106 protein-coding genes, 8 tRNA genes, 7 pseudogenes and 1 riboswitch (1 of these 122 running past the window's edge) are annotated in these 114,000 nt (G+C 57.9%); of the genes and pseudogenes, 46 read left to right on the forward strand and 75 right to left on the reverse strand.

Going from position 1 to position 114,000, the window contains the following annotated elements:
• Positions 1-91: 91 nt before the first annotated feature.
• Both BW686_RS17325 and BW686_RS17330 read left to right on the forward strand, forming a co-directional pair.
• Entirely contained in the window at positions 92-1,033 is a 942-nt protein-coding gene (locus tag BW686_RS17325) for a DMT family transporter (RefSeq protein WP_084918896.1), read from the forward strand.
• 187 nt (positions 1,034-1,220) lie between these two features.
• Positions 1,221-1,994 carry a hypothetical protein gene (locus BW686_RS17330; RefSeq protein WP_084918780.1) on the forward strand — a complete coding sequence of 258 codons (774 nt, stop codon included), beginning with the start codon at positions 1,221-1,223 and terminating at the stop codon, positions 1,992-1,994.
• Between the two features lie 181 nt (positions 1,995-2,175).
• Here BW686_RS17330 and BW686_RS17335 read toward each other — a convergent pair.
• Positions 2,176-2,364, reverse strand: a pseudogene (locus BW686_RS17335) (toluene tolerance protein); the annotation flags it as partial.
• 500 nt (positions 2,365-2,864) lie between these two features.
• Here BW686_RS17335 and BW686_RS26555 point away from each other — a divergent pair.
• Positions 2,865-3,311, forward strand: coding sequence for a DUF5625 family protein (locus BW686_RS26555; protein WP_143514199.1), 447 nt, complete (start codon positions 2,865-2,867; stop codon positions 3,309-3,311).
• A 58-nt stretch (positions 3,312-3,369) separates the two neighbouring features.
• Here the strand turns inward: BW686_RS26555 and BW686_RS17340 are convergent, their stop codons facing one another.
• The 4 genes from BW686_RS17340 to BW686_RS17360 all read right to left on the reverse strand — a co-directional run bounded on the left by BW686_RS17340 (position 3,370) and on the right by BW686_RS17360 (position 6,096).
• Positions 3,370-3,816: an NUDIX hydrolase gene (locus BW686_RS17340; RefSeq protein ID WP_084918781.1), complete on the reverse strand. Its 447-nt coding sequence runs from the start codon at positions 3,814-3,816 to the stop codon at positions 3,370-3,372.
• Positions 3,817-4,453: 637 nt separating this feature from the next.
• On the reverse strand, positions 4,454-4,693 hold the full coding sequence (locus BW686_RS17350; protein ID WP_084918782.1) for a GyrI-like domain-containing protein: 240 nt from the start codon (positions 4,691-4,693) through the stop codon (positions 4,454-4,456).
• Between the two features lie 54 nt (positions 4,694-4,747).
• Entirely contained in the window at positions 4,748-5,686 is a 939-nt protein-coding gene (locus BW686_RS17355) for a 2-hydroxyacid dehydrogenase (RefSeq protein ID WP_086934823.1), read from the reverse strand.
• Positions 5,683-6,096: a VOC family protein gene (locus tag BW686_RS17360; protein WP_084918783.1), complete on the reverse strand. Its 414-nt coding sequence runs from the start codon at positions 6,094-6,096 to the stop codon at positions 5,683-5,685. Before BW686_RS17360 ends, BW686_RS17355 begins: the two co-directional genes overlap by 4 nt.
• A 96-nt stretch (positions 6,097-6,192) precedes the next feature.
• On the opposite strand from BW686_RS17360, the gene BW686_RS17365 reads away from it, so the two are divergent.
• Positions 6,193-7,053 carry a LysR family transcriptional regulator gene (locus BW686_RS17365; RefSeq protein WP_084918784.1) on the forward strand — a complete coding sequence of 287 codons (861 nt, stop codon included), beginning with the start codon at positions 6,193-6,195 and terminating at the stop codon, positions 7,051-7,053.
• Positions 7,054-7,258: 205 nt separating this feature from the next.
• Positions 7,259-8,167, forward strand: coding sequence for a LysR family transcriptional regulator (locus tag BW686_RS17370; protein ID WP_084918785.1), 909 nt, complete (start codon positions 7,259-7,261; stop codon positions 8,165-8,167).
• 34 nt (positions 8,168-8,201) lie between these two features.
• On the opposite strand, the gene BW686_RS17375 is transcribed toward BW686_RS17370, so the two are convergent.
• Complete coding sequence (locus BW686_RS17375; protein ID WP_084918899.1) at positions 8,202-9,143, reverse strand: cupin; 942 nt, start codon at positions 9,141-9,143, stop codon at positions 8,202-8,204.
• Between the two features lie 184 nt (positions 9,144-9,327).
• Here BW686_RS17375 and tnpC point away from each other — a divergent pair.
• Both tnpC and BW686_RS27190 read left to right on the forward strand, forming a co-directional pair.
• Positions 9,328-9,876 (forward strand): annotated as a pseudogene (gene tnpC, locus BW686_RS17380) (IS66 family transposase); the annotation flags it as partial.
• A 79-nt stretch (positions 9,877-9,955) separates the two neighbouring features.
• Positions 9,956-10,966 (forward strand): annotated as a pseudogene (locus BW686_RS27190) (asparaginase).
• Between the two features lie 222 nt (positions 10,967-11,188).
• Here the strand turns inward: BW686_RS27190 and BW686_RS17390 are convergent.
• Together BW686_RS17390 and BW686_RS17395 are read right to left on the reverse strand one after the other, a co-directional pair.
• Positions 11,189-12,100: a PhzF family phenazine biosynthesis protein gene (locus BW686_RS17390; RefSeq protein WP_084918786.1), complete on the reverse strand. Its 912-nt coding sequence runs from the start codon at positions 12,098-12,100 to the stop codon at positions 11,189-11,191.
• 319 nt (positions 12,101-12,419) lie between these two features.
• Positions 12,420-13,160: an SDR family NAD(P)-dependent oxidoreductase gene (locus BW686_RS17395; protein WP_084918787.1), complete on the reverse strand. Its 741-nt coding sequence runs from the start codon at positions 13,158-13,160 to the stop codon at positions 12,420-12,422.
• Positions 13,161-13,231: 71 nt separating this feature from the next.
• Between BW686_RS17395 and BW686_RS17400 the strand changes: the two are divergent.
• Positions 13,232-13,720, forward strand: a pseudogene (locus BW686_RS17400) (LysR family transcriptional regulator); the annotation flags it as partial.
• Positions 13,721-13,769: 49 nt separating this feature from the next.
• On the opposite strand, the pseudogene BW686_RS17405 reads toward BW686_RS17400, so the two are convergent.
• The 7 genes and pseudogenes from BW686_RS17405 to BW686_RS17430 form a co-directional block, all read right to left on the reverse strand.
• Positions 13,770-15,533: pseudogene (locus tag BW686_RS17405) on the reverse strand (methyl-accepting chemotaxis protein); the annotation flags it as partial.
• 218 nt (positions 15,534-15,751) lie between these two features.
• Entirely contained in the window at positions 15,752-15,973 is a 222-nt protein-coding gene (locus BW686_RS17410; protein ID WP_084918788.1) for a hypothetical protein, read from the reverse strand.
• A 2-nt stretch (positions 15,974-15,975) separates the two neighbouring features.
• Positions 15,976-16,107, reverse strand: a pseudogene (locus tag BW686_RS27195) (hypothetical protein); the annotation flags it as partial.
• Between the two features lie 18 nt (positions 16,108-16,125).
• Entirely contained in the window at positions 16,126-16,866 is a 741-nt protein-coding gene (locus BW686_RS17415) for a transporter substrate-binding domain-containing protein (RefSeq protein WP_084918789.1), read from the reverse strand.
• A gap of 2 nt (positions 16,867-16,868) precedes the next feature.
• Positions 16,869-17,573: a TerC family protein gene (locus tag BW686_RS17420; protein WP_086934824.1), complete on the reverse strand. Its 705-nt coding sequence runs from the start codon at positions 17,571-17,573 to the stop codon at positions 16,869-16,871.
• 18 nt (positions 17,574-17,591) lie between these two features.
• Positions 17,592-18,740, reverse strand: coding sequence for a 2-methylaconitate cis-trans isomerase PrpF (prpF, locus tag BW686_RS17425; RefSeq protein WP_084918790.1), 1,149 nt, complete (start codon positions 18,738-18,740; stop codon positions 17,592-17,594).
• Between the two features lie 31 nt (positions 18,741-18,771).
• Positions 18,772-21,378, reverse strand: a complete 2,607-nt coding sequence (locus BW686_RS17430; protein WP_084918791.1) for an aconitate hydratase — start codon at positions 21,376-21,378, stop codon at positions 18,772-18,774.
• A 267-nt stretch (positions 21,379-21,645) separates the two neighbouring features.
• Here BW686_RS17430 and BW686_RS17435 point away from each other — a divergent pair, with 267 nt between their 5' ends.
• Together BW686_RS17435 and BW686_RS17440 are read left to right on the forward strand one after the other, a co-directional pair.
• Positions 21,646-23,013 (forward strand): CitMHS family transporter, encoded by a 1,368-nt coding sequence (locus BW686_RS17435; protein WP_373271031.1) that lies wholly within the window; start codon positions 21,646-21,648, stop codon positions 23,011-23,013.
• Positions 23,014-23,054: 41 nt separating this feature from the next.
• Positions 23,055-24,017: a GntR family transcriptional regulator gene (locus BW686_RS17440; RefSeq protein ID WP_256898793.1), complete on the forward strand. Its 963-nt coding sequence runs from the start codon at positions 23,055-23,057 to the stop codon at positions 24,015-24,017.
• A gap of 814 nt (positions 24,018-24,831) precedes the next feature.
• On the opposite strand, the gene BW686_RS17450 is transcribed toward BW686_RS17440, so the two are convergent.
• A tRNA-Arg gene (locus tag BW686_RS17450) sits at positions 24,832-24,903 on the reverse strand.
• Positions 24,904-25,421: 518 nt separating this feature from the next.
• Between BW686_RS17450 and BW686_RS17465 the strand changes: the two genes are divergently transcribed.
• The 3 genes from BW686_RS17465 (at position 25,422) to BW686_RS17475 (ending at position 26,665) form a co-directional block, all read left to right on the forward strand.
• Positions 25,422-25,661: a hypothetical protein gene (locus tag BW686_RS17465; RefSeq protein ID WP_084918795.1), complete on the forward strand. Its 240-nt coding sequence runs from the start codon at positions 25,422-25,424 to the stop codon at positions 25,659-25,661.
• A 52-nt stretch (positions 25,662-25,713) separates the two neighbouring features.
• Positions 25,714-25,899, forward strand: a complete 186-nt coding sequence (locus BW686_RS17470) for a PA3371 family protein (RefSeq protein WP_084918796.1) — start codon at positions 25,714-25,716, stop codon at positions 25,897-25,899.
• Between the two features lie 439 nt (positions 25,900-26,338).
• Complete coding sequence (locus tag BW686_RS17475) at positions 26,339-26,665, forward strand: Arc family DNA-binding protein (RefSeq protein WP_002554423.1); 327 nt, start codon at positions 26,339-26,341, stop codon at positions 26,663-26,665.
• 172 nt (positions 26,666-26,837) lie between these two features.
• On the opposite strand, the gene mgtE is transcribed toward BW686_RS17475, so the two are convergent.
• Positions 26,838-28,280, reverse strand: a complete 1,443-nt coding sequence (gene mgtE / locus BW686_RS17480) for a magnesium transporter (protein WP_084918797.1) — start codon at positions 28,278-28,280, stop codon at positions 26,838-26,840.
• 324 nt (positions 28,281-28,604) lie between these two features.
• On the opposite strand from mgtE, the gene bamE reads away from it, so the two are divergent.
• The gene (gene bamE / locus BW686_RS17485) at positions 28,605-29,096 is read left to right on the forward strand and encodes an outer membrane protein assembly factor BamE domain-containing protein (RefSeq protein ID WP_084918902.1); all 492 of its coding nucleotides are present in this window, start codon (positions 28,605-28,607) and stop codon (positions 29,094-29,096) included.
• Positions 29,097-29,139: 43 nt separating this feature from the next.
• Here the strand turns inward: bamE and BW686_RS17490 are convergent.
• The 7 genes from BW686_RS17490 to ltaE all read right to left on the reverse strand — a co-directional run bounded on the left by BW686_RS17490 (position 29,140) and on the right by ltaE (position 35,104).
• Positions 29,140-29,216 (reverse strand) — tRNA-Arg (locus BW686_RS17490).
• Positions 29,217-29,303: 87 nt separating this feature from the next.
• Positions 29,304-29,380 (reverse strand) — tRNA-Arg (locus BW686_RS17495).
• A 109-nt stretch (positions 29,381-29,489) separates the two neighbouring features.
• Positions 29,490-29,580: transfer RNA gene (locus BW686_RS17500), tRNA-Ser, on the reverse strand.
• Between the two features lie 62 nt (positions 29,581-29,642).
• Positions 29,643-29,831 carry a carbon storage regulator CsrA gene (gene csrA / locus BW686_RS17505; protein ID WP_002554426.1) on the reverse strand — a complete coding sequence of 63 codons (189 nt, stop codon included), beginning with the start codon at positions 29,829-29,831 and terminating at the stop codon, positions 29,643-29,645.
• 172 nt (positions 29,832-30,003) lie between these two features.
• Positions 30,004-31,236 (reverse strand): aspartate kinase, encoded by a 1,233-nt coding sequence (locus BW686_RS17510; protein WP_084918798.1) that lies wholly within the window; start codon positions 31,234-31,236, stop codon positions 30,004-30,006.
• A 93-nt stretch (positions 31,237-31,329) separates the two neighbouring features.
• On the reverse strand, positions 31,330-33,954 hold the full coding sequence (gene alaS, locus BW686_RS17515; protein ID WP_084918799.1) for an alanine--tRNA ligase: 2,625 nt from the start codon (positions 33,952-33,954) through the stop codon (positions 31,330-31,332).
• 145 nt (positions 33,955-34,099) lie between these two features.
• Positions 34,100-35,104 (reverse strand): low-specificity L-threonine aldolase, encoded by a 1,005-nt coding sequence (ltaE, locus tag BW686_RS17520; RefSeq protein ID WP_084918800.1) that lies wholly within the window; start codon positions 35,102-35,104, stop codon positions 34,100-34,102.
• Positions 35,105-35,317: 213 nt separating this feature from the next.
• A riboswitch (FMN riboswitch) is annotated at positions 35,318-35,484 on the forward strand.
• Positions 35,485-35,610: 126 nt separating this feature from the next.
• On the opposite strand from ltaE, the gene BW686_RS17525 reads away from it, so the two are divergent.
• Positions 35,611-36,123: a 6,7-dimethyl-8-ribityllumazine synthase gene (locus BW686_RS17525; protein WP_005746300.1), complete on the forward strand. Its 513-nt coding sequence runs from the start codon at positions 35,611-35,613 to the stop codon at positions 36,121-36,123.
• Positions 36,124-36,232: 109 nt separating this feature from the next.
• Here BW686_RS17525 and astE read toward each other — a convergent pair whose 3' ends face one another.
• The 14 genes from astE to acs form a co-directional block, all read right to left on the reverse strand.
• Positions 36,233-37,240: a succinylglutamate desuccinylase gene (gene astE, locus BW686_RS17530; protein ID WP_084918801.1), complete on the reverse strand. Its 1,008-nt coding sequence runs from the start codon at positions 37,238-37,240 to the stop codon at positions 36,233-36,235.
• Positions 37,241-37,251: 11 nt separating this feature from the next.
• A complete protein-coding gene (locus tag BW686_RS17535; RefSeq protein WP_084918802.1) occupies positions 37,252-37,539 on the reverse strand; it encodes a topoisomerase II in 288 nt (95 codons plus the stop codon).
• Positions 37,540-37,600: 61 nt separating this feature from the next.
• A complete protein-coding gene (gene astB / locus BW686_RS17540; RefSeq protein ID WP_084918803.1) occupies positions 37,601-38,947 on the reverse strand; it encodes an N-succinylarginine dihydrolase in 1,347 nt (448 codons plus the stop codon).
• A gap of 49 nt (positions 38,948-38,996) precedes the next feature.
• The gene (astD, locus tag BW686_RS17545) at positions 38,997-40,466 is read right to left on the reverse strand and encodes a succinylglutamate-semialdehyde dehydrogenase (RefSeq protein WP_179149300.1); all 1,470 of its coding nucleotides are present in this window, start codon (positions 40,464-40,466) and stop codon (positions 38,997-38,999) included.
• Complete coding sequence (astA, locus tag BW686_RS17550; protein WP_084918805.1) at positions 40,463-41,488, reverse strand: arginine N-succinyltransferase; 1,026 nt, start codon at positions 41,486-41,488, stop codon at positions 40,463-40,465. Before astA ends, astD begins: the two co-directional genes overlap by 4 nt.
• 63 nt (positions 41,489-41,551) lie before the next feature.
• Positions 41,552-42,583: an arginine/ornithine succinyltransferase subunit alpha gene (aruF, locus tag BW686_RS17555; protein ID WP_084918806.1), complete on the reverse strand. Its 1,032-nt coding sequence runs from the start codon at positions 42,581-42,583 to the stop codon at positions 41,552-41,554.
• Positions 42,584-42,715: 132 nt separating this feature from the next.
• On the reverse strand, positions 42,716-43,933 hold the full coding sequence (locus tag BW686_RS17560; protein WP_084918807.1) for an aspartate aminotransferase family protein: 1,218 nt from the start codon (positions 43,931-43,933) through the stop codon (positions 42,716-42,718).
• Positions 43,934-44,168: 235 nt separating this feature from the next.
• On the reverse strand, positions 44,169-45,161 hold the full coding sequence (argR, locus tag BW686_RS17570) for a transcriptional regulator ArgR (RefSeq protein WP_084918808.1): 993 nt from the start codon (positions 45,159-45,161) through the stop codon (positions 44,169-44,171).
• Positions 45,162-45,297: 136 nt separating this feature from the next.
• Entirely contained in the window at positions 45,298-46,062 is a 765-nt protein-coding gene (locus BW686_RS17575; RefSeq protein ID WP_084918903.1) for an ABC transporter ATP-binding protein, read from the reverse strand.
• 22 nt (positions 46,063-46,084) lie between these two features.
• Positions 46,085-47,197: a M14 family metallopeptidase gene (locus BW686_RS17580; RefSeq protein WP_084918809.1), complete on the reverse strand. Its 1,113-nt coding sequence runs from the start codon at positions 47,195-47,197 to the stop codon at positions 46,085-46,087.
• 1 nt (position 47,198) lies between these two features.
• Positions 47,199-47,897, reverse strand: a complete 699-nt coding sequence (locus BW686_RS17585) for an ABC transporter permease (RefSeq protein ID WP_084918810.1) — start codon at positions 47,895-47,897, stop codon at positions 47,199-47,201.
• Positions 47,894-48,583, reverse strand: coding sequence for an ABC transporter permease (locus BW686_RS17590; protein ID WP_002554442.1), 690 nt, complete (start codon positions 48,581-48,583; stop codon positions 47,894-47,896). Before BW686_RS17590 ends, BW686_RS17585 begins: the two co-directional genes overlap by 4 nt.
• Positions 48,584-48,691: 108 nt before the next feature.
• The gene (locus tag BW686_RS17595; protein WP_084918811.1) at positions 48,692-49,468 is read right to left on the reverse strand and encodes an ABC transporter substrate-binding protein; all 777 of its coding nucleotides are present in this window, start codon (positions 49,466-49,468) and stop codon (positions 48,692-48,694) included.
• Between the two features lie 521 nt (positions 49,469-49,989).
• The gene (acs, locus tag BW686_RS17600) at positions 49,990-51,945 is read right to left on the reverse strand and encodes an acetate--CoA ligase (protein WP_084918812.1); all 1,956 of its coding nucleotides are present in this window, start codon (positions 51,943-51,945) and stop codon (positions 49,990-49,992) included.
• 360 nt (positions 51,946-52,305) lie between these two features.
• Between acs and BW686_RS17605 the strand changes: the two genes are divergently transcribed.
• Positions 52,306-52,575 (forward strand): DUF2790 domain-containing protein, encoded by a 270-nt coding sequence (locus BW686_RS17605; protein ID WP_084918813.1) that lies wholly within the window; start codon positions 52,306-52,308, stop codon positions 52,573-52,575.
• 93 nt (positions 52,576-52,668) lie between these two features.
• Here the strand turns inward: BW686_RS17605 and BW686_RS17610 are convergent, their stop codons facing one another.
• On the reverse strand, positions 52,669-54,234 hold the full coding sequence (locus BW686_RS17610; protein ID WP_084918814.1) for a sigma-54-dependent transcriptional regulator: 1,566 nt from the start codon (positions 54,232-54,234) through the stop codon (positions 52,669-52,671).
• A gap of 256 nt (positions 54,235-54,490) precedes the next feature.
• On the opposite strand from BW686_RS17610, the gene phhA reads away from it, so the two are divergent.
• The 4 genes from phhA to BW686_RS17630 all read left to right on the forward strand — a co-directional run bounded on the left by phhA (position 54,491) and on the right by BW686_RS17630 (position 57,646).
• Positions 54,491-55,288, forward strand: coding sequence for a phenylalanine 4-monooxygenase (gene phhA / locus BW686_RS17615; protein WP_084918815.1), 798 nt, complete (start codon positions 54,491-54,493; stop codon positions 55,286-55,288).
• 35 nt (positions 55,289-55,323) lie between these two features.
• The gene (locus BW686_RS17620) at positions 55,324-55,680 is read left to right on the forward strand and encodes a 4a-hydroxytetrahydrobiopterin dehydratase (RefSeq protein WP_084918816.1); all 357 of its coding nucleotides are present in this window, start codon (positions 55,324-55,326) and stop codon (positions 55,678-55,680) included.
• Between the two features lie 449 nt (positions 55,681-56,129).
• Positions 56,130-56,309 carry a hypothetical protein gene (locus BW686_RS17625; protein ID WP_084918817.1) on the forward strand — a complete coding sequence of 60 codons (180 nt, stop codon included), beginning with the start codon at positions 56,130-56,132 and terminating at the stop codon, positions 56,307-56,309.
• 137 nt (positions 56,310-56,446) lie between these two features.
• Complete coding sequence (locus BW686_RS17630; protein ID WP_084918818.1) at positions 56,447-57,646, forward strand: MFS transporter; 1,200 nt, start codon at positions 56,447-56,449, stop codon at positions 57,644-57,646.
• Between the two features lie 358 nt (positions 57,647-58,004).
• On the opposite strand, the gene arfB is transcribed toward BW686_RS17630, so the two are convergent.
• The 8 genes from arfB to BW686_RS17680 all read right to left on the reverse strand — a co-directional run bounded on the left by arfB (position 58,005) and on the right by BW686_RS17680 (position 65,451).
• Entirely contained in the window at positions 58,005-58,418 is a 414-nt protein-coding gene (arfB, locus tag BW686_RS17635) for an alternative ribosome rescue aminoacyl-tRNA hydrolase ArfB (protein WP_084918819.1), read from the reverse strand.
• A 31-nt stretch (positions 58,419-58,449) separates the two neighbouring features.
• On the reverse strand, positions 58,450-59,859 hold the full coding sequence (locus BW686_RS17640; protein WP_084918820.1) for an amino acid permease: 1,410 nt from the start codon (positions 59,857-59,859) through the stop codon (positions 58,450-58,452).
• 271 nt (positions 59,860-60,130) lie between these two features.
• Positions 60,131-61,357, reverse strand: a complete 1,227-nt coding sequence (rluB, locus tag BW686_RS17650) for a 23S rRNA pseudouridine(2605) synthase RluB (protein WP_084918821.1) — start codon at positions 61,355-61,357, stop codon at positions 60,131-60,133.
• A gap of 184 nt (positions 61,358-61,541) precedes the next feature.
• The gene (locus tag BW686_RS17655) at positions 61,542-61,733 is read right to left on the reverse strand and encodes a DUF1289 domain-containing protein (RefSeq protein WP_024673636.1); all 192 of its coding nucleotides are present in this window, start codon (positions 61,731-61,733) and stop codon (positions 61,542-61,544) included.
• A gap of 616 nt (positions 61,734-62,349) precedes the next feature.
• Positions 62,350-63,111, reverse strand: a complete 762-nt coding sequence (gene scpB, locus BW686_RS17665) for an SMC-Scp complex subunit ScpB (protein WP_084918822.1) — start codon at positions 63,109-63,111, stop codon at positions 62,350-62,352.
• A 15-nt stretch (positions 63,112-63,126) separates the two neighbouring features.
• Entirely contained in the window at positions 63,127-63,858 is a 732-nt protein-coding gene (locus tag BW686_RS17670; protein WP_179149303.1) for a segregation and condensation protein A, read from the reverse strand.
• Between the two features lie 86 nt (positions 63,859-63,944).
• Positions 63,945-64,574 (reverse strand): L-threonylcarbamoyladenylate synthase, encoded by a 630-nt coding sequence (locus BW686_RS17675; RefSeq protein WP_102048022.1) that lies wholly within the window; start codon positions 64,572-64,574, stop codon positions 63,945-63,947.
• A gap of 13 nt (positions 64,575-64,587) precedes the next feature.
• The gene (locus BW686_RS17680) at positions 64,588-65,451 is read right to left on the reverse strand and encodes a PHP domain-containing protein (protein ID WP_084918825.1); all 864 of its coding nucleotides are present in this window, start codon (positions 65,449-65,451) and stop codon (positions 64,588-64,590) included.
• A gap of 65 nt (positions 65,452-65,516) precedes the next feature.
• On the opposite strand from BW686_RS17680, the gene BW686_RS17685 reads away from it, so the two are divergent.
• The 5 genes from BW686_RS17685 (at position 65,517) to BW686_RS17710 (ending at position 69,245) form a co-directional block, all read left to right on the forward strand.
• Positions 65,517-66,113: a septation protein A gene (locus tag BW686_RS17685; protein WP_005889842.1), complete on the forward strand. Its 597-nt coding sequence runs from the start codon at positions 65,517-65,519 to the stop codon at positions 66,111-66,113.
• Position 66,114: 1 nt separating this feature from the next.
• The gene (locus tag BW686_RS17690; RefSeq protein ID WP_084918826.1) at positions 66,115-66,414 is read left to right on the forward strand and encodes a YciI family protein; all 300 of its coding nucleotides are present in this window, start codon (positions 66,115-66,117) and stop codon (positions 66,412-66,414) included.
• 84 nt (positions 66,415-66,498) lie between these two features.
• Entirely contained in the window at positions 66,499-67,176 is a 678-nt protein-coding gene (locus BW686_RS17695; protein ID WP_084918827.1) for a response regulator transcription factor, read from the forward strand.
• Between the two features lie 152 nt (positions 67,177-67,328).
• The gene (locus tag BW686_RS17700) at positions 67,329-67,808 is read left to right on the forward strand and encodes a Spy/CpxP family protein refolding chaperone (protein ID WP_084918828.1); all 480 of its coding nucleotides are present in this window, start codon (positions 67,329-67,331) and stop codon (positions 67,806-67,808) included.
• An 87-nt stretch (positions 67,809-67,895) separates the two neighbouring features.
• Positions 67,896-69,245 (forward strand): sensor histidine kinase, encoded by a 1,350-nt coding sequence (locus BW686_RS17710; protein WP_084918829.1) that lies wholly within the window; start codon positions 67,896-67,898, stop codon positions 69,243-69,245.
• Here the strand turns inward: BW686_RS17710 and BW686_RS17715 are convergent.
• On the reverse strand, positions 69,242-69,802 hold the full coding sequence (locus BW686_RS17715; RefSeq protein WP_084918830.1) for a nitroreductase family protein: 561 nt from the start codon (positions 69,800-69,802) through the stop codon (positions 69,242-69,244). The two genes, BW686_RS17710 and BW686_RS17715, sit on opposite strands and share 4 nt — an antisense overlap.
• 174 nt (positions 69,803-69,976) lie before the next feature.
• Here BW686_RS17715 and BW686_RS17720 point away from each other — a divergent pair, with 174 nt between their 5' ends.
• Both BW686_RS17720 and BW686_RS17725 read left to right on the forward strand, forming a co-directional pair.
• A complete protein-coding gene (locus BW686_RS17720) occupies positions 69,977-71,431 on the forward strand; it encodes a TrkH family potassium uptake protein (RefSeq protein WP_084918831.1) in 1,455 nt (484 codons plus the stop codon).
• Between the two features lie 475 nt (positions 71,432-71,906).
• Positions 71,907-72,218, forward strand: coding sequence for a DUF962 domain-containing protein (locus tag BW686_RS17725; protein WP_057401964.1), 312 nt, complete (start codon positions 71,907-71,909; stop codon positions 72,216-72,218).
• A gap of 26 nt (positions 72,219-72,244) precedes the next feature.
• Here the strand turns inward: BW686_RS17725 and BW686_RS17730 are convergent, their stop codons facing one another.
• The gene (locus BW686_RS17730) at positions 72,245-73,066 is read right to left on the reverse strand and encodes a UDP-2,3-diacylglucosamine diphosphatase (protein WP_084918832.1); all 822 of its coding nucleotides are present in this window, start codon (positions 73,064-73,066) and stop codon (positions 72,245-72,247) included.
• An 89-nt stretch (positions 73,067-73,155) separates the two neighbouring features.
• Complete coding sequence (locus tag BW686_RS17735) at positions 73,156-73,461, reverse strand: SelT/SelW/SelH family protein (protein WP_084918833.1); 306 nt, start codon at positions 73,459-73,461, stop codon at positions 73,156-73,158.
• Between the two features lie 239 nt (positions 73,462-73,700).
• Here BW686_RS17735 and BW686_RS17740 point away from each other — a divergent pair, with 239 nt between their 5' ends.
• Entirely contained in the window at positions 73,701-74,789 is a 1,089-nt protein-coding gene (locus BW686_RS17740; RefSeq protein ID WP_084918834.1) for an LLM class flavin-dependent oxidoreductase, read from the forward strand.
• Positions 74,790-74,850: 61 nt separating this feature from the next.
• On the opposite strand, the gene BW686_RS17745 is transcribed toward BW686_RS17740, so the two are convergent.
• Complete coding sequence (locus BW686_RS17745) at positions 74,851-75,756, reverse strand: LysR family transcriptional regulator (protein WP_084918835.1); 906 nt, start codon at positions 75,754-75,756, stop codon at positions 74,851-74,853.
• A gap of 196 nt (positions 75,757-75,952) precedes the next feature.
• Between BW686_RS17745 and BW686_RS17750 the strand changes: the two genes are divergently transcribed.
• The 4 genes from BW686_RS17750 (at position 75,953) to BW686_RS17765 (ending at position 80,507) form a co-directional block, all read left to right on the forward strand.
• The gene (locus BW686_RS17750) at positions 75,953-76,579 is read left to right on the forward strand and encodes a cysteine dioxygenase (RefSeq protein ID WP_086934826.1); all 627 of its coding nucleotides are present in this window, start codon (positions 75,953-75,955) and stop codon (positions 76,577-76,579) included.
• Positions 76,576-78,159, forward strand: coding sequence for a rhodanese homology domain-containing protein (locus BW686_RS17755; protein WP_084918837.1), 1,584 nt, complete (start codon positions 76,576-76,578; stop codon positions 78,157-78,159). The genes BW686_RS17750 and BW686_RS17755 overlap by 4 nt, the downstream gene beginning before the upstream one ends.
• A gap of 136 nt (positions 78,160-78,295) precedes the next feature.
• On the forward strand, positions 78,296-79,285 hold the full coding sequence (locus BW686_RS17760; protein WP_084918838.1) for an ABC transporter substrate-binding protein: 990 nt from the start codon (positions 78,296-78,298) through the stop codon (positions 79,283-79,285).
• 43 nt (positions 79,286-79,328) lie between these two features.
• Positions 79,329-80,507: an acyl-CoA dehydrogenase family protein gene (locus BW686_RS17765; protein WP_084918839.1), complete on the forward strand. Its 1,179-nt coding sequence runs from the start codon at positions 79,329-79,331 to the stop codon at positions 80,505-80,507.
• A gap of 14 nt (positions 80,508-80,521) precedes the next feature.
• Here BW686_RS17765 and BW686_RS17770 read toward each other — a convergent pair whose 3' ends face one another.
• A complete protein-coding gene (locus BW686_RS17770) occupies positions 80,522-81,430 on the reverse strand; it encodes a LysR family transcriptional regulator (protein WP_084918840.1) in 909 nt (302 codons plus the stop codon).
• A 188-nt stretch (positions 81,431-81,618) separates the two neighbouring features.
• Between BW686_RS17770 and BW686_RS17775 the strand changes: the two genes are divergently transcribed.
• On the forward strand, positions 81,619-82,341 hold the full coding sequence (locus BW686_RS17775; protein ID WP_084918841.1) for a pirin family protein: 723 nt from the start codon (positions 81,619-81,621) through the stop codon (positions 82,339-82,341).
• Positions 82,342-82,448: 107 nt separating this feature from the next.
• Here the strand turns inward: BW686_RS17775 and BW686_RS17780 are convergent.
• From BW686_RS17780 to BW686_RS17795, 4 genes are all read right to left on the reverse strand, one after another.
• Positions 82,449-82,524 (reverse strand) — tRNA-Gly (locus tag BW686_RS17780).
• Between the two features lie 3 nt (positions 82,525-82,527).
• A tRNA-Glu gene (locus tag BW686_RS17785) sits at positions 82,528-82,603 on the reverse strand.
• Between the two features lie 100 nt (positions 82,604-82,703).
• Positions 82,704-82,779 (reverse strand) — tRNA-Gly (locus tag BW686_RS17790).
• A gap of 3 nt (positions 82,780-82,782) precedes the next feature.
• A tRNA-Glu gene (locus BW686_RS17795) sits at positions 82,783-82,858 on the reverse strand.
• A gap of 316 nt (positions 82,859-83,174) precedes the next feature.
• Here BW686_RS17795 and BW686_RS17800 point away from each other — a divergent pair.
• Positions 83,175-83,933 carry a hypothetical protein gene (locus tag BW686_RS17800; protein WP_084918842.1) on the forward strand — a complete coding sequence of 253 codons (759 nt, stop codon included), beginning with the start codon at positions 83,175-83,177 and terminating at the stop codon, positions 83,931-83,933.
• 54 nt (positions 83,934-83,987) lie between these two features.
• On the opposite strand, the gene BW686_RS17805 is transcribed toward BW686_RS17800, so the two are convergent.
• Both BW686_RS17805 and BW686_RS17810 read right to left on the reverse strand, forming a co-directional pair.
• Positions 83,988-84,470, reverse strand: a complete 483-nt coding sequence (locus BW686_RS17805) for a GAF domain-containing protein (RefSeq protein ID WP_084918843.1) — start codon at positions 84,468-84,470, stop codon at positions 83,988-83,990.
• A complete protein-coding gene (locus BW686_RS17810) occupies positions 84,467-85,357 on the reverse strand; it encodes an ATP-binding protein (RefSeq protein WP_084918844.1) in 891 nt (296 codons plus the stop codon). Before BW686_RS17810 ends, BW686_RS17805 begins: the two co-directional genes overlap by 4 nt.
• A 90-nt stretch (positions 85,358-85,447) precedes the next feature.
• Here BW686_RS17810 and BW686_RS17815 point away from each other — a divergent pair, with 90 nt between their 5' ends.
• Positions 85,448-87,787: a hybrid sensor histidine kinase/response regulator gene (locus BW686_RS17815; protein ID WP_084918845.1), complete on the forward strand. Its 2,340-nt coding sequence runs from the start codon at positions 85,448-85,450 to the stop codon at positions 87,785-87,787.
• A 6-nt stretch (positions 87,788-87,793) separates the two neighbouring features.
• Here the strand turns inward: BW686_RS17815 and BW686_RS17820 are convergent, their stop codons facing one another.
• Together BW686_RS17820 and msrB are read right to left on the reverse strand one after the other, a co-directional pair.
• Complete coding sequence (locus BW686_RS17820; protein ID WP_084918846.1) at positions 87,794-88,279, reverse strand: glutathione peroxidase; 486 nt, start codon at positions 88,277-88,279, stop codon at positions 87,794-87,796.
• Between the two features lie 116 nt (positions 88,280-88,395).
• Positions 88,396-88,791 carry a peptide-methionine (R)-S-oxide reductase MsrB gene (gene msrB, locus BW686_RS17825; protein WP_084918847.1) on the reverse strand — a complete coding sequence of 132 codons (396 nt, stop codon included), beginning with the start codon at positions 88,789-88,791 and terminating at the stop codon, positions 88,396-88,398.
• A 190-nt stretch (positions 88,792-88,981) separates the two neighbouring features.
• Between msrB and BW686_RS17830 the strand changes: the two genes are divergently transcribed.
• The 3 genes from BW686_RS17830 to BW686_RS17840 all read left to right on the forward strand — a co-directional run bounded on the left by BW686_RS17830 (position 88,982) and on the right by BW686_RS17840 (position 92,321).
• On the forward strand, positions 88,982-90,193 hold the full coding sequence (locus BW686_RS17830; RefSeq protein ID WP_004657364.1) for a pyridoxal phosphate-dependent aminotransferase: 1,212 nt from the start codon (positions 88,982-88,984) through the stop codon (positions 90,191-90,193).
• Positions 90,194-90,458: 265 nt separating this feature from the next.
• On the forward strand, positions 90,459-91,325 hold the full coding sequence (gene htpX / locus BW686_RS17835) for a protease HtpX (protein ID WP_084918848.1): 867 nt from the start codon (positions 90,459-90,461) through the stop codon (positions 91,323-91,325).
• Positions 91,326-91,553: 228 nt separating this feature from the next.
• Positions 91,554-92,321: a DODA-type extradiol aromatic ring-opening family dioxygenase gene (locus BW686_RS17840; RefSeq protein WP_084918849.1), complete on the forward strand. Its 768-nt coding sequence runs from the start codon at positions 91,554-91,556 to the stop codon at positions 92,319-92,321.
• A gap of 90 nt (positions 92,322-92,411) precedes the next feature.
• Here BW686_RS17840 and BW686_RS17845 read toward each other — a convergent pair whose 3' ends face one another.
• Both BW686_RS17845 and BW686_RS17850 read right to left on the reverse strand, forming a co-directional pair.
• A complete protein-coding gene (locus BW686_RS17845) occupies positions 92,412-94,121 on the reverse strand; it encodes a DEAD/DEAH box helicase (RefSeq protein WP_179149301.1) in 1,710 nt (569 codons plus the stop codon).
• Positions 94,122-94,541: 420 nt separating this feature from the next.
• Positions 94,542-95,303, reverse strand: coding sequence for a spermidine synthase (locus BW686_RS17850; protein WP_084918851.1), 762 nt, complete (start codon positions 95,301-95,303; stop codon positions 94,542-94,544).
• Between the two features lie 170 nt (positions 95,304-95,473).
• On the opposite strand from BW686_RS17850, the gene BW686_RS17855 reads away from it, so the two are divergent.
• Positions 95,474-96,820 (forward strand): class II 3-deoxy-7-phosphoheptulonate synthase, encoded by a 1,347-nt coding sequence (locus tag BW686_RS17855; RefSeq protein ID WP_084918852.1) that lies wholly within the window; start codon positions 95,474-95,476, stop codon positions 96,818-96,820.
• A 27-nt stretch (positions 96,821-96,847) separates the two neighbouring features.
• On the opposite strand, the pseudogene BW686_RS17860 reads toward BW686_RS17855, so the two are convergent.
• A pseudogene (locus tag BW686_RS17860) lies at positions 96,848-97,071 on the reverse strand (DUF1127 domain-containing protein).
• Positions 97,072-97,165: 94 nt separating this feature from the next.
• On the opposite strand from BW686_RS17860, the gene BW686_RS17865 reads away from it, so the two are divergent.
• A complete protein-coding gene (locus BW686_RS17865) occupies positions 97,166-98,020 on the forward strand; it encodes a LysR substrate-binding domain-containing protein (protein ID WP_179149304.1) in 855 nt (284 codons plus the stop codon).
• On the opposite strand, the gene BW686_RS17870 is transcribed toward BW686_RS17865, so the two are convergent.
• The gene (locus tag BW686_RS17870; protein ID WP_179149302.1) at positions 98,010-98,756 is read right to left on the reverse strand and encodes a sulfite exporter TauE/SafE family protein; all 747 of its coding nucleotides are present in this window, start codon (positions 98,754-98,756) and stop codon (positions 98,010-98,012) included. The genes BW686_RS17865 and BW686_RS17870 overlap by 11 nt on opposite strands.
• Before the next feature lie 189 nt (positions 98,757-98,945).
• Here BW686_RS17870 and BW686_RS17875 point away from each other — a divergent pair, with 189 nt between their 5' ends.
• Positions 98,946-99,419: a MarR family winged helix-turn-helix transcriptional regulator gene (locus tag BW686_RS17875; RefSeq protein ID WP_084918855.1), complete on the forward strand. Its 474-nt coding sequence runs from the start codon at positions 98,946-98,948 to the stop codon at positions 99,417-99,419.
• A 138-nt stretch (positions 99,420-99,557) separates the two neighbouring features.
• Positions 99,558-99,977 (forward strand): organic hydroperoxide resistance protein, encoded by a 420-nt coding sequence (locus BW686_RS17880; RefSeq protein WP_084918856.1) that lies wholly within the window; start codon positions 99,558-99,560, stop codon positions 99,975-99,977.
• A 101-nt stretch (positions 99,978-100,078) separates the two neighbouring features.
• Here BW686_RS17880 and BW686_RS17885 read toward each other — a convergent pair whose 3' ends face one another.
• Both BW686_RS17885 and earP read right to left on the reverse strand, forming a co-directional pair.
• Entirely contained in the window at positions 100,079-100,648 is a 570-nt protein-coding gene (locus BW686_RS17885) for an elongation factor P (protein ID WP_084918857.1), read from the reverse strand.
• A 98-nt stretch (positions 100,649-100,746) separates the two neighbouring features.
• Positions 100,747-101,877, reverse strand: a complete 1,131-nt coding sequence (gene earP / locus BW686_RS17890; protein ID WP_084918858.1) for an elongation factor P maturation arginine rhamnosyltransferase EarP — start codon at positions 101,875-101,877, stop codon at positions 100,747-100,749.
• Positions 101,878-102,078: 201 nt separating this feature from the next.
• On the opposite strand from earP, the gene BW686_RS17895 reads away from it, so the two are divergent.
• From BW686_RS17895 to BW686_RS17905, 3 genes are all read left to right on the forward strand, one after another.
• Positions 102,079-102,471 (forward strand): hypothetical protein, encoded by a 393-nt coding sequence (locus BW686_RS17895; RefSeq protein ID WP_084918859.1) that lies wholly within the window; start codon positions 102,079-102,081, stop codon positions 102,469-102,471.
• A gap of 3 nt (positions 102,472-102,474) precedes the next feature.
• Positions 102,475-102,957, forward strand: a complete 483-nt coding sequence (locus BW686_RS17900; protein ID WP_084918860.1) for a GreA/GreB family elongation factor — start codon at positions 102,475-102,477, stop codon at positions 102,955-102,957.
• Between the two features lie 123 nt (positions 102,958-103,080).
• Positions 103,081-103,287 carry a hypothetical protein gene (locus BW686_RS17905; RefSeq protein ID WP_002554553.1) on the forward strand — a complete coding sequence of 69 codons (207 nt, stop codon included), beginning with the start codon at positions 103,081-103,083 and terminating at the stop codon, positions 103,285-103,287.
• 59 nt (positions 103,288-103,346) lie between these two features.
• On the opposite strand, the gene BW686_RS17910 is transcribed toward BW686_RS17905, so the two are convergent.
• The gene (locus BW686_RS17910) at positions 103,347-104,624 is read right to left on the reverse strand and encodes an aromatic amino acid transport family protein (RefSeq protein ID WP_084918861.1); all 1,278 of its coding nucleotides are present in this window, start codon (positions 104,622-104,624) and stop codon (positions 103,347-103,349) included.
• A 379-nt stretch (positions 104,625-105,003) separates the two neighbouring features.
• Between BW686_RS17910 and BW686_RS17915 the strand changes: the two genes are divergently transcribed.
• Positions 105,004-105,567: a TetR/AcrR family transcriptional regulator gene (locus BW686_RS17915; RefSeq protein ID WP_084918862.1), complete on the forward strand. Its 564-nt coding sequence runs from the start codon at positions 105,004-105,006 to the stop codon at positions 105,565-105,567.
• A gap of 106 nt (positions 105,568-105,673) precedes the next feature.
• On the opposite strand, the gene BW686_RS17920 is transcribed toward BW686_RS17915, so the two are convergent.
• The 8 genes from BW686_RS17920 to rpsA form a co-directional block, all read right to left on the reverse strand.
• A complete protein-coding gene (locus tag BW686_RS17920) occupies positions 105,674-106,003 on the reverse strand; it encodes a ComEA family DNA-binding protein (protein ID WP_084918863.1) in 330 nt (109 codons plus the stop codon).
• 158 nt (positions 106,004-106,161) lie between these two features.
• Complete coding sequence (locus BW686_RS17925) at positions 106,162-108,156, reverse strand: polysaccharide biosynthesis protein (protein ID WP_084918864.1); 1,995 nt, start codon at positions 108,154-108,156, stop codon at positions 106,162-106,164.
• 98 nt (positions 108,157-108,254) lie between these two features.
• Entirely contained in the window at positions 108,255-109,271 is a 1,017-nt protein-coding gene (locus tag BW686_RS17930) for an MraY family glycosyltransferase (RefSeq protein WP_084918865.1), read from the reverse strand.
• Positions 109,264-110,250: a UDP-glucose 4-epimerase family protein gene (locus tag BW686_RS17935; RefSeq protein ID WP_084918866.1), complete on the reverse strand. Its 987-nt coding sequence runs from the start codon at positions 110,248-110,250 to the stop codon at positions 109,264-109,266. Before BW686_RS17935 ends, BW686_RS17930 begins: the two co-directional genes overlap by 8 nt.
• A 188-nt stretch (positions 110,251-110,438) precedes the next feature.
• Positions 110,439-111,881, reverse strand: a complete 1,443-nt coding sequence (locus BW686_RS17940) for an MBL fold metallo-hydrolase RNA specificity domain-containing protein (RefSeq protein ID WP_084918867.1) — start codon at positions 111,879-111,881, stop codon at positions 110,439-110,441.
• A 416-nt stretch (positions 111,882-112,297) separates the two neighbouring features.
• Complete coding sequence (locus BW686_RS17945) at positions 112,298-112,540, reverse strand: lipopolysaccharide assembly protein LapA domain-containing protein (RefSeq protein ID WP_084918868.1); 243 nt, start codon at positions 112,538-112,540, stop codon at positions 112,298-112,300.
• 24 nt (positions 112,541-112,564) lie between these two features.
• Complete coding sequence (gene ihfB, locus BW686_RS17950; protein ID WP_002554561.1) at positions 112,565-112,861, reverse strand: integration host factor subunit beta; 297 nt, start codon at positions 112,859-112,861, stop codon at positions 112,565-112,567.
• 306 nt (positions 112,862-113,167) lie between these two features.
• Positions 113,168-114,000, reverse strand: partial view of a 30S ribosomal protein S1 gene (gene rpsA / locus BW686_RS17955; RefSeq protein ID WP_002554562.1) — the final stretch only. It continues 859 nt past the right edge of the window; the window shows 833 of its 1,692 coding nt (coding positions 860-1,692); its start codon lies beyond the right edge, outside the window; its stop codon occupies positions 113,168-113,170.

Genomic DNA, 114,000 nt, shown 5'->3' on the forward strand with positions numbered 1-114,000 from the left:
TCTCACTAAATTATTCTAGGTCTTTCTGGGTACCGCTGACATAAAGTTCTTGGCAAGGCATTCGGTATAAATGTCTTCCTTGGGGACAGCTATGTCATACCGAACCTTTTGGTCTATCGCGCTTTTACTGGTCACGGCTGTATGGGGCTGGAGCTTTGTAGCTAAGCACGAAACGTTGGCAGTCATGGCTCCATCCACGCTTAACGCATGGATGTTCACCTTAGCGGCTTTAGCGCTTCTTCCATTTTCAATCCGCTCATTTCGACATCTGAAGCCGCGTGACTGGGCGAATGCAGTATTTGCTGGAATAGTCCTCTTTGCCGCGTTCTCACTGCAGACTTCAGGGACAGCCCTCACAACGCCCTCCAATGCCGGGTTCATCACGGGCTTGTGCACAGTCTTCACTCCGCTGTTTGTTTATTTTATAGGTAGAGGACGCCCAAGCCCTAAACAGGCAGCAGGAACAGTGATTGCCGTATTTGGGCTCGCTCTACTGAGCCTTGACGGATTCGCGCTGCACTACGGTGATCTATTGATTTTGGGGTGTGCTGCATGCTTCGCATTACACATCGTGATCGTCTCAACGTTCGCAACACCCGCCATTTCCATGGCATCAACTTCAATCCAGCTAGGGCTGGTTGGCTCGCTTTCTTTGATATGGAGCTTGGCCGGTAACCAGTTTTCTTTTCCCAGCGCGCTCCCTTCGACAGTTACCATCCTTTCGCTCGCGCTGTTCGCTACTGCCTTGGCTTACGCCATTCAAAATCGCGCTCAGACTGTGCTAGCTCCTGAAAAAGTCGCCCTAATACTTATTTGCGAACCCGTGTTTAGTGGGGTTTTTGGTTATTTTCTCGCTGGAGATCGTTTCCCCCCTGAAAGACTTGCAGGGGCGGCGCTAATCCTTCTGGGCATTGCAGTCACCGAGCTTAGAATCGCGCGTACGGAAGGGAGACCAAACCGTCCTGCGGGACGATGCGCAGATGGCTTGCGATCAGAGGCAAGCGAGGCGCGCAACCCGGCCAGACGAACCTAAGAGTTCACATAGAACCGAAAGTCGCGAAGCAGCCTCTCATGCTTACCGGAGGCGACCTCGATGACACGTGCACCGTTCGCCTTTGGCTTGCCCGCCGGCGAAGAGTATTGCCATACCCTGAACTGGATTCGCCTTATGTCTCGGTTGGGACTGTAATCGCCTTTGAAATTTCAATTATTGAGTACACATGATGCAGTTTAGCGAAAGTAGCGATATAACGCTGGTGGTCACCAGTTGCGGACGGTTCGACCTGTTGACGCGCACGCTTGAAACGTTTGACCAGTTCAACTCCGCACCGATTCGCGCCGTGCTGATCACCGAAGATTCTGGGGATGCTCAGGTTGAAGCCTGTATTCCCGAGCATTGGCGCCCGTTCACCCGCTTTATCATTAACAACCCCAAGTTGGGGCAGATGCGTTCGGTGGATGCCGCTTATGCGCTGATCCAGACATCCTGGGTATTCCACTGCGAGGACGACTGGGATTTTTACCGCCCAGGTTTTGTTGAAGAGTCCATGACTCTGCTGGAAAACGACCGTCAGGCATTGCAAGTCTGGCTGCGCAGCTACAACCATGATCTTCGGGTGCATAGCCCTTACCTGTACCTCAATGCCCGGGAGGTAGTGCAGGGCATCGCCTTCTACAAGCTGGGCTCGCACAAGCCCGAGTGGCAGGGTTTTTCATTTAATCCTGGCCTGCGGCGCCTGGCTGACTATAAAGAACATGCCCCCTATGCCGCGCACAGCGGCGAAAAGAAGCTGGCGGGCATTTATGCAGCGCATAACCGTTACGCGTTGATTCTTGAAAACGACGCGGTCTTGCACACTGGCTTCGACAACCATGTCGAGCTCCCTCAGGAACGCGTTAACAAGCAGCGGCGTAAGCTTCGTGATCGCATTAAATTGCTCGCGGTACTGGTTGTCGGGGTAATGGTAGGTTGGGCTTTCAGTAATGTTGGCTGACAAGCTGAACACAGACTCGGGCAAAGATCGCCGCTTGCTTCAGGGCAGCTTTGGTTGCCTGTATTGTGAGCTACATCCTTTGGGATTCGGCCAAGTCCACCAATAACCTGTTTTACGCATTGATCGCTTTGCCAGGGCAGGTCTTCCTGATGCCCGTTGAGGACAGCCGCTTGTTACCTCCGATCAGCCATTGGCGATCCTGCTCGTAACGCAGCACGTGCTTGAAGTTGCGCAGGGGGCGGTGGAAGGTTTTCATGTCGGATATGTCGATCAGACCGAGTGTACCGTCCGGGGTGAGGATCACGTTGGCCAGATGCATTGAGCGAAAATAGATCCCTTTTTCATGCAGGTCGATTTCATCCCTACCCAACGAGACGAATGCCCATATTTTTTCGCGACTTTCAGGAAGTAGGCATACCTGACGACTGAGGGGGCAGCCAAGCGGCTGCTTTTGGCCGATTTCTGCCGGTCAAGAACACGAAGTGCGCGGGTCAAATCCGATGAAAACGCTTGGTCGGCGTCGAATGCAAATGACTGGTCACGTCCATGAATTACGCAGCGGTCAGCGGGCGGCGGCGATCAGGAGTCCAATCCAGTAGATGCGCCTGGATGGGCATGTCCAGTATTCTCACCGGCAGGATGTTTCCACGTGCCTGCCTACGCAGCGCGCCAGTGAGATTAACGGGCTGCGGCTGCAGACGTGGTCTGCACGTTTAAACAGACATTGCCTGTCCCCTTGTTTGACGATATCCATATATATTGCCCTTGCACGTGTGTGCATGGAGGCTGGCTTTGCTTAGGAAAATAGTAAACCGTGTACTAGCGCTTTTAGGGGTTGTAATCGTCTCTATCGCGCTCATAAGAGTGCTGGTGGATGCCAGCCATTCACCATCCTATAGCGTGCCGCTCGAAATCTATCGCCCCGTCAGCAAGACCAACTTATCGGTACGTGTAAGCAAATCTGATACCTACACGGTTTCTCTGAGCTACCCCTACATCGACGGTGGCCAACGGGAAAAAGCTTGGACGCTTGCAGGAGGTGGATCACTCAACGGCGGCTCAAGGCAAGAGCCGGGTTCTCCATTTACTTTTCAAATCCGCATTAATGAAATCCCAAGCGGAAAAGAGATGTTGAATCAGGAAGTCACCCACCCAAAATTGACCTCGTGGGGCAGCAGAAATTTAAACGCTGACTTGGTTCGTGTAAAACTTGAACGTGGTCGTTATCAAGTGTTTGTGCAGCGCTCTGGTAGCTTGGCCGAAGCGCCCCCCGCCGAACTCCAGCTTCAGTTTCATAGGGCACATCAAGGAAAGTGACGTTGGCTTACTGAGTCGACCGCATGCGTTAGATAGCAGCTCTTTTCTATCGTCAGATTCAGTCCAACAGCGAAGCTTCCATGAGCAGATCAGATAGCCCCTCAGGGACTAATCGGGAAGTGGCAGTGAAACTGGAACTGTTATGCCACGAAGCTCTGAACGATGCACCGTCACTTTCACAGCCGTCTAGCCAAGGTTTCTCATAGACCGTTACGTCGTCAAATCTTGCGTCGTATATCTGAACGATCTCGTGTCCAGTCTTACCCTCGTAGATGAAAATACTTTCCAAGGTGCCAATCAATCGGACGTCGCTGATCGAAAGGCCCAGCTCCTCCTGCACCTCTCGGGCAATGGCATCGATACTCCGTTCACCAAATTCAATACCTCCACCTACAGGACGAAAAAGAGTCTGCCCTCCAGCAGCGTCATGGAACTGGTTGACCAGTATTTTTCCGTGATGATGAAAGATGCAAAGCGCGAGTGGGCGAATGCGCGGCTCTGGCATGAGTGAAACTCCCTTTAGATTGTCGAGCAGTCGGTACTGCCTCCCAGGCTAGGGGTCAGTGGCCGCCAGATGGCGGAGCATGATACTCCATCTGTGAACATGGAATTTCAGGCATTGACCTTCCTCAGTAGCGCAATCCTGCACTGCAGAAAGCCACAGGACGGCAACTATCATTACGTGCATTACGGTTATTTCGAATCGATCCTATGCGTTCCCTGCTTCCGACTATGTTGAGATAGAACATGGAGGAAACCGTCATCATGGACAGTCAAGCAAGAGAAGCCAGAGAGGCTCTGATCGCTGTGCTAAGCACTGCAGCGTCTATGGGCATCGACATAGATCAGCTATGCCATCTGTCCGCAGAAGAACTGTCGTGTGAAGACGTCCGGGAGGATGTGAAGCCCTACGTCGCTGGTGCGATTTACCAGCTAGCGGTTTGCATGAACTACGTCGTTGATCCCGGTTGATCTGGATTGTCAGCGACCACCCTCGGGGGTGATCAGTGGTTAGATTATCGACGTTTTAGAGTTGGTAATCCTGCTGCTCACAATGCCTTCCCGATCCGACGCCTGAGCTTGACGGAGCTGTCTGGAATACTCACCTACCCAGCTCCAACAATTACAGGTCGATCCCACGATTATGGTGCCATGGGTCTGGAAAGCGGTATCCAGACATCCAAGTAACCACTGCCTTTAGACGGTTCGAAATCGGAACTGTGCTGTTCGAACTCAGAGGCATCGGCAAGCTCATAACGAGATCTAGGAATCCAGTGGTTGAAAATGGTGAAAAATGTTTTATGGATTGCCGAGATGTGCCCTAGGTGTCGGAACGCAGCATAGTTTTGCGTTGGAACTTTGAAGTACCTAACTAAGCCCAAGCTTTTAGCTGTAGCAGTCGGCTTGTCTTAGTAAACCCACGACATCAAACCTAATCAATAACCAAGCGTGTAACTGACACCCAAGGGTATATCGCCGGTTTTACGATACTGAAGTATATTACGCGCGACTATTAACGAAGCGGTCTTAGTGTTGGTTGTCGCTGCGCAGTGAGGTAGAACTGAAACCTTGGTGTGGAGCCACTGCCACGCATCTGCGGGTAGCGGCTCGATATTGAACACATCTAGCACCGCATGCCCCAGGTGTCCGCTGTCCAGTGCGCTTTTCAAGGCGTTCTCATCAAAAATGGCCCCGCGACCAAAGTTGATCACGCTGGCACCGACTGGTAACCGCGCGAGCTGGTGGGCGTCCATCAACCCCGTAGTCTGGGCAGTGAGCGGCAACAAGCAGATCAAGATATCTGTTGCTTTCAACATCTGCTGCAACCCTTCCGGCCCGGAAAAACATGTAACTCCAGGGATGTCTTTGAGCAGGCGACTCCATCCTTGAACCTTGAAGCCCAAGGTAAGCAGTAGTTTTATCGAGGCTAAGCCCATCTCGCCCATCCCCATGATACTAACTGTCCTCGCCTGAGCCGCAACATATGGTCGCGCAGACCATATTTGCTGCCTTTGCTGGCTAGTGTATAGCGGTACGTGTCGGTGGAGATGCAGTGTCCAGGTTAGTACGGCTTCGCCCATAGCAGCGGCGAGGTGAGGGTCAACCAATCGCACAATCGTGACTGCTGCAGGGTCAACGTTCGAGACTAGCTGCTCCACGCCAGCCCAGACGCTTTGGATCCAGCGCAGATTCGGAAATTTTGCTAGATCTGCGGGATCTGGGTTTGCGACGATTGCGAAACTGCAGTCCTCAAGGTCAGTATTAGACAGTAGAGAAAAAGGCACGACACGTTCATCTGGCATGGCGCGTACCAGCGGGCCGATCCAGTGATCTACCTGCTCAGGCGCTGCGATGAAAGGAATGACATGTTTCATATAGCATATACCTGGTCGGCGTCATCAAAGCCCTTGATCTCGATGGCGTTTCCGGAGGGATCCTTTATAAACAGTGTGGCCTGCTCTCCAGGTTCACCTTCGAAGCGAGTCGTGGGTTCCAACATGAACTCCGTGCCATGGTCTCTAAGTCGCTGAACAACCGACCGCCAGCCCGCCATAGGTAGGATGACACCAAAATGCGGCATCGGTACCTGGTGGGAACCGACCAGACCTGTGTTTTCTGTTGCAAACGGCTTACCTAAGTGAAGGGAAATCTGATGCCCGTATAAATCGAAGTCGATCCATGTTTCCGCACTTCGCCCCTCCCGGCATCCCAGCGCCGTAGAATAAAACTCTCGCGCCGCAGCTAAATCAGAGACGTGGTAAGCCAAATGGAATAGCGATCTCATGGGAGCTTCCTCTAGTTTCGTTCGTTGACGCGAATGTATCGGGGAAGCAGCGAAAGTGATAACTTGTAATTATTGAGGTGAGCATTAGGAAAACTTTTGGATAGCCGTTATCTTGCGAGCTTGATCAAGGTGGTAGAGAAAGGCTCGATTGCAGAAGCAGCCAGGCTGGAGCACCTGACGGCGGCGGCCGTCAGTCAGCGAATACAGACCCTCGAACGCACCCTTGGAATTGCTTTGTTGATCCGTACGGGTCACTCGGTAAAGGCATCGGAGGCATGCTTGGCATTGTTGCCACGTGCACGGCATATCGTGCAATCAATGGCATTGCTGGCAAACGACGCAGATTCCAGCGGACTTTTAGGCCCCCTGAGGGTCGGAACGATTTCAACCGCCTTGACTGGTTTGCTACCTTCTGTGCTGCGCCAGCTAGTCATCACGGCACCACAGGCCAAGCCATTGATACTGCCCGGTACTTCGCGGGAGCTTTATGCTGCTCTGTTGAATGACGAACTGGACGCAATCATTGTGGTCGCACCGCCTTTTGAACTGCATGCCTCGCTTAGGCGCGTCGATTTGCGCAAGGAACCCTTAGTGCTGTTGACCAACGCTAAACCGCACTTGTCGATAAGAAATGTCCTGCAAACAGAGCCATACATTCGATATGACCCAAACGCGTGGGGGGGACGCTTCGCAGAGCACTATCTCAAAGATCAAGCCATTGAGACTCGGCCTTTGTTTGATCTGGACGGGCTTGAGGCTATTGCGAGCCTGGTTTCGGACGGGTTGGGGGTTAGTCTTGTCCCCTACTGGACGGGGTTGGAGAGCATAACAAAAGACTGTTTCACTACCGTGATTGACGACAGTGCCTATGAGCGCGAGTTAGTCATGCTGTATAGGCATAACACCGGCCGCCCCAAGTTGGTTGCCATCCTGCAGTCAGCGTTGCAAGGCGCTTAGGCTCTGTAAAAAATGATGCTGCACACCGCAAGGTGCGAGCTAGCGAGACCATGGCTCAAAGGTGACTTCACTGAACTCTTGCGATGGGATACCCTTCCGAGATGACCAAGGTTGTGCCTCAGAAGCCACCGAGTTTTTCCAATCGACCTCAAGGCTCAAGTGCCCGAACAGTCGAGCTAGCGACACCAAAAACAGAGAGGCGCACTTGGACTACCTAGCAGCACTGACCGCTTTCGTAGAGTCTGCCAATGGGAATAGCTTCTCCAAAGCAGCAGAGCGTTTGGGGATAAAAGCTTCTACGGTGTCGCGTTACATCAAAGATTTAGAGCAAGATCTTGGCATTGCACTTTTCAATCGATCAACACGAAAACTTGTATTGACGGAGGGTGGGCAAACGTTCTTGTACCATGCCCAAAAAGTTCTCTTTGAATTGTCAGAAGCCAGGGCGGCAACGTCCGCTCTCAACCAAAATCCCCGAGGGAGATTGAAGGTTAGTCTTCCGCCTGCTTTTGCGCGTCATCATATACTCCCTGTAGTGGGCGAGTTTATGGAGCGTTACCCAGACATCACGCTAGATCTATGCATTGAGGATTCACAAGTCGATTTGATCGCCACTGGAATCGATCTTGCGATTCGCATTGGCAGGTTAGCCAACTCCAATCTCAAGGCGAGAAAGCTGGCAGAGGTAAAGACTTTCCTATGTGTGAGTCCAGAATTTGCCACTCGTTATCCTCAACCGGATTCCCCTGATCAACTGCCCGTCGACATGATGATCATTGGACGCCAGTGCCCGGAGGCGTTGATATGGGCCAACGACAACGAGCAGGTTTCGTTGCCCATTGGTGCTGTACTTTGGATAAATGACCTCGACGCTCAGCTAATCGCGGTGAGCAGCGGGTTGGGAATGGCATTGCTCCCAGATTGGCTTGCCAGCGCCAGTTTGCGCGATGGTCGACTGGTGCGTTGGCTGCCTGATTGGGAGGTCAAGGCCTCACATGAATCTGGCGCCATCTGGTTTGTATATCCGCCGAAGCGAATCGTTTCTTCGAAGGTGCGATGCTTCATTGATTTCATTGCTGAGCGCGTGGTTGACCCGCCCACGTGGCAGCGATAATTCCCGGTATGAGCCAGTCATACCGGGAGTCCATTTAGCTGAACCTAATATCGAGTGATCGCAGATATGTCTGTAGACCTGCATCCTGAATCGGGATCAGAAATGCTTCGCGATCCGACTCGTTGAAGTGAGCATGCCAGTAGCCAGGCGGTGTAACGAACGCAAGCCCTGGTGTCCAATCTACGCGTTTTGGATTGCGAATATGGCCATTTTCGTCCAGTTCAGTACCCACGAGCGAATAGCATCCAGTTGGGCAATCAATGATGAAGTCCAGGGCGATGGATTGGTGCCGGTGGGGTTTTTGGATTGAGCCGGCTGGGAGGATGCCGTACATAGCCCACAGCACATGGGTCACTGTGCGTGTCTGAGGGAAGTGACTGTTACCCAGCAGAACGCTGATGCGGCTGCGATCCTGTGCACGTGGATCATCAGCGGCTTCACGAAGCTTTGCAGATGCGACAGCCGCAGGGTAGAGAGTCGGGGTGAAGCGGTCTTCACTTCTGCTTACGCCTAAGTAGCGAAGAAGAGGCTCATCATGTACCCAGTAGAATCGTGCGTCCGCCGATGCCTTGAGAATTGTGCTGTTCATCCCTGGCAGGGCGATAAAACAACCTTTCGTCCATTCAAATGCTGTTTCACCGTACGCAAGGCTGCCGCTACCATCGATTACATACAAGACCTGTGAGGTCGCGTTGGGCGCCAATGTGACGTCATCGCCAGCGTTCAGTCGAATAAAACTAGCGCAAAGACCTGGGCCGGTTGCGGGGCCTTCACACTCTAGTTTTTCGCTCAAATCGAGAGCAACTGTTCGAGATGTGCCCGAATCATAGAGCGAAGCAGGGAAAATCTGGTACGGGATGCGGGTGATCAAGTTTGCGCTGATCGGATTTGCCGCTTTGCTGTACTCGAAGTATTCGGCATCGATCTCATGTGGAGATACTTCCAGATTTGAATGCGGTTGAATTGCACTGTTCATAATGTGGTCTCGTTTTGGGGTCTCATCATCAGCACGCTGCAGGAGCCAGCACGCCACGGTGGATTCAATATACGAGTCTGGTACGGCGCCATGAAGAACCGAACCGGCACATCACTTGTGTGTAAAGGGGTGTTTACCTCAGTAATGAAGTAGACGATGCGCTAGAAATGGCTGAGCAAACAGAGGTATGACAAGACATGCACGCCGAAAGTTCTTCGACTTGCACGCGACCAACAAGAGCCAGATCGCCGGAAAAGCGCTGCACTACATCGCGGCCTTGTATGAAGTTGAACGAGAGGCACGCGAGCTGGAACCCCGTGATCGGCAGCGAATACGGCGAGAAAAAGCAGCGCCAATCATTGAGGCACTTCATGCCTGGATGATTGCCCAGAAACAGCTTGTGCCTGAAGGATCGGCCATCGCCAAAGCCCTGGATTACAGCCTCAGACGCTGGATACCGCTGACGCGTTATCTCGATGACGGGGCCGTCCCCATTGACAATAATTGGTGCGAGAACCAAATCCGGCCGTGGGCACTTGGGCGCTCGAACTGGTTGTTTGCGGGCTCGTTACGCAGCGGAAAACGTGCGGCTGCGATCATGAGTTTGATCCAGTCGGCGCGGCTCAACGGGCATGATCCGTATGCTTACCTGAAAGACGTTTTGATGCGTTTACCGACGCAGCGGGCGAGTGAAATTACCGAGTTGCTGCCTCATAAGTGGGTATCAATTTAGCCAGGGTGGCTGGATTAGCTTGAGGCATCACAATGATGCTCTACTGACCGGCATTATTTACTCGCTTCAGGATCCTGTGATGCCATCACCTGCCCATACTCCGATTATCGTAGCAACGCGGAATACTTATGTGGAACGCATCCACTGGGGATCACTCGCCGTGGTGGATGCCACAGGCGCATCAGTTGTGCATGTCGGAGCCCCTGACACCTACGTATTTTCGCGCTCGACATTGAAGCCTTTTCAGGCGGTACCACTGGTAAGGGATGGGGGGCACCATCACTTTGGATTCTCTGCGGCAGAGCTAGCCATTACCTGTGGCAGTCACTCGGGCGAAGATTTTCACGTGATAGCAATCACCCGGCTGCTTGAAAAAATTTCCAAGTCAGAAGCTGACCTGCGTTGCGGATGCCATCTACCGATCCAATACGGTGAACACAACCTTCCACCGCTTGGGAGCACGTTCGATCAGAGACATAACAACTGCTCAGGTAAACATGCGGGATTTCTAGGTTACTGTTCTTTACATGGACATAACCAAAATTACCTTGATCCGGATCACCCTCTCCAAGTAGATATCCGTCAAGGCATTGCGAGGCTGGCAAACCTCCCGTCAAACCAGCTTTGGTCTGGAATAGACGGTTGCAGTGCTCCAAACTAGGGCATGTCTTTGTCGCGCCTTGCGTTGCTCTGGGCGCGTCTTGCCACTGGCGAGTCGGGCATCGATAGTGATCACGATAATGCATTGTCTTCGATTGCTTCCGCGATGGCTTCCCACCCCGAGATGGTGTCAGGTACGGGTCGTTGTGATCAGGCCATAGCGCTAGCATCTAACGGCGATTGCATTGCTAAGGTCGGCGCAGATGGTGTCTACACGGTTGGGATTCGTAGTCGCGGCCTGGGTAAAGCTATTAAAATTGCAGACGGAAGCCTAGGGCCGCTTTACACGACTGCTGTCAGCGTACTACTACAGCTGGGCTTGATTCGCGAACATGAGCTTCTAAAGCCATGGATTGATCCAGCTGTGAGGAGCATTGCGGGTGAGTGCGTAGGTCAATTGCAGACAAGATTGAAGCTAGCCAAGCTCTGAGATCGGCCACACGATCCCGATAACCAAGCTGCTCCACGGTATGCTCGTTACAAAGCCGCAAGGTGGGTTCGCCAGACGCTTACCGACTTCGAGTGTAGGATGGGCGGCGGATAGATAACTTCGCCGGACGGTTACGGATCAGCGGCAAAGCGTCGTGATTTTTGGATAAGTCAAATGGGCTCTATAGCAAGATGGCATGCTTAGACCGTTACGATTATTTGGCTAGCCATCGCCTTTGAGCGAAAATTTACCTTGCATGATAGTCACGCATTCGCCGGAGATTCTGACCTCTTCCGCACTATCGTAGGTGTACCGCACATTGATAACGCTCGGCCTTCCTACACTTACTCCTTGCATCACACGAGCTGTCATTGTCTTCTTTGAGTACAACCTCGCGAGTAGCGCAACGGCTGCAGCTGTTGCGCTACCAGTTCCAGGATCTTCGGTCATACGATTAGTGAAGGTACGAGCCTCCAGATTGACATCAGCGGTGTCATGCAAGCCCCCCGAGACTTTCGTGTACGCGTAAATCGAGGTAGCTCCACTGACAGGTACCGTAAGCTTGTACTCCGTTAGATTCGGGACGCATTGTCTTAACGCTTCCTGACTCTTTAGCTCGACAATAATGAATGGTAAACCCACGGATGCAACCTGGGGTGCATGAGTGGCGACCTCTATTTCGTCAGCACTCAAAGACAGGCACGCTGCTATCTGCTTTAGCTCGACTGTTGCAAGCCTAGATAGCTGCTCTGGCGCAACCAACTCAGCTCCAATAGGCTTGCCTGCTTCAAAGAGAATCCGTATGCGAACCAGGCCCGCAGCCTCTTCGAAAATCATGGTTTTAGGTGGCAAGCTCCCAGCGTTATACATCTCCATAGCAAGGACGTACGCAGTTCCGATGTTGGGGTGCCCGGCGAAAGGAAATTCCTTTGAAGGAGAAAAGATTCGTACCCATGCTGAGTTTTCAGGATTTTTCGGCGGCAATAAAAAAGTAGTTTCGCTGTACCCGAATTCAGCTGCAATACGTTGCATTTGCTCGCTCGAAAGACTATCAGCATCCAACACCACAGCCACTGGATTGCCCTGAAACGCTAAGGATGAGAAGACATCCGCAGTTACGTATCGACGTTCCATCTGAAGATCTCGTCTTAAAATTGTTATGATACTTGGTGTTGCGCGTTAGAGAAATGCATTGAGCAGTCAGTCAGGCGCCCACTGCATCGTCCCTTATCATGTAGCCACGGCCCGAGGTACACGGTAAATGCGAGGGCTGTGGGGGTTCGTAAGATGACTTGGCCGGACGCTTACTATACTCTCGCTCCGATAGCTGCTTCAACATACCTTTTGCAGCGGCGTGTAAACGCTCAATCGAGCAACCTCTTTTGAGGGGGCTCCACAGACTGGTCGCTAAGAGTCGAAAGCGGCCAGCTACGAAGGCAGCTTTCGGCCAATCTCAGAAGGTCATACCGCCAGCGACATCAAGCGTGGTACCCGTTACCCAGCCTGCATCTTCCGATACGGCATACGCTACCGCTGCTGCAATGTCTTGAGGCTTGCCTACGCGACCCAGCGGGGTCTTGGCGATGAAAAACTCATCCATGCCTCGTGCAGAGTCCGCGTTTCCTTCTGTATGAACAAACCCCGGTGCTATGCCCATAACACGAATGCCCCGAGGGCCTAGCTCCATGCCCAGGGAGCGGGTCAGCGTGTTCACCGCTCCTTTTGTTGCGCAATACACGTGCACCTGCGGATAAGGACTGTGGGCCAGGCCTGAACTGATATTAACGATGACTGAGCCGGCATTCATTACCCGAGCAGCTGCTTGTGTGGTGAGCAACAGCCCGCGTACGTTTAGGTTGAAATGCTCGTCGAAACTGTCAGCACTCAACTCGTCGAGTGAGTCAGGTTTATATATGCCAGCGTTATTCACCAGAATATCCAGCCTGCCAAACGCTTGAACAGCCGAGTCGATCAAAGGCCCGATATCTGCGGGACGAGAGATGTCAGCCTTGAACGCGATGGCTTCACCGCCAGCGTCGACAATGCGCTTTACCACACGATTGGCGTCTGCGACGCTTCGTGAATAGTTGATGATAACTTTTGCACCGTCTGCCGCCAGCCGCTCGGCAATACCTGCACCGATGCCTTTTGAAGATCCTGTCACGATGGCAACTTTCCCTTCTAACTTACCCATGAATAGCGCTCCTGTGAATGTAGGCGCCATGTTAGGCTTGATCACTCCTTTTATTAATAGGCGCAATCGGCATGCAATATGAAGCTTTGCTTCACAATAATGCTATTCGCCCAGACCTCTTATCCGGTATCGCTGCCTTCGCTCAGGTCGCAAAATACGGGAGCTTTACCAAAGCGGCTGCAGTAATGGGTATCTCGCCATCGGCTCTTTCACAAACCCTGCGCACACTAGAGAGCCGGCTGGGCGTGCGGCTGCTCGAGCGCTCCACGCGAAAAGTCGGTTTGACCGAACTTGGTCAACGTTTTTTGGGATACGCGCAGCCGGGGCTTGCGACCCTTGCATCAGCCATCGAAGATGTAAACGAACTACGAGATAAACCTACCGGCCTTTTGCGACTCAATGTGTCTCGCACTGCTGCCGACATTGTCCTGGCGCCTCACTTGGCGGCGTTCATGGACGCCTATCCTGACATCACTCTGGATATCCATTGCGACAACGCACTGCTGGATCTGGTGGCAGGCGGCTTTGATGCCGGCATCAGGGTCGGCGAAAACCTTGCACAGGACGTAGTCGCGTTACCCATGGGAGGCAGTCATCGTATAGCTACCGTATCTGCAGGTTCTGATCCCGGATTTCATTCACCGACAGCTGGATGCCTTCAAAGCTTTCACGTGCGCTTCCAATGGAGGAAACGCTGGCGCGTGACAGCTCCAGGCAACTCTCCATCTTCTGCGACACTTCCTGAGTCTTGCTACCGAGCGCGCTGAGCAACTGATCGATTTCCCCAGTGGAATCCGAGGTACGCTTGGCCAGCGCGCGCACTTCATCAGCGACGACCGCAAACCCTCGGCCCTGGTCACCGGCACGCGCCGCTTCGATTGCCGCGTTCAGTGCCAGCAGGTTGGTCTGCTCAGCGATGGCGCGGATGGTGCCCAAAATCTGGTTGATACTGCGGCTACCCTCCTCCAGCTCCACCATGGCCTGCGAAGACTCACTAAGGCGATGGCCCAGGCGATTGACGTTGTCGGTGGTCAACTCGATCTGCTCTTTGCCTTCGGCGACACGATGATGGCCACTCTCGGCGGAGTTGGCCGCTGCACTACACGAGCGCGCCACTTCATTGGCAGTCGCGACCATTTCATTGAACGCCGTGGACACCAGCTCCACCGCCTCACGTTGACGTCCAGCCGCCTGATTCATGTTATTGGCCACCTCACTATTCACGCGTGAAGCATCCTGCAGGTTGGTCGATGCCGCGCCGATGCTCTGAATCAACTGGCGTATTGCAGCGAGAAACTTGTTGAACCAGCCTGCCAGCTCTGCCGTTTCGTCTTTGCCCTGCACCTTAAGATCATGGCGCAAGTCGCCCTCACCTTCAGCAATCGACTGCAACCCACTGCTGACTTGGCCGATAGGCTTGACGATCACCTTAGCAAAAGCCGCCGCCAGCAGTGCAAAAAGCAGCACCAACACCACGACAATAGCGACCGTCAGGTAGGTCATGCGCGTGGCCTCGGCCATGACTTCGCTGTACTCGATCAACCCCACGTAGCGCCAGCCCATGCCCGGCGATGTCCATACATTGGCCATGTACCGGACGCCGTTGATTTGCACCTCAGTGGAACCCTGCGCAGTGGCTGCCAATTTGGCATAAGGCTCACCCAGATCCTTGAGCTGCTTGAAACTGTGCCCGGCATCACGCGGGTCAACCAGTACGACGCCGTCCTCAATGAGCATCACGTAACCGCTTTCGCCAAGCTTGATGCTTTTGACCAGTTCGGTGAGGTTGGTCAGCGATACGCTCACCACAAACACACCCTTGGGCTTGCCTGCCTCATCGAGCATGGCCCTGGCGCTACCGACCAGTGCCACGGCGTCCTTGTCATAATAATACGCAGCGGTTCTTACTGCTTTGCCGGGGCTTGCCATCGCGGCCTTGTACCACGGGCGCGCACGCGGGTCGTATTTTGACAACTGCGGGTCATCCGGCCATTTCGCGTAACTGCCGTCTTCCAGGCCAATGGACAGGATTGCCGCTGCCGGATGCGTCGCGCCATACCGCGCGAACGCATCGATGACTTGTCGGGCTGCCGCAGGCAAAGGCTGGCTGGCTGCATCGGCAGCCTCGTAGTGTTTGAGGCTGGCAACCGATGTGTAGAAGGGGTCTGTGGCCATTTGATCGACGTTTTGCTGCGTGCCATCAAAAAACTGCCGGATATTACCGTCGATCTGGCGTATTTCTCGGGTGCTGCCATCCATGAACTGGTTGACCGCTTCAGACCGGGTATTGAGCACAGAGATCACGGCCACCAGACTTACGGGGATGAACGCAACGAGTACAAAAGCCAGGACGAGCTTGTTTTTTATTTTCATTTTGCAAATCCCTACCTGTAATAAGTGAGCTAACGCACCCGGAGCAACCCTGCTGGACGCGAGTCGCCGCAAAAGCGATGTCGGCCTGCGTCGCGCAATCTTTACAGTCATCTACGCGAATGCCGTTTGGAACGTAGCGCATAATAAAAGTGGCTGTGAGCCCTGCAGATGTCGCTGCCCTCAAATGATCACGAGGACAAAGGACTGCATTCCGTACCTCAAGAGCTGCGAAGCACCTTACCGGCTGCGTCATAGGCAGTCAGCGATATGGGAACTTCGAGCTCATCAGTGAGTGCATTGGCCAGCGCAACCGACACTCCCGAGAAAACTGCAGTCTTCTCGTCAAGCTTCGCCAGAACAGGGTTGCCGAGATTGATTGCAACCCACAAGGCTCCATGTGGAGCGATATCCTTTCCTACAGCGGCAAGATCGAATTCCACGGTTATTCGCTCCTTAGGGTTTCGGATTTATCACCGGTAGCTTCATTCCAGAGGACGTCAGGAACTCGTACCCAGCCTTCCATCAGCCGGCGAGCACTGCGGCTCATCACAGCCTTTTCCACACTCCAGCCACCCTCTTCCAGCACGGGAGTCTACCCCACGTAGGGCTTCGCAACTCGCGCATCCTCCTCCCCACTGTCGTCCAGCGCTTTGGCAATGAGTCCGCTGCGCAGACAGCCATTTATGAAGTTCTGAACGTACTCAGCAGCAAGCGCTCTGCCTTTCGGAATAGCCATCGCCTGACGAATTTCCGTAAAGTTGTCACTCAACACTCTGACGCCTGTCGTACTTCGGGCGAAGCGCTCCAGAGGCTGACGAACTCCTGCAGCTGCATCGAGGCCTAGCTTCAAGAACTCATCAACGGCGACGGCTGAAGTGGTCGCTCGAACCAACTCGGCATGTTTCAACGTCCGGGACAAGAACAGGTCATAGGCCGCTCCCCTACCCACTGCGATCCTGCAACCGCCAGCGTCTAAGGCAGAAGCGAGATTAAACTTGCTTTCCGTTCGCACCAGATAGGTTCCATCGATGTAGACGTAGGGGCTTGAGAAGGAAATTTTCTCAGCCCTGACTGGCTCAATGGCTAGAAACGCAAGATCCCAAGCTCCTTCCTCAAGTGCTGCGAAGACCTTGCCGGCGGCGTCATAGGAGGTCAGTGAAATAGCAATTTCAAGCTCATCAGCGAGTGCATTGGCCAACACGACCGACACGCCAGAGAAAACTTGGGTCTTCTCGTCAAGCTTCGCCAGTACAGGATTACCGAGATTGATTGCGACCCGCAGCTTTCCCTTTGGAGCGATATCTTTTCGTATGGCGGCAAGATCAAATTCCACGGCTACTCACTCCTCTCTGTTTCTGATTTCTTACCCGCAGTTGCATTCGAACTGACAATGCATTTTCCGATGATCAATACCATTGCCACGCCAACGATGCCGGCACCGTAATGAGCCCAGGCCGGTACCGCCGGCAGGCTTATATCAGTGATCGCCATACTGCCCGCGATCCAACCGAGCAATGCAGCTCCAAGGGTGATGACAATCGGATATCGATCCATGAAATGCAGTACCAACTTGCTGCCCCAGATGATGATCGGGATGCTGATCACGATGCCAAAGATCACCAGCTCAATCTGCCCGCCGGATGCCCCTGCTACTGCGACCACGTTATCCAGGCTCATTACCGCATCGGCAACGATGATGGTCTTGATCGCCCCCCAAAGCTTTGGGCTCGTCGACATGTTCTCGTGTGCGTCCTCACCCTCAGGAACCATCAGCTTGATACCAATCCAGAGGAGCAATACGGCACCCATCAGTTTAAGGAAAGGCAATTCCAACAGCTGAAGTGCGAAGAAGATCATTCCTATCCGCAATAGGATCGCGCCCAGCGCGCCGCCAATAATGGCGCGATTACGCTGTGCTTCAGGGAGCTTGCGACACGCCAGCGCGATGACAACCGCGTTGTCACCACCCAGCAAAATATCGATGGCGATGATTTGCATCACGGCCAGCCAGAACCCTGGCGAGTTTATGAGTTCGATCAAAATGAGCTCTCCAGGCCGTCAGCGAACTTCAGGAACCCGTACCCAGCCTTCCATCAGCCGGCGAGCACTGCGGCTCATCACAGCCTTGTCCACACTCCAGCCACCCTCCTCCAGCACGGTTTTCGCGCCTACTGCAACGCTGCCGGCGGTATGCCCCATACGAACCTGGCGATCCCCGATGTCGCCAACGATACGATTTACCAGCGTGCCATCGAGAGCAGCCGCGACGGCGACAGCGACAGCGCCAGTACCCGTTATCGCGTGGTGCAGCTTACCCATCGACAGGATCCGCGCGATCACGTCGATATCATCTGGTTCGACAAACTTGCCACCCGCAGCCTGATAGCGCTGAGGCTTGGCCACAAAGCAAAGCTTGGGCGTATGCGGACGCAGACGAGTTGCCTCTTCGGCGGTTGCGGCCAACCCCATCGCAACAGTGCAATGAGCACGGATGGTTTCACAGCGCGCCAGCAGCTCGGCATCGCTATTGACCTGATCCTGAGTCTCGGTGCCCTTCAGCCCTACTCTGTCAGCGTCGAGAAAGATGGTGGGGTTGCCGGCGTTCAATAGCGTGACAGACAGGTTGCCGACGCCAGGGATGTCCAGCTCATCAATGGCGTTACCGGTGGGCAGAATGCTGCCGTCCGTCCCGCCAGGCTTGAGAAACTCCAGCACGATCTCAGCCGCCGGAAACGCCACACCATCGAGTACGAAGTCACCCTCCTCCTGAACCTCACCGTTGCGCATCGGCACATGGGCGATGATTCGTTTCTGTATATTGGCCTGCCAGATACGGACAACGGCGATGCCATCACGAGGAGCATCCAACAAGCCTTCAGAGATCGCATACGGGCCAACCGCCGAGCTCAGGTTGCCGCAGTTGCCCGACCAGTCGATAACTGGCGTCTCGATGGCGGGAGCCCCGAACAGGTAATCAACGTCGCAATCTTCACGACTGGATTTACCGATGATCACCACCTTGCTGGTACTGGAGGTCGCACCACCCATTCCGTCGATCTGCTTGCCGTACACATCTGGACTGCCGATCACACGGAGCAGGATGGCATCTCGCTCCTGGCCAGCAGGCGGCAGATCCTTGTCGAGAAAGAACACGCCCTTACTGGAGCCGCCACGCATGTAAACGGCTGGGATACGTCTTTGAGTCATTTGATATCTCCTACGACAAATCAGCGGCGCATCAGTTAGCGGATGCGTTCTTCATACTTTCGATCAGCAACTGCGGCAACAAACCACCGCTGCGGAAGTAACGAACATCCTCGAAGGTATCCAGGCGGCTCACGACGCTGACGCGCTCGGTTTCGCCGTTTTCACGCTCAACCACCAGAGTGACCTTGGCGCCTGGCTGGAAGTCATCGGTGATGCCTTCAACGCTGAAGGTTTCGCGGCCATTGAGAACCAGACTTTGACGCGAGACACCTTGCTCGAACTGCAGCGGGAGAATGCCGAGACCCGCCAGGTTGGTACGGTGGATACGCTCGAAGCTCTCAGCTACTACCACGCGCACACCCAGCAGGCGTGGGCCTTTAGCCGCCCAGTCACGAGACGAACCGCTGCCATACTCTTTGCCAGCGACAACGATCAGGGATTGCTTGCGATCTGCGTAGATCTCGGCAGCCTGGAAGATCGTTGTGACCTCCTTCTCAGGCAGCAGCAGCGTCCATGGGCCTTCGCGACCATCTTCGAGCAGCTCGTTCTTCAGGCGTGGGCTGGCGAAGGTGGCGCGCTGCGCAGCCTCGTGGTTGCCGCGACGTGTGCCATAGGAGTTGAAGTCAGGCACCGCGATACCGTGCGATTGCAGGTATTGGCCAGCATCGCTTTCCGGCAGGATCGCACCCGATGGAGAAATGTGGTCGGTGGTGATGTTGTCCGACAGCATGGCGAGGACGCGCATGTTGCTCAGGTCTTTGCTGGTGTCGGTGGCCGTCACCGCATCGCTCCAGTACGGAGGTTTGCGGATGTAGGTGCTTTTCTCTTGCCATGCGTACTGGTCGCTGACCCCGGCGCGCAGGTCGCTGGCAATCAAACCTGCTTCACGAGGAACATCTTCATAGGCCTTTTCGAAGAGGTCTGCGGTCAGGTTGTCCGCTTCGATCCGAGTTAGTTCTTCGTCACTTGGCCACAGCTCGTGCAGGTAAACAGGTACGCCATTCTCATCCAGGCCCAGAGCATCTTTCTCCGGATCGATCAGGTAGGTACCCGCAATCGCGTAGGCAACGATCAGCGGCGGCGACATGATGAATACTTCGCGAGCCAGCGGATGAACCCGACCTTCGAAGTTACGGTTACCAGAGGTCGCAGCTACAGTTTCCAGCTTACGGGTGCGGATCTCTTCTTCGATCTCTGGGCTAAGCAGTGGGCCGGACATACCGTTGCAGGTGGTGCAGCCGTAACCGACCAAGTTGAAGCCCAAGGCGTCGAGATCTTCGTTAAGCCCGGAACGTTCAAGGTAATCAGTCACAACCATCGAGCCTGGTGCGAAGGACGTCTTGACCCAGGGAGCGCGCTTCAAGCCGCGTTTGCGTGCGTTTCGAGCAACAAGGCCGGCGGCGATCACACCGCGTGGGTTAGAGGTGTTAGTGCAACTGGTGATAGCCGCGAGGACTACCGAACCGTTGTCCAAGCCAACTGGAAGGTTGGTCGCTGGTGCTTTTTGACCCAATACAATTCGTTGGTGTGGTTGCTTGGGCCCCGCAATTGAACGCGCCACAGAGCTGAGATTCAGCGTTACGACGCGGTTGTACTCAGCCTCACCCAAGCTGTCATGCCACAGGCCTTGAGCGCGAGCATAAGCCTCAGTCAGGCCGGAAATCTGACCGCCACGACCCGTCATACGCAAGTAATGCAGCGTGCGATCATCAATCGCGAACATCGCCGCGGTTGCGCCGAACTCAGGCGCCATATTGGACAACGTGCCACGATCAGCCAGCGACAGTTGCGGTACGCCAGGGCCGAAGAACTCCAGATATGAACCGATTACGCCCGCCTTGCGCAGTTGCTCAGTCAGAGCCAGTGCGATGTCCGTTGCCAAGTAGCCTTGAGGCAGCGTTCCTTCCAGACAGACGCCGACAATTTCCGGCAGACGCAGCATCAGCGATTTACCCAGCATTGCCGCTTCAGCTTCGATACCGCCTACACCCCAGCCCAGCACGCCAATGGCATTGATCATAGTGGTATGGCTGTCGGTACCGACCAATGTATCCGGAAATGCCCACAGCTCGCCGTCACGGCGTTGAGTCCCCACGACCGTAGTCAGCCGCTCCAGGTTGATCTGGTGAAGGATGCCTTTGCCCGAAGGAATGATCGACAGGTTGCTGAATGCCTTGTTGCACCAGTCCAGGAACTGAAAACGTTCGGCATTACGTTCACGCTCGATGGCTTCGTTATCGGCAAGTGCGCTGGCATCGCCCCATCGCTCTACGTTGAGCGAGTGATCCACCACCAGGTGGGTCGGCGTGACCGGGTTGACCAGGCGTGGATTGCCACCTCTCTCGGCAACCGCATCACGCAGCCCGGCGAGGTCGACCAACGCGGGCGTACCGAGCAGATCCTGCAGGACGACACGGGCGGGTCGAAAAGGGATATCGAATTCTTGGGAGCGGGCGCAGATGACTTTGAGCGCCGCTTCAGGGTCTGCCTCCCCGCGCAAAACGTTCTCGGCGAGGATTCGCAAGCTATAGGGCAGCTTTGCGTAATCACCGCCCAGGTCAGTCACGACCCCACGAATGTCGCTGACACGGTAATCGATTCCGTTGGCGGAAACGGTTTGACCCTTTGACTCAGGCATTGGCTAATCCTCACAGGCTGTACAGGCAATGTTTTTGTGAGGCTGATATTGCACTTTGTAATGATATAGGTCAATGTTGATTCATCCGATCCGTTCAGCCACTGAGATCGGGCGTACCCCTTTTGGCAGCGTGCCAGGCCGGTACAGCAGAAAAATAAACATAAGAAAATGAGGCCCTCCATGATCCAGCTTTCACACTCCGAATCCGTTCGACCTCCCGTCCGCATCGAGCCTGTCTCGACCTGAGCCACGCTGGCTACTTTGCAGCTGTCAGGCTGCCAGACGCCCCACAAATTCAAGAAAAAAGGGAGTTCGACCGTGCTAACAGTCCTTGGCTTTTCAATGGTCATTTGCTTCATGTACCTGATCATGACAAAGCGCCTTTCGGCGCTGGTCGCATTGATCCTGATCCCCATCCTGTTTGCCCTGATCGGCGGACATTACGCTGGCTTAGGAGCCATGATGCTTGACGGCGTCAAGACCCTTGCCCCTACAGGGGTGATGTTGACGTTCTCGATTCTTTACTTTGGCGTCATGATTGACGCAGGGCTCTTTGATGGGCTGGTGCGTTTCATTTTGAAGGTCGTGAAAGGCGACCCCCTGAAAGTGTCGGTAGGCACAGCGGTGTTGACGATGCTTGTCTCTTTAGACGGTGACAGTTCGACAACCTACATGATTGCCTGTGCTGCCTTTCTGCCGCTCTACCAGCGACTTGGCATGAGCGTGTTAGGAATGACCTGCCTCGTGAACATCGCCAGCGGCATCATGAACATCTCGCCGTGGGGCGGCCCTACAGCACGTGCCGCCGCTGCACTGCATGTGGACGCCATGGAGATATTTCTGCCGATGATCCCTGCCATGTTGATGGGCGCCGGATGCTTGATTCTCACTGCCGTTGTCATTGGCCGTAAAGAACGCGCGCGTCTTGGCATTCTCCATCTAGATGATTTCCACAAAGGCTCAATGGCGCTGGGCAACGGCTCTGCCGAAGAGTGCGATGAAAATCGTCGCCCTAAGATGTTCTGGCCGAACCTAATTCTGACTCTGGTGCTGATTGCCTGCCTGATCGTGGGCGCAATGCCGATCCAAATCCTATTCATGGTCGGCTTCGCGATTGCTATCATGCTGAACTATCCGAGGATCGAAGAACAAAAAGCGCGTATTGCCGCTCATGCCACCAACGTACTGGCAGTGACCGCAGTGATTTTCGCCGCTGGTATCTTCACCGGCATTCTTTCAGGTACTGGCATGGTCGATTCCATGGCTAAGAGCCTTCTGCATGTGATCCCGCCTAGCTTTGGCCCATTCCTGGCTGTTTTCACGGCACTTGTTAGCCTGCCATTTACCTTCTTCATGTCCAATGACGCCTTCTATTTCGGCATCCTGCCTGTGATTGCGCAAACTGCTGCGCAGTACGGGATAACGCCGCTGGAAATAGCCCGAGCATCGGTCGTGGGGCAGCCGGTTCACCTACTTAGCCCATTGGTACCCTCGCTGTATCTGCTCGTTGCTTTGGCGAAAGTGGATCTCGGTGATCACCAACGTTTCGCGCTTAAGTGGGCCATTTTGGCAAGCTTCGGTCTATTGGTAGGTGGACTTCTCTTTGGGGCGTTCCCCTTTTATCAAGTCCGCTAATGGAAGCTTGAGGCGTCGGGCAACTACGGCAGAGTCTAGAAATGGTCTCTGCCGTTAATCTTACCGACACGCTAGAATGGGAGTTCCATGGTCAGCTCTATTCGGTTCTCGATCCAATGCCTCTAAGTCCTCTTCAAGCACGCATAGCGCGTGACATTGTTTCTCACGTGCGTCGTGAGCGCTTCGATATTGGACATCACCTGGTCGAGTCTCAGCTGGCGGCAACGCTCAATGTCTCCCGCACTCCCGTCAAATTTGCCATGGGCCATTTGGTCGAAAAGGGCATGCTTACCTACGACCGTAATCGGGGCTTTTTCCTAGCCCGTTCCAGCGACGATCTGGTAGATATTGCTTTGGAAGTCATGGAGGGCAGTGATGATCCGCTGTACCTGAAATTTGCCGAACTACGTCTTAGCAGACAGCTTCCTGAGCTCTTTACCGAGATCGAGTTCATGCGTCAGTTTGATGTGTCTCGGGCAGCATTGAGGGCGGTGCTGTCGCGTATTCAGCAGGAAGGATGGATCGAACAGCGTGCAGGTCAAGGATGGCGATTACTGCCCATGATCGACTCGGTTGAAGCGTATGAAGAAAGCTATGCATTCCGAGCGACTATTGAGCCCTCCGGGCTGCTATCTCCAACATTTCAAATAGACCGTGAAACGCTGGCAGCCTGTCGTAGACAGCAGCAGTTCATAGCCAACGGTGGTTACCTGACCATGACTCCCCAAGAGTTGTTTGAGGCAAACTCACTGTTTCACGAGACGCTCGCTGCTTGCTCCGGCAATCGCTTCCTCCAGCAAACTGTTCGTCGTCTCGACCAATTGCGTCGGCTTGTGGAATACCGCCAAGCCAGCACGCGGGCTCCACGTAAAGGCCAGGCAGAGGAGCATCTCGCTATCCTCGATTGTCTGGAACAAGGAGATCGGCTCGCCGCAGCAGACCAGATGCGCAAACACCTGGAACAAGCGCGACGTAAGAAAGTAGATCCCGCGCTGTTCGAATAACAGCTACCCACCTCGATTTTTCCCAGCGCGTCCTCTCGGGTAATGAATGCTCGCTCGCCCCTGCCATTTCTTCGCAAGCGATATAGCCCCAAGCTAATCTTCGACCTGATGCCCCCCCACAAAAATCCACAATTGATTTATATCGCAACAAAGCTCACCTTAACTCAGGCAGATCGAGTGCTGCCTGACGTCCGACTGAACACCACCTATACGAGCGAAGGCTAAATTACGAGCAGTGTCAGAGATCGTCCTTCTCTTCTCTAATTTCGAACTCACCCCATGTGCCCAAATAAATGCTCTTACACAGCACTTTACTGATGAGGCCTTGTTCCAGGAGCTGTCTCGGGATGTCTCTCATCAGATCAAATATCTCCCGTTGCTCCGCAGTCGGAGGCATCACCCTTTCAACAAATAAATTCAAGTCAAAGTCCTGCGTTGCAACAAATGGCCCCACGCGGTCGTACTGCTCAAACACACATGATGCTAAGCAGATGTGGCATCAAAACATTACCGACTGACGGAAGAAGACTGCGTTCTATCAATCGCCAGCATCATCGAAGCTACTGCCCCATCTTTAAATAAGACGTGATCGCTAAGCAGCCTATTCCTGAACGACGGAAGGGAAACTTCCTCCGACGGCAACCTTGTGGTGCCTCGGCCCAAACACCCTCAAGACCGTCTTCTAGCTGATGGAGCTTTGTGATGGGAACGGTAGCGACTGAAGAAGGACGCATGGTGTGCGCAGTGCGCGTAGCTTGTTGCCAGATGAGTAGCAAAAGACTTGGGAAGGGAAGGAAAGCAAATGCGGATGATGTGTCCCCTGCTGGAATCGAACCAGCATCTAGCCCTTAGGAGGGGCTCGTTCTATCCGTTGAACTAAGAGGACATTGAGCTCGATATCTTACGTAAAACCATGCACTTAGGAAAGCTCATCCCCCTTTCCATACCCTATCATTACCAGAATTTCAGCTTCTCGCTTAGGGGCGGATGACGACTTATCTCAACAGGAGACTAGATCCCACCCCAGATAAGAACTGCCAACCTTCCCCTTAGGAGGGGGATGCTCTATCCAATTGAGCTACTGAGACACTGCGTGCCGGCACACCGATTGGTGCCAGCGAGGACGGCGTGCATCTTAGCGAGATGACGAGCGTTTGTCATGTCGTCATTGCCCTTCAAGCCTGTAGCCGATGTCCGTTCGAAACACCGCCGAATAAACCAATCATGCAATTTGCAATACCGCAAAAAGCCATCATTGCAAAACGCATTGGATGGCTCTTTTTTTAGTTTTGTAACTAACTGATTTTTATAGGATTTTTCTCAATTTAAGCTTGGCATGCAGACTGCATTATCAGTATCAGTGAACACATCTCATCCCAAACGGTCGGGCACAGGTACTGGAAAATGAACAAGACTCTCTCAGTGTTGAATGCGGCAGCTCTGGTGGCTCTGGTGGCGTTTCATTTTCAGGATTCTGGCGCTCAAAGCGAGCAGGCCACTGCGCCGGTTCGTATTCATCACCAGATCAGCCAGGCTCCCCAGCTGGCGATCATGACGGACCGTAAATCCAGCGCGATGGTGCTGGCAAATGATGGCGATGACACGCTTCAAATGCCTCACGCCGATCAGCGTTGGGTTTTCTGACAGCGCCTTCATCAACCGGCTTCAAGCCCCTACCATTTTTGAGAAAGTAGCCATGTCAAAATCTGCACTGTCATTTCTGGTCCTGGCACTGATGGCTGTGATCGTTGATATGCTCTTGCCTGTTCAGGCACACGCCATGAGCATTGCAGCCAACATTTGCGCCGGGGTGTTTGCCAGCCTGTTCGTGGTCGCATTGTTCGTCGGTCGGCGCTTCAAGTTTGATCCCGTGCTTCGCTGAGGTTCGTCAGATCACGTAACACCTCCCCTGGCGCGCTCGCGCCCGTGAAAGCTTTTCCAAAAAAGCTGCGCATGCCCCACCCTTCCCGAAGCTCCCCCGAAGACCCTCGGTCGGCTCGCCTCCGTTTGTTTTGAATTCGCACCTAAGCTGAGAATCAGACGAAAATGATGGCAAATAGCACTCAGGCGATGTCTGAATTTTCTGAAGGCAAAGGCGCTGACTTTGCAAATTCGTTCGCATTTCCGACAATTAGTACTGGCTAAACGCCTCCACCTGAGTCAATATTTGTCACAGAATTGACGCCAAGGATTCGACGTATTGCGGCATTATGTTGGCCCTTGGATTCGCGGTTGAACATTTGACCAAAACGACTGTCTGACAATGACAATCTTGCGGCCACTTGCTAGAACCGCTCCCCCTGAACTAACCGGTTAAATATATGAGCCCTATGAAACAGGCTACTTATTCCAGCCGCACGGCTGACAAGTTCGTCGTTCGCCTACCAGACGGCATGCGTAATCGCGTGCAAGAGGTAGCCAAGAATCATCACCGCAGCATGAACTCGGAGATCATTGCCCGTCTCGAACAAAGTCTGATTCAGGAAGGTGCTCTCGGCGACGAGCCAAGCCTGCGCCTTGACAGTCCTGAGCTGTCCCTGCACGAACGCGAACTGCTGCAACGTTTTCGTCAGCTGTCGCATCGTCAACAGAACGCCCTTGTTTCGCTGATTGCCCACGACACGGAACTCGCTTCCGAAGAGTCTTGAGATTTAGCGTAAACGACCAAAGGCCAGCGAAAGCTGGCCTTTTTTTGTTGTAGTATTTTTCTTACTTAACGGTAGGTTTTGTTAACGAGTGCAGTAATACAATGATGTGTCCGGGAATAAAAAACCGCCTGTTTATGGCGGTTTTTTAGTTTAAAGGGTTTTAAAAGCCGACTTAGAGCAAGAAGATTGTCGCCAGCCCGAGAAAGATGAAGAACCCGCCACTGTCGGTCATCGCCGTAATCATGACGCTTGCGCCCATTGCAGGGTCCCGCCCCAAGCGCGCCAGCGCCATCGGAATCGAGACACCCATCAGCGCAGCCAGCAGCAGATTGAGCGTCATGGCCGCCGTCATCACGACGCCAAGCGACCAACTGCCATACAGCATGTAGGCGACAACACCAATCACCCCACCCCATAGCAAGCCATTGATCAGGCCGACCGCCAGCTCCTTGCGCAGCAACCGGGCGGTATTACCTGTATTGACCTGATCAAGCGCCATCGCGCGCACGATCATGGTGATGGTCTGATTACCGGAGTTACCACCGATGCCGGCCACGATCGGCATCAGCGCAGCGAGTGCCACCAGCTTCTCGATGGACCCTTCGAACAGACCGATAACCCGCGACGCTAGGAATGCGGTGACCAGGTTGACCGCCAGCCAGGCCCAACGGTTACGCAGCGAGCGCCATACAGAAGCGAAGATGTCTTCTTCTTCCCGCAGACCCGCCATGTTGAGGACTTCGTTTTCGCTTTCCTCACGAATCAGGTCGACGATTTCATCGATGGTCAGACGGCCGATCAGCTTGCCATTCTTGTCCACGACGGGCGTGGAGATCAGGTCGTAACGCTCGAAGGCCTGCGCGGCGTCATAAGCATCATCTTCAGGGTGGAAGCTGACCGGGTCGCTGGCCATGACTTCGCCGACCTGTTTTTCCGGGTCGTTGACCAGCAGACGCTTGATCGGCAGCACGCCCTTGAGCACGCCCTCGGAATCAACCACGAACAGTTTGTCGGTATGACCGGGCAGCTCTTTGAGCCTGCGCAGGTAACGTAATACGACCTCAAGGCTGACATCCTCACGGATCGTCACCATCTCGAAGTCCATGAGTGCGCCGACCTGGTCTTCGTCGTAAGACAAGGCAGACCGCACACGCTCGCGCTGTTGGGAATCCAGCGCTTCCATCAGTTCATGAACGACGTCGCGGGGCAACTCGGGAGCCAGGTCAGCCAGTTCGTCGGCGTCCATGTCCCGTGCCGCCGCGAGCAACTCATGATCATCCATGTCGGCGATCAGGGTTTCACGAACGGAATCGGATACTTCAAGCAGAATGTCGCCGTCGCGATCGGCCTTGACCAGTTGCCAGACGGTCAGACGGTCTTCCAGAGGCAAGGCTTCGAGGATATAAGCGACGTCAGCAGAGTGGAGGTCTTCGAGCTTGCGCTGCAGCTCGACGAGGTTCTGCCGGTGGACCAGGTTTTCTACGCGGTCCTGATGCTGACCTTCCTGACGGTGGGTCAGGTCTTCAACAATACGCTGGCGCTGCAGCAGATCAACAACCTGAGCCAGGCGATCCTGCAAGCTTTCCTGCGTCTTCTTTACTTCTCTTTCGGTCATAGGCGAACTCCACTCCCAGCAGCAGAGCACGCCGGGAGATCAATCAGTTAATTCATGATTGTCAAAAAACACTATTGAGTTACGACTGGGTAAGTCCATGGAGGTATTCCACAAGCCCCGGCGGGGCTGACGGGCGCAATGATACACCGCTTTGAGCGAAGCGCACGCGAGAAATTCAGCTTATAACAACCGTTTGCAGCGCAAAGTTGCAAGCTTGCGTGAAGCGACGAGGGCTCGACGTCACATCCAGCCAACAAATCACGCTGGTTCCGGCAAAAGGCCGCCGCTAGGCTCTCACGACACTCAGTCATGGAGGACCTGATCATGCGCGCCATCATTCATTTACCATTATGGAGCACCCTGCTTTGCCTGCCGGCCCACGTCACCGCCAATAGCGTTCAACGCTGCGAGGATGCAGCCGGAAAGATTACATTCACCACCCTGGGCTGCCCGGCAGGCCAAACCAGCCGAATACAGAACGCCTTCAATGCGCCGCCCGGAAGCCACATCGACTTACTTCCGCCAGGAAACACCCGGGAGCCTGCGCGTCGAAAATCAGCAGAAAAGGAATTGGTGGTGGTCGGCACACGTGACGACGGCTGCGGTAATCGCCTGAGCGCAGAACAGCGCCGAGCAGCCATCATCAATCAGCGCACACCGCCCGGCATGACACAGCGTGATGTCGAAAGCCTGCTGGGGCGCCCGGACAAAGTCACCAACCGCAATGGCGAGCTGCATTACGAGTACCACCTGAAGAAAGGCCGCAGCAACAAAGTGACGTTCGACGAAAACGGATGCGTTAAAGGAAAACGCTAGAAAGCAAAAAGCCCACATCTTTCGATGTGGGCTTTTCGTTGTATGGTGCACTCGACAGGATTCGAACCTGTGACCGCTCGGTTCGTAGCCGAGTACTCTATCCAGCTGAGCTACGAGTGCATGGGTATTTTTAGACCAGATCACTTCTGGTTGAAGCCAGTTATCGGAAACCTTGTAATTGCTTACAGTGATTCAAACAACTTTAAATGGTGCACTCGACAGGATTCGAACCTGTGACCGCTCGGTTCGTAGCCGAGTACTCTATCCAGCTGAGCTACGAGTGCATGTGTTGGTGCCGCGCATTATAGGTCGTCAAATTGCTTTGTCAATCACTTTTTCTAGTAAATTCAACAACTTACCGATCAAGCTCAATCTGACGCACTACATAAATAATGGCGGAGAACGGGGGATTCGAACCCCCGACACCCTTTTGAGGTGTACTCCCTTAGCAGGGGAGCGCCTTCGGCCACTCGGCCAGCTCTCCGCAACACGGGGCGTATAATAACCACCCTTTTCCCCGTTTGCAAACCAAAAATTCAATAAAAATTAATGGCTTGGTTCTTCGTCCTTCTCTTTCTTGATGCGAAGGTAGATCTCTTCACGGTGGACAGCGACTTCCTTGGGCGCATTGACACCAATTCGCACCTGATTACCCTTTACACCGAGCACGGTGACGGTGATTTCACCGTCACCGATGATCAGGCTTTCCGCGCACCGACGAGTCAGAATCAGCATACTTTTCTCCTTACGCCTTTATTCAGGGACAACAGTCTGCAAAACCTATGGGCAATGGCCAGTAGCAAAACGCCATAACCATTACCTGTGTATCGACTTACGCAAAGAAAACATCAGCCTTTCTGCGCAGTACCCGAAAGGCGCGGTCAGACCGCGCCCTTCGACGGCAGCATCACTCACCCTGCCGAGGAGCATCCAGCTCAAACGCCGTGTGCAAAGCGCGCACAGCCAACTCCAGATACTTTTCTTCAATGACCACGGAAACCTTGATCTCGGACGTGGAGATCATCTGAATATTGATGCTCTCCTTGGCCAGGGCTTCGAACATGCGGCTGGCAACACCTGCGTGTGAACGCATGCCGACACCGACGATGGACACCTTGGCGATCTTGGTGTCGCCGGAAACTTCACGTGCGCTGATCTCGCGCGCGGTTGTTTCAAGCACCTGCAAGGCCGCCTGGTAATCGTTGCGGTGGATCGTGAAGGTAAAATCGGTGGTGTTATCGTGCGAGACATTCTGCACGATCATGTCCACTTCGATATTCGCCGCACTGATCGGGCCGAGAATCTTGAACGCCACGCCGGGGGTGTCTGGCACGCCACGGATGGTCAGCTTGGCTTCATCGCGATTGAAAGCGATGCCGGAAATGATCGGCTGTTCCATGGATTCCTCTTCATCAATGGTAATGAGGGTGCCCGGCCCCTCTTTGAAGCTGTGCAGAACGCGCAGCGGGACATTGTATTTGCCGGCGAACTCGACCGCACGGATCTGCAACACCTTGGAGCCGAGGCTGGCCATTTCCAGCATCTCTTCGAAGGTGATCTTGTCCAGACGCTGAGCCTGCGACACCACACGCGGGTCGGTGGTGTAGACACCGTCGACGTCGGTGTAGATCTGGCACTCGTCAGCCTTCAGCGCAGCCGCCAGCGCCACACCCGTGGTGTCAGAGCCGCCACGCCCCAGCGTTGTGATGTTGCCGTTCTCATCGACGCCCTGGAAACCGGCGACCACCACCACCCGACCCGCTTTCAGGTCGGAGCGGATCTTCTGGTCGTCGATCTGCAGAATGCGCGCCTTGTTGTGCGCGCTGTCGGTGAGAATACGCACCTGATTACCGGTGTAGGACACCGCAGGCACGCCGCGCTTCATCAGCGCCATCGCCAGCAACGCGATGGTCACCTGTTCACCCGTGGAAACGATCACATCCAGCTCACGGGGAACCGGCTGGTCGCTGATCTGCCTCGCCAGCTCGATCAAACGGTTGGTTTCGCCGCTCATGGCAGACAGGACGACCACCAGATCGTCACCCGCCTCGCGGAATTTCTTGACCTTGTCAGCCACCTGCTCGATGCGCTCGACAGAGCCCACGGAGGTGCCTCCAAATTTCTGTACGATTAAAGCCATCTCAAAGCCGCCTCAAAACCCGTTAAGAGCACCCATTGACATTCGAACCCTCTGGCAGCGCCCGCCGTCAATCGACGGGCCTGCGGATTCGACTCAGATTCCCTGCGCTACAAAAGGAACGGCCAGTGCCAATGCTGCATCCAGCGCGCCTGCATCGACACCACCGCCTTGAGCCATATCAGGACGACCGCCGCCTTTACCACCGACAGCGGCGGCCGCCTGTTTCATCAAATCACCGGCTTTGAGTTGGCCAGTCAGGTCCTTGGTCACGCCTGCGACCAAGACAACCTTGTCTTCATGAACACTGCCGAGCAGGATCACTGCGCGGCCGAGCTTGTTCTTCAACTGGTCGACAAGCGCCAATAGCGCCTTGCCGTCCTGACCATCCAGGCGCGTGGCCAGAACCTTGACCCCTTTGACATCCTGCGCGGCAGACGACAGGTCGTCACCGGCTGCGCTGGCTGCCTTGGCTTGCAGTTGTTCCAGTTGCTTTTCCAGCAGACGGTTGCGCTCAAGCACCGCCGTCAGCTTGTCCAGCAGGTTGTCGCGATTGCCTTTGACCAGCGTCGCGGCTTCCTTGAGTTGATCTTCGGCCGAATTCAGCCAGGCCAGCGCGGCTGCACCGGTGACTGCTTCAATACGGCGCACGCCAGCAGCAACGCCGCCTTCACTGACGATCTTGAACAGCGAAATGTCACCCGTGCGTTTGGCATGAATGCCACCACACAGCTCGACGGAGAACTCGCCGCCCATGCTCAGTACCCGAACGCTGTCGCCGTACTTCTCGCCAAACAGCGCCATTGCGCCTTTCTTTTTGGCGGTTTCGATGTCGGTTTCTTCAGTCACCACCGGCGTGTTTCTGCGAATCTCGGCGTTGACGATATCTTCCAGCGCACGCAGTTGGTCAGGCTTGATCGCCTCGAAATGGCTGAAGTCAAAGCGCAGACGCTGACTGTCGACCAGCGAGCCTTTCTGTTGAACGTGATCGCCCAGCACCTGACGCAGTGCTGCGTGCAGCAAATGAGTGGCCGAATGGTTCAATGCGGTTGCATTGCGCACCTCGTCGGACACCTGAGTGTCCACCTGCACGCCGACGCTCAGGCTGCCGGACGCCACAACGCCGTGGTGCAGAAATGCACCGCCGGTCTTGGTGGTGTCGCTGACGTCGAAGCGCACGTCACCGGCCAGCAGGAAACCGCTGTCGCCGATCTGGCCGCCCGACTCCGCATAGAACGGCGTGGTGTCGAGGATCACGACGCCCTCTTCGCCTTCGTTCAGGTGCGTGACCGATTGACCTTCTTTATACAAGGCAACAACGCTGGCGCTGCCCGTGGTCGCCGAGTAACCCGTGAACTGAGTGGCCACATCCACTTTGACCAGACTGTTGTAGTCCATACCGAACGAACTGGCGGAACGGGCGCGCACACGCTGGGCGTTCATTTCGCGCTCAAAGCCCTCTTCGTCCAGCGTCAGATTACGCTCGCGGGCGATGTCGCCGGTCAGGTCCATCGGAAAACCGTAGGTGTCGTACAGCTTGAACACGACTTCGCCAGGAACCACGGTGCCCTTCAGATCCGCCAGGTCCTGTTCAAGGATTTTCAGCCCCTGCTCGAGGGTCTTGGCGAACTGCTCTTCTTCGCCTTTCAGCACGCGCTCGATGTGCGACTGCTGTTGCACCAGCTCGGGGAACGCAGAACCCATCTCGGCAACCAGCGCGGCCACGATCTGATAGAAGAAGCTGCCTTTGGCACCGAGCTTGTTGCCGTGACGGCACGCGCGACGAATGATGCGGCGCAACACGTAGCCACGGCCTTCGTTGGACGGCAGCACACCGTCGGCGATCAGGAAACCGCACGAGCGGATATGGTCCGCCACAACTTTCAGCGAAGCCTGATTGTCGTTGCTGCAACCAATGGCCTTGGCCGACGCAGTCAGCAGGCTCTGGAACAGGTCGATTTCGTAGTTGGAATGCACGTGCTGCAGAACGGCACTGACACGCTCAAGGCCCATGCCGGTATCCACCGACGGCGCCGGCAGCGGGTGCAGCACGCCATCGGCAGTGCGGTTGAACTGCATGAAAACGTTGTTCCAGATTTCAATGTAACGGTCGCCGTCTTCTTCCGGCGAACCCGGTGGGCCGCCCCAGATTTCCGGGCCATGATCGAAGAATATCTCGCTGCAAGGACCGCAAGGGCCGGTATCGCCCATGGTCCAGAAGTTGTCGGACGCATAAGGTGCGCCCTTGTTGTCGCCGATACGGACCATACGCTCGGCAGGCACGCCGATCTCTTTGGTCCAGATGTCGTAGGCTTCGTCATCGGTGGCGTAAACAGTGACCCAGAGTTTTTCCTTGGGCAGGTTCAGCCACTTCTCGGAGGTCAGGAAGGTCCAGGCGTAGGTGATGGCATCACGCTTGAAGTAGTCACCGAAGCTGAAGTTGCCCAGCATTTCAAAAAAAGTATGGTGACGAGCGGTGTAGCCGACGTTTTCCAGGTCGTTGTGCTTGCCGCCGGCACGCACGCATTTCTGACTGGTCACGGCACGGGTGTAAGCGCGCTTTTCCTGGCCCAGGAAGCAATCCTTGAACTGGTTCATGCCTGCGTTGGTGAACAGCAGGGTCGGGTCATTGCCCGGGATCAAGGAGCTCGACGCGACACGGGTGTGGCCTTGCTCTTCGAAGAAGCCAAGGAAGGCTTCACGGATTTCTGCGCTTTTCATAGGTTCTTCCACGGAGACTGCGGCCAGAGGCAATTGCATACCGTCATACTGACGTTGCGACGGCAAAGGGCCGCATTATATAGGCGTTGCGCCCTCGGTACAGTGTGTTTGTGCGATAGAAACAAGTAACTTGACGCCCGGCCTGTCATGAGCGGTCGAACGCTGCGAACGCATCGACGACCTGCTCCACCTGCGCACGCGAAATATTCAGGTGGGTGACCATGCGCAGCCGGGACGCAGCGGTCAGCACGATGCCGCGTTCGGCGCAGAACGCCTTGAGTGACGCGGCATGATCACCGACCTGCACATAGACCATGTTGGTCTGAACAGGCTCGACGCTATAGCCCAGCCCGCTCAGCCCCTCGGCAAGGAGCGCCGCATTCGCATGATCGTCGGCCAGCCGCGCGACCTGATGATCCAGCGCATACAGCCCGGCTGCTGCCAGGCCGCCCGCCTGACGCATGCCGCCACCGACCATTTTGCGCAAGCGGCGAGCCTTGGCGATCAGCGGCTGCGAACCGCATAGCACCGAACCAATCGGCGCACCCAGGCCTTTGGACAGGCACACCGAGACGGAATCGAAGTGTCGGGTAATCTCCCGCGCCTCGACGCCCAGCTTGACCACTGCGTTGAAAAGACGGGCGCCATCCAGGTGCAACGCCAGGCCTTTTTCCAGCGTCAACGTGCGCGCCGCGGCCAGGTACTCCAGCGGCAAGACTCTGCCCTGCATGGTGTTTTCAAGTGCCAGCAAACGCGTGCGGGCAAAGTGAAAGTCATCCGGCTTGATGGTGTCGAGTACCTGCTGCAGGCTCAGCGAACCGTCTGCCTGCACGTCCAGCGGCTGAGGCTGGATCGAACCGAGAACGGCCGCGCCGCCGCCCTCGTATTTATAGGTATGGGCCAGTTGACCAACAATGTATTCGTCACCGCGCTCACAGTGCGCCATCAGCGCCAACAGATTGCTCATGGTGCCGGACGGAACAAACAAGGCGGCGTCGAACCCGAGGCGCTCGGCAAGCGTCGCCTCAAGCAGATTGACCGTCGGGTCCTCACCGTAAACATCATCGCCCACAGGCGCATGCGCCATGGCGTCGAGCATGCCTACCGTGGGCAGAGTCACTGTGTCGCTGCGCAAATCGATGACAGTCACAAAAAAGCTCCCTGAAATTCGAAGATCGATAATGCATGCAACCTTTGGCTTGCAACAAGGCATTACTGAGGCTGAGGCACATGATAATCAAGCGCCGTCGCTCTCGATACTCCGCGTCCTTATAAGAAAAAGGCAGGAGTACCGTACGAAAGTGTCCATGCATGATCAGAAGATCTGTGATAAAAATCCCGCGCCGGCCACGAAATGTGACGGCAACGTTCTCAGGGCGGGGTGCAATTCCCCACCGGCGGTAATGGCGCGCAATGCGTCTAGCCCGCGAGCGCTTGGGGGTCGAGGCTTTGGCTGACGACCTGCAAGGTCAGCAGACCCGGTGTGATTCCGGGGCCGACGGTCATAGTCCGGATGAAGAGAGAGCGGGATTGGTGTCAACAAGAACGTCTGTAAAACCTCCCCATGAACGACCTCGTTCAGGAGGCTTTCCTACGCGACTTGAATCCCTTTCGATCCAAATGCCCTGTTTTTTTCATAAACAGGAGTCAGAACACGTGCAACCCACCGCAATCGACAGCAAGAGCAAAAGCCATCCAAACGAACGCGTCGCTTTTATCCAGGCCTGCTGGCACAAGGATATTGTCGATCAGAGCCGTAAAGGGTTCATCGCCGAAATGGCCAACCACGGCTACGCCGAAAGTGACATCGACATCTTTGAAGTGGGCGGCGCCTTTGAAATCCCGCTGCATGCAAAACTGCTGGCCAATACCGGCCGCTACGCCGGTATTGTCGGCGCTGCGCTGGTGGTGGACGGTGGCATTTATCGCCACGAATTCGTCGCGCAGTCAGTGGTCAGCGCGTTGATGCAGGTCCAACTGGAAACCGAAGTACCGGTTTTCTCGGTGGTCCTGACACCGCACCACTTCCATGCGGGCGAAGAGCACCAGAAGTTCTTCTTCGATCACTTTTCGCACAAGGGCGAAGAAGCGGCCAAGACCTGCGCGGACACCCTGAACAAGGTCCGCAGCCTGCGCCGCCTGGATGCACAACAAAAAGCGGCCTGCTGAAACACGTAGCAGCGGCACGGGAGGTGTTCGTCAGAACGACTCTCGTTCCGCACGTTGTAAAGAGGACGCGGAGCTTCGCACGCTAGTTGCAGCGCACTGGCTCGCCAAGTCAGCCAAGCCCCTCAGCATCAGCCGGCACAATCAGAATCCCCGCCCGCAGGCCGTTTTTGACCTTCGGGTTGGGGAAGATGATTCTTGCGCCCTCTTCTTCCACCACCCAGCGTGAATCACTCACGTCTTCAGCCAGCACGTAGCCTTTTTCCAGTTCAGAGAAGTTCTCGACGTCATCCGCCAGGTTGAAACTGAATGCATCGCTGCGCTTGATGACTTCCCGCGCCACGCTGAACAGTTGCAGGCCTTCCAGTTGCTCATCCAGTTCAGGCTCGGTGCCTTCGATGATCTGCTCCAGACGCAAACGCAACGGCGCGAGGTTCACCTGCTGGTTGTGGCCGAACGGCCTGGCCTTGCCGAGTTCAAGCGTGAAAGCCTCGGCCCCCAATTGTTCATAAGTGTAGGCGCTGAACACAATGGATGGCTTGTTCTGCAGCAGCACCGCACTCATGCCCGCAGCACGCAACCGGGCCAGTTCGCGACGCGAGTGCTGACGGCCTTGTTTCCACGGGTACAGCGCAAATTGCTCGATCTTCGAGCCACGAATCGCGGTGTGCAGATCGTAATGCAGGCGATAGCGGTCCGGCACGCTGAAGAAGCTGGCGGCCAGCCGTTCCAGCTCGCATGCGCGCAACGCTTCCACACCGCCACTTTGCTCGTGACGACCGTTGAACAGTCGGTTGACATCCTGCTCGACAAAGCGCGTGCCGCGGCGCATGGCATCAGGGTTGCCGAACAGGAACAGAATACGGGCGCGCGGTTTCAGATCGCCACGCGCGAGGCTGCGGATCAGCTCATCCAGCAGCTCGATGGGCGCCGTCTCGTTGCCGTGAATACCGGCGGACAACAGCAGATCAGTGCCATTGTCCCGCGCCTCTGGCGGACGGACTTCAAGAGCCCCTTCGCTCAGCCATCGCATGCGCACGCCTTCGACGGTCAGTTGAGTCTTTTCCGCCGGCTCACGCCCGGCCAGGGTCAGTTCAAGCAGTTTGCCGAGGGCGAGCATGGCGGGCGTCCTCAGTGGTTGCAGTCAGGGCCGTGAACGTGACCGTCTTCTTCAGCGCCGATGTCGGCCGGCTCCATTTCCAGTTGCAGGCTGACCAGATTGGTCGCCAGCGGACGCAGCAGCAGGTTGGCGTATTCGGCATCGTCTTCTTCGACGTCAACGCCGATCAGCAGCTGGCCACGGCCATCCTGCTGAATCCACAGTTCCTTGCCCTGCCAGATCACGGCAACGCGGGTGCAGGACGTTTCCAGCTGGGTGCCGTCGGTGTCTTCAAGGATCAGTTGCAGGGCGTCGCTCATGTTGGAATGCTCTCTCTAAAGGAAATCGTGCGTCGGGCGTTTGCCCGGCGCGCAAGGTGTTTCAATTCAGTTGAAAGGGATAAACAGCGCCCAGTTTAAGGATTTGCGTCAGTTCATCCAATGCTGTCCGGCACTCGGTCAGCAATTGCGGATCGGCCAGGTCGTTTTCACTCATGCGATCACGGTAATGCCTGTCGACCCATTGCGTCAGTGTTTCATAAAGCGGAGCCGTCATGATCACGCCCGGATTCACCGCCGCCAGCTCGGCTTCCTTGAGTGCCACACGCAAACGCAGGCATGCCGGGCCACCGCCGTTCTGCATGCTTTGCTTGAGGTCGAACACCTTGACCTCGACCACCGGGCCCTGGTCGGCGATGAGCCGCTGCAAGTACCCCCAGACGTTCGCATTGGCCTGGCACTCCTGAGGCACGATCAGCACCATCGAGCCATCGGGGCGTGACAGTAATTGACTGTTGAACAGGTACGAGCGCACCGCGTCCTGAACCGAAACGTCGGCACGCGGCACGCAGACAGGCCGTAATTGCCCGCCCGCTCGGCCCAGCTTTTCGCGCAGTTCGCCGAGCAGCCGCTCGGTATGGAGGAAGGCGTCCTCGTGATAAAACAGCACCTCGCCATTACCGACCGCAATCACGTCGTTGTGAAACACGCCCTGATCGATCACGGCAGGATTTTGTTGCCCGTAGACGACGCCCTCTTCACTCAGGCCGTGCAGACGGGCAACGGCTCGTGACGCCTCAAGGGTCTGGCGGGCCGGGTATTTCTGTGGCGCCGGGTAGCGGGTGTCGAAGGCGCTGCGCCCAAACACAAAGAACTCCACACCGGCCTGGCCGTAATCCGCGCAGAAACGGGTGTGGTTGGCTGCCCCTTCGTCACCGAACTGCGCGACTGGGGGCAACGCCGGATGATGAGCAAAGTGCTTCGCATCAGCAAACATCGCTTCCAGCACACGACGGGTGGTCGGGTGTTCGATGCTGCGGTGGTATTTGCAATTGAGGTTGGCCGCGGTGAAATGCACACGACCGTCAGCGGTGTCGGCACTGGGGCTGACCGTCGCCGCGTTGGCCACCCACATGCTCGACGCCGAACAGCTGGCAACCAGCAGCGGCATGTCCTGGCGGGCAGCCTTTTCGATCACCTGCGCGTCGCTGCCGGTGAAACCCAATTGCCGCAGACCGGCAACGTCAGGACGTTCCTGAGGCGCGAGCACACCTTGAGTAAAACCCAGGTCCATCAGCGCTTTCATTTTCGCCAGACCCTGCAGCGCCGCTTCACGCGGGTTCGCGCACTGCTGGCTGTTGCTTTGAGAGGCAACGTTACCGTAGGACAACCCGCCATAGTTGTGGGTTGGCCCGACCAGACCGTCAAAATTCACTTCACAGGACTTCATCGGTAAGGCTCCGTGGATCTGTTTTTATAAGCAATCGTGGCGCACACGGTCAGTTCAGTCGGAGGCCGGGCGTCAATGCCGCCGGCAAGGTCAGGCTGCCGGTTTCCAGCGAAGCAACCGGGTACGCGCAGTAATCAGCGGCGTAATAAGCGCTGGCCCGGTGATTCCCCGACGCCCCGACGCCGCCGAACGGCGCGCTGCTGGCGGCTCCGGTCAACGGCTTGTTCCAGTTGACGATACCGGCGCGGCTTTGCAGCCAGAACTGTTGATAGCGCGCGTCTGAATCAGACAGCAAACCCGCCGCCAGACCGTACCGTGTAGCGTTGGCTTCAACGATGGCTGCATCGAAATCGGCGTAGCGAATCACTTGTAACAACGGGCCGAACAGCTCTTCGTCCGGCCTGTCCGGCACAGCGCTGACATCGACAATCCCCGGCGTCAGCAGCGCCGCGCCGGGTTGCGGCTGGCGCATTTCCAGCAACGTCACGGCACCATTGCCCAGCAGACTGCGCTGGGCGTCAAGCAAGGCACGCGCCGCCTCGAGCGAAATCACCGAGCCCATGAACGGTGCTGGCTGTTGATCGAAAGGGCCGACTTCAAGGGTCGCGCTGACAGCCACCAGGCGAGCCAGCAAGGCATCACCCCAGTCGCCTTCCGGCACCAGCAGGCGACGCGCACAGGTGCAACGCTGGCCTGCGGAAATGAATGCCGACTGAATGATCGCGTAGACCGCAGCGTCGATGTCCTGAACCTGATCGACCACTAGCGGATTGTTGCCGCCCATTTCCAGCGCAAGGATCTTGTCCGGATGCCCGGCAAACTGGTGGTGCAGCGCATTGCCTGTACGGCTCGAACCGGTGAAGAACAGCCCGTCGATGCCGGGATTGGCCGCCAGTGCGATACCGGTTTCACGACCACCTTGCAGCAGGTTCAGAACCCCGGCAGGCAGCCCGGCTTCGATCCAGCACTTCACCGTCAGTTCGGCGACTTTCGGCGTCAGTTCGCTGGGCTTGAACAGGACCGTGTTGCCAGCCAGCAACGCCGGGACGATATGACCGTTAGGCAAGTGACCGGGAAAGTTGTATGGCCCGAATACCGCGACCACGCCATGTGGCTTGTGGCGCAGCACCGCCGTGGCATCGCCGAGCGGGCCGCTTTTTTCGCCGGTTCTTTCGCGATAGCTCTGCACTGAAATGGCGATCTTGTTGACCATGCTGGTCACTTCAGTCGCCGATTCCCACAACGGCTTGCCGGTTTCCTCACCGATGCAATGCGCCAGTTCATCTGCATGCTGTTTGAGGCTGGCCGCAAAAGCTTCCAGCACCACAACGCGCTGATCCAGCGAGCGAAGCGTCCAGCCGGGAAACGCCTGACGTGCAGCCTGCACCGCCTGTTCGACCTGTTCTGCCGTGGCACCTTGCCCGGACCACAGCGTGTGCTGGGTCACCGGGTTCAACGAATTGAACAACTCGCCCTGCCCGTCGCACCAGGCACCTGCGATATACAGCGTATTCATCAAACGCCCTCCCGCGCCACAGACAAAGGCACTGCACGGACATTGTCGCCAGCGCTCATGCGCAGGCGCTTGGCGGTTTGCGGGGCCACCACCAGTGTGCCGGCAGCAAAGCGCGCAGCGCCGACGGTGACGCGGCAATCTTCACGTTTGCGGTTGTAGATCAGAAACTGCGGGGCGTCATCGCCCGGGGTGCCGATGGCCAGCACCAATGCCTGACTGTCCTTCACGGCGCGGATCTTGCCGGTTTCGCACTCGATGGCCGGGCCGGCATCGAAGATGTCGACATAACCCTGATACGAAAAGCCCTCACCCTTGAGCATGGTCAGCGCAGGCTCGGTGTCGGCGTGTACGCGCCCGATCACGTTACGTGCGTCTTCGGACAGAAAGCAGCTGTACAGCGGAAACTTGGGCATCAGTTCAGCGATGAACGCTTTGTTGCCCACGCCGGTCAGGTAGTCGGCCTGGCTGAATTCCATTTTGAAGAAGTGTCGCCCGAGACTTTCCCAGAACGGCGAGCGGCCGTTCTCGTCGGACATGCCGCGCATCTCGGCAATGATCTTGTTGCCGAACAGTGCCGGGAATTCAGCGATGAACAACATGCGCGCCTTCGACAGCAGGCGACCGTTGAGGCCGTTGCGCGAATCGCTGTGCAGAAACAGCGAGCACAGTTCGGAATTGCCGGTCAGGTCGTTGGCCAGAAACAGCGTGGGGATTTCCCGGTAGATGTTCAGTTCTTGCGATGCGCTGACCGTGAGGCCCACCCGGTAGTTGTACCAAGGTTCGCGCAGGCCGACCGCCCCGGCGATGGCGGAAATGCCGACCACCCGGCCGTCGTCGTCTTCGAGCACAAACAGATAATCAGCGTCACCGCGCTCGGCTTCGCCGCGAAACGTCTTTTCAGCCCAATCGACACGGTGCGCCAGACGTTGCTCATTGGCAGGCAGCGTCGTCAGACCGGCGCCGGTGCTGCGCGCCAGCTCGATCAACGCGGGCAGGTCGCTGCTGCGTACGGGACGAACGATCATGTTATCTCCTCAGCGGCTCATCGAGAGCCTTGAAACTCGCTAATCAGCAATCGAACGTCTGGCTCAGACCGCGACGATCCGCACACTGGCACCTTCACCCACGCCCAGCGCATCGGCGGCCTGCACACTCAGCACCACCGGCCGGCCCGGCGCCCAATCCAGTTCCAGCAATACTGCGCGGTAATCCTGCAGCAGCCCGTTGGCAACCAGATACAGCCGCCCGCCTGTACCGACATCGCTGCTGTTCGCTGTCTCGACCTTGACCGGCACCAGACGGCTCTGGGCGATAGAACGAATGCCGGACACCTTGGCATGCAAGGTCGGGCCACCGTCGAAAATATCGATGTAGTGATCGGTTTCAAAGCCTTCGCGCATCAGGATATCGAAGGTGATCTGCGCCCGAGGATGCACCTGGCCCATCGCCTCCTGCGCAGCATCGGGCAGCAAGGGCACGTAGATCGGGTAATGCGGCATCAGCTCGGCGAGGAAGGTCCGGCTTTTCAGCCCGCACAGGCGCTCGGCGGCGGCATAGTTGAGGTCGAAGAAGTTGCGCCCGATGGCATCCCAGAACGGAGAGTCGCCCTGTTCGTCGCTGTAACCGACAATCTCGGTGACCACCGAATCGGCAAAGCGCTCGGGGTGACTGGCAACAAACAGCAAGCGGCCACGGGAGTTAAGCTCCGACCAGGACGTGCCCACCAGTTCCGGCACCACGTAGAAACTGGTCAACAGGCTGTTGCCGGTCAGGTCGTGGCACTGGGACAGCACATGAATCTTGTTGTGAATCTTCAGTTCGCGGGAAGCATGCACGAAGGTTTCGTTACGAAAGCTGTAGAACGGCTCGGAATAGCCCGCCGAGGCGACGATGCCCGAGCAGCCCACCAGCTTGCCGTTTTCGCTGTCTTCCAGGACGAAGAAATAGGTTTCTTCACCGTTGAAGCTGACCTCGGCGGCGAAAGACGCCTCCGACGAACCGATCTTGTCGGTCAGACGGCCAGCGTCGTCGGGCAAGGACGTGACACCGATAGGGCTGTCGGCAGCGAGGCGTTGAACCTCGGCCAGATCAGCCATTTGCGCAGGGCGCATTACCAGCATGGTGCCACTCCTTGTAGATCGACCGGTGTCTGCGACCGGCTCTGATGAACGCGCCAGGCAGCGTAATGCTGCACAACGCAGGAAAAGGTACGGCGCCGGCCCGTCAGGCCAGCGCCGGAGACAGCACTCGAATCAGGACGTCAGCTTGGCAATGGCACGCTCGAAGCGGTTCAGGCCCTCCTCGATGTCGGCATCTTCGATCACCAGGCTCGGCGCAAAACGAATCACGTCGGGGCCGGCCTGCAGAATCATCAGGTCCTGAGCTTCGGCGGCGTTGAAGATGTCTTTCGCTTTGCCTTTCCAGGCTTCGGACAGCACGCAACCGATCAACAGGCCCAGGCCACGCACTTCGGTGAATACACCGTATTGCTGGCCGATGCTTTCCAGACGGGTCTTGAACTGCTGATGCTTGCGCTGCACGCCAGCCAGCACTTCAGGCGTATTGATGACGTCGATCACCGCCTCACCCACTGCACAGGCCAGCGGGTTACCGCCATACGTGGTGCCGTGGACGCCAACGGCGAAGTGTTTGGCGAGCTTTTCAGTGGTCAGCATGGCTGCCAGCGGGAAGCCGCCGCCGATGCTTTTGGCGCTGGAGAGGATGTCCGGGGTCACGCCGTAATGCATGTACGCAAACAGATGGCCGCTGCGGCCCATGCCGCTCTGCACTTCGTCGAACACCAGCAGTGCGTTGTGCTCGTCACACAGTTTGCGCGCGCCTTGCAGGTATTCCAGCTGGCCCGGCAAAACGCCGCCTTCGCCCTGAATCGGCTCCAGCACCACGGCGCAGGTCTTGTCTGTCACAGCCGCTTTCAATGCTTCAAGGTCGTTGTACGGAACATGACTGATGCCGGTGATCTTCGGCCCGAAACCATCGGAATATTTCGGCTGGCCGCCGACGCTCACGGTGAACAGGGTACGACCGTGGAAGCTGTTGACCGCGGCGATGATTTCGTACTTCTCCGGGCCGTGCAGATCATGCGCCACACGGCGCGCCAGCTTGAAGGCCGCCTCGTTGGCTTCGGCACCCGAATTACAGAAGAACACGCGCTCGGCGAAGGTCGAGTCCACCAGCTTTTTAGCCAGACGCAGGGTGGGCTCGTTGGTGAACACGTTGGACACATGCCAGAGGTTATTGGCCTGCTCGGTCAAGGCACCGACCAGCGCCGGGTGGCAGTGGCCCAGTACATTGACGGCGATCCCGCCCGAGAAATCCACCAGTTCGCGCCCCGCCTGATCCCAGACCCGGGAACCCGCACCGCGCACAGGGATGAACCCGGCCGGGGCGTAATTGGGGACCATTACCTGGTCGAAATCGGCGCGTTGCACCGCAGCATGCTCAACGGACATCGGAGTCTCCTGATGAGGAACGCCTGCCTGAAACTGGCGAGCGATGGGAAGATTGTAAGGACTGAATTCTGTTCGGCCTTGCCGCCAGGCGACAACTTGTTACAGCGCAAAACCGGGTTTTTTCAAGGTTTTCGGCAATGCGACATATTGCGTCACAAAGGCGCAGTTTAAACGGATTGAAGATGAGTGTCTGGACCAGCGCTGTCGGCACAGCACTTGCGTTGTGACAAGACACTCACCCGCGCTCGGCAGGCACCGGTGAAAGCTCGAACGGGCTGCTGCTGCGTCGCTGGTTGCGGTCTTCACGCGGCGTGGCGCCAAAAAAGTTGCGGTAGGCGCTGGAGAAGTGCGGCCCTGACGAAAACCCGCAGGAAAGGCCGATCTGGATGATCGACTTGCTGGTCTGCATCAGCATCTGCCGTGCCTTGTTCAGGCGCAGTTCGAGGTAGTACTGGCTGGGCACGCGATTGAGGTATTGCTTGAAAATCCGCTCCAGTTGACGGCGCGATACGCACACATGCTGGGCGATTTCATCGGTGGTCAGCGGCTCTTCGATATTGGCTTCCATCAACAGCACCGCCTGGGTCAGCTTCGGATGGCTGGAACCCAGGCGATTCTGCAACGGAATGCGCTGACGCTCGCCGCCCTCACGAATGCGCTCGACCACCAGTTCTTCGGAAACCGCACCGGCCAGCTCGGCACCGTGATCGCGAGACAGCACCGCCAGCAACAGGTCGAGCACCGACATGCCGCCACAGGCAGTCAACCGGTCGCGGTCCCAGTCAAACAGATGGCTGGTGGCAATAACCTTCGGGAAGCGCTCGGCGAAATCATCCTGCCAGCGCCAGTGGACGGCGGCGCGGTAGCCGTCCAGCAAGCCCAACTGAGCCAAGGGATAAACGCCGGCAGACAGCCCGCCTATCGAACAGCCGGACCGCACCAGTTGCTTGAGCGCGCTGCTCAGCGCCGGGGCCACGGACGCAGGCGGCTCATCGGCCAGCAGAAACAGCTTCTGCAAACCCTCCAGTTGCCCGGCCCACGGCTCGCCCGGCAATTGCCACCCACCGGCAATCGGGTCAGGTTCGGCCGCTTCGGCCTGCAGAAACGACAATTCGTAGACCACTTCAGGATGTACGCGCTGAGCAACGCGCAAGGCTTCCTCGGCAAGCGCCAGGGTCAGGGCTTTGGTGCCAGGCCAGACGAGGAAACCTATTCGATGGGCAGTCATTGGGACATCCGTTACGTATTGCCGCAAAAGCCGGGCCTCGGGAAAAAGGCTCGATCTGGAACATCCAGGTCATGTCGCGCGTCGCGCAGCATGACCTGTTCTGCCATAAAAGGGCATCGCTATGCGATGCCGATCGTCACTTGAGGCTGCCGGACAAAAACTGCTGCAAGCGCTCGGTCTGCGGATTGGCCAGCACTTCGCGCGGGTTGCCACGCTCCAGCGCGACACCCTGGTGCAGGAAAACCAGCTGGTTGGAAACTTCACGGGCGAAGCCCATTTCATGAGTGACCACCACCATGGTCCGGCCCTCTTGAGCCAGCCCCTGCATGACCTTGAGCACATCGCCGACGAGCTCAGGGTCGAGTGCCGAGGTCGGCTCGTCAAACAGCATCACTTCGGGTTCCATCGCCAACGCGCGGGCGATTGCCACACGCTGCTGTTCGCCACCGGACATGTGACCAGGGTAGGCGTCCTTGCGATGGGAAACACCAACTTTGGCCAGGTAGTGTTCGGCCTTTTCCAGCGCTTCCTTTTTCGAGACGCCCAGCACATGAACCGGCGCTTCGATGATGTTCTGCAAGGCCGTCATGTGCGACCACAGGTTGAAGTGCTGAAACACCATCGACAACCGCGAGCGCATGCGCTGCAGTTGTCTGGCGTCCGCAGCCTTCAGGCCGCCCTCTTTGTTCGGCACCAGCTTCAACTCTTCATTGTTGAGCAGGATCTTGCCGGCATGGGGCTGTTCGAGCAGGTTGATGCAGCGCAGGAAGGTGCTTTTCCCGGAGCCGCTGGAGCCGATGATGCTGATCACATCGCCCGCTTTGGCGGTCAGGGAAACACCCTTGATCACTTCGTGACTGCCATAGCGCTTGTGCAGATCCTGCACTTCCAGTTTGTTCATGCTTTCGGTTCCCACAGAACGGTCAATCACTGAGCAGACGTCCGTGACGCAGCGCGGTGCGCCCCGCCACTTTGGCCAGCCAGAAGCCGGGTTGAGCGTAACGAAGCCGCTCGATAGCGAACAGCACACCGGCCGTCTTCGCACACAGGGTACTGACCTGATCGGACAGCGGATCGATGACTTCGAACACCGGCTCGCCCACCTCGACCCAGTCACCTGCGGCCCGCAGAAAAGTCACCACGCCGGGATGCGGCGCGTAAATCAGTTCGGTGCCTTCGAACGGCATGCCTTCGCAGGCGTCGTGAGCGGGCTGCGGCCAGTCGCCACTGATGAAACCCTGCTCGGCCAAAAACGCCAGAATACCTTCAGCGTGCGCTTCGGCCTGCGGTTTGCCGGTGTCGGCCTGACCACCCAGTTCAATAGTGGTGGAGAGACAGGCCAGCGGGATTTGTGCCTGCGGAAAGATCCGCGACAGGCGCAGCCAAGGCAGCGAGCAGGCCTCATCGAAGGAACTGCCGCCGGAATCCTCGGCCAGCAGCGCCACTTGAATATTCAGGTGCGCCGACAGCGAGCGCCACTGCGGCCAGTGTTGCGGCAACGCGTACATGTGCAGCGCGGCATCGGCATCGCAATGCAGATCCAGCACGACGTCAGCAATGCAGGCGTGCTTGAGCAGGATGCGCTGCATGCCCTGCAATTCGGATTGCGCGGCGGGCAAACGGTCCAGTGCAGTGGTCATCGCCTGACGAATCAACTGGGTATTGGCACGCGGATCATCGCCCAACTGACCTTCCAGCAACTCGGCGACCGGCTCGCTCAGTTCGGTGAAATCACGATTGAAATTCTTGCCGCTGCCAAACTCGAAACGGCCTTGATGCGCACCTTGCAACAACTGCCCCAGGCCCAGCGGGTTGGCAACTGGCACCAGCTCGACAACGCCTTTGAGCGCGCCCTGCTGCTCCAGCTGAGTCAGGCGTTTTTTCAGTTCCCACGCGGTGCGCATGCCCGGCAGCTCGTCCGCGTGCAGGCTGGCCTGAATATAGGCCTTGCGCTCGCCAGTGCCGAAGCGAAAGACACTGAGCGTGCGTTCGGTGCCGAGGGTGCTCCACGGCAATACATGATCGATTCGTTGCATTTCAGGCCTTCCGTGGGGCGAGATAGCCCAGCCAGCGACGTTCGGCGATCTTGAACAGTCGCACCAGAATGAATGTCAGGCACAGGTAGAAAACGCCTGCGGTGATATAGGCCTCGAAAGGCAGGTAGAACTGCGCGTTGACCGTGCGGGCCGCACCGGTGATGTCGATCAGCGTGACAATGGAAGCGAGGCTGGTGGTCTGCAGCATCATGATCACCTCGTTGCTGTATTGCGGCAGCGCGCGGCGCAACGCCGACGGCAGCAGGATGCGTCGGTACATTTTGGCCTTCGACATGCCCATCGCCCGGGCCGCCTCGATTTCGCCAGCTGGCGTGGCCTTCAGGCTCCCGGCGATGATCTCGGCGGTGTAGGCGCTGGTGTTGATCGTAAACGCCAGACAGGCACAGAACGTCGCACTGGACAGCCAGGGCCACAGGAAGCTCTCGCGCACCGCGTCGAACTGCGCCAGCCCGTAATAGATCAGAAACAGCTGAACCAGCATCGGCGTGCCGCGAATCACGTACGTGTACAGCCAGGCCGGCATGTTCACCCACGGATTTTTCGACACCCGCATCAGGCCCAGTGGCAACGCCGCAAGCAGCCCGAAGAAGAGGGAAATCGCCAGCAACTTCAGGGTGGTCAGCAAACCGCCGAAGTACAGCGGCAGGTTTTCCCAGATCATGTTGTAGTCGAAGATCATAGGTCAGCCGCCCTGACGCCTACCGAGTAGCGTTTTTCGAGATAACGCAAAGCGAGCAGCGACACGCTGGTGATCACCAGGTACATCGCCGCAACCGCCAGAAAGAAAGTGAAGGGTTCGCGGGTGGCATCGGCCGCCTGCTTGGCCTTGAACATCATGTCCTGCAGGCCGACCACGGAAATCAGCGCGGTGGCCTTGGTCAGCACCAGCCAGTTATTGGTGAAGCCGGGTATCGCCAGACGAATCATCTGCGGCACCAGAATGCGGAAGAACACCTTGCCGCTGCTCAGGCCATACGCCATGCCCGCCTCGGCCTGCCCTTTGGGGATCGCCATGAACGCACCGCGAAAGGTCTCCGAAAGGTACGCGCCAAAGATGAAGCCCAAGGTGCAGATACCGGCCAGCAGCGGGTCGAGGTCGATGTAGTCGTCGAAGCCCAGCAGCGGCGCGACGCGGTTGAGCAGGTCCTGACCGCCATAAAAGATCAGCAGGATCAGCACCAGGTCGGGAATGCCGCGAATCACCGTGCTGTACAGATCGCCCAGCCAGGCGATCCAGCGCACCGGAGAGAGGCGCAGTGCCACGCCGATCAGACCGAGAACGATCGCCAGAGCCATCGACGACAGGGCCAGCTGCAACGTCAGCCAGGCACCTTCGAGGATGACAGCTCCGTAACCTTTCAACATGATGTGCGGTCCTCAAGCGTGGAATAAAAAATGGCGCAAGCCAGGGTCTGTCCCGTTTCATCGCGAGCCGCGCTGCCGGGCCTGTTTGCGCCATCTCGTGACGGTGAATTACTTGCCGTAGATGTCGAAGTCGAAGTACTTGTCCTGAATGGCCTTGTACTTGCCGTTGGCGCGGATCGCGGCGATGGCAGCGTTGAGGCGATCGAGGTTGGCCTTGTCACCCTTGCGCACGGCGATACCGATGCCGTCACCGAAATATTTCGGGTCAGTGAACGATGGCCCTACAAACGCGTAGCCCTTGCCGGAGTCGGTTTTCAGGAAACCGTCCTGCAGCAGCGTTGCGTCGGCCACCGTGCCGTCCAGACGGCCTGCGCCGATGTCCAGGTAGATTTCGTTCTGCGAACCGTACGGCGTCACGATCACGCCTTCCGGGGCCAGAACCTCACGAGCAAAACGCTCATGGATCGAGCCGCGCTGCACGCCGATCTTCTTGCCCTTGAGTTCGGCGAGGCTGTCGCTGACCGTGGTGCCTTCCTTCATCACCAGGCGCGCTGGCGAGTTGTAGTACTTGCCAGTGAAATCCACTGACTTCTTGCGGTCGTCGGTGATGGACATCGACGACAGGATTGCGTCGATCTTGCGTACTTTCAGTGCCGGGATCAGGCCGTCGAATTCCTGCTCGACCCACGTACACTTGACCTTCATTTCTTCACACAGCGCATTGCCGATGTCGTAGTCAAAACCGACGATACTGCCGTCCGGTGCCTTGGAAGCGAACGGAGGGTAAGCCGCTTCGATACCGATTTTCAGCGGTTTTTCGTCAGCGAAGATCGGCTGCGCGAGGACGGACAGCGCCATCGCACCAATAAGCATGAGCTTTTTCATTTCCAGGACTCCATCGGTAAAGCACGACAAGTGGCAAAGTGAGCAAGCGCCCACTGTGCGAAAGGACAATCTCGGGGAAAGCGACGTCAAGCGCGTGACACCGCTTTGGCGGCTCACAGACCTTTGGCGAATGACGGGCATTTTAACGACAGGCTCGAAGTCGATATTTCTTCAATGCGACAACTAGTTACAGAAGCACATGAAAAGCCGCTCCACGCTATTGACGGAGCATCTTTCTGCTGATCCAGCCAGGCAGGTTCAACCTGTCAGCGCAGCAAAAAGCGCGCCCATTATTGGCAAACCCTTCTAATCCGGCAAGCCCAGCGTTCCACATGACTGATGAAACACGCAGATGCGTCGTCTTTTCCTACAAAAGCCTGAAGAACGTCCCCCGATGAAGCACCCGGCGTGTAAACCCGTAACAACTCGATATATATCCCGTTTCACACACATAAATCCGCCCGAAAACAACAGCGCCCCGCCCGGCTTTCACCGGACGGGGCGCGCTTGATACCAGGCGGTCAGGCCGCGTTCATGGTCTTGTGGGTGTCGATCAGGTGCTGCACCACACCCGGATCAGCCAGGGTGGAGATGTCGCCCAACGCATCGTATTCGGCGGTCGCGATCTTGCGCAGGATCCGGCGCATGATCTTGCCCGAACGTGTCTTCGGCAGGCCGGGCGCCCACTGGATGAAATCCGGCGAGGCAATCGGCCCGATTTCCTTGCGCACCCAATTGCGCAGTTCGGTGCGCAGCGCGTCGCTTGGCTCCTCACCGGCATTGAGGGTGACGTAAACGTAGATGCCCTGCCCTTTCAAATCGTGCGGCACGCCGACCACCGCAGCTTCGGCGACTTTCGGGTGCGCAACCATCGCACTTTCGATTTCAGCCGTGCCCATGCGGTGGCCGGAGACGTTGAGCACATCGTCCACACGTCCGGTGATCCAGTAGTAGCCGTCTTCGTCGCGACGGGCGCCGTCCCCGGTGAAATACATGCCCCGGAACGTCTTGAAGTAGGTGTCGACAAAACGATCATGGTCGCCGTACAGCGTGCGCGACTGGCCCGGCCAGGAATCGAGGATCACCAGATTGCCCTCGGCCGCGCCTTCGATCAGGTTGCCCAGGTTGTCCACCAGCGCGGGGATCACGCCGAAGAACGGACGCGTGGCCGAACCTGGCTTCAAGGCTGTGGCGCCCGGCAACGGGCTGATCAGAATGCCGCCGGTCTCGGTCTGCCACCAGGTATCGACGATCGGGCAGTTCTGCTTGCCGACGGTGTTGTAATACCAGCCCCAGGCCTCGGGATTGATCGGCTCGCCGACCGAACCCAGCAGGCGCAGGCTTGAACCGTCAGCACCTTCGACCGACTTGGTGCCTTCGGCCATCATGGCGCGAATCGCGGTCGGGGCGGTGTAGAGAATGTTGACCTTGTGCTTGTCGATGATTTTCGACACGCGGGTGATGTCCGGATAGTTCGGCACGCCTTCGAACAGCAGCGTGGTCGCGCCATTGGCCAGCGGTCCATAGACGATGTAACTGTGCCCGGTGACCCAGCCGACGTCAGCGGTACACCAGTAGATTTCACCCGGTTTGTAGTCGAACACGCGCTCGTGGGTCAGCGCCGCGTAGAGCAGGTAACCCGCTGTGGTGTGCAACACGCCCTTGGGTTTGCCGGTCGAGCCGGAGGTGTAGAGGATGAACAGCGACTCTTCGGCACCCATCTCTTTCGGCGCGCACGTGCTGGACGCCACTTCCAGAAGCGAGTGGTACCAGATATCGCGATGACGGTTCCATTCGATCTCGCCACCGGTGCGTTTGCAGACGATGACCTTCTGCACGCTGCTGGTTTCCGGGTTGGTCAGGGCGCGGTCGACGTTAGCCTTGAGCGCGGTCTTCTTGCCGCCACGCAGCCCCTCGTCCGCAGTGATGACGACCTTCGAGCTGCAATCGATGATACGGCCCGCCAGTGCTTCCGGCGAAAAGCCGCCGAACACGACCGAGTGAATGGCACCGATCCGGGCGCACGCCAGCATGGCGACCACAGCCTCGGGGATCATCGGCATATAAATAGTGACAACGTCGCCACGGTGTACGTCCTGACCACGCAGGGCGTTGGCGAATTTGCAGACTTCTTCGTGCAGTTCGCGGTAGGTGATTTCGCGATGCTCGGAAGGATCGTCGCCTTCCCAGATAATGGCGAGGCTGTCGCCGCGTTCGGCCAGGTGGCGGTCCAGGCAGTTATAGGCCACGTTCAACGTGCCATCGGCGAACCATTTGATATCGACACGGTGATCGTCGAAGGAAGTCTGTTTGACGACGCTGAAGGGCTTGATCCAGTCGAGTCGCTGAGCCTGTTCACGCCAGAAGCCATCCGGGTTGACCACCGACTGCTGGTACATGGCCTTGTAGGTCGCTTCATCCGTCAGCGTCGTCGCTGCGACTTCTGGACGTACGGGGTACAGGGAAGCTGCACTCATCTTGGTTACCTCGGTGGATAGTTGTTGTTTTATACACCCGTTGTATCCCGCCACACCCGGAGGAACCATTCGACGTTGGTATTACCGGCGGACCGGAGCGGCTGACGTTGAGCCACAAGCCGCGCGCGTGACGCTCAACGCGTGTCGCGGCTTTAGATTATTACCATTTTGATAAAAGCGCTTATCCAAAGCCTTTATATATGTGGCCTCGCAACAGGCCTAGAATTCGCTCCGCCAGCAAGGCAAACATCAGCTGCCCCCACGCAGCGTTGTTCTGATCAGGAAACCACTTCATCAGCGCTCGCCCATGACGTCAAAAGCGTGATGCGGACGCGCTCACTTTCAAAAAGGTAAACCGCAATGAAAGCTTCATTAATAATGGCATTGGCACTGTGCGGTATCAGCAGCATTGCCGTGGCCGAAGAATCACAGACCAAAGTTGCCGCACAACAGGCCCGTGTCGAGCAATACACCTACGGCACCCATCTGGACATCGCCAAGGTGATCTCCATCAGCCAGATTCCCAATGTCTGCGAAGTGGTGCCCGCGCGCATGGTCTACGAAGACTCCGAAGGCGCACGGCACGTCATGAGCTATCAGGTGATGGGCAATGGCTGCAGCAACGGCTGATGGTCAGCGCTGTTGTCACGTATGCAAACGCCTCGCCTGTTTGACGGCGAGGCGCATGCAGCCGTGGATTGGCCTGTACTCGACTGACCATCGCTACTCGGCTGTAGACCCTTTGCTTATTTGATGATCACGCAACTTATTGGCGACCGTTGTATGTGAAACACCCAGACGTTTTGCCAATTGGCGACTGCTGGGATATTGCACATACAGTTGCTCCAGCACCGATTTTTCAAAGCGCCCGATAATGGCGTCCAGGCCACCTTCCAGAGCGCCCTCGGTCAAGTCATGGCGCCCACCATAATCGGGCAACCGAATATGCTCGGCCTGCACTTTGCTGCCTTCGCACAGCGACACGGCCTGAAACAACACGTTTTCCAGTTGCCGGACATTGCCGGGCCAATGGTATTGGCTCAGGCGCTTGAGCGCCGCAGGCGACAGGCCGGGCAACGGACAGCCGATCTGACGGCTGGCGTGATCGAGGAAATGTTCCACCAGCGGCTCAAGACCGTCCAGGCAGTCACGCAGCGGCGGAATGTGCAGCGACAATACGTTCAGCCGATGGTAAAGATCCTGCCTGAACGCCCCGGCGGCGCACAGCTCGGACAGATCGACCTGCGTCGAACACATGACGCGCACATCAAGGAACATGTCTTCATCGCTGCCGACCCGACGAAAGCTGCCGTCCTGAATGAAGCGCAGCAGCTTGGCCTGCATACGCGCACTCAGCTCGCCTACACCGTCCAGAAACAGTGTTCCGCCCGCCGTCAGCTCCAGCAACCCGAGCCGGCCTTCTACCCGCGCCCCTTCGAATGCGCCGGGGTCGTAGCCGAACAGCTCGATCTCGGCCATCGATTCCGACAGCCCGGCACAATTGAGTGCCATCAACGGCGACTGGCCACGCGGGCTGGCGAGGTGACAGGCGCGGGCCAGCAGTTCCTTGCCGGTGCCGGTTTCGCCTTCGATCAGCAACGGAGCATCCAGCGGGGCCATGCGTCGCGCCTCACGAACGACTGCGGCCATGACCTTCGAACTCTGGAAAATGCTGTCGAAGCCGCGCAGCTCCTGCTTGCGCACATGGTAGATGCGCTCGCCGACCCGATCAGCCCGATGCAGGGTCAATACCGCGCCGGCCATCGCTTCGCTGTCATCGTGTTCGGATTGCAGCGGCGCGATGTCGGCCAAAAACACATCGCCGCGCACCTTGACCCGCAGGCCATTGATGCGTGACTGGCTGGCCCGCACCAGTTCAGGCAGGTCGAAATCCTCGGCGTAGCGCGACAGCGGGATACCCGGTACTTCATCGACACGCACGCCCAGCAACTGCGCAGCGGCGCGGTTGGCGGCCACGATGGCGCCGGACATGTCGATGGAGAGCACCGGAAACTCCAGCGCTCCAAGCAGGGCATTCAGTTCCATGTGGCGGCGTTCACTGGGCATCAGCCCGACCCGTTTGACGCCGAACACGCCGGTAATCGCCTCGAATTTCGGACGCAACGCCTGAAACTGCAGATTGATCAGGTTCGGACAGTGCAGATAGATCGCGTCGCCATGCTCGCCGCCTACTTCACCGCGTGCCACGTTTACGCCATAGGCGACCAGCAGATCGAGAATGTCGCGAAGGATGCCGATGCGGTTCTGGCAATGCACCTTGATGCGCATGAGTGGTCCATCCTGTGAGCTTCGATTTTTATGAATTGGCTAACTTGCCCGTCAACAATACGTTACAGCAAGACGCTTGCCGAGCGTGCAGGACGCGCAATCCAGAGCGCAATCAGGCCATTCGTAAAGTTTTCGTTACGAAACACCTGAAAACAAGACGAGATGGCGCCTCACAGGTCGCTGACTTTGCCGTAAAACCGGGTTATTCCTGCACACAGAGACGTGACAATAACAACAGCCTTCCGAGGGGATCAGCATGACCCAGACGCACTACGTTGCCCGTGAGCCGGATGCTTCGGGCTTCATTGATTACCCCGCAGCCGAACACGCCGTCTGGAACACCCTGATCACTCGACAGCTGAAGGTCATCGAAGGCCGTGCCTGCCAGGAATACCTGGACGGAATCGAGCAACTGAACCTCCCCCACGACCGGATTCCACAGCTGGGCGAGATCAACAAGGTGCTGGGTGAGACCACTGGCTGGCAAGTTGAGCGCGTGCCTGCACTGATCCCCTTCCAGACCTTTTTCGAATTGCTGGCCAGCAAGCGGTTTCCGGTAGCGACGTTCATTCGCACCGAAGAAGAGCTGGATTACCTGCAGGAGCCCGACATCTTCCACGAGATATTTGGCCACTGTCCGCTGCTGACCAACCCGTGGTTTGCCGAATTCACCCACACTTACGGCACACTCGGTCTGAGCGCGAGCAAAGAGCAGCGCGTCTATCTTGCCCGGCTGTACTGGATGACCATCGAGTTCGGGCTGGTCGATACGCCACAAGGTCGGCGAATCTATGGCGGCGGTATTCTTTCCTCGCCCAAAGAAGCGGTTTACAGCCTGTCGTCAGCCCCGGAGCACCAACCTTTCGACGCGCTTGAAGCGATGCGCACGCCTTACCGGATCGATATTCTGCAACCGCTGTACTTTGTCTTGCCGAACCTCAAGCGGTTGTTCGATCTGGCCCAGGAAGACATCATGGCGCTGGTCGAGCAAGGCATGCAGTTGGGGTTGCATGCGCCAAAATTCCCACCCAAACCTAAAAGCAACGCGGCCTGACCGCGGCCAGGTATCTGAAAGAGGAACGCCTGTTTATGACCACTTTGAATCAAGCCCATTGCGAAGCCTGCCGCGCCGACGCCCCACAGGTCAGCGAAGCCGAACTGCCGGAATTGCTCAGGCAGATCCCTGACTGGAACATCGAAGTTCGCGACAGCGTGATGCAGCTGGAAAAAGTCTTTCTGTTCAAGAATTTCAAATTCGCCCTGGCGTTCACCAACGCAGTCGGTGAAATCGCCGAAGCCGAAGGCCATCATCCGGGGCTGCTGACTGAATGGGGCAAAGTGACTGTCACCTGGTGGAGCCACTCGATCAAAGGGCTGCATCGCAACGATTTCATCATGGCTGCACGTACCGATGAAGTGGCCAAAGGTGCAGAAGGCCGTAAATAAATTCTGGCGGGCAAACGGGCAGCGGCAATGCCGTTGCGACCCGTAAAACGGCGCGGTCTGACGCTCGCAAGGCGAAGCCGGAGACAGTAAAAAAGCGATTTTGTTTCGCAGGATGGCCATTGAGGGTAAAAAAATATCCTGATTGTCATTTTCAGTGGGTTATCCTGCGCATGCTTTTTTGAAGCACGGTTCTATCTGCAACCCCTTGCGAGGAGCGATCACGATGCATGAGATTCCAAACTTCCCACCAGGCCAACAGGAACCGCAGCAGTCGACTCTGGCTCAACAAGAGCTTGGTCAACCTGTCGCAATGAAAGCAGCACCCTCGGCTCAAGAGAGCCAGAAAGCCGGAAGCAAAGACTGAAGGCGATTGTTTTCAGGCGTATCGAAAAAGGGTTTTGCCGATTTTCAATACGCCTGAAAAACCAGCAACAGGCAGACACTGATTCATGAGTGATTTCACCGAAACCCAAGCCAGCGCACTGATCGGCACCGCCGAGAAGATGATCGAGATCTGGTCAAGGCTCAGCCCCGAAAAACAGAGCGCCCTGCTCGCCCGCTTCGGTTCTCAGGAAAACGCACTGGCCGCCCTCGTGACCACTCAACTTGTAGCGCCCGAGAACAAATAACCCTTCATTGGCTGTTTATTTCAATCTGTTGCACCTGCATCGCCAGATGCGTCGGTATGATGAGCACTTCGAGAGCTTGCTAAGGGTTTTCCCTGCCCGCTCGAACGCCACGCCCGAACAGAATGAAAGCCTGCCCCATGCCCGAGACACAACACACCACGCCGCAAACCCCGATGGCCGTCACCCTGACAGTCGTGTCCATTGTGATGTTCACCTTCATTGGTTACCTGAACATCGGTATTCCCCTTGCCGTTCTGCCCGGCTATGTCCACAGCGATCTGGGTTTTGGCGCGGTGATCGCCGGGCTGGTGATCAGCGTGCAATACCTGGCAACGCTGATCAGCCGACCGTGGACGAGCCGCATCATCGACAATCTGGGCAGCAAGAAGGCGGTGCAGATCGGCCTGACAGGGTGTGGCGTGAGCGGCGTGTTCATGCTGGTGCCGGTCTGGCTCGACGACTGGCCGATGACGAGCCTGGTGATTCTGCTGATGGGCCGGGTAATCCTCGGCAGCGCGGAAAGCCTGGTGGGTTCTGGCTCGATTGGCTGGGGGATCGGCCGGGTCGGCGCACAGAACACCGCCAAAGTGATTTCCTGGAACGGCATCGCCAGCTACGGCGCATTGGCCATCGGCGCGCCTCTCGGCGTGTGGATGGTCGACTCACTGGGCCTCTGGACCGTGGGCGTGAGCATCATGCTGCTGTGCGCGCTGGGGTTATACCTGACCTGGCACAAGCAGGCCGCGCCGATTGTGCAAGGCGAACGACTGCCCTTCATGCATGTGCTGGGACGGGTCTTTCCGCACGGCATGGGGCTTGCGCTGGGCGGCATCGGCTTCGGCACCATCGCGACCTTCATTACCCTGTACTACGCGAGCAATCACTGGCCGAATGCGGCGTTGTGCCTGACGGTGTTTGGCGGCAGCTTCATCGCGGCGCGCTTATTGTTCGGCAACCTGATCAACCGCCTGGGCGGCTTTCGGGTGGCCATCGTCTGCCTGTCGGTAGAAAGTCTGGGGTTATTGCTGCTGTGGATCGCCCCGACGCCTGAGCTGGCGCTGGCAGGTGCGGCGCTGACCGGTTTCGGTTTCTCGCTGGTGTTTCCGGCGCTCGGCGTGGAAGCGGTGAATCTGGTCCCGGCCTCCAGTCGCGGCGCTGCGGTGGGCGCCTATTCGCTGTTCATCGACCTGTCAATCGGCATCACCGGGCCACTGGCAGGCGCGATTGCCGCAGGCTTTGGCTTTGTCTCGATCTTCTTGTTTGCAGCGCTCGCGTCCCTCACCGGGCTGGGGCTGAGTGTTTATCTGTACAAGCAGGCACAGGCGTTGCGCCAGTGATGCCTCCCGCTCCCAGCGCTTGGCGTTACATCCAAGTCTTGAATAGCCCGAAAACCTGGCTTTTGTGGGAGCGGACTTGTCCGCGAAGATGGTAGGTCAAACGATGCATTTTTGAGCGTGGTGAGGCTCTACGTCGTCAAGAGGACGCGGAGCGCCACACGATAGTTGCGATGATCGTTCCCGCGCTCCAGCGTGGGAATGCAGGTCGCGACGCTCTACGTCGTCAAGAGGACGCGGAGCGTCCGGAACGGCATGCGACGCGGAGCGCCGCACGATAGTTGCGATGATCGTTCCCGCGCTCCAGCGTGGTAACGCCGTTCTGGACGCTCTGCGTCCGATCTTGAAGGGCCGGTCGTACTCAGAAATCCACTTTTCCGCGCCCGGCCTTGATCGAGCCGCGTTTGCTCTTGGACTCCAGCCGGCGGGTTTTAGAGCCCAGGGTCGGTCGGGTCGGGCGGCGTTTCTTCTCGACTTTGGCGGCGTTGACGATCAGCTCGCTCAGGCGCAGCAACGCGTCGGCACGGTTCTGCTCTTGCGTGCGGTATTGCTGGGCCTTGATCACGATCACCCCATCGCTGGTGATCCGGCTGTCATTCAACGCCAACAGCCGTTCCTTGTAGAACGGCGGCAACGAAGAGGCGTTGATGTCGAAGCGCAAATGCATGGCGCTGGATACCTTGTTGACGTTCTGCCCGCCCGCACCCTGGGCACGGATGGCAGTCAACTCGATCTCGGCGTCCGGCAGATGGACATTGTTGGAAATCACCAGCATCACGGCATCTTCTTTTCTGGAATAGGCACGTTTACTTGCCAGTATCGGCATTCACGACAACGCTACGCCTGTTTTTGGCCCGATAACACACCCACATCACCGCCAGCCACACCGGAATCGCGTAGACCGAGATCTGGATGCCGGGGATCATCAGCATGATGCCAAGGATAAACACCACAAACGCCAGGCAGACGTAGTTGCCATAGGGATACCACAGCGCCTTGAACAGCGGCACTTGCCCGGTTAGGTTCATGTGCTGGCGGAATTTCAGGTGCGAGTAGCTGATCATCGCCCAGTTGATGACCAGCGTGGCCACCACCAGCGACATCAACAACTCCAGTGCCTGTTGCGGCACGAAGTAGTTGAGCAGCACCGCCACCAGCGTGACAGCGGCAGACGCGAAGATGGCCTTGACCGGCACGCCGCGCTTGTCGACCTGGGCCAGCGCTTTGGGCGCATCACCTTGTTCGGCCATGCCCACCAGCATCCGGCTGTTGCAATAGGTGCCGCTGTTGTAAACCGACAGCGCTGCGGTCAGTACCACGAAGTTGAGGATGTGCGCCGCCGTGTCGCTGCCCAGCATCGAGAACACCTGCACGAACGGGCTGCCGCTGTAGGAATCGCCCGAGGCGTTGAGGCTGGCCAGCAGGCTGTCCCACGGCGTCAACGACAACAGCACCACCAATGCGCCGATGTAGAAAATCAGGATGCGATAGATGACCTGATTGATCGCCTTGGGGATCACGGTCTTGGGCTGTTCGGCCTCGGCAGCGGTAAAGCCAAGCATTTCCAGGCCACCGAACGAAAACATGATGATCGCCAAAGCCATCACTAACCCGCCGACGCCATTGGGGAAAAACCCGCCATGCTCCCAGAGGTTGCTGACCGACGCCTGCGGGCCACCGCTGCCGCTGACCAGCATGTAGCTGCCCAGCGCGATCATGCCGATAATCGCCACCACCTTGATGATCGCGAACCAGAACTCGGTCTCGCCGAAGACCTTGACGTTGGTCAGGTTGATGGCATTGATCAGAACGAAAAAGGCCGCAGCCGACACCCAGCTCGGGATATCCGGCAACCAGTAATGAATGTATTTGCCGACGGCGGTCAGCTCGGACATGCCGACCAGAATGTACAGCAGCCAGCAGTTCCAGCCCGACAGGAAACCGGCGAAACCGCCCCAGTAGTTATGGGCAAAATGGCTGAACGAACCGGCCACCGGCTCTTCGACGATCATCTCGCCCAGCTGGCGCATGATCATGAACGCGATGAAGCCGCAAATGGCATAGCCGAGAATCATCGAGGGGCCAGCGGATTTCAATACGCCAGCCGAACCCAGGAACAGGCCGGTGCCGATGGCGCCGCCGAGCGCGATCAACTGGATGTGCCGATTCTTCAGACCGCGTTTCAATTCGCCTGACGGGGCGGTTGTTTCACTCATTCGATAGCCACCTGGTTGTTCTTGTTCTGTGACGAAAAAGGACCTGTCGCGCTTGTGGCGCAACAGAACTGCAGCGCACTGAGCGCGTGGCCCAGCGTCTTGAACAGCAATGATTCACAGAAAAAAGCGCAGCATTGTACACCTGCGGTCAGGCATAGGTTCAAAACAGGAAAATGATGCCTGCAGGCTGTGTGACAACGTTTTACACACGTCCAGAAACAACAACGCCAGCCCCAAGGGGCTGGCGTTGCCGTGCAGTCACATCCCGCAATCACTCAGGCTTGCGGCGACCGAAGCCAGGGCGCTGACCTGAACCTGCCGGTGGGCCACGACGCTTGCCGGAGGGCGCATCGTCGTTGACCAGCTTGATGCCGACACGCTTCGGTCCAGGCTTGGCCGGACGCTTGTTCATGTCACTCGGGCGCTCGGCGACCGGTGTGCCACGGCTGTTGTCGGCCGGGCGCGGCGCACGCGAACCGGGCTTGCCCGAGTCCTTGCGCGGCGACGGACGCTGAGTGGAATCACCACCACGCGGACGATCACGCTCGCTGCCGGTAATCTGCGGCTGACGCGGTGCGCGGTCGCCGGTCGGGGCGCCAACAGCAGGACGCAGGGTACGAACAACGCGCTCGCCCTTGCCCAACGGGCGGGACGATTGGCGCTGCAGACGCTCCATCTTGTCCTTGGTCTTGGCGTTCATCTGCGGCTGAGCCACAGGCTGTAGACCGACTTCGGCAGCCAGAATGTCGACTTCGTACTGGCTCATTTCGCGCCAGCGACCCATCGGCAGGTCGGAGTTGAGGAACACCGGCCCGTAACGCACGCGCTTCAGGCGGCTGACCACCAGCCCTTGGGATTCCCAAAGACGACGCACTTCGCGGTTACGGCCTTCCATCACCACGCAGTGATACCAGTGGTTGAAACCTTCGCCGCCCGGTGCCTGCTGGATATCGGTGAAACGGGCAGGACCGTCTTCGAGGATCACGCCGTTCTTGAGACGCAGCAGCATGTCGTCATCGACTTCGCCACGCACACGAACCGCGTACTCACGGTCCATCTCGAACGAGGGGTGCATCAATCGGTTGGCGAGTTCACCGTCGGTGGTGAACATCAGCAGCCCGGTGGTCTTGATGTCGAGACGACCGATGTTGATCCAGCGGCCTTCTTTAGGGCGCGGCAGACGATCAAACACGGTCGGACGGCCTTCCGGGTCGTCACGGGTGCAGATTTCGCCATCGGGTTTGTTGTACATGATCACGCGGCGAACCGTTTCGGCGGCTTCTTCGCGCTTGATGACGCGACCATCGACACTGATGGCGTCATGCAGGTCGACGCGTTGACCGAGGGTCGCGTCCTTGCCGTTGACCTTGATACGGCCTTGGGTAATCCAGGCTTCTACGTCACGGCGCGAACCCACGCCAATGCGCGCCAGAACCTTCTGCAGCTTTTCGCCTGCGGGTCCGATTTCCTGGCTGTCCTGCTTGTCTTTTTCACTCATCTGGGCACCTCCCGGTGTGTCGAATCAGGGCTGGCCGAGAACCGGCGAGACCTGTGCCCGGCGCGCGGTGGAGCGCGGCAAGGCGAAATACTTGATAGCCCGGGCGATCACTGATCGCCGACGGTCGACCATCATACGCCTCCGCGGCGGATTAAGCATCCAGCGGCAGCGGTAATAGCCGGCATCACTTCTTCTTTTTACGACCGGCGGTCTTGAGCTTCGCCAAGCGCTTGGCCGACTCTTCGAGCACCGTGCGCTTGTCGTCCTTTTCCAGCTTCTTCCAGGCCTTGATTTCCCGCTTGCTGCGACCACAGCCCAGGCAAATGTCATCATCGAATTTGCACAGGCTGATGCAGGGGTTCTTGGTCGAACTCATCGGCAGCGGCTCTCATGGCGTGGGGTATCAGATGTGACCGTGGGGTGGCGAACGAATTCGACCGATGTTCACGAAGCATTGACACGACCGTCAGAGAATATCGTTCGGCACGCCCCGGCGCTCAGTCCATACACACGTCTGTTTTTTATTCTGGCCGAAGGCCGTGGCAGCGAACCGGGCGACGCTTCGCTTGTTCGCGAAGACGGTGTTTCAGACGACGCATTTTCGGCGATCATGCCGGCCTCTTCGCGAACAAGTTCGCTCCCACAGGATTTATGTACGGCGCGGGAGTGAGCCTCTCACAAGGTTTATGTACAGTGTGGGAATGAGCCTCTCACAAGGTTTATGTGCGGTGTGGGAGTGAGCTTGCTCACGAAGAGGCCCGTATGGCCGCCAATGATCTATGTCCTGTCAGTCCAGCCTCCCACAGGTTTTATGTATGGTGTGGGAGATTCTCACGGGGTCTATGTACAGTGTGGGAGTGAGCTTGCTCACGAAGAGGCCCGTATGGGCGCCGATGATTTATGTCAGCCTTCGCGAGCCAGGTCCCTATGCCCCGCGCCGCTCTACGGGCCTCTTGAGACGTGTGTGTAACACTGGAGCGCAGGCACGAGAATCAGACCTCGCCGTCCTCATCCTCAGCCTCTGGCTCCGCGCGCAACAGGTCGTCGAAGTCGGTCTTGAGGCCCTGTTCCATCGAATCGAGTTCCACCAACAGGCTGCGAAAACTGGTTTCGTCGCGCGGGGCTTCAGGGGCTTCGTCCGGGTCGAGGCTGGCGTCGGCCAGGGCTTGCAGGTGCGCAGGCACGGGGGCTTCTTCGAAGTCCATGACCGGCTCGGTTTCCATCTCCCGCAGGTCAGCCAGCGGCGGCAGTTCGTCCAGGCTCTTGAGGTTGAAGTGGTCGAGAAAGCCTTTGGTGGTGGCGAACATTGCCGGTTTGCCCGGCACATCGCGATAGCCCACGACCCGAATCCACTCGCGCTCCAGCAGCGTCTTCACGATATGGCTGTTGACCGCAACCCCACGCACGTCTTCGATCTCTCCACGGGTGATGGGCTGGCGATAGGCGATCAACGCCAGGGTTTCCAGCATGGCGCGAGAGTAACGCTGCGGACGCTCTTCCCATAACCGTCCGACCCACGGCGAAAACCGGTCACGAATCTGCAGACGATAACCCGAGGCCACCTCCTTGAGTTCGAAGGCTCGGCCCTCGCAGGACTTGCGCAGCACTTCCAGCGCCTTCTTGAACACCGGCGGCTCGGGCCGCTCACCCTCCTCGAACAGCTCGTAAAGCCGTTCAAGCGTCTGCGGTTTTCCGGAGGCCAGCAGAAATGCTTCAAGCAACGGGGCCAGTTCGCGAGGTTCGTTGAGGTTCATGGGTGTGTTCTTGCTCTACTCGGCTCGCGCCCGGACATGGATCGCCGCAAAGGGCTCGTTTTGGACCAGTTCGACAAGGGACTCCTTGACCAGCTCAAGCACGGCCATGAATGTCACGACCACCCCCAGACGCCCTTCTTCTGCGGTGAACAGCTCGGCAAACGGCACGAAACCGCCGCCTTTGAGCCGTTCCAGCACATCGCTCATGCGTTCGCGGGTGGACAACGCCTCGCGGCTGACCTGATGGCTTTCGAACATGTCGCCCCGGTGCAGCACTTCGGCCATGGACATCAGCACTTCTTCAAGGCTGACATCCGGCAACAACTTGCGCGCACGGGCTTCGGGTGCGTCGAGTTTCGGTACGATCACATCGCGCCCCACCCGTTTCAAAGCGTCGATGCCTTCGGCTGCCGCCTTGAAACGCTCGTACTCCTGCAGCCGGCGAATCAGTTCGGCGCGCGGGTCGCCCTCTTCCTCTTCGATTTCCGCCGAGCGCGGCAGCAGCATACGGGACTTGATCTCGGCCAGCATCGCGGCCATGACCAGGTACTCGGCAGCCAGCTCCAGGCGCACGGTTTTCATCAGCTCGACGTAACCCATGTATTGCTTGGTGATTTCCGCCACCGGGATGTCGAGGATGTCGATGTTCTGTTTACGAATCAGGTACAGCAGCAGGTCGAGCGGCCCCTCGAACGCTTCGAGGAAGACCTCGAGCGCGTCCGGCGGGATGTACAGGTCCAGCGGCATTTGCGTGACCGCGCGACCATAGACCAACGCGAACGGCAATTCCTGCTGGGCGTCGGCCTGGCTGTCTGCGGCCTCGACAACCGTCATTAAGCGCGTTCACCGAACGGGGTGGGATCACCGCAGCCGACCCGCACGATCTGCGGCTCGCCCTCGGACAGGTTGATAACCGTGGACGCGGAGATGCCACCTATCCCGCCGTCGATAATCAGGTCCACATGGTGTTCGAGCACCTGGCGCATTTCGTACGGATCGCTCAGCGGCACAGTATCACCAGGCATGATCAGACTGACGCTCATCAGCGGTTCGCCCAGTTGCTCCAGCAATGCCTGGGCGATGGGATGACTCGGCACCCGCAGGCCGATGGTGCGCCGCTTGGGGTGCAGGACCAGACGCGGCACTTCGCGGGTGGCGTTGAGAATAAAGGTATACGGCCCGGGCGTGTGCGCCTTGAGCGCGCGGAAGGCGCCCGTGTCGACTTTGGCAAACAGCCCCAGTTGTGACAAGTCGCAGCACATCAGGGTGAAGTTGTGCTTGTCGTCCAGTTGGCGCAAACGACGAATACGCTCGATAGCGCTCTTGTCGCCGATCTGGCAGCCCAGCGCGTACGACGAGTCTGTCGGGTAGACCACCAGCCCGCCGGCCTTGATGATTTCCGCAGCCTGTTTGATCAGGCGCGGTTGCGGGTTTTCCGGATGGACCTGGAAAAATTGACTCACGGTAACTTCCTGTTCAGACGGCGGCAGTAGGCTGTTCATGTTTGAATCTGCACCACAAAGGCGGCAGATCCTCCGGCACGGGACGGTAGGTGCCGATCTCGCCCCAGGCACCCGGACCGTGGAAGTCGCTGCCGGCAGAGACCAGCAGACCGAACTCGCGGGCGAGGATGGCCAGGGTTCCGACCTGATCGGCAGGCTGCATGCCATTGACCACTTCGATGGCATGACCACCGGCCTGGACGAAATCGCCGACCAGTTTACGCCGTTTACTGCGGGTAAAGTCATAATGCGAAGGATGCGCGAGGCTGACCCAGGCCCCCGAAGCGCGTAACGTCGCCACGGTCTCTTCCAGCGTGGGCCAGTGCTGCTTGACGTCACCCAGCTTGCCCGCCCCCAGCCATTTGCGAAACGCCTCGGCGCGGTCCTTGACGTAACCGCCCCGCACCAGAAAGTCGGCAAAGTGCGGACGCGCAGGCGCATTACCGCTGTCGCCGAGTTCCTGCTGGATCGCCCGTGCGCCTTCCAGCGCGCCAGGCATACCTTTGATCGCCAATTTACGGCTGATTTCTTCGGCCCGCAGCCAGCGTCCGTCATGCAGACGAGCGATGGCGTCGGTCAGCGCCGGGGCCTGAATGTCGAACCCGTACCCCAGCACATGAATGGTCGCGCCCCCCCAGACACAGGACAGCTCGACCCCGTTGACCAGTTGCATGCCCAGTGAATGCGCCGCCGTACGGGCTTCTTCAAGCCCTTCGAGGGTGTCGTGGTCGGTCAGTGAAAGGACGCGCACGCCGTTTTCATGAGCACGGGCTACCAGCGCCGTGGGCGAGAGCGCCCCGTCGGAAGCGGTGCTGTGGCAATGCAGGTCAACATTCATAGTGGTGCTTTCGTGTTCATTGATGTTTGTTATTATGCCGCCACATCCTGCTTCTGGCTGCCATTGTGAAACAATTCATCGACTTCATCCCGCTGCTCCTGTTTTTCATCGTGTATAAAACCGAGCCGCGCGCCGTGGATATCCTCGGCAATACCTATATGGTAGGCGGCATTTTCAGTGCAACGGCGATGCTGATCATCAGTTCGGTGGTGGTTTACGGCATTCTCTACATCAAACAGCGCAAGCTGGAAAAAAGCCAGTGGCTGACGCTGGTCGCCTGCCTGGTGTTCGGCAGCCTGACATTGGCGTTCCACAGCGAAACCTTCCTTAAATGGAAAGCACCGGTGGTCAACTGGCTGTTTGCAGTCGCCTTCGCCGGCAGCCACTTCATCGGTGACCGCCCGCTGATCCAGCGCATCATGGGCCATGCACTGACCTTGCCGGCCGCCATCTGGACCCGGCTGAACATCGCCTGGATCATCTTCTTCCTGTTCTGCGGCGCAGCCAACCTGTATGTGGCGTTCACTTATCAAGAGTTCTGGGTCGACTTCAAGGTATTCGGCAGCCTCGGCATGACCCTGCTGTTCCTTGTCGGCCAGGGGATCTACCTGTCACGCCACCTGCACGACACCGCTCCCAATACGACCAAATCCGAGGACTGACATGCTCTACGCCATCATCGCCACTGACGTCGACAACTCGCTGGAAAAACGTTTGAGCGTTCGTCCTGCCCACCTTGATCGCCTGAATGCGCTCAAGGATGCAGGCCGTCTGGTCCTGGCCGGCCCGCACCCTGCGGTCGACAGCAACGACCCCGGCGCTGCCGGTTTCAGCGGCAGCCTGATAGTGGCCGAGTTTGAATCACTGAGCGCCGCCAAGGCCTGGGCCGACGCGGACCCGTACATTGCAGCAGGCGTCTACGCCGCTGTCGTGGTCAAGCCGTTCAAGCAGGTTTTGCCCTGATCCGCGCCCTGACCCCATCGTCTGCAGCGCTGGTTCCCGATGAATGCAGAGCTGCGTCCCGGCAGAGCCTATATTGAGTGAGTCATGAGCGAGCTGTTATTGATCGATGATGACCAGGAGCTGTGCGAGCTGCTGAGCAGTTGGCTGAGCCAGGAAGGCTTTCAGGTTCGCGCCTGCCACGACGGCACCAGCGCGCGCCAGGCGCTGGCCGAAGCGGCCCCGGCTGCCGTGGTGCTGGATGTCATGCTGCCCGATGGCAGCGGGCTGGAGCTGCTCAAGCAATTGCGCGCCGATCACCCCGACCTGCCGGTGGTCATGCTCTCGGCACGCGGCGAACCGCTGGACCGCATTCTGGGCCTTGAGCTGGGTGCCGATGATTACCTGGCGAAACCCTGCGACCCCCGCGAACTCACGGCCCGGCTACGCGCCGTGCTGCGCCGCAGCCATCCGGTTGCGTCGTCTACCCAGCTTGAGCTGGGCGACCTGACCTTCAGCCCGATGCGTGGCGTGGTCAGCGTCGATGAAAAGGAACTGACCCTTACGGTTTCCGAGAGCCGCTTGCTGGAAGCGCTGATGCGTCAACCTGGCGAGCCATTGGACAAACAGGAACTGGCGCAACTGGCGCTGGGCCGCAAGCTGACCCTGTACGACCGCAGCCTGGACATGCACGTCAGCAACCTGCGCAAGAAGATCGGACCGCACGCCGATGGCCGGCCACGCATCGTCGCTCTGCGCAGTCGCGGGTACTATTACTCTCTTTAATCGGCTTCAAGCGGCAAGTCACAGCACGCACTTGAAGCTTGCGACGGCTTTTCCCTTACACAAGCTTTACCAAGCGCTGACCGCGCTTGACCTTGATCTCCCTAGACTGGGCTCATCGGCATCGAGCCGCACTAGAGACAAGGAGATACACCATGCGCAAGACCCTGATCGCTTTGATGTTCGCAACTGCTCTGCCTACCGTTGTGATGGCCGCGCCACCGCCGCCTCCACCAGGCGGCCCTGACGCTGACGCACCCGCCATGCGTCTTGATCGTGATGACCGTGGCCCAGGTCCGGAAATGCGTCGGGGCCCAGGCCCGATGGGCCCCATGGCCGAGCTGGACCTGACCCGCGAGCAGCGTCAGCAGATCGACCGTTTGATGCGCGAGCAGAAACATGAGCGCCGCGAAATCACTCAAAGCTACCTGGACAAGATGCCTGCTGCGGACCAGAAGGCAATGCGGGACGAAATCGAAGCCAAGCGCTCCAAGACAGACAGCGAGGTTCGCGCCCTGCTTCGCCCTGATCAGCAGAAGCAGTTCGACGAAATCAAGAAGCGAGAAGATGAGCGCCGCGCCGAATGGGCTGAATTCAAGGCCTGGAAAGCGGCAAAAGCAGCAAAAGCACTATAACCGTCGAGCCCTCTGGCCCGGTGGGTTGAAACGAACCCGGCATGCACACGCATGCCGGGCTTCTTTTATTCAGATCGAGGAAATCCGGTGCGTTCATTGTTCTGGCGAATCCTGGCCAGTTTCTGGCTGGCCATTGCTCTGGTGGGAGGCCTGTCGATACTCGTAGGGCACATGCTCAATCAGGACGCATGGATCCTCAATCGTCATCCGGTGCTCAACACGCTGCCGGAACAGTGGACGCAACGCTTCGAGGAAAAGGGCGCGGATAACGCGCAGGAATTTCTGCAGGACATCAAACGCCGTAACCGCATTGACGTGCAGGTACTGAGCGACAGCGGCGAACCCGTGGTGCGTGGCACTTTCCCGCCACGCGCCGCAGCGCTGGAAGCCCGGCAACAGGCCGACGAGGATCAAGGGCGCAAATTACCCTGGCGGCGTCTGGCCACCGAATACAGCAGCCCGAAGACCGGCGAGACCTATCTGTTTATCTACCGCGTGCCGCACCCGGAACTTGATGCCTGGCATCGCCAAAGCCTGATGTGGCCACTGAGCGCCCTGGGTATCGCGCTGGTGGTCCTGACCCTGTTCAGCCTGTTTGTAACGCTGTCGATCACTCGCCCGCTGAACCGCCTGCGCGGCGCGGTGCATGATCTGGGGCAGACCAGCTATCAACAGCAAAGCCTTGGGCAACTGGCCAATCGTCGGGATGAATTCGGCGTGCTGGCCACCGATTTCAACCGCATGGGCGCGCGTCTGCAAAGTCTGATTGGCAGTCAACGTCAGTTGTTGCGCGACGTGTCTCATGAACTGCGTTCACCGCTGGCCCGACTGCGAATTGCGCTGGCGCTGGCCGAACGTGCAGAACCTGCCGAGCGTGAGCGGCTGTGGCCGCGCCTGGGCCGTGAATGCGACAGGCTGGAAGCGCTGATCAGTGAAATTCTGGCCTTGGCGCGGCTGGATGCGGATTTCGGCGGCCCGGAGCCTGTGGACTTGAACGCGCTGTTGCAGCGGCTCAAGAACGACACGCACCTGGACGGTGTCGAGCAGAACATTCAGGTCGAGGTTCAGAACGCGCTGCAACTGCGCGGCTGGCCGGACATGATCGAGCGGGCGCTGGATAACCTGTTACGCAACGCCCTGCGCTTCAATGCGCCAGGGCAGAGCATTGAGTTGCAGGCGGTTCAGGTTGGCAACCATGTGCGCCTGAGTGTTCGCGATCACGGCCCGGGCGTTGCAGAAGAACACCTTTCACAACTGGGCGAACCGTTTTATCGCGCCCCCGGACAGACCGCGCCGGGTCATGGCCTGGGCCTGGCCATTGCCAAGCGCGCGGCCGAACGGCACGGCGGCAGTCTGATTCTGGGCAATCACCCTGAGGGCGGTTTCATCGCGACGCTCGACCTGCCGCTCGAACCGGTCAATTCTGCGTCGGTTTAACCCTGCCACTCGCTGACGAACTCACCGGCATCAACCTTCGGGGCCTGACGCGGTGGGTTCAGCGGGGTGCCCAAGTACAGAAAACCGATCACTTCTTCGCCCGCTTCAAGCCCGAAGCCCTTGGCAACCTGCGGCGCATAAGACAGCTCACCCGTCCGCCAGACCGCACCGACACCCAGCGCATACGCAGCCAGTAGCACGCCGTGGGCCGCACAACCGGCGGTGATTAACTGTTCAGAACGCGGAACCTTGAAATGGTCCTGCAAACGGGCGATCACCACCACCACGAGCGGCGCACGCAGCGGCCCCAGACGGGCTTTTTCCAGCGCCTGCGGGGTGACTTCGTTGCCGCTTTGCTGCAGCGCTTCAACCAGTAACTCGCCCATGCGCTCGCGGGCCGAGCCTTCGACAGTCAGAAAACGATACGGCTTCAACTGGCCATGATCGGGCGAACGCAAGGCGGCACCAAACATGATTTCCCGCTGCGCCGCGTCCGGGGCCGGGTCGATCAGTCGTGGCACCGATACGCGATTGAGCAAAACGTCGAGCGCCTGCATGGACGGTCTCCTTGAAAAGTGATCTGACAGTTTAGAGTCTGTTTACGGTCAATAACGAGCATAACAGGCAAATCCTTACCCTCCGTGTCGAGCTTTCCGCCCGCCAGTGCCGGTTTACATGGCACAAAGCACAGGTAGAATGGCGCCTTTCCTTGATACCTGCCCGAGCCATTCATGTCGTTGCCGACCCTTCGCATCATCGGTTTCATTATCGGCATCTTCCTGATTACCCTGGCTGTGGCCATGATCGTGCCGATGGTGACGCTGGTCATCTATGACCGTTTCGAAGACCTGCGCGAGTTTCTGTGGGCCAGCGCCATTACCTTTATCGCCGGGCTGGCGCTGGTGGTGCCCGGACGCCCCGACAACGTCCAGCTGCGCCCGCGGGACATGTACATGCTCACGGTTTCCAGCTGGATCGTGGTGTGCATCTTCGCCGCCCTGCCCTTTCTGCTGACCCAGCACATCAGCTACACAGACTCCTTCTTCGAAAGCATGTCTGGCATTACCGCCACTGGCTCGACCGTGCTCAGCCATCTGGACAGCATGTCGCCGGGCATTCTCATCTGGCGCTCGATGCTCCACTGGCTCGGAGGAATCGGCTTCATCGGTATGGCGGTGGCCATTCTCCCGTTACTGCGTATCGGGGGCATGCGCCTGTTCCAGACCGAATCTTCCGACCGCTCGGAAAAAGTCATGCCGCGCTCGCACATGGTGGCCAAGTTCATTGTCCTGGCCTACGTCGGGTTTACCGCGCTGGGCAGTCTGGCCTTCTGGGCGGCAGGCATGAGCCTGTTCGATGCGATCAACCACGCGATGTCGGCGATTTCCACGGGCGGTTTTTCCACCTCCGACCTGTCGCTGGCGAAATGGCCGCAGCCGGCCGTGCATTGGGTCGCCATTGTCGTGATGATCCTCGGCAGCCTACCGTTTACGCTGTATGTCGCCACCCTGCGCGGTAACCGCAAGGCGCTGATCAAGGATGAGCAGGTGCAGGGGCTGATCGGGCTGTTGCTGATCACCTGGCTGGTGATGACAGTCTGGTACGCCAACACCACCGACCTGCCGTGGACCGAGGCATTGCGCCATGTCGCACTGAACGTCACGTCGGTGGTGACGACCACAGGCTTCGCACTTGGCGACTACAGCCTGTGGGGCAACTTCTCGCTGATGCTGTTCTTCTATCTGGGTTTCATTGGCGGGTGTTCCGGCTCGACGGCAGGCGGCGTGAAGATTTTCCGTTTCCAGGTGGCCTATATTCTGCTCAAGACCAACCTCAATCAGTTGATCCATCCGCGTGCAGTGATGAAGCAGAAGTACAACGGCCACCGTCTGGACGACGAAATTGTCCGCTCGATCCTGACCTTTTCGTTCTTTTTCACCATCACCATTTGCCTGATCGCACTGATGCTGTCGCTGCTCGGGCTGGACTGGATGACCGCGCTGACCGGCGCTGCCAGCACTGTGTCTGGCGTAGGGCCAGGGCTGGGCGAAGTAATCGGTCCGGCGGGCAACTTCTCTACGCTGCCGGATGCAGCCAAGTGGATTCTGTCAGGCGGCATGCTGCTGGGGCGGCTGGAAATCATTACCGTGCTGGTGCTGTGCGTACCGGCGTTCTGGCGGCATTGAGGTCTGGCTTGGCGCGGGAGCGGACCGGGCGACGCTTTTATCGTTCCCACGCTCCGCGTGGTAATGCATGTCGTGACGCTCTGCGTCACACAGTTCTGCGACTCAGTGAGATTCAGACTCGACTTGAGTCATTTTTTCGCCCCTCGGCGAGTGACTTTGATGGGGCTAAAGCAGGCAAACCCCTGGGCTCCGTTTTCGGCCCGACTTCGTCGGGTTCCTTCGCCCTGTCACTGATCCGGGGGTCGCGTCGTCAGTGCCATCGCGTTCGAAAAGCACTTCGTTGGCAGCGGCTGCGGGCAAGGCTTGAGATTGTTTTGCACGGGAGATTTGTGACGCAGAGCGTCACGAACTGCATGCCAACGCGGAGCATTGGCACGATAGTCGTCAATATGAGCACGACTCGAATACTCCACATCGGCACGACGATCGGCTAAATTTGTGTATAACAACAAGAACAAACACGAGAGTGTGCGCCGTGGATACCATCAAGCGTTTCTCAAGCTTTGCCGAGTTTTATCCCTTCTACCTGGCTGAACACAGCAGCAGTACCAGCCGGCGCCTGCATTTTGTGGGCACGTCGCTGGTGATTTTTCTGTTGGCGTTCGGTGTGGGCAGTGGCCGTTGGGGGTTGTTGTGGTTGTTGCCGGTCGCGGGATACGGTTTTGCCTGGGCCGGGCATTTCTTTTTCGAGAAAAACCGGCCGGCCACGTTCAGGCATCCGTTCTACAGCCTGCTCGGCGACTTCGTGATGTACCGTGACATGTTGCTCGGCAAAGTCTCTTTTTAAAGAGCATCTGCTTAACGCCGTCCGGCTCAGGCGACCGGCTCGCTGAGCGGTTCCTGCTCGGCTACCTGCTGCGCCTTCAAGTGCGCATCGGCCAGGCGGAACAGTTCGATGTTGCCGTCCAGGTGCTCGATCAGGGCCGTGCAGGATTCGACCCAGTCGCCGCAGTTGAGGTATTCCACACCGCCCACCTGACGGATTTCAGCGTGGTGAATATGCCCGCACACCACGCCGTCCAGCCCGCGCTTCACGCACTCGTGGGCGATGGCTTCCTCGAAGTCGCTGATGAAGTTCACGGCGCTTTTGACCTTGTGTTTCAGGTACGCCGACAACGACCAGTAGCCGTAGCCATACCTGGCGCGCCAGTGATTCAGCCAGCGATTGAGGGTCAGGGTGAATTCGTAGGCTGAATCGCCCAGAAACGCCAGCCAGCGGTGATAACGGGTGATCACGTCGAACTGGTCGCCGTGGATGACCAGAAAGCGTCGGCCGTCGGCGGTCAGGTGTTCGACTTCGTCCACCAGTTGTATGTTGCCCAGCACCAGCTTCGAGTAACGGCGCAGAAACTCGTCGTGATTGCCGGTGACGTAGATGACCTCGGTGCCGCGCTTGCTCATGGTCAGCAGGCGGCGGATCACGTTGGTATGGGCCTGAGGCCAGTACATGCCACCGCGCAGCTTCCAGCCGTCGATGATGTCGCCCACCAGGTACACCTTGTCAGCCTGATAGCGCTTGAGAAACGCCGACAAGTGCTCGGCCTGGCAATCGCGCGTGCCAAGGTGAACGTCGGAGATCCATAACGTCCGCACACGTTGTTTGCGACTGGGTGTGGCGAGCTGGGCACTGCTCATGGGACGACCTCCGGCATGGTTTTGAAGAGAGTGGAGCATGCCGGTTAACTGAATGTGACACGCGCATGGCGATGTCGTGACAGCGACGCCTATGACTGAGGGCTGTCGGGTGTGCGTCGGTCGTTATGGCCGAGGTCACGTGCCGGGTCGATCTGGTCACGGACGCGCTGCTTGAGCACTTTGGCCTCGGGAAAACCGCCATCGGCTTTGCGCTCCCAAAGCTGCACACCGTCGCAGGTGATGCGAAACGCGCCCCCGGTGCCCGGCTGCAGAGACACCTTGCCAAGGTCGTCGCTGAAAGTGCTGAGCAATTCCTGAGCCAGCCAGGCCGCGCGCAGCAACCACTGACACTGAATGCAATAGGTGATGATGACTTCGGGCTTTTCGGCAGTCATGAACGTCCTCTCCAGCAAATACCCCACATCATACTCGCCACGCACCGGATCAACGAGCAGGAGTGGTGCGCTGTAGCCACTCAGTATCGCCGCATTAAACTTTAATTATCAACCCGCCAGATAATGCATATTTTTTATAATTAACTTAGACCGAAATCGAATTTCACAGCGCCTGCTCATTGCCTTTATGGTGCCTGTCAACACGGTCGAACGGACCTCAACCCTTGGCAGGAGTTTTCATGAGCATCGAATTCATTGGCTATATTGCCACGCAACCCGGTTCTGAAATCCATCCACGCAGTGGCGCAACCATTCAGCCCGACTACGTGCAGAAGGTGGCCAAGGCTCATGAAGACGCCGGCTTTGATCGGGCGCTGATCGCTTACCACTCCAACAGCCCGGACAGCACGCTGGTGGCTGCGCATGCCGCCAGCGTCACCCACACGCTGAAATTTCTCGTCGCGCATCGCCCCGGCTTTATCTCTCCGACGGTCGCCGCGCGGCAGTTTGCCACGCTGGATGTCTTCAATGGCGGGCGCACCGCGGTACATATCATCACCGGCGGGGATGACAAAGAGCTGCGTGCTGACGGCAGTCACATCGGCAAGGACGAGCGCTATGCCCGCAGCGACGAATACCTCAGCGTGGTGCGTCAGGAGTGGACCCGCGACACGCCGTTCGATCACACGGGCACTTACTACCAGTTCGAAGGCGCCCACTCGCTGGTCAAATCCCCGCAACAGCCGCATATCCCGCTGTATTTCGGCGGGTCATCGGCCGCGGCGATTGCCGTGGCAGGCAAGCATGCGGATGTGTACGCGCTGTGGGGCGAGACTTACGAGCAAGTGCGTGATGTGGTGAAACAGGTCCGTGCCGAAGCCGCCAGGCATGGTCGGACCATTCGTTTCAGCCTGTCGTTGCGACCGATCCTGGCGGACACCGAAGCGCAAGCCTGGGCCCGTGCCGACAGCATTCTGGAAAAAGCCAGGGCATTGGCCGAGAGCAACGGCTTTGTGCGCCGTGAACCGCCCAACGAAGGATCACGTCGTCTGCTGGCCGCCGCCGCACAGGGTTCACGCCTGGACAAACGCCTGTGGACCGGTATCGCCGGGCTGCTCGGTGCCCAAGGCAATTCCACGTCGCTGGTCGGCACCCCGGAGCAGGTGGCGGAAGCGCTGCTGGATTACTATGACTTGGGCATCACCACGTTCCTGATCCGCGGTTTCGACCCACTGGAAGATGCCATTGATTACGGTAAAAAGCTGATCCCGCTGACTCGCCAACTGGTCGCCCAGCGTGTGCAGCAGGCCCGTGAACAGGTCGCCTGACAGAACGCGCAGGCGGGCAGCGAGCGCCTCGATCAGGGACAACCTGCCCGCGACGACACCGTCAAGCCGCCGCTGAAACCGGCTTGAGGGATCGGGCCACCAACGCACCGAAGGCGTCCACCGGCACTTGCAGGTTGCCCAGAAAGCGCGGGTAAAACAGCCACAGGTCCATGACCGGTTTGAAGTCTTTCAGCGGCAGCACCGCCAGTTGCTCACGATGGACGCTGCGCTCCAGAAGCGGCCTCGGCACCAGGCCAAGCCCCATGCCGTCAGCCACCAGCCCTAATTGCAGCTCGGTGCCGAAGGTTTCCAGGTTGACCTTCATGCTCAACCCCTGATCGGTCAGCGTGCGTTGCAGACCGGCACGAAACCCACAGCCATCAGGGTTGAGTACCCAGCCTTGCTCGTAACAGTCAGCCAGCTTGCCGGGCTTTTTCGGCACAGAACCGTTGGCACAGACCACCACCAGCTCCATCTTGCCGATGGACTGCCCCATGATGTTTTCCGGGAAGATCTTGCCCGCCGGGAATAAGGCTGCCGCGGCATCCAGCTCACCGTTTTCGATCTTGCCAATCAGGTGGCTGCCCCAGCCAGTGCTGACCTGCGCACGCAAGTCAGGGAATTCGCCGCGCAACTGCTTGAGCGCATCCAGCAACACCACATCGCCAATGGTCTGTGGCACGCCAAGGCGCAACAGGCCGCTGGGCGGGGTGTCGCTGGCCACCAGTTCACGCAGCGAATCCATCTCGCGCAGGATCGCCAGGCATTTCTGATAGACCTGATGACCCATCGGGGTCGGCTTGAGCGGCTTGGTGTGACGGTCGAACAGCTCCACACCGAGGGCCTGCTCGAAATTCTGCACCCGGCGCGTGATGGCCGGCTGGGTCAGATCCAGTGACTCAGCCGCATGGCTGATCGACTGACAGCGAATGACTGCAACGAACGCATCGATATCATCAATTTTCATTCGGACCGCACATAAAAATAAGAGGGCAACATAGGCAAAAAGCATAGTACCAGCGGGCGTCGATTAATAGCCCGGTACAAGATTCGCTGCGTCCACGAAAAAAAGCAAAAGACGTTTTTGTTATAACCTAATCATTAAAAAATAGCATATTAAATAGCAATATTATGCTTATATCGAGCCATTACCCGATCAGGAAATGGACATGACCCGGCGAAGACTCCCTGAACAACACCCCGAGCGGCTCGGGGCCTTCATTGATGCGCTGGCGCAACTGATCGGCAGCGAGCCACACGAAAGCGATCTGTTGCGGCGAGGCGGCAAGCTGCTGGCGCAACTGGTCAGCCACAATGACTGGTTACCCACAGAGTTCGCCGTCCCCTCCTCCCAGCGCTATCAACAATTTCTGCTGCATGCCGACGCACAGCAGCGCTTTTCGGTGGTGAGTTTTGTCTGGGGGCCAGGCCAGAGCACACCGATTCACGACCACCGCGTCTGGGGCCTGATCGGGATGCTGCGCGGCGCAGAGCATTCACAGGGGTATGCCCGCACGCCCGAAGGGGGTTTCGTGGCCAGCGGCCCGGCAGTCCGCTTGCAGCCCGGACAGGTCGAGGCATTGTCGCCACTCAGCAACGATGTTCACCAGGTCAGCAACGCGTTCGACGATCAAGTGTCGATCAGCATTCATGTCTACGGCGCCGATATCGGCACCGTGAAGCGCGCCGTCTACGCACTCGACGGCAGCGAAAAACCGTTTATTTCCGGCTACTCCAATGCCGTTGCCACGGCCCGTCAGGATCAGCCCACAGGGAGCGTTACCCCATGACCACATCCGCAGTCCGATCTTTCGTCGAGATTCGTCAGGCGTTGCTGGACCGCCAGGAACTGGCGCTGGTGGATGTCCGCGAGGAAGCGCCATTCGCCGAAGCCCATCCCTTGTTTGCGGTGAACATTCCGCTGTCGAAACTGGAGTTGGAGGTGTTCGCGCGAATTCCCCGTCGCGACACTGCCGTCACGCTGTATGACAACGGCGAAGGACTGGCGCAGATCGCCCGGCAACGCCTGCAATCATGGGGCTACAGCGACGTGACACTGCTCGACGGTGGCTTGCAGGGCTGGCGCGAAGCAGGGGGCGAGCTGTTCATTGATGTCAACGTGCCAAGCAAGGCGTTTGGCGAACTGGTGGAACATCACCGCGCCACGCCCTCGCTGACCGCCGAAGAGGTCAAGGCGTTGCTCGACAGCCATGCCGACGTGGTGGTGCTGGATGCCCGACGTTATGATGAATACCAGACCATGAGCATACCGGGCGGCATCAGTGTGCCGGGCGCCGAACTGGTGCTGCGCGCGCGCGAGCTGGCACCGGAGCCGAATACCCGGATCATCGTCAATTGCGCCGGCCGCACGCGCAGCATCATTGGCACTCAATCCCTGGTCAATGCAGGCCTTCCCAATCAGGTTCACGCCTTGCGCAACGGCACGATCGGCTGGCTGCTGGCCGGCCAGACGCTAGACCACGGCCAGAACCGGCGCTTCGCGGCGGTCAGCGACGACACTCGTGAAACCGCCAGCGCCGATGCTCGCCGGGTCGCCGACCGGGCAAAGGTCAAGCGTGCCGGCCGCGACGAACTGCACCGCTGGCAAGCCGAGGCGTCGCGCACCACTTACCTGTTCGACGTGCGCACCCCGGAAGAGTTTGCCAAGGGCCATTGGCCTGGCGCGCGCTCCACGCCGGGCGGCCAACTGGTGCAGGAAACCGATCATTTCGCCAGCGTACGCGGCGCACGCATTGCGCTGCTGGATGATGATGGCGTTCGCGCCAACATGACAGCGTCCTGGCTGGCACAGCTGGGCTGGGACGTGTGGGCCATCGATGATCTCAACGCGGCAGACTTCAGCGAGTCTGGCGACTGGAGCGCGCCCGCACCTGTTGCGCCACAAGTAGAGGCGATCAGCGTCGAAACCCTTGCCAACTGGCTGACGCACGGCGAGGTCGCGGTGCTGGATTTCACGGCCAGCGCCAATCACGTCAAGCAGCACATCCCCGGCGCCTGGTGGACCCTGCGCGCAGACCTCAAGACCGCGTTGGCAAAACTGCCTGCCGCCGAGCGCTATGTACTGACCTGCGCAAGCAGTCGTCTGGCGCGTTTCGCCGTGGCCGACGTCGAAGCGCTGACCGACAAGCCGGTGTTCCTGCTCGAAGGCGGCACCGCCAGCTGGATCAAGGCCGGCCTGCCCGTGGAGCACGGCGAACAGCGCCTGGCCTCGCCCCGCATCGACCGCTACCGCCGCCCTTATGAAGGCACCGATGCGCCCCGCGAAGCCATGCAGGCGTATCTGGACTGGGAATATGGTCTGGTGGACCAGTTGGGCCGGGACGGGACACACGGTTTTAACGTGATTTGAAGTGGCAGGACGGTGCCGATGCTCGCGTTGGCACGCATTGATGGACACACGGAGCGTCACCCAAGGCACTTCCACGCAGGCGCGTGAGGAACGTCAAGTGTCTGGCCAACAATCAACTTAATGGAGACACCTGATAATGCTGCCTTTTTTCAAATCACCTTTACCGCTCAAAAGCCTGCTGCTGGGCGCACTGCTCAGCCTGCTGACAGGTCAACAGATGCTGGCTGCCGAGCTGGCGCCTCTGTTGGTGGCCAATCAGAAATCGCTGCTGAAAACATTGTTGCAGGTCTCCGGCGAGCTCAAGGATGTGCCTTATGAGATTCAGTTCTCGGAGTTCCCTTCCGCCGCGCCTCTGGGTGAGGCGCTGAATGCCGAGGCCGTGGACATCGGCGCGCTGGGCGATGCGCCCTACGTGTTCGCCCTCGGCGCAGGCGCGCCCTTGAAAGTGGTCAGCATCACCCATGCGCAAGGTCGTTTCACCACCGCCGTGCTGGTGCCGAAAGACTCGCCGATCAAGACCGTGGCCGATCTGAAAGGCAAGCGCATTGTCACTGGACGCGGTTCCATTGGTCATTACCTTGCAATCCGCGCCCTGCAACAGGCCGGGTTGAAGACCCGCGATGTCACCTTCATCAACCTGCTGCCCAGCGAGTCACGCCTGGTGCTGGTCAACGGCGATGCCGATGCCTGGGCCACGTGGGACCCGTACACCACAATTGCCATCAGCCAGAGCAATGATCGCGTACTGGTCAGCGGCAATGAGCTGCTCAGCAACCACCTGTACCTCGCTGCAACCAGCAAAGCCATCGAAGGCAAACGCGTCCAGCTGGATGATTTCGTTGCCAGGGTCGAACGTGCGTTCGACTGGTCCAATACGCACCCCGAGGAGTATGCCGCCGCACAGGCGAAAGTCACTGGCCTGCCGTTGGAGGTCCATCTGGCCGTTGCCAAGGCAACGAACATGCAACGCACGCCGATTGACGACACCATTATTCAGGGCTTGCAAAACACCGCAGACACTTACCTGGCCGAAGGCATTCTGACCAGGCAGGTCGATGTGTCGACAGGCTTCGATAAAAGCTTCAATGCTGCGCGCGCGCAGGTTGCCCAGGCGACTGCCCCCTGATGGTTCGATAACCGCCTGAGACCCGTTGCGAAAAGGAACCCGCATGAAACTTTCCCCGCTTCGTCAGCACTCTGAACCACCGGAATCAGCCGAAGACTTCACTGCCCGGCTGGCAGGCCTGACCGCAGCACTGGCTGAAACCGCCGAACAGTACGATGTCAGCGCAGCATTTCCTCATGCCAATTTCAGGTTGCTGCACAGCCACGGCTTGCTTGGCCTGACGGTGCCGGCAGAACTGGGCGGTGGCGGTGCCGACCTGGTGCGGGCGCAGCAAGTCGTCAGCGCAGTGGCCAAAGGCGAGCCTTCGACCGCGTTGATTCTGGTCATGCAGTATCTGCAGCACTCACGCCTGCAAGAGAACCGCAACTGGCCGAGCCATCTGCGCGAGCAGGTTGCTGAAGAGGCGGTACGTGACGGCGCGCTGATCAACGCCTTGCGCGTCGAGCCGGACCTGGGCACACCTGCCCGTGGCGGCCTGCCGGGCACCCTCGCCCGCCGCACCCGCGAAGGCTGGCGAATCAGCGGCAGCAAGGTCTATTCCACCGGCAGCCACGGCCTGACCTGGTTCGCCGTGTGGGCACGCAGCGATGATGCCGACCCGCTGGTCGGCAGCTGGCTGGTTCACAAGGACACGCCGGGCATTACCATTATCGAAGACTGGGACCATCTGGGCATGCGCGCCACCTGCAGCCATGAGGTCAGATTCGACAACGTGCTGGTGCCGCTCGAACAGGCCGTCAGCGTCAGCCCGTGGAGCGCTCCCCATGCCGAGCTGGACGGCTCGGGCATGCTCTGGATGGCGGTGCTGCTGTCCTCGGTCTACGACGGCATCGCACATTCCGCCCGCGACTGGCTGGTGCAATGGCTGGAACAGCGCACACCGTCCAATCTCGGGGCTGCCCTCTCGACCCTGCCGCGCTTTCAGGAAACGGTCGGGCATATCGACACCCTGCTGTTCGCCAACCAGAGCCTGCTGCAAGCCGCGGCACAGGGCCACACGTGCGCCAGTCATGCCGCACAGATCAAGTTTCTGGTAACCGGCAATGCGATACGCGCCGTGGAACTGGCCATCGAAGCCTCAGGCAACCCGGGCCTGTCACGCAACAACCCGCTGCAGCGGCATTACCGCAACGTTGTGTGCGGCCGGGTGCATACGCCGCAGAACGACGCCGTGCTGACCAACGCAGGCAAGGCGGCTTTTGCCAGGCGCAGCACAGCGTGAGGTGCGCCTGCGGATCAGCTCTTCCGGTCACCCGGCTCGATATTTGAATCAAGACGCTCACGCAGAAACTCGATAAACGCCTGCACCGGCCGCGAGGCCTGACGGTGTTGCGGGTAGACCGCCGACAGCGTCAGCGGCTCAGGCCGAAGATCGTCCAGCACGCGGACCAGACTGCCGTCATGCAGCGCCGCACTGACAATAAAGGTCGGCAGGTAGGTGACACCCAGCCCGGCGACGGCTGCATCCTTGAGCAACTCGCCGTTATTGGCGCGCATTCGGCCACTGACGCTCAGACTCGACGCCTTGCCCACGCCCTGAAAACGCCACTGCACCTGACGAGCGTGGCCATAAGGCAGGCAGTCATGACCGTGCAAGTCTTCAGGTGTCTGGGGCGTGCCACGTTCGGCCAGATAAGCCGGGCTGGCGCAGTAGACCCGATCAATCGACGCAATGCGTCGCGCAATCAGGCTGGAGTCTTCCAGCACACCGATGCGCAGCACCAGGTCATAGCCTTCGCTGATCACGTCCACCGGACGGTCGCTCAAATCGACCTCTACCGCCACATCGCGATAACGCTGTAAAAACTGCGGCAGCAGACAGCCCAAGTGGGCGACCGCAAACGACAACGGCGCACTCAGGCGCAACGTGCCCCGTGGCTCGTTGTTCTGCCCGGTAATCCCCTGCTCGACCTGTTCGACCTCGGCCAGCAAGCGCTGGGCCGATTCATAATAACTCTGGCCCAGCGGCGTCACATCCAGACGTCGCGTCGAGCGATTGAGCAGGCGCACACCCAGCCGGTCTTCCAGTTGCATCAGGCGGCGACTGACAAATTGCTTGGACAGGCCGAGCTTGTCGGACGCCGCCGTGAAGCTGCCAGACTCCATGACCTGGCAGAAAATACGCATGTCTTCAAAAGGGTTCATGGTCGCGGCCCGAAGGTGAGCAGAAAAGTATTCTGCATGGAGCGTAACGCGCAGCCCGATACTGTCAACCTCAGCGAGACAGTGATTCATCTTTCAGCTACTTATTGCGACAGTCGATAAGCCGTAACCTTCGTCTCACTTGATCGATCGCTGAATGTGCAGCGTCGATACCCGATGGAGAATGAATCATGCTCGATGTTCGCAAAGCTTCCGACCGTGGCGCGGCCGATCATGGCTGGTTGAAATCCTTCCATACCTTTTCCTTTGCCGGCTACAGCGACCCGCAGGAACAGGGTTTTTCCGATCTGCTGGTGATCAATGACGACCGGGTAACCGCAGGCAAGGGTTTCGGCCAGCACCCGCACCGCAACATGGAAATCTTTTCCTACGTGCTGGAAGGTGCGCTGGAGCACAAGGACACGCTGGGCACCGGATCAGTGATTCGTCCTGGCGACGTGCAGTTGATGAGTGCCGGCAGTGGCGTTTCGCACAGCGAGTTCAACCACTCGCAGACCGAGGGCGTGCATTTTCTGCAGATATGGATTGTGCCGAATGTCGTGGGGGCAGCCCCGAAATACCGTCAGACGCACTTCGCCCCGGAACAGAAACGTGGCCGTCTGCAGTTGATCATCTCCCCGGAAGGTGAGAACGGATCCCTTGAGGTCCGTCAGGACGCTCGTGTGTACGCCGGTCTGTTCGATGGCGACGAAACGGCCACGCTCGAACTGGCAGCAGACCGTTACGCCTACGTGCATGTTGCGCGTGGCAGTGTGGTGCTCAATGGCAAGCCACTGGGTGAAGGGGACGGTGTACGTGTTCGTAGCGAACAGCGGATCAGCCTGAGCAAAGGGGTTGGCGCCGAAGTGCTGGTATTCGATATGCGGCCCAATGAACAACCGCAAATGCCTTGAAGGTTGGCACTGAATAACGCCGCTCAAATAAGTGGCGTTGTTTATAAGCCGATCAATAAAACGCACAAACAAAAACGCCGCTCTAGTGAGCGGCGTTTTTGTGAATTTGGAGCGGGAAACGAGACTCGAACTCGCGACCCCGACCTTGGCAAGGTCGTGCTCTACCAACTGAGCTATTCCCGCATATGGCGTCCCCTAGGGGACTCGAACCCCTGTTACCGCCGTGAAAGGGCGGTGTCCTAGGCCACTAGACGAAGGGGACACTGCCTGAAACACAATGGTGTGTGTTTCAGTTCCAGACATCATCCGGAGATGTGTGCTGGTTTCACTCAACACCGCCCTTGAGCAATGCTGCTTAAAACTGGAGCGGGAAACGAGACTCGAACTCGCGACCCCGACCTTGGCAAGGTCGTGCTCTACCAACTGAGCTATTCCCGCATATGGCGTCCCCTAGGGGACTCGAACCCCTGTTACCGCCGTGAAAGGGCGGTGTCCTAGGCCACTAGACGAAGGGGACACACGTACAACATTCACTACTTATTTGCGCTACGCTGTGTGCTTTACGCTGTAAGTGGCGCGCATTCTATGGATGGTTTGGGGGGTCGTCAACCCCAATCTGAAAATTTATTGAAATCAATAACTTCGATGCCGTTCAGACGCTGACCGATGGTCACCGAGGGTTCGGCAGCCTGACCTATATCGTTCACCTGCCTAATCTATATAGAAGAGATGCCGACAAACTCCCAAAGGGACATCTATGCGCAGTAGTGCTTAGCCACTACACTCGCACTAAAACTAATTGCACAAATGAGGTTTGCACAGTGACTCCACTCATGATCACGCTGATGGTAGTAGCAGGCATCGCACTGCTGATCGCGATCGGCTACCTGAATCACGTCGCTGAAAACGGCAAACTGGAAAAAGCCCGTACCAAGGTCGAACTCGGTGATCGTCTGCGTCGTTGCAGCGAAATCACAGAGGTATTCCCCGGCCAGTTGATGTCCCCCGCATTGAAGCTGCTGCTGGCACGACTGGAACTCAATGTCGTGCAGCGCATGCTTAATATGGAAAAAGGCAACGCTCAGCTCAAGCACCGCATCGGAGAACTGGAAGGGCAGATTGCGAAGGGGGAAGGCATTGAAATACCCAACCCGGTCACGCCGATCCAGACCGAAGCCAAGGCCAAGGACGTCCGCTTTCTGCTGGAGGCCCTGCATGGCCAGGTGACGCGGGCGGCGCATGACGGTTTTCTGCAGACCAGCGAAGCCAAACACTGGATCCGTGAAATACGCACCATTCTGGTGACGCTGCACATCGAGTTTTTCAACAACCTTGGTCAGACCGCCCTCTCGCAGGACCAGCCAGGTCAGGCACGCCTGGCCTTTGAGCGTGGCGTGCAGTATTTGCGCAATCAGCCGGACCCGGTGACCTATCAGCAGCAACTGCTGGCAATGGAAAAACAATTGGCCCGCGCCAATTCGATGGTTCTGACCAACACGGCGCCAACCGAAGACGACGATAACGCACTCACCGAAGGCCTCAAGCAGGACGACACCGAATCGGAATGGAAGAAGAAAGTCATCTACGATTGATGACTGCCTCGCCGCCGCTGGAGCCTGACTCCAGACGGCGGCCGGTCGACCGGCTCAGCAGTCGGTCGATGCCAGAAAGATCGCCGCCAGACGCTCGATACCTGCCTGATCCTCTTCCTTGAAACGCCCCACACTCGGACTGTCCAGGTCCAGCACGCCAATCAGACGCCCTTCTTTGACCAACGGCACGACCAGTTCGCTGTTCGACGCGCTGTCGCAGGCGATGTGTCCGGGAAACGCGTGTACGTCCTGAACACGTTGAGTTTGCCGGGTGTGCGCTGCCGCACCGCAGACCCCGCGACCGAAGGGGATGCGCACGCAGGCGATCTGCCCCTGAAACGGCCCAAGCACCAACTCTTCGTCACGGTTGAGGTAGAAACCGGCCCAGTTCAAATCCTCGATCTGGGTATAGAGAAACGCCGAGAACTGCGCCGCGTTGGCAATGAAATCCCGCTCATCGGCCAACAACGCCTCAAGCTGCGCGGCCAGTAGACCATAGCCTTCCTGCCCTGCTCCGGTGTTTTGCAAATCAATCATGTCTGTAGCTCCAACAATTCAAGTCCTACCCAATAACGCGCAAACTGATAAGCGCAGCGGCCATTGCGATTGCCCCGGGCGGTTGCCCAGCGGATCGCCGCCTTGTCCAGATGTTCATCGCGCTGCCAGTGCAACCCGGCCTTTTGGGCCAGTTGCGTGATCCAGTGCTCGACCACGTTCAGGTAATGCTCCTGGGTGAACGGATAGAACGACAGCCACAGCCCGAACCGGTCAGACAAGGCAATCTTGTCTTCCACGGCCTCACTGGGGTGCAACTCCCCGTCAACGTGCTGCCAATTGGCGTTGTCGCTCTCTTTTTCCGGCACCAGGTGCCGGCGATTGGAGGTGGCGTAGAGCAGCACGTTATCCGGCGCCTGCTCCAGCGAACCGTCAAGCACGCTTTTCAGCACTCGGTAATCGCCCTCCCCCGACTCGAACGACAAGTCATCGCAGAACAGCACAAAACGCTGCGGCAGTTTTTGCAGTTGCTCGACCACGCGGGGCAGATCCCCCAAATGGTCACGTTCGATTTCGATCAGGCGCAAGCCTGCCGACGCGTACTCGGCCAGTAGCGCCCGGATCAGCGACGATTTGCCGGTGCCACGCGACCCCCACAGCAAGGCGTGGTTGGCGGGCAACCGCTCAATGAACTGACGCGTATTGCGCCCTAGCTGATCACGCTGCCGGTCAACGCCGACCAGGTCGGTCAGGCGCGTCTCCAGACTCACCTGCAACGGCATCAGGTAGCCACTGCGCCCCTCGCGCACCCAACGGGCTGCCAGTGTTGCGGCCCAGTCGACCGGTTCACGCAGGGCGGGCAACAAGGGCTCCAGACGGGCCAGCACCGCATCTGCGCGTTGCAGAAAAGCATCCAAACGAGAATCCACGGGATCTCCTCACTATTTAACTGATTGGTCACGGGTGCCGATCAGCTATGCTTGACCCGCACCGGGCACCAGAAGTGACAGTTATTACTCATGGATATATCGCTCAAAAACAGGCTTTCATTCAAACAGGCGCGTCTTGCCGTTCTGATCGGCTTTGCGCTTGGAACCCTGTTGAGCGTGGCGCAGATTGCGATTGATTATGCCAGCGAAGATGCGTCCATCAATCGGGAAATCAAATCACTGCTGGAAATCATCCAGAATCCTGCATCGCGTATTGCCTATAACATCGATGCCGAACTGGCTCAGGAGCTCACCCTCGGGCTGCTGCACTCCCCTGCGGTGGTCAGTGCCAGGCTGACCGACAACAATGACACCGTGCTCGCCAGCGTCGAGCGACCGACGGCCACAGGCCGTTACCGGGTACTCAGCGACTGGCTGTTCGGCGAAAGCCGGCAGTTTCAAGAGAAGCTGCACCTCGATCACCTGCCAAGCGAAACCATCGGCACACTGTACCTCACCGTCGACACCTTCGCGTTTGGCAGTCACTTCCTGCAACGTGCCGAAATCACCCTGCTCAACGGGTTCGTGCGCAGCCTGGCGCTGGCCGGCATCCTGACCATTCTGTTTTACGCCACCCTGACCAAACCACTGGTAAGGGTCATACGCGAATTGAGCAGCCGCGACCCGCGCAGCCCTGATCAGGCGCAAATCACCTGCCCGCCGCACCACGAGCAAGATGAAATCGGCGTCCTGGTCGCGACGTTCAATCGCCAGTTCGAAACCGTGAGCACCGAATTCTCCAGACGGCGCGCGGCCGAAGACCGACTTAACGACCACCTCAACGAGCTGGAAAACATCGTTTCGGCGCGCACCACCGAGCTCAAGGCCAGCAACATGCGCCTGCGCGAATCCAACGAAGAGCTGCAAATAGCGCGCAGCACTGCACTCGACATGGCCCACGCGCGCGCCGCCTTTCTGGCACACATGAGCCACGAAATCCGCACACCGCTCAACGGTTTGCTGGGCATGCTGGCGTTGTCGCTGGACAGCCCGCTCGGCGCCGAACAGCGTCAGCAGCTGATGATTGCCCACGACTCGGGCAAGGTTCTGGTGGAGTTGCTCAACGATATTCTCGACATGTCCAAATTCGACGCCGGCCATCTGGAGATCGAGCGCATTCCTTTCGATCTGGGCGCCTTGATCGAGGACACCGCCAACCTGCTGTCGCAGAACGCGGCGCCCAGTGTCGAACTGACCTGCCTGATCGCGCCGGACTTCCCGGCCATGATCACCGGCGACCCGACCCGGGTGCGGCAAATCGTCAGCAATTTGCTGTCCAACGCCCTCAAGTTCACCCGGTTTGGGCGCGTAGATGTGCGCCTTTCACACCACCTGGACGCTGCCTCCGGAGAGAATCGCATCCGTATCGAAGTGCGCGACACCGGCATAGGGATCGCGCAGGATGCCCAGACCAGAATCTTCCAGCCGTTTACTCAGGCAGAAACCGCCATCACCCGCCAGTACGGCGGCACCGGACTGGGTCTGGCACTGACCAATAACTTGTGCGAAGCCATGAATGGCACGCTGAGCATTCAGTCGCTGTCCGGTTTCGGCAGTCAGTTCTGTGCCGAATTGCCATTACCGGTTCACGTGCCCGCCGTCGCCCAGACCCCGCTCACAGGACGCGTCACCGTGATCAGCTCGGCGGGCAGCGGCCTGGTCGAGCTGCTCGGCAATCTGCTGCCGTACTGGGGCGTGGACCTCAAGCGACGCAGCGCGGATAACCTTGACCCGGACGACACTCCGGACCTGGTGATCACCGATTGCCCGGAGTGCCTGTTCGCGATCCGCCCGATGACGCCCGTGCCGATATTACTGGTCACCGCCTACGGCAACTTCATGCCAGGTGAACAGGTGGCCGCCCTCGCCCCGCTTCAACAGCAGGCACGCCCCTTGGCCCGCAACGCGCTTTACCACACGTTGCGGCGAATCCTGAACCATGAAGAAACGAGCGCCAAAGACGCAACAGCGCGGGAAAAGACAACGCAGCGCCTGGCGCGCGTGCTGCTGGTGGAGGACAACCCGGTCAATCAACTGGTTGCCAAAAGCATACTGGCCAAACTGGGCTGCGAAGTGGTCATCAGCAGTCATGGTGGCGAAGCGCTGGAACAATTGGAGAAAGGCCATTTCGACCTGGTTTTGATGGACTGCAATATGCCGGTCATGGACGGCTATGAGGCGAGCCGCCAGATCCGCAGCAGCGGCCGCTGGCCCAACCTGCCGATTGTCGCCCTGACCGCCAACGCCATGCCCGACGAACGCGAGCGCTGCAAGGCGGCAGGCATGAACGACTATCTGGCCAAGCCGTTCAGACGTGCCGAACTGATCGGCATTCTGGACCAATGGATACCGCTTGCCGAGAACAGCTGAACACGCTTAACGCAACAGCGCCTCGATTTCACCCTTCAACTCTTCGGGCTTGGTCAAGGGCGCGAAACGCTTGACCTGCTTACCGTCCTTGCCAATCAGGAATTTGGTGAAGTTCCACTTGATACGCTCGGTGCCCAATACACCGGGCGCCTGCTGCTTGAGCTCTACGAACAAGGGATGAGCCTGCGCGCCATTCACCTCCACCTTTTTGAACAGGGGGAAGCTGACCCCGTAGTTCAGCTCGCAAAAACCGGAAATAGCCCCTTCATCGCCCGGCTCCTGTTTACCGAACTGGTTACAAGGAAAGCCGAGCACCACCAGCCCCCGGTCCTTATAGTCTTGCCAGAGTTTTTCCAGCCCCTGATATTGAGGCGTAAAGCCGCACTTGCTGGCCGTATTGACCACCAGCACTGCCTTGCCGGCGAAATCAGCGAGGGTTTTCTGTTCTCCCTTGATCGTGGTGACCGGGATGTTCAGCAGGTTTTCACTCATGAAAAAGAGGCCTCGGCGCTAGGGTTGGGTCAAACGTAAGCGTTGACGTTAGCGTGCTATTGAACAGCACGCACGCCAATTTCCGGGATTGATGCAGGTCAATAAACGCACACGCGCTATTGGCGAGGTTCCAGCGTCAGGCACACCGAGTTGATGCAGTAACGCAACCCGGTCGGCGGTGGGCCATCGGGAAACACATGACCCAGATGAGCATCGCATTTGGCGCAGACGACTTCCGTACGAATCATGCCATGGCTGATATCGCGCACTTCGACCACCGCACTGCCTTCCAGCGGCGCGTAAAAACTCGGCCAGCCGCAGCCCGAATCGAACTTGGTTTGCGAGTCGAACAGCGCCTCATTGCAACAGATGCAGTGGTAGACGCCTGCTGTTTTCGTGTCGTTGTATTGGCCGGAAAACGGCCGCTCGGTGCCTTTCAGGCGACACACGTTGTATTGCTCCGGGTCGAGCATCTGCTTCCACTCTTCAAGCGTTTTCTGCAACTTGTCCACAGGTACACCTCCAAACTCGAAAAAGCCCGATCTGTACCTTTTCCGCAGATCAGGTGGCACGTATGATTGCGCCCATTCAGACCCCAGTCTGTCACCCGTGTTTGTCGCATACAAACCCATTTTCATGGCGAACGTGCAGCAACCTTCATTGCAGGCCGGTAACACCTCGTCCATTTTCGGGATCATCACCATGCAGTTCAACAAATCGAACAAGCTCGCAAACGTCTGCTACGACATTCGCGGGCCAGTGCTCAAGCACGCCAAACGCCTGGAAGAGGAAGGTCATCGCATCCTCAAGCTGAACATCGGCAACCCGGCACCGTTTGGTTTCGAGGCGCCGGACGAAATCCTGCAGGACGTGATCCGCAACCTGCCGACCGCTCAGGGCTACAGTGACTCCAAAGGTCTGTTCAGCGCCCGCAAGGCGGTCATGCAGTACTACCAGCAAAAGCAGGTAGAAGGTGTCGGTATCGAGGACATCTACCTGGGCAACGGCGTTTCCGAACTGATCGTGATGTCGATGCAGGCGTTGCTCAACAATGGCGACGAAGTGCTGGTTCCTGCCCCCGACTATCCCTTGTGGACAGCAGCCGTTGCCCTGTCCGGTGGCAGCCCGGTGCATTACCTGTGCGACGAGCAGGCCAACTGGTGGCCGGACCTTGAAGACATCAAGGCCAAGATCACCCCGAACACCAAGGCCATGGTCATCATCAACCCGAACAACCCGACCGGGGCCGTGTATTCCCGCGAGGTGCTGCTGGGGATGCTGGAACTGGCTCGCCAGCACAATCTGGTGGTGTTCTCCGATGAAATCTACGACAAGATCCTCTACGACGACGCCGTACACATCTGCACCGCCTCGCTGGCTCCGGACCTGCTGTGCCTGACGTTCAACGGCCTGTCCAAGTCCTACCGGGTGGCGGGCTTCCGGTCCGGCTGGATTGCCATTTCCGGGCCGAAACACAATGCGCAGAGCTATATCGAAGGCATCGATATCCTGGCCAACATGCGCCTGTGCGCCAACGTGCCCAGCCAGCATGCGATCCAGACCGCTTTGGGTGGCTACCAGAGCATCAACGACCTGATTCTGCCACCCGGCCGCCTGCTGGAGCAGCGCAACCGTACGTGGGAACTGCTCAACGACATTCCCGGCGTCAGTTGCGTGAAGCCGATGGGGGCGTTGTATGCGTTCCCGCGCATCGACCCTAAGGTCTGCCCGATCTTTAACGACGAAAAGTTCGTCCTCGACCTGCTGCTGTCGGAAAAACTGCTGGTGGTTCAGGGCACTGCGTTCAACTGGCCGTACCCTGATCACTTCCGCGTCGTGACCCTGCCGCGGGTCGACGAACTGGAGCAGGCCATTGGCCGTATCGGTAACTTCCTGAAAGGTTATCGCCAGTAACCCAGCGCCTCGCTATCGTTACTCCTGACTGCCCCGACCCGTTCGGGGCCGTTTATTTCCACCCCGCCAAAATAGCCGCCAGGCACTGCGTCAAACCCTTCAGGCATCGAATGCTCTGGCTCAGGCGCCGTTCAGCTTCCCGGGATTACCATCGATTGTGACCAGAGGACACAGTTTGAAATAGTCCCTGTGTTGAATAGCGACGGGCATCACCTTATATACCCGGCATCGAGTTACATATTTACCTGAGGAGTACGTTTCGACCATGATGCGCATTTTGCTGTTTTTGGCCACTAACCTTGCGGTCGTGCTGATTGCCAGCATCACCTTGAGCCTTTTTGGCTTCAACGGGTTCATGGCGGCCAACGGGGTTGATCTGAACCTCAATCAGCTGCTGGTTTTCTGCGCTGTGTTCGGTTTCGCGGGCTCACTGTTTTCGCTGTTCATCTCCAAGTGGATGGCGAAAATGAGCACCGGCACTCAGATCATTACCCAGCCTCGCACTCGCCATGAGCAATGGTTGCTGCAGACCGTTGAACAACTGTCACGCGACGCGGGCATCAAGATGCCGGAAGTCGGTATCTTCCCGGCCTATGAGGCCAACGCGTTCGCCACGGGCTGGAACAAGAACGATGCACTGGTAGCGGTAAGCCAGGGCTTGCTCGAGCGCTTTTCGCCGGATGAGGTGAAAGCCGTACTGGCGCACGAAATCGGCCACGTTGCCAATGGCGACATGGTCACCCTGGCGCTGGTGCAGGGTGTAGTGAACACCTTTGTGATGTTCTTCGCCCGCATCATCGGCAATTTCGTCGACAAGGTGATCTTCAAGAGCGAGAACGGTCAGGGCATTGCCTATTACATCACGACGATCTTTGCCGAGCTGGTACTGGGTTTTCTGGCAAGCGCCATCGTCATGTGGTTCTCGCGCAAGCGTGAATTCCGCGCTGACGACGCCGGTGCCCGCCTGGCCGGCACGGACGCGATGATCGGGGCACTGCAACGCCTGCGCTCCGAACAAGGCGTGCCGGTGAACATGCCTGACAGCCTGACCGCGTTCGGTATCAACGCCGGCCTGTTCATGAGCCACCCGCCGCTGGAACAACGCATCGAGGCCCTGCGCCGCCGCGGTTGATGGCACCCGCCACCCGCCGTTGATTATCGTCCCCACGTTCGCGTGGGGACGTCGTAGGCGGCACCGGCAAATCAAGACACAGAGCATCACGACCTGAAGGCCAACGCTGAGCATTGGCAAGAACGTTAAAACATCTGAAAACCCGATCAAAAAGCGCCAGAACTTATATTAGATTCAGATCATGAGAATGATCGACTATGGATCATTCTCATGTTCTGGAGCTTCGGAATGTTTCCCAGCCTGTTTATTTCCCACGGCTCTCCCATGCTGGCACTGGAGCCGGGCGAGAGCGGCCCTGCCCTGGCGCAGTTGGCAGCCAGCATGCCCAGGCCTCGCGCCATCGTCATGGTATCGGCCCACTGGGAAAGCCATGAGCTTACCGTAAACGGCAACCCTCAGCCGGAGACATGGCATGACTTCGGCGGCTTTCCAGCCGAATTGTTTGCAGTGCAGTACCCGGCGCAAGGGCTGCCGGAATTGACGCGCACGATGGTTGATCTGCTTGCCGCCAGCGACCTGCCCGCACGCATCGACAGCAGACGTCCGTTCGACCACGGCGTATGGGTGCCGTTGTCGCTGATGTACCCGGACGCCGATATTCCGGTGGTGCAGGTTTCGCTGCCCAGCCGCCAGGGACCGGAATTACAGACTCGTGTGGGCCGGGCACTGGCCAGCTTGCGCGAACAGGGCGTACTGATCATTGGCTCAGGCAGCATCACGCATAACCTGCGCGATCTGGACTGGAACGCAGGGCCAGAAAAGTCCGAGCCTTGGGCCGAGCGCTTTCGCAGCTGGATGATCGACGCACTGCAGCGCGACGATGAAGACGCCCTGCACCACTACCGCAGCCTCGCTCCCCACGCCGCACACGCCCACCCGAGCGACGAACACCTGCTGCCACTGTACTTTGCTCGTGGCGCAGGCGGCGTGTTCAGCATTGCCTATCAGGGCTTCACGATGGGCGCACTCGGGATGGACATCTATCGGTTCGACTGACCCCGACAAGGGCCGCCGCCCTGAATCCGGAACAAAAAAATCCCCGAACCAGTCGGGGATTTTTTATTGGCCGATCAGCTCAAGAGCCGATCAGTCTTCGCGATAGCGACGCAGCTTGAGCTGCTTGCCGGCAACGCGGGTGTCCTTGAGCTTGGTCAACAGACGCTCAAGACCATCTTCCGGCAGCTCGACCAGGCTGAAGCTGTCACGGACCTGGATACGGCCGATGGCTTCGCGGGCCAGGCCGCCTTCGTTGAGGATGGCACCCAGCAGGTTCTTGGCGGCGATACCGTCACGCGCACCCAGCGCGGTACGGCAACGGGCACGACCTTCGGCCAACGGAACCGGCGCACGACGCTCACGCTCAGGACGGTCACCACGATCACTGCTGCTGCGCTCTGGACGATCACCACGAGGGGCGTTGTTCGGAACCAGTGGACGCTCGCGTTCGATGGCTGCCAGGGTCAGTGCCTGACCGTTGGTAGCCTTGCGCAGCAGTGCGGCAGCAAGGGCGCGAGGGCTGCAACCGATGTCGGCAGTCAGGCGATCCAGCAGATCACCATGAGTCGACTCGGCGTCAGCAACCAGCGGCGACAGGCTGTTGGTCAGTTTCTTGATGCGGGCATCCAGAACGGCCTGGGCATCCGGCAGGCGGACTTCCGCAACCTTCTGACCGGTGACACGCTCGATCACTTGCAGCATGCGGCGCTCGCGAGGCGTTACCAGCAGCAATGCACGACCTTCGCGACCTGCACGGCCGGTACGGCCGATACGGTGAACGTAGGATTCCGGATCGTAAGGCATGTCCACGTTGAAAACGTGGGTGATACGCGGAACGTCAAGACCACGGGCAGCAACGTCAGTCGCCACAACGATGTCCAGACGGCCATCCTTGAGGGATTCGATGACGCGCTCACGCTGGTTCTGGGCGATGTCGCCGTTCAGTGCAGCAGCCTTGTAGCCTTTGGCTTCAAGGGCGCTGGCCAGATCAAGGGTCGCCTGCTTGGTGCGGACGAACATGATCAGCGCGTCGAAATCTTCGACTTCCAGCAGGCTCAATACAGCCGAGGTCTTCTGGTCAGCGTGAACCAGCAGGTGAGCCTGCTCGATCGCGGTAACGGTCTGGGTCTTGGTCTGGATCTTGACGTGCTTCGGATCGCGCAGGTGGCGTTCGGCGATGGCACGGATCGACTGTGGCAAGGTGGCCGAGAACAGTACGGTCTGGCGGGTTTCAGGCATGGCCTTGAAGATGACTTCGAGGTCGTCCATGAAGCCCAGTTTGAGCATTTCGTCCGCTTCGTCGAGAACCAGATGGTTCACGGTCGCCAGGACTTTCTCGTCGCGACGCAGGTGGTCGCAGAGACGGCCCGGGGTGGCGACAACGATCTGTGCGCCATTGCGGATGGCCTTGAGCTGAGGGCCCATTGGCGCGCCGCCGTAGACCGCTACAACGGTCACGCCCGGCATTTGTTTTGCGTAGGTCTCGAACGCGGTGGCAACCTGAAGTGCCAGCTCGCGGGTCGGGGCCAGGATAAGTGCTTGCGGCTCGCGCTTGCTCGGGTCAATACGATGCAGGATAGGCAGTGCGAACGCGGCGGTTTTACCCGTACCGGTTTGCGCCTGACCAATCATGTCGTGACCGGCGAGAATAATCGGGATCGACTGCTGCTGAATGGCCGAAGGCTCTTCGTAGCCAGTGGCGACGACAGCTGCAACGATATTGGGATGAAGTTCGAGAGCGGCGAAGCCGCCGATTTCCTGGGTCATGGGTCTGCCTCTAGTGCATCCGCAAAGACCCATGCTTCAAAGCTGCGCGTGCCGTGTACGACCTTGAGGTCACCCTGGCTGCTTTGTCGGCGGGGATTTGCGAAAACGTTTGATGAATGGATCGTCCAGGCTAGTCCGCTATGCGAACAAGCGACCGAAGCTGGCTTCGGGGAACTGCAATACCTCGACGAGGGCCGTGTTAAGGCCGGCGCGCACTATACCGGAAATACGCACCTGAGTGAGTCTTTTTTTATGAAACATCGCACTCTGCCGGCGTAAAAGCAGGCATCAGACATCGCCGGAACACGACTTGGCCAGGGCGCGGTCCCGAGATTACGGGCATTACCGCTTAAACGTTTAATCTATTCCTGCAGATGACCGGTATCGCGCCCTGCGAGGTGTGGCGAATTGTCTCACCCTGATTTCGGCCTGACTCACGCATGCCCTGCCCGCTCAGGTCGCCGAACGAACCGCCCGGATCAACGGCGCCAGCGAGTACCCCAGACGTGGCGCAAGGGCTTCGGCGCGCACGCTCAGCGCTTCGATATCAAGCGTCTGATCCAGATCGGCGGGCACAATCAGAATGACGTTGCCCTCCTTCACCGGCAGCTCCCAGTAATGGCGGTGGTACAGGCCGCGCAGCAGCGCAGCGCCTAGCGGTTTGCCATCGTCGGTCGCCCACTGATTGATGATCAGCCAGCCGCCGGGTGTGAGGCGTTGCTGACAGCCTTGCAGGAAATTCCAGGCCAGATGCCCCACGCCAGGCCCGACGTCGGTGTAGAGGTCGACAAAAATCAGGTCGGCAGGCTCGGCGCTGCCCAGCAGGTCCAGCGCATCGCCGATCCGGATGTAAAGACGCGGGTCATCATCAAGCCCCATGAATTCCATTGCGAGCCGTGGCACATCCGGACGCAGCTCGATGACCTCCACGTCTTCCAGCGGCAGAAACTTCATGCAGGCCTGGGTCAGCGTCCCGGCTCCCAGCCCCAGAAACAACGCGCTTTCAGGCGCGTCGTGGCACAAGGCGCCGATCAACATCGCTCGGGTGTAGTCGTACTCCAGCCAGCTCGGGTCAGCAGTAAAAGTGCAACTCTGTTCAATCGCATCGCCGAACTCGAGGAAGCGGTAATCCTCCACTTCCAGCACGCGGATCATGCCGAAGTCGTCGTGGACCTCGGCCAGCAGTCGTTCTACGCGCTCACGCTCTTCCGTCATCACCGTTCCTGGTCCTGGCTGCGCCGAGCGCAAAACGCGAATTGTCGGGCAAGCGCGCTGTTTTGTCACACTTTGCAAGCCGCAACTCCCGTCCGGTGGTCTGCGCCACGCTGGCAGCGCCACAACGAACTGCTAACATGCCGGTCCGATTGCGCAATCAAGAGCCAATAATGAGCCAACCCTGGAGCCCCGACAGCTGGCGGGCAATGCCGATTCAGCAGCAACCTCACTACCCTGACACCGCGCATCTGTTGAAGGTCGAGCAGACGCTGGCCAGCTACCCGCCGCTGGTGTTCGCAGGCGAAGCCCGAGAGTTGCGCCGCCAGTTTGCCGAGGTCACTCAAGGCCGGGCGTTCCTGTTGCAGGGCGGCGATTGCGCAGAAAGTTTCATGGAGTTCTCTGCGGCCAAGATTCGCGACACCTTCAAGGTGCTGCTGCAGATGGCAATCGTCATGACCTTCGCCGCAGGCTGCCCGGTGGTCAAGGTCGGGCGCATGGCCGGGCAATTCGCCAAACCGCGTTCAGCCAACGATGAAACCATCGACGGCGTGACCTTCCCGGCGTATAGGGGCGACATCGTCAACGGCATCGGTTTCGACGAAAAAAGCCGTGTCCCGGACCCGGAACGTCTGCTCCAGGCCTATAACCAGTCCACTGCGACCCTGAACCTGCTGCGCGCCTTCGCTCAGGGCGGGTTCGCCGACCTGCATCAGGTGCATAAGTGGAACCTGGACTTCATCGCCAACTCGGCACTGGCCGACAAGTACAGCCAGTTGGCGGATCGTATCGACGAAACCCTGGCGTTCATGCGCGCGTGTGGAATGGACAGTTCACCGCAACTGCGCGAAACCAGCTTTTTCACCGCTCACGAGGCGTTGCTGCTCAATTACGAAGAAGCCTTCGTGCGGCGCGACAGCCTGACCAATGATTATTACGACTGCTCGGCGCACATGCTGTGGATCGGCGACCGCACCCGGCAACTGGACGGCGCACACGTTGAGTTCTTGCGTGGGGTGAACAACCCGATTGGCGTGAAAGTCGGCCCAAGCATGAACACGGACGACCTGATCCGTCTGATCGACATCCTCAACCCGGATAACGACCCGGGACGGTTGAACCTGATTGCGCGCATGGGCGCCAACAAGGTCGGCGATCACCTGCCGCAACTGATTCGCGCCGTCGAACGCGAGGGTCGCAAGGTGCTGTGGAGCTCCGACCCGATGCACGGCAACACCATCAAGGCCAGCAGCGGCTACAAGACCCGCGACTTTGCGCAGATCCTCGGCGAAGTGAAGCAGTTCTTTCAGGTGCATGAGGCCGAAGGCACCTACGCTGGCGGCATCCACATCGAGATGACCGGCCAGAACGTCACCGAATGCATCGGCGGCGCTCGCCCGATCACTGAAGATGGCCTGTCGGATCGCTATCACACGCATTGCGACCCCCGCATGAACGCCGACCAGTCACTGGAGCTGGCGTTTCTGATTGCCGAAACCCTGAAACAGGTCAGGCGCTAATCAGAGCAGACCGCTTCAACAGCCCGCTCAGCGCTTGAGCGGGTCGTCCCAGAAAGGCCCTGCTGAATGTCGGCCCGACTCAAGCCCAGATCCTTCAGCATCCCGTCGCTCATCTGTGCCAGAAAGCGGCGTTGGCGATGCAGCTCCCACCAACGCTGAATAGGCCGTTTGAACGCGATCAGCGATTTGGCAATCCGCGAATGCCCGGCAGGCCTTGCAACCAGTACACAACTTTCCTGACCTTTCATCATCTTGCCCTCCAAGTGGGATGACTAAAGTCTCGCGCCAAGAGTAGGATCAATCCAACGAATGTTTCTTATGCAGTCCATCTGGGAGATTGATGTATTGGCCAACTATCCGGGCATCGATACCGAGCTGCTGCGCACGTTCGTGGCAATTGCCGATCACGGCGGATTCACCCGCGCAGGCGAAGCGGTCAATCGCACGCAGTCGGCGGTCAGCATGCAGATGAAGCGTCTGGAAGAAGATGTCGTGCAACGCCAGTTGTTCCAGCGTGATGGCCGTACACTGAACCTGACGGCCGAGGGTCAAGTATTGCTCGGCTACGCACGGCGCATCCTCAAGCTGCACAGCGAAGTGTTCAACACGCTGCGCGAGCCGCACATGGTGGGCGTGGTGAAAATCGGCTCACCCGACGATTACGTGATGCGCTTTCTGCCCGGCATTCTGTCGCAGTTCGCTCAGGCTTACCCGCTGGTGCAGGTGGAGGTGCATTGCGAGCCTTCGGACCTGCTGTTGCAGCGTCACGACCTGGACCTGACCATCGTGACGCGCAAGCCCGGCACCGAAATCGGCACACTGTTGCGCCAGGAACGTCTGGTCTGGATAGAAGCTGTCGGCTTTGCCCCTCACGAGCAGAATCCGATACCGCTGGCGATGTTCAATACCCATTGTTTTTGTCGTGACTGGGCCTGTAACGCGCTGGACAGCGTGGAGCGCGATTACCGCATCGCCTACAGCAGCTCCAGCATGGCGGCCATCACCGCAGTGGTGAGCGCCGGTCTGGCCGTCACCGCGCAGTTGCAAAGTCTGGTGACGCCAGATTTGCGCATCCTGGGTGAGGCCGAACAATTGCCGCAACTGCCCACCGCCAGCATCGTGCTGCTGCGCAATCCGAAAACGCCCTCGCCCATTACCGAATGCATGGCCGACTACATCGTCGACGGGTTCAGACTTTGAGCGCGAGAATCACCGCACACAGCACCAGAAACACGCAGAACATCAGCCGCAGCGTTCGCTCCGGCAAGGCGTGCGCCAGCTTGACGCCCCAACTGATACTGGCCAGGCCGCCAATGGCCAGCGGAATGCCCATCGACCAGTTGACGTGATCGTGCAGCGCGTAGGTGACCAGCGTGATCCCGGTGCTCGGGGCTGCAAGCGACAGCGCCAGTCCTTGCGCCACCACCTGCGTTGCGCCGAACACACTGGTCAGAACGGGGGTCGCTACCACACCTCCGCCCACACCGAACAAGCCGCCGGTTATACCGGAGCCGACGCCCAGCAACCACAACCACTTTTCATGACGCAGCCCGGTGCCGGCCTGATTGCTGCGCCAGTACATCTGCGCGACGTTGAACACTGTCAGGACCACCAGAAACGCGATAAAACCCAGGCGCATGCCTTGAGGGTCTATCCGCACGGCCAGCAGCGACGTGAGCCAAGCCAGAAAGAAACTGGGGATAATCAGCATCAGCGCATTGCGCAGCAAGATCCGGTTACGCTGGTTGTAGCGCCACAACGCGAGCAACACATTGGGCAGCACCATCAACAGTGCGGTGCCCTGAGCCAGTTGCTGATCCAGCCCGAACAGCACCCCCAATGCCGGAATCGCCACCAGACCGCCGCCAATCCCGAACAAGCCACCCAGGGTGCCCATTGCAGCACCCAACAACACGAACATCACAATTTCAATCACACTGCATCCCCAACCATCCAATGGCCAAATGCTACGCAGTCCTGCCCGCGATCAACAGCCGGTAATGTCTGTTTTTTCACATGCAGCGCATGATGGCATTGCCGCCAGCCTTGCAGGCATGGAAATTATCCGTCGCGTTAACAGCGCAACACTGAGTTAAACTCGTTTCACCGAGTACGAGGATCCGACATGAGTGCAGACAAGAGCCCGACCCACCTTGAATCCGCGGATTGCGACTCGTTGCTGCTGGATAACCAATTGTGTTTCGCCCTCTACTCCACCTCGCTGATGATGACCAAGGTCTACAAACCCTTGCTTCAGGCATTGGGCCTCACTTATCCGCAATACCTCGCCATGATGGTGCTGTGGGAAAAAGATGGCTTGACCGTAGGCGATGTCAGCACACGCCTGCTGACCGATCCTGGCTCGCTGACACCGTTGCTCAAGCGCCTGGAAGGCGAAGGCTTCATCAGCCGCACCCGCAGCAAGGAAGACGAGCGTGTGGTGTTGCTGCACCTGACCGAACAAGGTCGAGCATTACAGCACAAGGCACTGACCGTGCCCGGCTGCATCCTCTCGACCAGCGGCCTGACCATGGACAAGCTTCGCGAGCTGCAAGATCAACTGCTGGACTTGCGTGGCCACCTGCACCAAAGCCTGTAAACCGGGCCGACCCCAGCGCCTCACCTCTCGTGAAATTTAACTTGCGCGCTAAGCAATTGAAGATTACCTTTGCCGTGTAATTAGTTTGCGCGCAAGTATATTGCATACAAAAACCATTTCATGAGCCGAGGAAATACTATGGACACGCTTTACACCGCAGTTGCAACCGCCACCGGCGGCCGTGATGGTCGTGCTGTTTCCAGCGACAAGATTCTGGACGTGAAGCTGGCGACCCCGAAGGCACTCGGCGGCGCAGGCGGCGAAGCCACCAACCCTGAACAGCTGTTCGCTGCGGGCTACTCCGCCTGTTTCATCGGCGCACTCAAATTCGTGGCGGGTCAGAACAAGCGCAGCATCCCGGCAGACACCGCGATCACCGCTCACGTGGGCATCGGTCAGATCCCCGGCGGTTTCGGTCTGGACATCGACCTGCATGTCAGCCTGCCAGGTCTGGAACAGGCCGACGCTCAGCAACTGGTCGAAGCAGCGCATCAGGTCTGCCCTTACTCCAACGCCACCCGTGGCAACGTTGACGTACGCCTGCATGTAACGGTGTGAATCTGTTCGAAGCCTGAGTACAAACGATCCGTCTGGATTCCAGGCATAAAAAAACCCGCAGCGATGCGGGTTTTTTGCGTAACGGGGTTACAAAAGCATGCTTATTTTGCACGGCCTTTGTAGGAACCGCCTTCACGGGTATCGATTTCGATCATGTCGCCGATCTCGATGAAATCAGCAACGCTCAGCTCGGTACCGTTTTTCAGTTTGGCAGGTTTCATGACCTTGCCCGAGGTGTCGCCGCGCGCAGAACCTTCGGTGTAGTCAACCTGACGCACGATGGTGGTCGGCAGCTCTACGGAAACCAGACGCTCTTCGAAGAACACGGCTTCGCAGACGTCGGTCATGCCTTCTTCAACGAATGGCAGAACGCTTTCAAGGTCTTCAGCGTTCAGCTCGTACATGGTGTAGTCAGTGGTGTCCATGAACGTGTAGGTGTCACCGCTGATGAACGACAGCGTGGCTTCCTTGCGATCCAGGATCACGTCGTCCAGTTTGTCGTCAGCGCTGTAAACGATCTCGGTCTTGTAACCGGTCAGCAGGTTTTTCAGCTTGGTTTTCATGATCGCGCTGTTACGACCAGACTTGGTGAATTCAGCTTTCTGAACCAGCCAAGGATCGTTTTCGAGACGGATCACAGTACCGGGTTTCAGCTCTTTACCAGTTTTCATTGCATATATCCGAATTTGGATGAATTAACCAAAGGCTCTGTACGAGAAATAGCCTGCACAGGCACTTTTCGTACAGAGCCTGATATCAAGGCCGCGTATCATAGCGAATTTCCATAAAACTGCACCAGCGCCGTGGCAAGATCAGTCCGTGCGGCGTGTTGCAGGCACCAGCGTTCGGCGTGCCTTTCGATTTCCGGCCAATGCATCATCAATGCTTTCCAGTCCTCGGCAATATTCCCGCCGACGCTCCAACCCTGCCAAAGCCGGCTTAAAGCTTGCCCGGCAGGCGGTGTAAGCCCATCCACATAGAGCGCCAGAAAAGCCTCAAGCTTGGGCAGATGCGCATCGTCCTCCTGCTGATAGATGTGCCAGAGCATCGGGCGCCCCGCCCATTGCGCACGCACGAACGAGTCCTCGCCACGCACGACGTTGAAATCGCAGCTCCATAACAGCAGGTCATACTGCGCCTGACTGACGAACGGCAAGACCTGCACCGTCAACGCGCCTCTTGTCCGGGTCATGCCGACCGACAATTCACTGCCCAGCCAACGCTGCAAGTCCCCGAGGATGCGCCCGTCCGGCACCAGCATGTGTGTAGGCCGCTCGTCGTTGGCCAGCACGTCAAGCCAACTGCCCAACCCCGGGTTTTCATAGGCAAACACCGACACCAGCCGGGCATCGTCCAGTGGCTCGATGCCCAATCCCCGAAGAAACACTCGTTGTGCGACCTCATCACACTGAAAGGCCTGACGCCTTTCGACAAGACCCCGTTCGCGCAGCAAACCGCCTGTGGCATCGGAAAAACCAGGAAAGAAAAAGAACTTCTTCAGCCCGTTCGATTGCGGTGACGGCAGGCCATGACACCCGGACACCCATTCTTCGGCACTCAGGTAATCAAGGTTCACCCACAGCGGCCTTGGCGAGCGTTGCAGCATCGCTTCGGTGTACAACGGCGGCAATCGACAGGCGAAGGCTTCGATCACAGCGTCAGGAACGACGGTGTCTGTCCATTGCACCGGCCACTGACAGACGCTGACACCCTCGTGCCGTTGCTGTACAGCAGCCGGATCGGCATCCGGGCACAGACGAGCGAACGCCGACAGATCATCCGTCCATAAACGAACCTGCAACCCATGTTCGGCAACCAATTGACGCGCCAGACGCCAGGTCACGCCTGCGTCACCGTAGTTGTCGACTACGCTGCAGAAAATGTCCCAAGAGGCTTTCATCCTGCTCCCTGAAGCTGGAGGGTAAAAAGCTGATTGTCGTTCAGAACGGCCTGTTGCGACCAGCCTGGCAACCAGGCTCTGCAAGAAAAACCGGCGAGCGCAGCCACTTTTCGTACAGTCCAGGGAACGCACAGCACGATGTTCATGCACCGCCGTCAGGCGTGGCACAATTGCACCTGTTGCCCTGAAAGGAGTTCAGCCATGCCAGCCACACCCCGCCGTCGCGACCTGTACGTGTCGTTGAAGTTGATTGTCTGTATTGCGCTGGGCATCTGGCTGGGTGCAATGGCCGTGTTCCTCACGGGCCTGCTGTACGTCAAGAGCTTGCCGCCCGCGCAAAGCCAGGCACTGGAAAATGCCGCCACACAGCTCTCCAGGCCGCCAGCGAAAGCAACGGTGTCCGAGCCCGACACTGAAATGTTTCGCAAGTACGAGCAAAGCCTGCGCGAAAGCGAGGCCCGACAGGCCCGAGAGCAGGCCCAGGAACAACAGCAGCGTACGTTCAGCCGCTCCAAATGCGATTTCTGGTTACAGCAGGATCGCACGGCGCCCAGTGAGAAAAGTCGGGCGAGCATCAATCAATACTGTGGATAAATCATGAACAAGCAGGACGTGTTGCAACTGATCATCGATAAACTGGAAATCGATCTGGATGTTGCACAGCGGGCGGCCCAGACCGCTTACGAAACGGCCACTCACGAAGAAAACATCGCCGAAAACAAATACGACACGCTGGGGCTGGAGGCTTCTTATCTGGCAGCAGGCCAGGCGCGACGGGTCGAGGAAATACGCCAGTCGCTGGCGCTCTATCGAAACTGGTCGCTCAAACCGTTCGATGAATCACGGGGCATTCAGACCGGTGATCTGGTGATTGTCGAAGCTCAGGGTGGACAGACCCAGGCGCTTTTCCTGGGGCCTGATGCGGCGGGCCTGAAGGTCAGCGCGGGCGACCAATTGATCACGGTGATTACCGCACGGGCGCCGCTTGGGCAAAGCCTGCTGGGCAGATTCGAAGAAGATGCCGTACAGATTGTCATCAATGGCAGCGGACAATCTTACGAGATCACACAAACGTTGTGACACAGCCGCCATCTACAGGGTTGATCACGCCGACTTTTTATGGGTAAGGTGACCCGTCGCTACAACCACCGCAACCGGGGCTACATCAAAGCAAACAAGGACTAAAACCCAAGGAGATTTTTCATGACGAACGTCATCGCTTTTCCTGACGCCCATGAACGTGATCGCCTGAAGTCCAGTCAAGATCCGGCGTTGAGATACCTGAACAAGAAAGAGCGACAACTGATCGACCAACTGCGTTCGACCAGTCATGCGGGACGGCAGTACGTTTACGACTACGCAAGCATCATGCACCTGTCCAGGCCGTTGTACCCTGAACCGGTGGATTGACTGCACACCGTAAAGCCTGACTGTGAGCTGCACCGGCACACCGGCGCAGCTCACAGGGGTCAGCGTGTCAGCGAAAAGATCAACGCTGAGATAGCCACCAGACCGGCGCCAATCACAAAGTAGTTGGACCACGCGCCTGCATATTTGCGCATGGCTGGTACTTTGTAGATCGCATACATCGGCATCAGGAACAGCAACGCTGAAATGACCGGCCCACCCAGGGTTTCGATCATCCCCAGAATGCTCGGATTGAGCGTTGCCACCAGCCAGCACACCACCAGCATGAATACCGCTGTCATCCGGTCCAGCACCTTCGGTGCAGGACGACGGCCGGCTTTCACGACCAGCCCCTTCAGGCCTTCGCTGGCTCCGATGTAATGCCCGAGGAACGACTTGGAGATGGCCACGAACGCAATCAGCGGCGCGACAAAGGCGATGGTCGGATTATTGAAGTGATTGGCCAGGTAGGACAGGATCGAAATGTTCTGTGCCTTGGCTTCAGCGAGTTGAGCTGGCGAAAGCGTCAGCACGCAACTGAACACGAAGAACAGCACCATCACCACCATCAAACCATGCGCGCGGGCCAGAATCTGCGAACTGCGCACCTCGGCGTTCTCGCCGTACTGACGCTTCTGGTCTACCGCAAAAGCGGAGATGATCGGCGTGTGGTTGAAGGAAAACACCATCACCGGAATCGCCAGCCATAAGGTAGGCAGAAATGCCGACGGCTCAGGCAAGGTGGTTGCGGTGCTCAGGATGCCGCCGGTCCAGTGCGGAATCAGGAATACCGCAAGGAACAGCAAGGCGACAATGAACGGATAGACCATCAGGCTCATGGCCTTGACGATGAATCGCTCGCCACACCGCACCACTGCCAGCAAGCCCATGATCAGCACAAAGGCCAGCACAGCGCGTGGGGGCGGCGCTATGTGCAACTGGTGCTCGAGAAAACTGCCTACCGTGTTGGTGAGCGCAACGCTGTAGATCAGCAGAATCGGAAAGATTGCAAAGAAGTACAGCAAGGTGATCATCGCCCCGGCGCTTTTGCCGAAATGTTGCTCGACCACCTCGGTGATATCAGCGCCTTCGCGACCGGACAGCACGAAACGGGTCAGGCCTCGGTGCGCGTAGAAGGTCATCGGAAACGCCAGCAGCGCCAACGCCATCAGAGGCCAGAAACCGCCAATGCCTGCGTTGATGGGCAAGAACAGCGTACCGGCGCCAATCGCGGTGCCGAACAATCCGAGCATCCAGGTGGTGTCATTGCGATTCCAAGCGGCGATGCTCTCGGGAGCTACATCCAGACGTTCTACGACGCCATTTGCCTGATCATTCATCCGGTCGACTCTCCGTGGCCGGTTTATCAAAAAGGGAAACGCGTCGAAAAAGCGGGCAGTTCAGCGTCTCCCTCGAAAACAGCGGGGCAGATTCTCCGGGATTGCCGACAGAAGTCAAAGACTTGTAGGACAGTTCTCATGACAAAGGGGGGTCAACGGGCTCCTAATAGATTGTTTTTCATACAGAAAAAGCTATCGTCCAGCAGGCCGACACGCGAGGTTTGCCGGGCCGGGACTGACCCTCACTGCCCTGCAAAGACGGGTACCAGTTCGCATAACCATGATCCGGGCACGCACAACCCGCGAAAGCCTGCTGCATCGATTCACCTATCCATGTATAAATGCCCTGACACATTGGTCATCTTTGGAGACTCAGCGCATGCGTTACGCGCTCGATCATAAGGCCCAAACCCACCAACGCATCGTCAAGGAAGCGTCCATGCGCTTTCGACGCGACGGCATTGGTGCTACGGGCTTACAACCTTTGATGAAAGCACTAGGCTTGACCCATGGCGGTTTTTACGCGCATTTCAAATCCAAGGATGATCTGGTCGAACAGGCATTGAATCACGCCCTCGACGAGGTAAAGGGAATCACCAGCGAAGTTTTCGCCAGGCAGGACTCGCTCAGTGAATTCATTGATCTCTACCTTTCCCTAGATAGTCGCGACGCGCCGGATGGCGGATGCCCGCTACCGAGCATGTGTCTGGAACTGGGGCATCGCGACCAACCCAGCGAGGTGACAGACAAGATCATTCTTCATCTGCTGGAGCTGTTCGACAAAGCGCCCTCCGGCCACGAATCCAGAAGCCTGCCGATATTGTCTACTCTGGTAGGTGGCCTGGTGCTGGCACGCAGCGCTTTCAACGACGAGTTGTCGAAACGCATCCTTGACGAGACACGGGACTTTCTCAAACAGGAGATAAGAAAAACCGCAAATTGATACGCTGAAGAAAGGAGGTTTTCTCTGGATTACATTTCCCTTTGAACGCTGTATTAAAAACAGGCCGATCAGTGATCGGCCTGTTTCTTTTCAACGTTGCCATTCCTCAGTCAATGGACAACTTGTCGCGGTTCTTGTCCAGCAGGGCTTTGCCAATGCCTTTCACTTCAATCAGTTCATCAACCGACGTGAATGCGCCGTTAGCGTCTCTGTAAGCCACTATGGCATCGGCCTTGTTCTTGCCAATACCTGCCAGTTGCTTTTGGAGGGTTTCGGCGTCAGCCGTGTTGAGATTGACCCGGTCGCTACGTGGCTCATGGACGACAGCTGGCGCTGCGCTTTGAGTGGGCGGCGGGGACACCTGTGCAGCGTTGACCGCAACCGAGGTAGTGGTCAACAAGGCAAAGACCAGAGCGCTGAAAAGAGTGGTTCGCATAGATAAAGCTCCATAGCAGTTCAAGGCAGCATTCCAAATGCTGTACCTGAAACTTAAACCACGGTTTCTCCCGAGAGAAGAAACGGAGCGTTGCGGCCTGTTTCCACATCAAACAGCGTGTGTCTGCGCGTGATCAGCCTCAATAAAAACAGCGGCCATCAGGTTTCACCGCTGCGTTCCTGATACATCCAGTCAACGATCTCACCTTCCGGCGTATACCCGTTGACGGTCTCACGCAGCAACTGACGAACCGTGTTGTAATCGTCCCGATCAACAGCATCCAGCAGTTTTGTAAGACGCCCCTTCAGCACATCCCATTGCAGGTAGTCTTCATTCGCACTCATGATCATCGGGTGTTCGGTGGCCACGACGTTGTCGCCGATCAGCAGTTCTTCATAGAGTTTCTCGCCTGGACGCAACCCGGTGAACTCGATGGAGATGTCGCCGTGGGGGTTTTTCTCGGACCGAATGGCCAGACCGGAGAGGTGAATCATCTTCTCCGCCAGCTCGATGATCCTGACCGGCTCGCCCATGTCCAGAACGAATACGTCACCGCCATGGCCCATTGATCCGGCCTGAATGACCAGTTGAGCGGCCTCCGGGATGGTCATGAAATAGCGGGTAATCTTGGGATGAGTAACCGTCACCGGTCCGCCTGACTGAATCTGTTTGTGAAACAGCGGGATCACCGACCCCGAAGAGCCAAGCACATTGCCGAAGCGAACCATCGTGAAGCGGGTCTTGTTGACCTGATACACATTGGCCTTGTCCCCGAAAATCACCGGTGCCGTTTCGCGGCTCAACGCTTGCAGTATCAGCTCGGCGAGACGCTTGGTACTGCCCATCACATTGGTCGGCCTGACCGCCTTGTCGGTGGAGATCAGGACAAAGTTGGAAACCCCCGCCTGCAAGGCCGCCTGGGCAGTATTGAGCGTACCGACAACGTTATTGATCACGCCCTCGGCAATGTTGTGTTCGACCATCGGCACATGCTTGTAGGCAGCCGCATGGTAAACCGTGTCGACCTTCCAGGTTTTCATGATCGACAGCAGTTTCGGATGGTTGCGCACCGAACCGAGAATAGGCAGCAATTTGACCGAAAGCGATTCGCGGGCCGAACGCTGCTCCAGCTCGGAGAGGATGCTGTAAAGATTGAACTCACTGTGGTCCAGCAACAGCAGTTGCGTTGGCTGCAGCAGCAATATTTGCCGACACAACTCGGAACCGATCGAACCACCGGCCCCCGTAACCAGAACCGTCTTGCCCTTGATGCAATGCTCCAGCAGATTTTCCCGGGCAGGCACCGAATCGCGCCCCAGAAGGTCAGCGATATCGACTTCCTGAAGGTCGTCCACCTTCACCCTTCCGGCCGCCAGGTCCATGAAACCGGGAACGCTTCGTACGTGGAGCGGGAAGCCTTCCAGAAAGCCGAGAATTTCCCGACGGCGCCCACGCGACGACGACGGAATCGCCAGAAGGATCTCCTGAGCGCCGGTTGAATCGATCATTCGCTGGATGTTTCGTGGCTTGTAGACCTGAAGACCTGAAATCACCCGGTTGGAGATCGACTCGTCATCATCGATGAACGCCACGGGGTGCATCAGGCGCCCCATGCGCAAGGCAGCGACCAACTGGTTGCCAGCAGCGCCAGCACCGTAGATGGCCACTTTTTGCAGGCCATTGTCGCTTTTGGCAAAGGGCACATGCTGCGCTGCCGCAAACCAGTCACCGAGAAAATATTGACGCATGGCCAGACGCAGACCGCCGATCATGACCAGACTCAACCACCAATAGTTGAAGATGACCGAGCGCGGGACCAGTTGCTGATGATTGCTGTAGACGTAAACCATGCACCCCAGGATCAGGGATGACATCGTGACAGCCTTGATGATCGCGATCAGGGCGTCGTTGCCGAAATACCGCATGACCGCACGGTACATGCCAAAACGGATGAACAACGGGATAGCGGCAAGCGGCGCGCTGATGAACAGCCAGGTGTGTTTCTCCAGCGGATTGATCAGCTCGTCGATACCCAGTCGCACGACAAACGCCATCCACAGGGCCAGCCAGACGAGAAGCACATCGGCAGCCACCTGAATTATCCGTTTTTTACGGCGGGGTAACGCCAGCAAACTGGACCGCAACCTGCTCATCAATTATTTAATGCTCCGTTATGCTACCGGTTGAACATCGCTGGAAACCGGCATCTGAAAACCCACTACGTTTCTGAGACAGCCGGAAAACCGCTTCGTTACATCCTTTCCGCCTCACCCGCCCTGAACCTGAGGGCCAGGATAATCAGCGGTACGTAGGCAATTGCCGTCCATGTCAGCCCGTCTCCTCCCATCAGCGCCACCCACATTGCAACAGGCAGGAGCCAGAACAGATTGATCGCTCCGACGGCCAGGGTGACGGGCGAGTGCCTGCCATAATCCCGTGAAGCGAACTGATAAGCGTGACTCCGATGGGCTTCATAGACCTTCTCTCCACGCAGCAGTCGGCGTATCAGCGTCAGGGTCGCATCGACGATAAAGACCCCCAGCAGGATCAGCCAGCACCAGAATAGCTGAGGTGACGCCCAGGAACCCTGAATGGATAGCAATCCGAGGACGATGCCCAGAAAGCCACTGCCGGCATCACCCATGAATATTTTTGCCGGAGGGAAGTTCCAGCAGAGAAAACCGGCGGCAGCGGCGGCCAGCAGCAGCGATTCCCAGGACAATCCGATATGACCGCTTAACGCATAGATGACGCTCATGCCCAGGCACACGGTCACAGCCTCTACGCCCGCTATTCCGTCGATGCCATCCATGAAGTTGTAGAGGTTCAACATCCACACCAGATAGAACGCGGCAAGCACCTGACCGATTGGCCCCGGGTTGAAGCTCCAGCCCATGATAGTGAGCGGAGCAAGCCCGTCCAGCCAGAACAAGGCCCAGCCGGCAGCCAAAAAATGGCCCAGAAGGCGCCAGCGTGCAGCGATATGCCCATGATCGTCCATGAAACCGACCACTGCGACCAAGCCTCCCGAGCCAATGATGGCAATCAGGGACGCCGCCGACAGATGCCCGACCCATGCCAGTATCGACACGGCCACGAGAAAGGCGATGACAATGGCAACGCCTCCCCCACGGGGGGTGGGAATGGAATGCGAACTGCGTGCATTGGGCACATCCATCAAGCTTCTGGCCAGGGCGTACTTGCGCAGCAACGCCGTCAGGACCAGAGAAAGGAGCACAATGACAATGACTGACAACCCTTCAATCATGCTTGTCATGTTCCAGATAATAGCGAGCCGTGTCGTGCATGGCGTGTTCAACACTCACAGGTGGATGCCAATCCAGCATCGTACAGGTTTTACGGATGTCGACCTGCAATGAGCTGCATAAACGTCGTGAAAACGCACGCTTGCCAAGCAATGCCGCCGCCCCTTTCAATACGCTGACGGGAACAGGCAACAAGCGGGCCGGCTTTCCGAGGGCCTTGGCCATCTCGCGCAAGAGCCGACTGGTGGACAGATCGTCACCGTCACTCACCAGGAATGTTTGCCCCGCCGCCGCAGGGTGATCGACACAACGCGTCACCAGATCAGCCAGATTTTCCACGGCCACCAGGCTGCGGCGATTATCAATGGCGCCGAGCGGCAACGGTAAACCCTTGTCGAGCCATCGCATCATGCTCTTGAAGTTGGCCTTGACCCCGGGGCCATAGACCAGAACCGGACGAATGATCACAACTTCCATGCCGGTACGGTCAGACAACGCCCGCAGCCCTTCCTCGGCTTTTTGCTTGGAAACGCCATAGGCATCCAGCGGATTGCAAGCGTCGTCGGCCCTGAACGGCGCATGCGCAAGTGTCATCTCACCATTGGCCTTGATGGAGCTGAGGAAGATGAACCGCTTCACTCCCGCCGCTGCAGCTTGCTCCGCCAGATTCAAGGTGGCGGTAACATTGGCACGAAAGTACTCTTGGTCTGCCTCGGAGGCGGTTTCATTGAGCACATGAACGCGAGCGGCACAATGAATGACAACCTGCGCACCCCTGACAAAGTCCGTCCATTGATTATCCGGCGCCAGAGACGCCACCTGGACGACGTCAATACGCTGCGCAGGGCGTTCATATACGCTTGCACGCCGCACGGCGACCCTCATCAGATAATCGGTACGCTCAATCAATTGACGAACCACCGCGCTGCCCACGAAACCCGTCGCACCTGTTATTGCAACCAATGCAACATTACCGCTCATGCAAGAACGCCTTTCCAAATCGGGCAAATATTCCTTATGCGACGCTTTTTGACAACTAAAATATTTTCAACCTGTTTGAGTACTTCTCTCGCTGCATGTTTCACAACACCGCTGCACAGGCACTGAACGATTAAACCCCTCGGCATGCTCACTCAATAACCAAGTACGCCAGACTATAAAGAAACCTGTCAGGGGATGATGAGTTCCACGGTTTGTTTTTCAAGGGCGTATTTGCGAGCCAGAATATTCCCCAGCACCTTTTTGGCACTGGCTTCGCCATGCACCAGACGGAGCTGCGCGGGCCACTCTTTCATGCCCGTGACAAACTCGACAAGCTCGGCCTGATCAGCATGAGCTGAATAACCTTTGGCAGTATGAATGCCGGCACGAATATCAAAACGCTCGCGATCCAGTTCGACATACCCCCCCAGCGGACCGTGCGCCTGAATGGCCGCGCCTGGCGTCCCCTTGCTCTGGTAACCGACGAACACCACATTATGCCGACGGTCGCCCAGCATGGCTTTCAGGTAATTGACGATCCGGCCTCCTGCACACATACCGTTGCCGGCAATGACGATAGCGGGACGTGCCGTGCTGGCGAGGTAATTGACGGTGCGCAGGTGCTGTTCATGGGTATCGATACCGATCAACTGGTCGAAGCCCAGCGGTTTTCTTCCGACGCCAGACCGAAGCCGGGCATCGTCGTCCCAATAGTCTTCAAATGCCTGGTAGACCTTCGTGAAACGACTGGCCAGCGGTGAATCGAGAATGATCGGCAACCGCGACCAGTCCCCAGGCAGAACGTCGCCACCGTCAGGGCCTGCAGAACCCTCGTCAGCATGATTCAGCAGCATCTTGCGGCGCAGAATGTCCTCCAGCTCATAGAGCAATTCCTGGGTGCGACCGATGCTGAACGCCGGAATCAGAACCGTGCCATTGTCTTCCAGCGCCTTGTCTATGATGCGCTCGAGCCCTTGCTGGCGGGTGCTGCGATCTTCATGGAGACGATCGCCATACGTGCTTTCCAGAACCAGGATGTCCGCGCGCTCGGGAGGCTTTGGCGCAGGCAGGAATGGCGTATGACTGGCGCCCAGATCTCCGGAAAAAACCACGCGTGTGGAACGCCCCTCCAGCGGGTAATGCAGATCGCATTCCACGTACGCAGAACCCAGAATGTGCCCCGCCCGCTGCAAGCGAACCTTGCAATGCAGCGATTCGCGGTCGATCAGGCTGAACCAGTTATCGAACGGCAGCGCAATGATCCGCTTGTTGATGATGTCCAGGTAACGCCCGATCCGTTCGGGATCATGAGCGAAACCGATTTTCAGCATGTCTTCCATGACCAACGGCAGCAGATGAGCACTGGGCTCGCTGCACAGTATCGGCCCCTTGTAACCCGATGCCAGCAACTCGGGAATGCGCCCGACATGATCGACGCGTACATGTGTCACCAGAAGCGCCCTGATGACCTCTGGATCGAATGCAAACGACACTGCCTCACCACGCCCTCCACGCTCCTGAACCGCGCCGCAGTCGATCAACAGACTGCTCGACACATCCATCCGCAGTTGATGACACGAACCCGTGACCGTATCGATGGCGCCGTGGTGAATGATTTCAGGATAAGACATGCAAGTACCTTTTGTTGCCATCCTGAATCGGGTGATTGCCACAATCCGGCATCAGGTCTGGACCGTAAATTTCGGCGCATTCTGAACGCGAACAACTTATTTTCAAGACTTGACACAGCGCTGTTACAGCAACTGAAATTGTGGCCGAGCATCAATATAACCGGATACGCCTTTAGAACGGGCACCCTGCTTTAGAAAGGGAATATTCCTACACATCACAGTAAAATCTACCCATCTAACATAGGAATAGACCTACAGTATTATAAGTAAGATTTTGGAATAAACAGGAGACGATATTGTTGGAAAGCAGCCTGACACGAAAGTGCCACATGCCGTTCTATCGAGAGGAGGAGAAATCGAAAAGATGCAAGATCACGTCGTCAGGTCTGCAACCGACGACGCCTGACCGGCTCGGCTCAGATGGAACGAGCGGAAGACGTACGTTTTTTACGAAAGCTTGCGATCCACGCCAAAAACGGACCGATAAGCATGCCCAAGAGCAGCGCAAGCACCACGGGCAAAGCCAAAGGGAGCTCGGGCGCCGACCAGCCAAACAGGTTCACGGCAACAGATTGCCGGTTTTCAAGTACAAACACGGTTGTTGCCAAAGCAACGAACAAAACGGCGACGATCAAAATGACTCGTTTGAAGATACGCATCTGATAACCCTTTGGTGGACGGCTTTAAAAGCCCTCTTCTTCGTCTTCGTTAACCCGGTCTCGCAGCTCTTTGCCCGGCTTGAAATGCGGGACAAACTTGCCGTCAAGGCTGACTGACTGCCCGGTCTTCGGGTTACGCCCTACCCGCGGTGCGCGGTAATGCAGAGAGAAGCTGCCGAAACCCCGAATCTCGATTCGGTCACCGGTTGCAAGGCACTGAGACATTTGTTCAAGCATGGTCTTGATAGCCAGCTCTACATCCTTGGATGAGAGCAGCCCTTGATGGGTGACAATTCGTTCGATCAACTCCGACTTCGTCATATTTTTCCCTTCTTTTTCAAGCAGCTAGATCAGCGCTCCGAAGGTTTTAGCATGACCGGATGAATTTGAACAGCCCATGTATTGACTTATGTTCAGAGGTCCCAACCAGGCACAAAGCGTTTACAGCCATGTTACAGCCAAGAAACGCCTGACCCTGCAATGAACTGACAAGGCCTGAGAGGCTGCTGGAGGGGTTTTACAACCAAAGTGGTAGGCGACAAAGCGGCGAGATTGAAGACCGCGAGGCGTGAAGGACGGGCATAAAAAAGGGCGACCGAAGTCGCCCTTTTTGTGGTCAAGCAGAACTTAGTTCTGTTTTTCCATTTGCGCGCGCAGCAGGTCACCAATGGTGGTTGGACCAGTGCTTTCAGCAACTTCAGGCTTGCTACGCAGGCTCTGGATTGCTTCTTTCTCGTCTTCAACGTCTTTCGACTTGATGGACAAGCTGATTACGCGGCTCTTGCGGTCAACGCTGATGATCTTGGCTTCGATCTCTTCGCCTTCTTTCAGAACGTTACGCGCGTCTTCAACGCGGTCACGGCTGATTTCGGAGGCTTTGAGGGTCGCTTCGATGTCGTCGGCCAGGGTGATGATGGCGCCTTTGGCGTCAACTTCTTTAACGATACCGCGAACGATAGCGCCCTTGTCATTGACAGTGACGTACTCGGAGAACGGATCGCTTTCCAGCTGCTTGATACCCAGCGAGATACGCTCACGCTCAGGATCAACCGACAGGATCACAGTGTCGAGCTCGTCGCCCTTCTTGAAGCGACGTACGGCTTCTTCGCCCACTTCGTTCCAGGAGATGTCGGACAGGTGAACCAGACCGTCGATGCCGCCGTCCAGACCAATGAAGATACCGAAATCGGTGATCGACTTGATGGTGCCGGAGATTTTATCGCCCTTGTTGAACTGGCCAGAGAAATCTTCCCATGGGTTGGATTTGCACTGTTTGATGCCGAGGGAGATACGACGACGCTCTTCGTCGATGTCCAGAACCATGACTTCCACTTCGTCGCCAACCTGAACGACTTTCGAAGGGTGGATGTTCTTGTTGGTCCAGTCCATTTCGGAAACGTGTACCAGGCCTTCCACGCCTTCTTCCAGCTCTGCGAAGCAGCCGTAGTCGGTCAAGTTGG

Source organism: Pseudomonas syringae, from assembly GCF_002157375.1.
GTDB classification, from domain to species: domain Bacteria; phylum Pseudomonadota; class Gammaproteobacteria; order Pseudomonadales; family Pseudomonadaceae; genus Aquipseudomonas; species Aquipseudomonas syringae_T.

What these genes read in the sequence shown, in the direction of transcription:
- BW686_RS17325 (WP_084918896.1), top strand. Translation starts at nt 92, where the DNA reads ATGTCATACCGAACCTTTTGGTCTATCGCGCTTTTACTGGTCACGGCT.
- BW686_RS17330 (WP_084918780.1), top strand. Translation starts at nt 1,221, where the DNA reads ATGATGCAGTTTAGCGAAAGTAGCGATATAACGCTGGTGGTCACCAGT.
- BW686_RS17340 (WP_084918781.1), bottom strand. Translation starts at nt 3,816, where the DNA reads ATGCCAGAGCCGCGCATTCGCCCACTCGCGCTTTGCATCTTTCATCAT.
- BW686_RS17355 (WP_086934823.1), bottom strand. Translation starts at nt 5,686, where the DNA reads ATGAAACATGTCATTCCTTTCATCGCAGCGCCTGAGCAGGTAGATCAC.
- BW686_RS17360 (WP_084918783.1), bottom strand. Translation starts at nt 6,096, where the DNA reads ATGAGATCGCTATTCCATTTGGCTTACCACGTCTCTGATTTAGCTGCG.
- BW686_RS17375 (WP_084918899.1), bottom strand. Translation starts at nt 9,143, where the DNA reads ATGAACAGTGCAATTCAACCGCATTCAAATCTGGAAGTATCTCCACAT.
- BW686_RS17390 (WP_084918786.1), bottom strand. Translation starts at nt 12,100, where the DNA reads ATGGAACGTCGATACGTAACTGCGGATGTCTTCTCATCCTTAGCGTTT.
- BW686_RS17395 (WP_084918787.1), bottom strand. Translation starts at nt 13,160, where the DNA reads ATGGGTAAGTTAGAAGGGAAAGTTGCCATCGTGACAGGATCTTCAAAA.
- prpF (WP_084918790.1), bottom strand. Translation starts at nt 18,740, where the DNA reads ATGACTCAAAGACGTATCCCAGCCGTTTACATGCGTGGCGGCTCCAGT.
- BW686_RS17430 (WP_084918791.1), bottom strand. Translation starts at nt 21,378, where the DNA reads ATGCCTGAGTCAAAGGGTCAAACCGTTTCCGCCAACGGAATCGATTAC.
- BW686_RS17440 (WP_256898793.1), top strand. Translation starts at nt 23,055, where the DNA reads ATGGTCTCTGCCGTTAATCTTACCGACACGCTAGAATGGGAGTTCCAT.
- BW686_RS17465 (WP_084918795.1), top strand. Translation starts at nt 25,422, where the DNA reads ATGAACAAGACTCTCTCAGTGTTGAATGCGGCAGCTCTGGTGGCTCTG.
- BW686_RS17470 (WP_084918796.1), top strand. Translation starts at nt 25,714, where the DNA reads ATGTCAAAATCTGCACTGTCATTTCTGGTCCTGGCACTGATGGCTGTG.
- BW686_RS17475 (WP_002554423.1), top strand. Translation starts at nt 26,339, where the DNA reads ATGAGCCCTATGAAACAGGCTACTTATTCCAGCCGCACGGCTGACAAG.
- mgtE (WP_084918797.1), bottom strand. Translation starts at nt 28,280, where the DNA reads ATGACCGAAAGAGAAGTAAAGAAGACGCAGGAAAGCTTGCAGGATCGC.
- bamE (WP_084918902.1), top strand. Translation starts at nt 28,605, where the DNA reads ATGCGCGCCATCATTCATTTACCATTATGGAGCACCCTGCTTTGCCTG.
- csrA (WP_002554426.1), bottom strand. Translation starts at nt 29,831, where the DNA reads ATGCTGATTCTGACTCGTCGGTGCGCGGAAAGCCTGATCATCGGTGAC.
- BW686_RS17510 (WP_084918798.1), bottom strand. Translation starts at nt 31,236, where the DNA reads ATGGCTTTAATCGTACAGAAATTTGGAGGCACCTCCGTGGGCTCTGTC.
- alaS (WP_084918799.1), bottom strand. Translation starts at nt 33,954, where the DNA reads ATGAAAAGCGCAGAAATCCGTGAAGCCTTCCTTGGCTTCTTCGAAGAG.
- astE (WP_084918801.1), bottom strand. Translation starts at nt 37,240, where the DNA reads ATGCTCGCCCTCGGCAAACTGCTTGAACTGACCCTGGCCGGGCGTGAG.
- BW686_RS17535 (WP_084918802.1), bottom strand. Translation starts at nt 37,539, where the DNA reads ATGAGCGACGCCCTGCAACTGATCCTTGAAGACACCGACGGCACCCAG.
- astB (WP_084918803.1), bottom strand. Translation starts at nt 38,947, where the DNA reads ATGAAGTCCTGTGAAGTGAATTTTGACGGTCTGGTCGGGCCAACCCAC.
- astA (WP_084918805.1), bottom strand. Translation starts at nt 41,488, where the DNA reads ATGATCGTTCGTCCCGTACGCAGCAGCGACCTGCCCGCGTTGATCGAG.
- aruF (WP_084918806.1), bottom strand. Translation starts at nt 42,583, where the DNA reads ATGCTGGTAATGCGCCCTGCGCAAATGGCTGATCTGGCCGAGGTTCAA.
- BW686_RS17560 (WP_084918807.1), bottom strand. Translation starts at nt 43,933, where the DNA reads ATGTCCGTTGAGCATGCTGCGGTGCAACGCGCCGATTTCGACCAGGTA.
- argR (WP_084918808.1), bottom strand. Translation starts at nt 45,161, where the DNA reads ATGACTGCCCATCGAATAGGTTTCCTCGTCTGGCCTGGCACCAAAGCC.
- BW686_RS17575 (WP_084918903.1), bottom strand. Translation starts at nt 46,062, where the DNA reads ATGAACAAACTGGAAGTGCAGGATCTGCACAAGCGCTATGGCAGTCAC.
- BW686_RS17580 (WP_084918809.1), bottom strand. Translation starts at nt 47,197, where the DNA reads ATGCAACGAATCGATCATGTATTGCCGTGGAGCACCCTCGGCACCGAA.
- BW686_RS17585 (WP_084918810.1), bottom strand. Translation starts at nt 47,897, where the DNA reads ATGATCTTCGACTACAACATGATCTGGGAAAACCTGCCGCTGTACTTC.
- BW686_RS17590 (WP_002554442.1), bottom strand. Translation starts at nt 48,583, where the DNA reads ATGTTGAAAGGTTACGGAGCTGTCATCCTCGAAGGTGCCTGGCTGACG.
- BW686_RS17595 (WP_084918811.1), bottom strand. Translation starts at nt 49,468, where the DNA reads ATGAAAAAGCTCATGCTTATTGGTGCGATGGCGCTGTCCGTCCTCGCG.
- acs (WP_084918812.1), bottom strand. Translation starts at nt 51,945, where the DNA reads ATGAGTGCAGCTTCCCTGTACCCCGTACGTCCAGAAGTCGCAGCGACG.
- BW686_RS17605 (WP_084918813.1), top strand. Translation starts at nt 52,306, where the DNA reads ATGAAAGCTTCATTAATAATGGCATTGGCACTGTGCGGTATCAGCAGC.
- BW686_RS17610 (WP_084918814.1), bottom strand. Translation starts at nt 54,234, where the DNA reads ATGCGCATCAAGGTGCATTGCCAGAACCGCATCGGCATCCTTCGCGAC.
- phhA (WP_084918815.1), top strand. Translation starts at nt 54,491, where the DNA reads ATGACCCAGACGCACTACGTTGCCCGTGAGCCGGATGCTTCGGGCTTC.
- BW686_RS17620 (WP_084918816.1), top strand. Translation starts at nt 55,324, where the DNA reads ATGACCACTTTGAATCAAGCCCATTGCGAAGCCTGCCGCGCCGACGCC.
- BW686_RS17625 (WP_084918817.1), top strand. Translation starts at nt 56,130, where the DNA reads ATGAGTGATTTCACCGAAACCCAAGCCAGCGCACTGATCGGCACCGCC.
- BW686_RS17630 (WP_084918818.1), top strand. Translation starts at nt 56,447, where the DNA reads ATGCCCGAGACACAACACACCACGCCGCAAACCCCGATGGCCGTCACC.
- arfB (WP_084918819.1), bottom strand. Translation starts at nt 58,418, where the DNA reads ATGCTGGTGATTTCCAACAATGTCCATCTGCCGGACGCCGAGATCGAG.
- BW686_RS17640 (WP_084918820.1), bottom strand. Translation starts at nt 59,859, where the DNA reads ATGAGTGAAACAACCGCCCCGTCAGGCGAATTGAAACGCGGTCTGAAG.
- rluB (WP_084918821.1), bottom strand. Translation starts at nt 61,357, where the DNA reads ATGAGTGAAAAAGACAAGCAGGACAGCCAGGAAATCGGACCCGCAGGC.
- BW686_RS17655 (WP_024673636.1), bottom strand. Translation starts at nt 61,733, where the DNA reads ATGAGTTCGACCAAGAACCCCTGCATCAGCCTGTGCAAATTCGATGAT.
- scpB (WP_084918822.1), bottom strand. Translation starts at nt 63,111, where the DNA reads ATGAACCTCAACGAACCTCGCGAACTGGCCCCGTTGCTTGAAGCATTT.
- BW686_RS17670 (WP_179149303.1), bottom strand. Translation starts at nt 63,858, where the DNA reads ATGCCGCTGGACCTGTACATCCCGCCGGACGCGCTCGAGGTCTTCCTC.
- BW686_RS17680 (WP_084918825.1), bottom strand. Translation starts at nt 65,451, where the DNA reads ATGAATGTTGACCTGCATTGCCACAGCACCGCTTCCGACGGGGCGCTC.
- BW686_RS17690 (WP_084918826.1), top strand. Translation starts at nt 66,115, where the DNA reads ATGCTCTACGCCATCATCGCCACTGACGTCGACAACTCGCTGGAAAAA.
- BW686_RS17695 (WP_084918827.1), top strand. Translation starts at nt 66,499, where the DNA reads ATGAGCGAGCTGTTATTGATCGATGATGACCAGGAGCTGTGCGAGCTG.
- BW686_RS17700 (WP_084918828.1), top strand. Translation starts at nt 67,329, where the DNA reads ATGCGCAAGACCCTGATCGCTTTGATGTTCGCAACTGCTCTGCCTACC.
- BW686_RS17715 (WP_084918830.1), bottom strand. Translation starts at nt 69,802, where the DNA reads ATGCAGGCGCTCGACGTTTTGCTCAATCGCGTATCGGTGCCACGACTG.
- BW686_RS17720 (WP_084918831.1), top strand. Translation starts at nt 69,977, where the DNA reads ATGTCGTTGCCGACCCTTCGCATCATCGGTTTCATTATCGGCATCTTC.
- BW686_RS17730 (WP_084918832.1), bottom strand. Translation starts at nt 73,066, where the DNA reads ATGAGCAGTGCCCAGCTCGCCACACCCAGTCGCAAACAACGTGTGCGG.
- BW686_RS17735 (WP_084918833.1), bottom strand. Translation starts at nt 73,461, where the DNA reads ATGACTGCCGAAAAGCCCGAAGTCATCATCACCTATTGCATTCAGTGT.
- BW686_RS17740 (WP_084918834.1), top strand. Translation starts at nt 73,701, where the DNA reads ATGAGCATCGAATTCATTGGCTATATTGCCACGCAACCCGGTTCTGAA.
- BW686_RS17745 (WP_084918835.1), bottom strand. Translation starts at nt 75,756, where the DNA reads ATGAAAATTGATGATATCGATGCGTTCGTTGCAGTCATTCGCTGTCAG.
- BW686_RS17750 (WP_086934826.1), top strand. Translation starts at nt 75,953, where the DNA reads ATGGACATGACCCGGCGAAGACTCCCTGAACAACACCCCGAGCGGCTC.
- BW686_RS17755 (WP_084918837.1), top strand. Translation starts at nt 76,576, where the DNA reads ATGACCACATCCGCAGTCCGATCTTTCGTCGAGATTCGTCAGGCGTTG.
- BW686_RS17760 (WP_084918838.1), top strand. Translation starts at nt 78,296, where the DNA reads ATGCTGCCTTTTTTCAAATCACCTTTACCGCTCAAAAGCCTGCTGCTG.
- BW686_RS17765 (WP_084918839.1), top strand. Translation starts at nt 79,329, where the DNA reads ATGAAACTTTCCCCGCTTCGTCAGCACTCTGAACCACCGGAATCAGCC.
- BW686_RS17770 (WP_084918840.1), bottom strand. Translation starts at nt 81,430, where the DNA reads ATGAACCCTTTTGAAGACATGCGTATTTTCTGCCAGGTCATGGAGTCT.
- BW686_RS17775 (WP_084918841.1), top strand. Translation starts at nt 81,619, where the DNA reads ATGCTCGATGTTCGCAAAGCTTCCGACCGTGGCGCGGCCGATCATGGC.
- BW686_RS17800 (WP_084918842.1), top strand. Translation starts at nt 83,175, where the DNA reads ATGATCACGCTGATGGTAGTAGCAGGCATCGCACTGCTGATCGCGATC.
- BW686_RS17805 (WP_084918843.1), bottom strand. Translation starts at nt 84,470, where the DNA reads ATGATTGATTTGCAAAACACCGGAGCAGGGCAGGAAGGCTATGGTCTA.
- BW686_RS17815 (WP_084918845.1), top strand. Translation starts at nt 85,448, where the DNA reads ATGGATATATCGCTCAAAAACAGGCTTTCATTCAAACAGGCGCGTCTT.
- BW686_RS17820 (WP_084918846.1), bottom strand. Translation starts at nt 88,279, where the DNA reads ATGAGTGAAAACCTGCTGAACATCCCGGTCACCACGATCAAGGGAGAA.
- BW686_RS17830 (WP_004657364.1), top strand. Translation starts at nt 88,982, where the DNA reads ATGCAGTTCAACAAATCGAACAAGCTCGCAAACGTCTGCTACGACATT.
- htpX (WP_084918848.1), top strand. Translation starts at nt 90,459, where the DNA reads ATGATGCGCATTTTGCTGTTTTTGGCCACTAACCTTGCGGTCGTGCTG.
- BW686_RS17840 (WP_084918849.1), top strand. Translation starts at nt 91,554, where the DNA reads ATGTTTCCCAGCCTGTTTATTTCCCACGGCTCTCCCATGCTGGCACTG.
- BW686_RS17845 (WP_179149301.1), bottom strand. Translation starts at nt 94,121, where the DNA reads ATGGGTCTTTGCGGATGCACTAGAGGCAGACCCATGACCCAGGAAATC.
- BW686_RS17850 (WP_084918851.1), bottom strand. Translation starts at nt 95,303, where the DNA reads ATGACGGAAGAGCGTGAGCGCGTAGAACGACTGCTGGCCGAGGTCCAC.
- BW686_RS17855 (WP_084918852.1), top strand. Translation starts at nt 95,474, where the DNA reads ATGAGCCAACCCTGGAGCCCCGACAGCTGGCGGGCAATGCCGATTCAG.
- BW686_RS17875 (WP_084918855.1), top strand. Translation starts at nt 98,946, where the DNA reads ATGAGTGCAGACAAGAGCCCGACCCACCTTGAATCCGCGGATTGCGAC.
- BW686_RS17880 (WP_084918856.1), top strand. Translation starts at nt 99,558, where the DNA reads ATGGACACGCTTTACACCGCAGTTGCAACCGCCACCGGCGGCCGTGAT.
- BW686_RS17885 (WP_084918857.1), bottom strand. Translation starts at nt 100,648, where the DNA reads ATGAAAACTGGTAAAGAGCTGAAACCCGGTACTGTGATCCGTCTCGAA.
- earP (WP_084918858.1), bottom strand. Translation starts at nt 101,877, where the DNA reads ATGAAAGCCTCTTGGGACATTTTCTGCAGCGTAGTCGACAACTACGGT.
- BW686_RS17895 (WP_084918859.1), top strand. Translation starts at nt 102,079, where the DNA reads ATGCCAGCCACACCCCGCCGTCGCGACCTGTACGTGTCGTTGAAGTTG.
- BW686_RS17900 (WP_084918860.1), top strand. Translation starts at nt 102,475, where the DNA reads ATGAACAAGCAGGACGTGTTGCAACTGATCATCGATAAACTGGAAATC.
- BW686_RS17905 (WP_002554553.1), top strand. Translation starts at nt 103,081, where the DNA reads ATGACGAACGTCATCGCTTTTCCTGACGCCCATGAACGTGATCGCCTG.
- BW686_RS17910 (WP_084918861.1), bottom strand. Translation starts at nt 104,624, where the DNA reads ATGAATGATCAGGCAAATGGCGTCGTAGAACGTCTGGATGTAGCTCCC.
- BW686_RS17915 (WP_084918862.1), top strand. Translation starts at nt 105,004, where the DNA reads ATGCGTTACGCGCTCGATCATAAGGCCCAAACCCACCAACGCATCGTC.
- BW686_RS17920 (WP_084918863.1), bottom strand. Translation starts at nt 106,003, where the DNA reads ATGCGAACCACTCTTTTCAGCGCTCTGGTCTTTGCCTTGTTGACCACT.
- BW686_RS17925 (WP_084918864.1), bottom strand. Translation starts at nt 108,156, where the DNA reads ATGAGCAGGTTGCGGTCCAGTTTGCTGGCGTTACCCCGCCGTAAAAAA.
- BW686_RS17930 (WP_084918865.1), bottom strand. Translation starts at nt 109,271, where the DNA reads ATGATTGAAGGGTTGTCAGTCATTGTCATTGTGCTCCTTTCTCTGGTC.
- BW686_RS17935 (WP_084918866.1), bottom strand. Translation starts at nt 110,250, where the DNA reads ATGAGCGGTAATGTTGCATTGGTTGCAATAACAGGTGCGACGGGTTTC.
- BW686_RS17940 (WP_084918867.1), bottom strand. Translation starts at nt 111,881, where the DNA reads ATGTCTTATCCTGAAATCATTCACCACGGCGCCATCGATACGGTCACG.
- BW686_RS17945 (WP_084918868.1), bottom strand. Translation starts at nt 112,540, where the DNA reads ATGCGTATCTTCAAACGAGTCATTTTGATCGTCGCCGTTTTGTTCGTT.
- ihfB (WP_002554561.1), bottom strand. Translation starts at nt 112,861, where the DNA reads ATGACGAAGTCGGAGTTGATCGAACGAATTGTCACCCATCAAGGGCTG.